At 69.4% G+C, this 112,588-nt stretch carries 105 protein-coding genes, 1 tRNA gene and 2 pseudogenes (2 of these 108 cut by a window edge); 42 read left to right on the top strand and 66 right to left on the bottom strand.

From position 1 onward, the window contains the following. Both nrtL and ABEA82_RS05375 read right to left on the bottom strand, forming a co-directional pair. Positions 1-984: the 5' portion of an ArgS-related anticodon-binding protein NrtL gene (gene nrtL / locus ABEA82_RS05370; RefSeq protein WP_345660214.1), read on the bottom strand. 72 nt of this gene lie to the left of the window's left edge; only the first 984 of its 1,056 coding nucleotides appear in the window; the start codon lies at positions 982-984; the stop codon falls past the left edge of the window. 325 nt (positions 985-1,309) lie between these two features. Beyond that, positions 1,310-1,819, bottom strand: coding sequence for a response regulator (locus tag ABEA82_RS05375; RefSeq protein ID WP_345660215.1), 510 nt, complete (start codon positions 1,817-1,819; stop codon positions 1,310-1,312). Between the two features lie 115 nt (positions 1,820-1,934). Here ABEA82_RS05375 and ABEA82_RS05380 point away from each other — a divergent pair. Next, positions 1,935-2,006 (top strand) — tRNA-Arg (locus ABEA82_RS05380). Positions 2,007-3,232: 1,226 nt separating this feature from the next. Here the strand turns inward: ABEA82_RS05380 and ABEA82_RS05385 are convergent. The 15 genes from ABEA82_RS05385 to ABEA82_RS05455 all read right to left on the bottom strand — a co-directional run bounded on the left by ABEA82_RS05385 (position 3,233) and on the right by ABEA82_RS05455 (position 15,262). After that, positions 3,233-4,693: a tyrosine-type recombinase/integrase gene (locus ABEA82_RS05385; protein ID WP_345660216.1), complete on the bottom strand. Its 1,461-nt coding sequence runs from the start codon at positions 4,691-4,693 to the stop codon at positions 3,233-3,235. Beyond that, positions 4,690-4,878, bottom strand: a complete 189-nt coding sequence (locus ABEA82_RS05390; RefSeq protein ID WP_251094946.1) for a helix-turn-helix transcriptional regulator — start codon at positions 4,876-4,878, stop codon at positions 4,690-4,692. The genes ABEA82_RS05385 and ABEA82_RS05390 overlap by 4 nt, the downstream gene beginning before the upstream one ends. A gap of 305 nt (positions 4,879-5,183) precedes the next feature. Beyond that, a complete protein-coding gene (locus ABEA82_RS05395; protein WP_345660217.1) occupies positions 5,184-6,614 on the bottom strand; it encodes a DNA primase family protein in 1,431 nt (476 codons plus the stop codon). Then, positions 6,611-7,486, bottom strand: coding sequence for a bifunctional DNA primase/polymerase (locus ABEA82_RS05400; protein WP_345660218.1), 876 nt, complete (start codon positions 7,484-7,486; stop codon positions 6,611-6,613). The genes ABEA82_RS05395 and ABEA82_RS05400 overlap by 4 nt, the downstream gene beginning before the upstream one ends. A 90-nt stretch (positions 7,487-7,576) precedes the next feature. Continuing rightward, the gene (locus tag ABEA82_RS05405) at positions 7,577-7,774 is read right to left on the bottom strand and encodes a hypothetical protein (protein ID WP_345660219.1); all 198 of its coding nucleotides are present in this window, start codon (positions 7,772-7,774) and stop codon (positions 7,577-7,579) included. Between the two features lie 18 nt (positions 7,775-7,792). Then, positions 7,793-8,254 carry a hypothetical protein gene (locus tag ABEA82_RS05410; RefSeq protein WP_425588484.1) on the bottom strand — a complete coding sequence of 154 codons (462 nt, stop codon included), beginning with the start codon at positions 8,252-8,254 and terminating at the stop codon, positions 7,793-7,795. A 14-nt stretch (positions 8,255-8,268) separates the two neighbouring features. Beyond that, complete coding sequence (locus ABEA82_RS05415) at positions 8,269-8,463, bottom strand: hypothetical protein (RefSeq protein ID WP_345660220.1); 195 nt, start codon at positions 8,461-8,463, stop codon at positions 8,269-8,271. 16 nt (positions 8,464-8,479) lie between these two features. Beyond that, positions 8,480-8,734: a hypothetical protein gene (locus ABEA82_RS05420; protein WP_345660221.1), complete on the bottom strand. Its 255-nt coding sequence runs from the start codon at positions 8,732-8,734 to the stop codon at positions 8,480-8,482. A gap of 141 nt (positions 8,735-8,875) precedes the next feature. Continuing rightward, entirely contained in the window at positions 8,876-11,113 is a 2,238-nt protein-coding gene (locus tag ABEA82_RS05425; protein ID WP_345660222.1) for a cell division protein FtsK, read from the bottom strand. Positions 11,114-11,258: 145 nt separating this feature from the next. Beyond that, the gene (locus ABEA82_RS05430; RefSeq protein ID WP_345660223.1) at positions 11,259-12,746 is read right to left on the bottom strand and encodes a DNA cytosine methyltransferase; all 1,488 of its coding nucleotides are present in this window, start codon (positions 12,744-12,746) and stop codon (positions 11,259-11,261) included. A 33-nt stretch (positions 12,747-12,779) separates the two neighbouring features. Further along, positions 12,780-13,115: a hypothetical protein gene (locus ABEA82_RS05435; RefSeq protein WP_345660224.1), complete on the bottom strand. Its 336-nt coding sequence runs from the start codon at positions 13,113-13,115 to the stop codon at positions 12,780-12,782. Further along, the gene (locus tag ABEA82_RS05440; RefSeq protein ID WP_345660225.1) at positions 13,112-14,131 is read right to left on the bottom strand and encodes a DUF2637 domain-containing protein; all 1,020 of its coding nucleotides are present in this window, start codon (positions 14,129-14,131) and stop codon (positions 13,112-13,114) included. The genes ABEA82_RS05435 and ABEA82_RS05440 overlap by 4 nt, the downstream gene beginning before the upstream one ends. Further along, entirely contained in the window at positions 14,128-14,328 is a 201-nt protein-coding gene (locus ABEA82_RS05445; protein ID WP_345660226.1) for a hypothetical protein, read from the bottom strand. Before ABEA82_RS05445 ends, ABEA82_RS05440 begins: the two co-directional genes overlap by 4 nt. Beyond that, positions 14,325-14,993 (bottom strand): GGDEF domain-containing protein, encoded by a 669-nt coding sequence (locus tag ABEA82_RS05450; RefSeq protein WP_345660978.1) that lies wholly within the window; start codon positions 14,991-14,993, stop codon positions 14,325-14,327. Before ABEA82_RS05450 ends, ABEA82_RS05445 begins: the two co-directional genes overlap by 4 nt. Positions 14,994-14,998: 5 nt before the next feature. Continuing rightward, on the bottom strand, positions 14,999-15,262 hold the full coding sequence (locus ABEA82_RS05455) for a DUF6284 family protein (protein ID WP_345660227.1): 264 nt from the start codon (positions 15,260-15,262) through the stop codon (positions 14,999-15,001). A 1,005-nt stretch (positions 15,263-16,267) separates the two neighbouring features. Between ABEA82_RS05455 and ABEA82_RS05460 the strand changes: the two genes are divergently transcribed. Further along, positions 16,268-17,617, top strand: coding sequence for an NsdA family TPR-like regulatory protein (locus ABEA82_RS05460; protein WP_345660228.1), 1,350 nt, complete (start codon positions 16,268-16,270; stop codon positions 17,615-17,617). Here ABEA82_RS05460 and ABEA82_RS05465 read toward each other — a convergent pair. Both ABEA82_RS05465 and ABEA82_RS05470 read right to left on the bottom strand, forming a co-directional pair. Further along, positions 17,614-18,516: a phosphotransferase enzyme family protein gene (locus ABEA82_RS05465; protein WP_345660229.1), complete on the bottom strand. Its 903-nt coding sequence runs from the start codon at positions 18,514-18,516 to the stop codon at positions 17,614-17,616. The two genes, ABEA82_RS05460 and ABEA82_RS05465, sit on opposite strands and share 4 nt — an antisense overlap. After that, positions 18,513-18,965, bottom strand: a complete 453-nt coding sequence (locus ABEA82_RS05470) for a GntR family transcriptional regulator (protein WP_345660230.1) — start codon at positions 18,963-18,965, stop codon at positions 18,513-18,515. Before ABEA82_RS05470 ends, ABEA82_RS05465 begins: the two co-directional genes overlap by 4 nt. A gap of 341 nt (positions 18,966-19,306) precedes the next feature. On the opposite strand from ABEA82_RS05470, the gene ABEA82_RS05475 reads away from it, so the two are divergent. Continuing rightward, complete coding sequence (locus ABEA82_RS05475; protein ID WP_345660231.1) at positions 19,307-19,681, top strand: hypothetical protein; 375 nt, start codon at positions 19,307-19,309, stop codon at positions 19,679-19,681. A 544-nt stretch (positions 19,682-20,225) separates the two neighbouring features. Here ABEA82_RS05475 and ABEA82_RS05480 read toward each other — a convergent pair. The 14 genes from ABEA82_RS05480 to ABEA82_RS05545 form a co-directional block, all read right to left on the bottom strand. After that, a complete protein-coding gene (locus tag ABEA82_RS05480) occupies positions 20,226-20,522 on the bottom strand; it encodes a GYD domain-containing protein (protein WP_345660232.1) in 297 nt (98 codons plus the stop codon). A 230-nt stretch (positions 20,523-20,752) separates the two neighbouring features. Further along, entirely contained in the window at positions 20,753-22,126 is a 1,374-nt protein-coding gene (locus tag ABEA82_RS05485) for a tyrosine-type recombinase/integrase (protein ID WP_345660233.1), read from the bottom strand. Next, entirely contained in the window at positions 22,123-22,317 is a 195-nt protein-coding gene (locus ABEA82_RS05490) for a helix-turn-helix transcriptional regulator (protein WP_345660234.1), read from the bottom strand. The genes ABEA82_RS05485 and ABEA82_RS05490 overlap by 4 nt, the downstream gene beginning before the upstream one ends. Further along, the gene (locus ABEA82_RS05495) at positions 22,293-23,612 is read right to left on the bottom strand and encodes a replication initiator (RefSeq protein WP_345660235.1); all 1,320 of its coding nucleotides are present in this window, start codon (positions 23,610-23,612) and stop codon (positions 22,293-22,295) included. Before ABEA82_RS05495 ends, ABEA82_RS05490 begins: the two co-directional genes overlap by 25 nt. 130 nt (positions 23,613-23,742) lie before the next feature. Further along, entirely contained in the window at positions 23,743-24,000 is a 258-nt protein-coding gene (locus ABEA82_RS05500; RefSeq protein WP_345660236.1) for a SpdD protein, read from the bottom strand. A 26-nt stretch (positions 24,001-24,026) separates the two neighbouring features. Next, positions 24,027-24,221, bottom strand: a complete 195-nt coding sequence (locus ABEA82_RS05505; RefSeq protein WP_030246370.1) for a hypothetical protein — start codon at positions 24,219-24,221, stop codon at positions 24,027-24,029. A gap of 9 nt (positions 24,222-24,230) precedes the next feature. After that, on the bottom strand, positions 24,231-24,422 hold the full coding sequence (locus ABEA82_RS05510; RefSeq protein ID WP_345660237.1) for a mobile element transfer protein: 192 nt from the start codon (positions 24,420-24,422) through the stop codon (positions 24,231-24,233). After that, a complete protein-coding gene (locus ABEA82_RS05515) occupies positions 24,422-24,613 on the bottom strand; it encodes an RING finger protein (protein WP_104783024.1) in 192 nt (63 codons plus the stop codon). Before ABEA82_RS05515 ends, ABEA82_RS05510 begins: the two co-directional genes overlap by 1 nt. 18 nt (positions 24,614-24,631) lie before the next feature. Then, complete coding sequence (locus ABEA82_RS05520; protein ID WP_345660238.1) at positions 24,632-25,288, bottom strand: DUF2637 domain-containing protein; 657 nt, start codon at positions 25,286-25,288, stop codon at positions 24,632-24,634. Between the two features lie 80 nt (positions 25,289-25,368). After that, complete coding sequence (locus tag ABEA82_RS05525) at positions 25,369-26,742, bottom strand: FtsK/SpoIIIE domain-containing protein (protein ID WP_345660239.1); 1,374 nt, start codon at positions 26,740-26,742, stop codon at positions 25,369-25,371. Between the two features lie 5 nt (positions 26,743-26,747). After that, positions 26,748-27,098 (bottom strand): SCO3933 family regulatory protein, encoded by a 351-nt coding sequence (locus ABEA82_RS05530; RefSeq protein WP_176153782.1) that lies wholly within the window; start codon positions 27,096-27,098, stop codon positions 26,748-26,750. A 133-nt stretch (positions 27,099-27,231) separates the two neighbouring features. After that, positions 27,232-27,960, bottom strand: a complete 729-nt coding sequence (locus tag ABEA82_RS05535) for a GntR family transcriptional regulator (protein WP_345660240.1) — start codon at positions 27,958-27,960, stop codon at positions 27,232-27,234. Between the two features lie 86 nt (positions 27,961-28,046). Further along, positions 28,047-28,487 (bottom strand): ATP-binding protein, encoded by a 441-nt coding sequence (locus ABEA82_RS05540; RefSeq protein WP_345660241.1) that lies wholly within the window; start codon positions 28,485-28,487, stop codon positions 28,047-28,049. Between the two features lie 276 nt (positions 28,488-28,763). Beyond that, a complete protein-coding gene (locus ABEA82_RS05545) occupies positions 28,764-29,504 on the bottom strand; it encodes a GntR family transcriptional regulator (RefSeq protein ID WP_345660242.1) in 741 nt (246 codons plus the stop codon). Between the two features lie 144 nt (positions 29,505-29,648). On the opposite strand from ABEA82_RS05545, the gene ABEA82_RS05550 reads away from it, so the two are divergent. The 4 genes from ABEA82_RS05550 to ABEA82_RS38640 all read left to right on the top strand — a co-directional run bounded on the left by ABEA82_RS05550 (position 29,649) and on the right by ABEA82_RS38640 (position 36,384). Continuing rightward, positions 29,649-30,746, top strand: coding sequence for a DUF1152 domain-containing protein (locus ABEA82_RS05550; RefSeq protein WP_345660243.1), 1,098 nt, complete (start codon positions 29,649-29,651; stop codon positions 30,744-30,746). Between the two features lie 523 nt (positions 30,747-31,269). Next, positions 31,270-32,700 (top strand): ATP-binding protein, encoded by a 1,431-nt coding sequence (locus ABEA82_RS05555; protein WP_345660244.1) that lies wholly within the window; start codon positions 31,270-31,272, stop codon positions 32,698-32,700. Continuing rightward, a complete protein-coding gene (locus tag ABEA82_RS05560; RefSeq protein ID WP_345660245.1) occupies positions 32,684-35,404 on the top strand; it encodes a Z1 domain-containing protein in 2,721 nt (906 codons plus the stop codon). The genes ABEA82_RS05555 and ABEA82_RS05560 overlap by 17 nt, the downstream gene beginning before the upstream one ends. After that, a complete protein-coding gene (locus ABEA82_RS38640; RefSeq protein WP_176153792.1) occupies positions 35,401-36,384 on the top strand; it encodes a PD-(D/E)XK motif protein in 984 nt (327 codons plus the stop codon). Before ABEA82_RS05560 ends, ABEA82_RS38640 begins: the two co-directional genes overlap by 4 nt. Positions 36,385-36,436: 52 nt before the next feature. Here ABEA82_RS38640 and ABEA82_RS05565 read toward each other — a convergent pair whose 3' ends face one another. Next, complete coding sequence (locus ABEA82_RS05565) at positions 36,437-38,407, bottom strand: DNA cytosine methyltransferase (protein WP_345660246.1); 1,971 nt, start codon at positions 38,405-38,407, stop codon at positions 36,437-36,439. Positions 38,408-38,706: 299 nt separating this feature from the next. Between ABEA82_RS05565 and ABEA82_RS05570 the strand changes: the two genes are divergently transcribed. From ABEA82_RS05570 to ABEA82_RS05580, 3 genes are all read left to right on the top strand, one after another. Beyond that, positions 38,707-39,690, top strand: coding sequence for an HNH endonuclease (locus tag ABEA82_RS05570; RefSeq protein ID WP_345660247.1), 984 nt, complete (start codon positions 38,707-38,709; stop codon positions 39,688-39,690). Positions 39,691-39,782: 92 nt separating this feature from the next. Beyond that, on the top strand, positions 39,783-40,898 hold the full coding sequence (locus ABEA82_RS05575) for a hypothetical protein (RefSeq protein ID WP_345660248.1): 1,116 nt from the start codon (positions 39,783-39,785) through the stop codon (positions 40,896-40,898). A gap of 147 nt (positions 40,899-41,045) precedes the next feature. Next, positions 41,046-41,519 (top strand): hypothetical protein, encoded by a 474-nt coding sequence (locus tag ABEA82_RS05580; RefSeq protein WP_345660249.1) that lies wholly within the window; start codon positions 41,046-41,048, stop codon positions 41,517-41,519. A 364-nt stretch (positions 41,520-41,883) separates the two neighbouring features. Here the strand turns inward: ABEA82_RS05580 and ABEA82_RS05585 are convergent, their stop codons facing one another. The 3 genes from ABEA82_RS05585 to ABEA82_RS05595 all read right to left on the bottom strand — a co-directional run bounded on the left by ABEA82_RS05585 (position 41,884) and on the right by ABEA82_RS05595 (position 44,657). Then, positions 41,884-42,267 (bottom strand): DUF6083 domain-containing protein, encoded by a 384-nt coding sequence (locus tag ABEA82_RS05585; protein ID WP_345660250.1) that lies wholly within the window; start codon positions 42,265-42,267, stop codon positions 41,884-41,886. 257 nt (positions 42,268-42,524) lie between these two features. After that, positions 42,525-43,772, bottom strand: coding sequence for a serine hydrolase domain-containing protein (locus ABEA82_RS05590; RefSeq protein WP_345660251.1), 1,248 nt, complete (start codon positions 43,770-43,772; stop codon positions 42,525-42,527). A gap of 144 nt (positions 43,773-43,916) precedes the next feature. Continuing rightward, positions 43,917-44,657 (bottom strand): NIPSNAP family protein, encoded by a 741-nt coding sequence (locus ABEA82_RS05595; RefSeq protein ID WP_345660252.1) that lies wholly within the window; start codon positions 44,655-44,657, stop codon positions 43,917-43,919. Between the two features lie 105 nt (positions 44,658-44,762). Between ABEA82_RS05595 and ABEA82_RS05600 the strand changes: the two genes are divergently transcribed. Together ABEA82_RS05600 and ABEA82_RS05605 are read left to right on the top strand one after the other, a co-directional pair. Then, positions 44,763-45,740, top strand: coding sequence for a helix-turn-helix transcriptional regulator (locus ABEA82_RS05600; RefSeq protein ID WP_345660253.1), 978 nt, complete (start codon positions 44,763-44,765; stop codon positions 45,738-45,740). 248 nt (positions 45,741-45,988) lie between these two features. Next, a complete protein-coding gene (locus tag ABEA82_RS05605; protein WP_003992947.1) occupies positions 45,989-46,234 on the top strand; it encodes a hypothetical protein in 246 nt (81 codons plus the stop codon). A gap of 32 nt (positions 46,235-46,266) precedes the next feature. Here ABEA82_RS05605 and gap read toward each other — a convergent pair whose 3' ends face one another. After that, positions 46,267-47,265, bottom strand: a complete 999-nt coding sequence (gene gap / locus ABEA82_RS05610; RefSeq protein ID WP_345660254.1) for a type I glyceraldehyde-3-phosphate dehydrogenase — start codon at positions 47,263-47,265, stop codon at positions 46,267-46,269. Positions 47,266-47,504: 239 nt separating this feature from the next. Then, positions 47,505-48,461 carry a GlxA family transcriptional regulator gene (locus ABEA82_RS05615; protein ID WP_345660255.1) on the bottom strand — a complete coding sequence of 319 codons (957 nt, stop codon included), beginning with the start codon at positions 48,459-48,461 and terminating at the stop codon, positions 47,505-47,507. A gap of 249 nt (positions 48,462-48,710) precedes the next feature. Between ABEA82_RS05615 and ABEA82_RS05620 the strand changes: the two genes are divergently transcribed. From ABEA82_RS05620 to ABEA82_RS05630, 3 genes are all read left to right on the top strand, one after another. Then, a complete protein-coding gene (locus tag ABEA82_RS05620; protein WP_345660256.1) occupies positions 48,711-49,133 on the top strand; it encodes a YciI family protein in 423 nt (140 codons plus the stop codon). Next, on the top strand, positions 49,126-50,271 hold the full coding sequence (locus ABEA82_RS05625; RefSeq protein ID WP_345660257.1) for an RNA polymerase sigma factor: 1,146 nt from the start codon (positions 49,126-49,128) through the stop codon (positions 50,269-50,271). Before ABEA82_RS05620 ends, ABEA82_RS05625 begins: the two co-directional genes overlap by 8 nt. 342 nt (positions 50,272-50,613) lie before the next feature. Continuing rightward, positions 50,614-51,102, top strand: coding sequence for an Asp23/Gls24 family envelope stress response protein (locus ABEA82_RS05630; protein WP_345660258.1), 489 nt, complete (start codon positions 50,614-50,616; stop codon positions 51,100-51,102). Positions 51,103-51,296: 194 nt separating this feature from the next. Here the strand turns inward: ABEA82_RS05630 and ku are convergent, their stop codons facing one another. Continuing rightward, positions 51,297-52,346, bottom strand: coding sequence for a non-homologous end joining protein Ku (gene ku, locus ABEA82_RS05635; protein WP_486389416.1), 1,050 nt, complete (start codon positions 52,344-52,346; stop codon positions 51,297-51,299). A 63-nt stretch (positions 52,347-52,409) separates the two neighbouring features. Here ku and ligD point away from each other — a divergent pair, with 63 nt between their 5' ends. Continuing rightward, positions 52,410-53,291, top strand: coding sequence for a non-homologous end-joining DNA ligase (gene ligD / locus ABEA82_RS05640; RefSeq protein ID WP_345660260.1), 882 nt, complete (start codon positions 52,410-52,412; stop codon positions 53,289-53,291). A 53-nt stretch (positions 53,292-53,344) separates the two neighbouring features. Here the strand turns inward: ligD and ABEA82_RS05645 are convergent, their stop codons facing one another. After that, positions 53,345-54,148, bottom strand: coding sequence for a nuclease-related domain-containing protein (locus ABEA82_RS05645; RefSeq protein ID WP_345660261.1), 804 nt, complete (start codon positions 54,146-54,148; stop codon positions 53,345-53,347). 99 nt (positions 54,149-54,247) lie between these two features. Between ABEA82_RS05645 and ABEA82_RS05650 the strand changes: the two genes are divergently transcribed. From ABEA82_RS05650 to ABEA82_RS05670, 5 genes are all read left to right on the top strand, one after another. Continuing rightward, positions 54,248-54,751 (top strand): protein-tyrosine phosphatase family protein, encoded by a 504-nt coding sequence (locus tag ABEA82_RS05650; RefSeq protein WP_345660262.1) that lies wholly within the window; start codon positions 54,248-54,250, stop codon positions 54,749-54,751. Positions 54,752-54,882: 131 nt separating this feature from the next. Then, positions 54,883-55,647 carry a hypothetical protein gene (locus tag ABEA82_RS05655; protein ID WP_345660263.1) on the top strand — a complete coding sequence of 255 codons (765 nt, stop codon included), beginning with the start codon at positions 54,883-54,885 and terminating at the stop codon, positions 55,645-55,647. Next, the gene (locus tag ABEA82_RS05660) at positions 55,644-56,897 is read left to right on the top strand and encodes an ATP-binding protein (RefSeq protein WP_345660264.1); all 1,254 of its coding nucleotides are present in this window, start codon (positions 55,644-55,646) and stop codon (positions 56,895-56,897) included. Before ABEA82_RS05655 ends, ABEA82_RS05660 begins: the two co-directional genes overlap by 4 nt. Before the next feature lie 153 nt (positions 56,898-57,050). After that, positions 57,051-58,415: an FtsW/RodA/SpoVE family cell cycle protein gene (locus ABEA82_RS05665; protein WP_345660265.1), complete on the top strand. Its 1,365-nt coding sequence runs from the start codon at positions 57,051-57,053 to the stop codon at positions 58,413-58,415. Continuing rightward, entirely contained in the window at positions 58,412-59,887 is a 1,476-nt protein-coding gene (locus ABEA82_RS05670) for a penicillin-binding transpeptidase domain-containing protein (protein WP_345660266.1), read from the top strand. The genes ABEA82_RS05665 and ABEA82_RS05670 overlap by 4 nt, the downstream gene beginning before the upstream one ends. A 94-nt stretch (positions 59,888-59,981) precedes the next feature. Here ABEA82_RS05670 and ABEA82_RS05675 read toward each other — a convergent pair whose 3' ends face one another. After that, the gene (locus ABEA82_RS05675) at positions 59,982-61,088 is read right to left on the bottom strand and encodes a ferritin-like domain-containing protein (protein ID WP_345660267.1); all 1,107 of its coding nucleotides are present in this window, start codon (positions 61,086-61,088) and stop codon (positions 59,982-59,984) included. 123 nt (positions 61,089-61,211) lie between these two features. On the opposite strand from ABEA82_RS05675, the gene ABEA82_RS05680 reads away from it, so the two are divergent. The 4 genes from ABEA82_RS05680 (at position 61,212) to ABEA82_RS05695 (ending at position 64,911) form a co-directional block, all read left to right on the top strand. Then, a complete protein-coding gene (locus ABEA82_RS05680) occupies positions 61,212-62,150 on the top strand; it encodes an AurF N-oxygenase family protein (RefSeq protein ID WP_345660268.1) in 939 nt (312 codons plus the stop codon). Between the two features lie 458 nt (positions 62,151-62,608). Then, positions 62,609-63,262, top strand: coding sequence for a TetR/AcrR family transcriptional regulator (locus tag ABEA82_RS05685; RefSeq protein WP_345660269.1), 654 nt, complete (start codon positions 62,609-62,611; stop codon positions 63,260-63,262). 10 nt (positions 63,263-63,272) lie between these two features. Continuing rightward, positions 63,273-63,572, top strand: a complete 300-nt coding sequence (locus tag ABEA82_RS05690) for a hypothetical protein (protein ID WP_345660270.1) — start codon at positions 63,273-63,275, stop codon at positions 63,570-63,572. 106 nt (positions 63,573-63,678) lie between these two features. Further along, positions 63,679-64,911, top strand: a complete 1,233-nt coding sequence (locus ABEA82_RS05695) for a C40 family peptidase (RefSeq protein ID WP_345660271.1) — start codon at positions 63,679-63,681, stop codon at positions 64,909-64,911. Here the strand turns inward: ABEA82_RS05695 and ABEA82_RS05700 are convergent. Genes ABEA82_RS05700 through ABEA82_RS05720 form a run of 5 tightly spaced genes read right to left on the bottom strand, consistent with a single transcriptional unit; the run spans position 64,875 to position 70,901 of the window. Further along, positions 64,875-66,137: a styrene monooxygenase/indole monooxygenase family protein gene (locus tag ABEA82_RS05700; RefSeq protein ID WP_345660272.1), complete on the bottom strand. Its 1,263-nt coding sequence runs from the start codon at positions 66,135-66,137 to the stop codon at positions 64,875-64,877. The genes ABEA82_RS05695 and ABEA82_RS05700 overlap by 37 nt on opposite strands. A gap of 13 nt (positions 66,138-66,150) precedes the next feature. Continuing rightward, positions 66,151-66,798: a GTP-binding protein gene (locus ABEA82_RS05705; RefSeq protein WP_345660273.1), complete on the bottom strand. Its 648-nt coding sequence runs from the start codon at positions 66,796-66,798 to the stop codon at positions 66,151-66,153. Then, positions 66,779-67,201 carry a DUF742 domain-containing protein gene (locus ABEA82_RS05710; RefSeq protein WP_215118556.1) on the bottom strand — a complete coding sequence of 141 codons (423 nt, stop codon included), beginning with the start codon at positions 67,199-67,201 and terminating at the stop codon, positions 66,779-66,781. The genes ABEA82_RS05705 and ABEA82_RS05710 overlap by 20 nt, the downstream gene beginning before the upstream one ends. Beyond that, positions 67,198-67,725, bottom strand: coding sequence for a roadblock/LC7 domain-containing protein (locus tag ABEA82_RS05715; RefSeq protein WP_345660274.1), 528 nt, complete (start codon positions 67,723-67,725; stop codon positions 67,198-67,200). Before ABEA82_RS05715 ends, ABEA82_RS05710 begins: the two co-directional genes overlap by 4 nt. Then, positions 67,722-70,901 (bottom strand): nitrate- and nitrite sensing domain-containing protein, encoded by a 3,180-nt coding sequence (locus ABEA82_RS05720; protein ID WP_345660275.1) that lies wholly within the window; start codon positions 70,899-70,901, stop codon positions 67,722-67,724. Before ABEA82_RS05720 ends, ABEA82_RS05715 begins: the two co-directional genes overlap by 4 nt. 368 nt (positions 70,902-71,269) lie before the next feature. Between ABEA82_RS05720 and ABEA82_RS05725 the strand changes: the two genes are divergently transcribed. Beyond that, positions 71,270-72,055 carry a protein phosphatase 2C domain-containing protein gene (locus ABEA82_RS05725; protein ID WP_345660276.1) on the top strand — a complete coding sequence of 262 codons (786 nt, stop codon included), beginning with the start codon at positions 71,270-71,272 and terminating at the stop codon, positions 72,053-72,055. A gap of 78 nt (positions 72,056-72,133) precedes the next feature. Here ABEA82_RS05725 and ABEA82_RS05730 read toward each other — a convergent pair whose 3' ends face one another. The 3 genes from ABEA82_RS05730 to ABEA82_RS38645 all read right to left on the bottom strand — a co-directional run bounded on the left by ABEA82_RS05730 (position 72,134) and on the right by ABEA82_RS38645 (position 76,449). Continuing rightward, the gene (locus ABEA82_RS05730; RefSeq protein WP_345660277.1) at positions 72,134-72,625 is read right to left on the bottom strand and encodes a MarR family winged helix-turn-helix transcriptional regulator; all 492 of its coding nucleotides are present in this window, start codon (positions 72,623-72,625) and stop codon (positions 72,134-72,136) included. 176 nt (positions 72,626-72,801) lie between these two features. Continuing rightward, positions 72,802-75,216, bottom strand: coding sequence for an endopeptidase La (gene lon, locus ABEA82_RS05735; protein WP_345660278.1), 2,415 nt, complete (start codon positions 75,214-75,216; stop codon positions 72,802-72,804). A 90-nt stretch (positions 75,217-75,306) separates the two neighbouring features. Continuing rightward, on the bottom strand, positions 75,307-76,449 hold the full coding sequence (locus ABEA82_RS38645; RefSeq protein ID WP_425588485.1) for a rhomboid-like protein: 1,143 nt from the start codon (positions 76,447-76,449) through the stop codon (positions 75,307-75,309). 150 nt (positions 76,450-76,599) lie between these two features. Here ABEA82_RS38645 and ABEA82_RS05745 point away from each other — a divergent pair, with 150 nt between their 5' ends. From ABEA82_RS05745 to ABEA82_RS05760, 4 genes are all read left to right on the top strand, one after another. Beyond that, positions 76,600-77,277 (top strand): spermine/spermidine synthase domain-containing protein, encoded by a 678-nt coding sequence (locus ABEA82_RS05745; protein WP_345660279.1) that lies wholly within the window; start codon positions 76,600-76,602, stop codon positions 77,275-77,277. Between the two features lie 133 nt (positions 77,278-77,410). Next, complete coding sequence (locus ABEA82_RS05750; protein ID WP_003992913.1) at positions 77,411-78,151, top strand: response regulator transcription factor; 741 nt, start codon at positions 77,411-77,413, stop codon at positions 78,149-78,151. Continuing rightward, a complete protein-coding gene (locus tag ABEA82_RS05755) occupies positions 78,148-79,260 on the top strand; it encodes a sensor histidine kinase (protein ID WP_345660280.1) in 1,113 nt (370 codons plus the stop codon). The genes ABEA82_RS05750 and ABEA82_RS05755 overlap by 4 nt, the downstream gene beginning before the upstream one ends. 281 nt (positions 79,261-79,541) lie before the next feature. Continuing rightward, positions 79,542-83,375: a multifunctional oxoglutarate decarboxylase/oxoglutarate dehydrogenase thiamine pyrophosphate-binding subunit/dihydrolipoyllysine-residue succinyltransferase subunit gene (locus ABEA82_RS05760; RefSeq protein WP_345660281.1), complete on the top strand. Its 3,834-nt coding sequence runs from the start codon at positions 79,542-79,544 to the stop codon at positions 83,373-83,375. Between the two features lie 63 nt (positions 83,376-83,438). Here ABEA82_RS05760 and ABEA82_RS05765 read toward each other — a convergent pair whose 3' ends face one another. From ABEA82_RS05765 to ABEA82_RS05780, 4 genes are read right to left on the bottom strand one after another with little or no spacing between them, the layout of a single operon-like run. Beyond that, positions 83,439-87,644, bottom strand: coding sequence for an SAV_2336 N-terminal domain-related protein (locus ABEA82_RS05765; protein ID WP_345660282.1), 4,206 nt, complete (start codon positions 87,642-87,644; stop codon positions 83,439-83,441). Further along, a complete protein-coding gene (locus ABEA82_RS05770; protein ID WP_345660283.1) occupies positions 87,644-88,684 on the bottom strand; it encodes an AAA family ATPase in 1,041 nt (346 codons plus the stop codon). The genes ABEA82_RS05765 and ABEA82_RS05770 overlap by 1 nt, the downstream gene beginning before the upstream one ends. Next, positions 88,681-90,672: a VMAP-C domain-containing protein gene (locus tag ABEA82_RS05775; RefSeq protein ID WP_345660284.1), complete on the bottom strand. Its 1,992-nt coding sequence runs from the start codon at positions 90,670-90,672 to the stop codon at positions 88,681-88,683. The genes ABEA82_RS05770 and ABEA82_RS05775 overlap by 4 nt, the downstream gene beginning before the upstream one ends. Beyond that, the gene (locus ABEA82_RS05780; protein ID WP_345660285.1) at positions 90,669-91,064 is read right to left on the bottom strand and encodes a CU044_2847 family protein; all 396 of its coding nucleotides are present in this window, start codon (positions 91,062-91,064) and stop codon (positions 90,669-90,671) included. Before ABEA82_RS05780 ends, ABEA82_RS05775 begins: the two co-directional genes overlap by 4 nt. A gap of 196 nt (positions 91,065-91,260) precedes the next feature. Here ABEA82_RS05780 and ABEA82_RS05785 point away from each other — a divergent pair, with 196 nt between their 5' ends. From ABEA82_RS05785 to ABEA82_RS05795, 3 genes are all read left to right on the top strand, one after another. Beyond that, entirely contained in the window at positions 91,261-91,440 is a 180-nt protein-coding gene (locus tag ABEA82_RS05785; RefSeq protein WP_003992906.1) for a DUF6104 family protein, read from the top strand. 156 nt (positions 91,441-91,596) lie between these two features. After that, the gene (locus ABEA82_RS05790) at positions 91,597-92,571 is read left to right on the top strand and encodes a DUF4097 family beta strand repeat-containing protein (protein ID WP_345660286.1); all 975 of its coding nucleotides are present in this window, start codon (positions 91,597-91,599) and stop codon (positions 92,569-92,571) included. A gap of 1 nt (position 92,572) precedes the next feature. Continuing rightward, the gene (locus ABEA82_RS05795; protein WP_345660287.1) at positions 92,573-93,619 is read left to right on the top strand and encodes a PadR family transcriptional regulator; all 1,047 of its coding nucleotides are present in this window, start codon (positions 92,573-92,575) and stop codon (positions 93,617-93,619) included. A 32-nt stretch (positions 93,620-93,651) separates the two neighbouring features. On the opposite strand, the gene ABEA82_RS05800 is transcribed toward ABEA82_RS05795, so the two are convergent. The 4 genes from ABEA82_RS05800 to ABEA82_RS05815 all read right to left on the bottom strand — a co-directional run bounded on the left by ABEA82_RS05800 (position 93,652) and on the right by ABEA82_RS05815 (position 97,286). Then, a complete protein-coding gene (locus ABEA82_RS05800; RefSeq protein WP_345660288.1) occupies positions 93,652-94,218 on the bottom strand; it encodes a Clp protease N-terminal domain-containing protein in 567 nt (188 codons plus the stop codon). After that, the gene (locus tag ABEA82_RS05805; protein ID WP_003992902.1) at positions 94,218-94,427 is read right to left on the bottom strand and encodes an HTH domain-containing protein; all 210 of its coding nucleotides are present in this window, start codon (positions 94,425-94,427) and stop codon (positions 94,218-94,220) included. Before ABEA82_RS05805 ends, ABEA82_RS05800 begins: the two co-directional genes overlap by 1 nt. Before the next feature lie 102 nt (positions 94,428-94,529). Further along, positions 94,530-95,495: a zinc-binding dehydrogenase gene (locus ABEA82_RS05810; RefSeq protein ID WP_345660289.1), complete on the bottom strand. Its 966-nt coding sequence runs from the start codon at positions 95,493-95,495 to the stop codon at positions 94,530-94,532. A 558-nt stretch (positions 95,496-96,053) separates the two neighbouring features. Further along, entirely contained in the window at positions 96,054-97,286 is a 1,233-nt protein-coding gene (locus tag ABEA82_RS05815; protein ID WP_345660290.1) for an NAD(P)-dependent malic enzyme, read from the bottom strand. A 595-nt stretch (positions 97,287-97,881) separates the two neighbouring features. Here ABEA82_RS05815 and ABEA82_RS05820 point away from each other — a divergent pair. From ABEA82_RS05820 to ABEA82_RS05830, 3 genes are read left to right on the top strand one after another with little or no spacing between them, the layout of a single operon-like run. Next, positions 97,882-98,835 (top strand): ABC transporter substrate-binding protein, encoded by a 954-nt coding sequence (locus ABEA82_RS05820; protein ID WP_345660291.1) that lies wholly within the window; start codon positions 97,882-97,884, stop codon positions 98,833-98,835. A gap of 32 nt (positions 98,836-98,867) precedes the next feature. After that, positions 98,868-99,815, top strand: coding sequence for an amino acid ABC transporter permease (locus ABEA82_RS05825; RefSeq protein WP_345660292.1), 948 nt, complete (start codon positions 98,868-98,870; stop codon positions 99,813-99,815). Then, complete coding sequence (locus ABEA82_RS05830) at positions 99,812-100,573, top strand: amino acid ABC transporter ATP-binding protein (RefSeq protein WP_345660294.1); 762 nt, start codon at positions 99,812-99,814, stop codon at positions 100,571-100,573. Before ABEA82_RS05825 ends, ABEA82_RS05830 begins: the two co-directional genes overlap by 4 nt. A gap of 65 nt (positions 100,574-100,638) precedes the next feature. Here the strand turns inward: ABEA82_RS05830 and ABEA82_RS05835 are convergent. Next, positions 100,639-101,441: pseudogene (locus ABEA82_RS05835) on the bottom strand (class I SAM-dependent methyltransferase). An 87-nt stretch (positions 101,442-101,528) separates the two neighbouring features. On the opposite strand from ABEA82_RS05835, the gene ABEA82_RS05840 reads away from it, so the two are divergent. Next, entirely contained in the window at positions 101,529-102,179 is a 651-nt protein-coding gene (locus ABEA82_RS05840; RefSeq protein WP_345660295.1) for a CGNR zinc finger domain-containing protein, read from the top strand. Here the strand turns inward: ABEA82_RS05840 and sodX are convergent. Then, positions 102,062-102,496 (bottom strand): nickel-type superoxide dismutase maturation protease, encoded by a 435-nt coding sequence (gene sodX / locus ABEA82_RS05845; protein WP_345660296.1) that lies wholly within the window; start codon positions 102,494-102,496, stop codon positions 102,062-102,064. The two genes, ABEA82_RS05840 and sodX, sit on opposite strands and share 118 nt — an antisense overlap. A 145-nt stretch (positions 102,497-102,641) precedes the next feature. Here sodX and sodN point away from each other — a divergent pair, with 145 nt between their 5' ends. Then, a complete protein-coding gene (gene sodN, locus ABEA82_RS05850; RefSeq protein WP_003992892.1) occupies positions 102,642-103,037 on the top strand; it encodes a superoxide dismutase, Ni in 396 nt (131 codons plus the stop codon). A gap of 225 nt (positions 103,038-103,262) precedes the next feature. Here sodN and ABEA82_RS05855 read toward each other — a convergent pair whose 3' ends face one another. Both ABEA82_RS05855 and ABEA82_RS05865 read right to left on the bottom strand, forming a co-directional pair. Continuing rightward, complete coding sequence (locus tag ABEA82_RS05855) at positions 103,263-103,676, bottom strand: YciI family protein (protein WP_345660297.1); 414 nt, start codon at positions 103,674-103,676, stop codon at positions 103,263-103,265. 405 nt (positions 103,677-104,081) lie between these two features. Next, positions 104,082-104,666, bottom strand: a complete 585-nt coding sequence (locus ABEA82_RS05865; protein WP_345660299.1) for a dihydrofolate reductase family protein — start codon at positions 104,664-104,666, stop codon at positions 104,082-104,084. Positions 104,667-104,778: 112 nt separating this feature from the next. Between ABEA82_RS05865 and ABEA82_RS05870 the strand changes: the two genes are divergently transcribed. Further along, complete coding sequence (locus ABEA82_RS05870; protein ID WP_345660980.1) at positions 104,779-105,378, top strand: TetR/AcrR family transcriptional regulator; 600 nt, start codon at positions 104,779-104,781, stop codon at positions 105,376-105,378. Between the two features lie 11 nt (positions 105,379-105,389). Here ABEA82_RS05870 and ABEA82_RS05875 read toward each other — a convergent pair whose 3' ends face one another. From ABEA82_RS05875 to ABEA82_RS05885, 3 genes are all read right to left on the bottom strand, one after another. Beyond that, positions 105,390-106,016, bottom strand: coding sequence for a GNAT family N-acetyltransferase (locus ABEA82_RS05875; protein ID WP_345660300.1), 627 nt, complete (start codon positions 106,014-106,016; stop codon positions 105,390-105,392). A gap of 464 nt (positions 106,017-106,480) precedes the next feature. Beyond that, positions 106,481-107,650 carry a family 2 encapsulin nanocompartment cargo protein polyprenyl transferase gene (locus ABEA82_RS05880; RefSeq protein WP_425588486.1) on the bottom strand — a complete coding sequence of 390 codons (1,170 nt, stop codon included), beginning with the start codon at positions 107,648-107,650 and terminating at the stop codon, positions 106,481-106,483. Between the two features lie 111 nt (positions 107,651-107,761). Next, the gene (locus ABEA82_RS05885) at positions 107,762-109,168 is read right to left on the bottom strand and encodes a family 2B encapsulin nanocompartment shell protein (protein WP_345660302.1); all 1,407 of its coding nucleotides are present in this window, start codon (positions 109,166-109,168) and stop codon (positions 107,762-107,764) included. Between the two features lie 301 nt (positions 109,169-109,469). Here ABEA82_RS05885 and ABEA82_RS05890 point away from each other — a divergent pair, with 301 nt between their 5' ends. Continuing rightward, complete coding sequence (locus tag ABEA82_RS05890) at positions 109,470-109,895, top strand: DUF6010 family protein (protein ID WP_345660303.1); 426 nt, start codon at positions 109,470-109,472, stop codon at positions 109,893-109,895. Positions 109,896-109,948: 53 nt separating this feature from the next. Next, positions 109,949-110,861, top strand: a pseudogene (locus ABEA82_RS05895) (1-aminocyclopropane-1-carboxylate deaminase/D-cysteine desulfhydrase). A 50-nt stretch (positions 110,862-110,911) separates the two neighbouring features. Here ABEA82_RS05895 and ABEA82_RS05900 read toward each other — a convergent pair. Further along, positions 110,912-112,510, bottom strand: coding sequence for a Na+/H+ antiporter (locus tag ABEA82_RS05900; RefSeq protein WP_345660304.1), 1,599 nt, complete (start codon positions 112,508-112,510; stop codon positions 110,912-110,914). Between the two features lie 62 nt (positions 112,511-112,572). Between ABEA82_RS05900 and ABEA82_RS05905 the strand changes: the two genes are divergently transcribed. Next, on the top strand, positions 112,573-112,588 hold the beginning of the coding sequence (locus ABEA82_RS05905) for a UBP-type zinc finger domain-containing protein (RefSeq protein ID WP_345660305.1). 245 nt of this gene lie beyond the right edge of the window; 16 of the gene's 261 nt are visible here — the first part of the coding sequence; the start codon lies at positions 112,573-112,575; its stop codon lies off the right edge, out of view.

The raw sequence follows: 112,588 nt of genomic DNA on the forward strand, positions 1-112,588 counted from the left end.
GAGAGCGAGCCGGGCACGGTGGGCGGCCGAGGGTTTCTCCTCGCCGAGGGGCAGCACGGCGGGGAGCACGGGCAGCGTGGCGTCGGCGACGGTGACGAGGTGCCGTGCGAGGCGGTCGGGGGTGTGGTGCGTCGCGCTGGCGGCGAGGAGGCGGGGGTGGTCGCCGAGCGCGGCGAGCAGCGGTGCCGTGTCGCTCGCGTGCACGGGGCCGGGCTCGGGTGCGAAGCCCAGGTCGGCCGCGTTGCGCAGGAGGGCCCGGGTGCGGGCGTGGGCGTAGCGGACGCGGAAGAGGGGGTTGGTCTCCCGCTGGACCAGATGATCGCCGGTGATGCGGGGCCGGTCGTGGGCGGCGGGGTGGAGCAGGGCCCAGCGGGCGGCGTCACGGCCCAGGGGGAGGGGGTCGGCGGGGGCCGGGACAGGGTGGACGGTGACGTCGATGTCGGGGAGGGGGTAGAGGCCCCGTGAGTCGACGGTGCTGGTCCCGAGGTGGGTCTCCCATTCCGGGGCGGGACGGCCGTCGCAGGTGACGCGGACGGAGTCACCCTGGCTGCGCAGCACACGGGCCACGGCGTCCGCGACCACGACGGCACGCACCTCCGCCGGACACCGGAGCCGGACGGCGGTCCCGCTGAACCCGGTCGTCGCATGGCCGTACCGCCGCCCACGCCGCAGGATCTCCTCGACGAGGCAGGCGGAGACGGTGCTCTGCAGACTGACGTTGAGAAATCCGGGCCCGGTGACGACGACATCGGTGAAGCGGCGCTCGTCAAGGAGCCGCGCCCGCAGGATCTCGGCCACGCGCCGCGACTGCTGCCCTGCCGCGCCGGCCAGCTGGAGCGCGATGTTGGTGGCGTAGTCGCCACACCCCCCGGGCCCCGGCGGAGTGACCACGACCCGCTCCGGCACGGTCACGCTGAGCTCACCCGCGTCGACAGCGCGACGCACGGCGTGCAGCACGGTGCGGGAGAGCTCGGCGGGGGTCACGGGGACAAGCGTATGGGAGGAGGGGGGTGGGTATGCGAGCCGGTTTGGGTGGGGGTCCGGGATGTGGACGGGGTGGTGCCCGGGGAGGCCGGTGGGGGGAGGGCGTGCCGATGGCCGGGGGGAGGGCGTGCCGATGGCCGGGGGGAGGGCGTGCCGGTGGGCGCGCGGCTACCGGTCGACTTCGGCACGGCCGACTGATCGACCGCCGAGCTCGGGCTGCACGGCTAGGGCAGGACTGCGGCGCGTCCATGGCGCAGGCCTACGGCTCATTCATGGCAGGCCTAGGGCACGTCTGCATCACGTCTGGGGCATTCCCAGGGCATGTCTACGGCACGGCCGGCTGATCGACTGTCGGCGTCTGGGCACCGTCGCCGTCGGCGCCGGAACCACCGCACTGCCGTGCCCCACGCCGCTCCCGCTCGATCAACTCCCTGACCATCCCGACGAGTTCGGCCGGCTCGAACGGCTTGGGGAGGAAGGCGTCGATGCCCACTTCGAGCCCGGACTCGACCTCGTGCTGGCTGCACGCGCTGACGATGGCGAGGGGCACGTCACGGGTGCGCGGGTCGGCCCGCAGCCGCGCGGCGGTCCGGAGCCCGTCCAGCCGGGGCATCACCACATCGAGGGTCACCACATCGGGCCGCACCTGATGGACGACATCAAGACACTCGGCACCATCGGCCGCGGTCACGACCTCCAGCCCCTCCAGCTCGAGGTTGACCCTGATCAACTGCCGGATGACCTTGTTGTCGTCCACAACAAGCACCCGACCCGACGCGCCTGGCACAACTCGAGAGTAGGTCGGCCCCGGCCACCGCGTCCGGGTTTTCCCCACTTCCACCCCGCACGGGCGACCCACACACCCGCCCTCGACAGCGGAAACCCGTTCATGACCACCCCGAGGGAGCTGGTAGTGTTCTACCCGTCGCCGCGAGCAACGCGACCGACACGCCCCCGTAGCTCAGGGGATAGAGCAACGGCCTCCGGAGCCGTGTGCGCAGGTTCGAATCCTGCCGGGGGCACTCGCCGAGGATCAGCAGAAATCAGGCGCTGACCAGGGCGGATGCCGACACGAGAGAGCGGGACCCAGTCTCACTGGGTCCCGCTCTTTGTCATTGTTGCGCACTGATCGCGATAGACCTGCGATAGAGTCGATCAAGGCTCCCGATCACCCCTGCTGACGGCACGGAGCTGTCGCGGCCGTGCGGGCCACTTTCAGAACCCCTCAGTGATGCCGAGAACGGCAAACGCATCGCTTGGCTGGCCGCTCCACAAATTAACCCTTGTGGAATATCCACAGTGATTTGATACTGGATCGGTGCATGCACTGCGGAGAACGAACAGCGCGCGACGCCGAAGGTTCGGCGCAGTCGCCGCCTTGTCCGCCCCTGCACTCATAGCATGCGGGTCCTCCCGCCCTGACCGTGGGAGCGGACCGCGGAGAGCGTTTGATGCTATCGACGATGAGTTGGCCCGACTGACACGCAAAAGACCAAAGCGCTTCAGTGACATAAAGTCAGCCATCGACACACTCTCGTACAATGGGTTCCCCACCTCGCAAGTTGTCCTCAGCGTTGGCTCATGGGACTGGGTGGGCGAGCCCTCTGCACAAGCTCAGACTTCGACACACGAAGTATGGGATCTCCTCAGCGTTGACTGGTGGAACTGGATGGGTGAGCCCTCTACCCAGGCTCAGCCATCAGCACCGGAGACGCGCACTTTTCCCCGCGAACGTCTAGCGAGTGCGGCACCTCTGCAAGTCACCTGCTGCTTCAACTGCATCGCAAAGCAGCTGCGGGCTGTGCTACCTGCTCGAAAGATCGGCTCTCCCATACGTCGCTGTGCAGGCGGAATTCCCGCGACGGACGGGGGCGTCCGTCGCCAGCAGGGATGAGGGATCCTTAGCGCCTACTGCTCTATCAACGGCTTCCTATCCCGCCCTGGCATCAGGGAAAGGTAAGCCGTTATGCGTCGTAGTGGCAGGCACAGGCTTCTTGACACAACCAGTGAGAATCAAAGGACGAACTGGCTGAAAGCCTCAGTAGTGCAGGGTCTTGTCAGGGCAGCTGTGGGCTGGCTCCTAGAGCACTGGCACGAACTCTTCTAAGGGAAGGTGCGCAGCACACCGCACGTCAGGGAGGATCCCCGGTAATGAGCCGGGGATCCTCCCACGTGTCGAGATGGGCGCTTAGTAAGCCAGCCACAGACTCACCGGGCGTGGCAGATCGAGAGTTCGCTTCCTGGTCGATCAAATGACGAATAAGTCGCCCTGGGGCCAGGCAAGTTCCCTCTCGATCTTCTGGTTCATGAGTGATTCTTGGCCGTAAATGCATCCTTCGTAGACACGGTGGATCACCTCAGGCGAGTTACCCACCCGACGGGCCACCTCGGCCACGGGCACGCCGGCGTTCAGCCACGTCGTGATGCAGGTGTGCCGCAGGTCGTACGGCCGTCCCCCGAGGATGGAGGCCTGAAGGTCCGGCGGGAGCGCGTACTCCCGAGCGTCCCGCCAGACACGCCAATAGGTGCTGCTGCCCACGAGACCGCCCCGCTCGTTCGTGAAGAGCCGCCCGTCCTTGGCCGTGCCGAACTCCGTCAGGTGGGCGCGGAGCATGGCCACGAGCGGCGGGGGAATCGGGACCGGCCGGTCTTCCGTGGCTTCCCTCGACTTCAGGCCGCGCTTGTCGTGGCGCTCGCCGCTGTCTGTCCACTGCTTACCCGATACGGGGTGCGTATCGCGCAGTGTCAGAACGCCCCACCCCGTCTCCGGAAGGTAGCAATCACCCTTCCTGAGCCCCACCGCCTCACTCGGGCGGAGCCCCGCGAAATACATCACCGCGTAGAAGCACACCAGCCGTCGGCCCTTCTTGCGGTCCCATGTCCCTACGTAGGAGACCCCGGCGAGGAGTTGAGCAGCCTGCGTCTTGTTCACGAGAACACGGGGGTCCACACGATCCGATGAGGAACTCTTCACCTTCTTGATGACGGTGAGCGGATTCTCCGTAAGAAGCTTGCGTTCGATGGCGTATTCAACCGCCGTGTTGAGCGCGCGCCGACGTCGACGGGAGGTCTCCCCTGCCGCAGGGGTGCCGTCCAGCTTGAAGGAGATCCGATACTGAACATCGCGAAGAATCTTCGGGTCTTCCAGCGAGGAGACGAAAAGCGATTTCTTGGAGATCCACCCGTAAGCGTCTTCCAGCGCCTCCGGGGGGTTAAGTTCGGAGTTTTTCGGTATGACCGCCCAACGGAAGGCGAGACGTAGCTCTTTCGGTGACGGCATTTTCTGTTCCTGCTCCACCAGAGCCAGCGTCACAGCGGCGAGCCCGTCCGCTATTCCCTCACGGGTCTTGGCAGCAGCGGTTGGCCACCGCATCGCCATGTACTCGCGGCAGAACGCGAACCAGGACAGTTCCTCACGGACTTGCTCCGCAGCAGCCTCAGCCCGTACCTCGGATTCAGGCAGCCCGTCGGCGATGCGGAATGCCTCGCCGCGGCGCATTGCCTGCCACAGCTCAGATCTACGGCTCTCTGCAAGAGCCACTGTGGCGAAGGTGGCGCTACTGACCTTACCTCCAACCTTCCAACGGAGTTGATGCGGGCGGGTCTTGCTCTGCGCCTTGGTCACTTTCCACAGGCGGACGTCGAGCGAAAACCCGGCCGGGGCCGAGCGGTTGTTCTGCTCGGCCCCGTTGATGGTGCTCTTCGTCACGCGCTCTCCTCCAGCGTCTGGAGCCACCGGCTCAGTTCGGACCGGCGGATTCGCACTGCGCCGTTCGGGAGTTTGATGGACTTCGGGCCCTTCTTGTACTGCCGCCAGCGGTAGAACGTCGCTCGCGGTACGCCTATCTCTTCGATCACCTCGGGGATGGTCAACATTTCGTCGCGGGGTGCCATGACTCCTCCTTGGGCGAGAGGTCAAGAGGAATGGGCAAGAGCCAGGTGCGCCCTCCCGTGCGTGGGAGCGGAAGGTGCGGCAGGGAAAGCGGCTTTAGCCGTGTTGGAGCCGCAATGCTGTGGGTCGCGGACCATCGCGGACCACCCTGTTTGACCTGCGGGTTTGTGTGGGGTGGTGTGCGGACCATCGCGGACCACCCTCGAAGGGCTGGTCCGCGATGGTCCGCGATGACGGGTCGGCAAATACGCAGGTCAGCGGGGGTGGTCCGCGATGGTCCGCGACCCGGCGGATTGTCGGCGCTACCTCAGTCGGCGTTGCCTGGTGAGGGGCGCAGGGTGATGCCGGTGTAGGTCCGCACCCGGCTGCCGCCGTCTCGGGGTCGGGTGAGGGTGAGTTGGGGGATCGCGGAGAGCAGGTTGCGGCCGAAGATCTGTTTCGTGCCGGGGCGCACGCCGTTGTCTTCGGCCCACTCGCGCCAGACGGCCCACAGGTTGTCCACGGGGATGGTGCAGGCGGGCCCGGTAGTGCAGCGTTCGCGGATGAACGCGGACGTGGGCGACGCGGTGTCCTGCATGGTGGTGACGGCCTCGCGGCTGGCGGCTGGCTCGGTGATCCGGCCCGTGCGCTGGAGACGGGCAAGTCCGTCCAGGGCCCAGTTGAGGATGCCGGGCATCTCAGCGGTGAGCCGGTCGAGGAGGGTGGTGTCTTCCTTGCCGAGCCAGGACACGGTGAGGTTGAGGACGATGAATCGGCGGGCGATGACGCCGGAGGAGTCGCCGAAGTGCGGCAGCTCGTTAGACAGCATCATCAGCCGGGTGGGCAGCTTGCCGGTCCACTGCTCGCGGTACTTGCGGTCGATGTCGATGGTGTCCTCGCCGGAGATGGTCAGCAGCCGTTCGACGACCTGGCTGCTGTCGTTGCCGGACAGGCGGGCGTCGGAGATGACCGCGAGCGGCTTGCCGATCAGGGTGGCCAGTCCGAAGTTGGTGCCGAGTCCGGCGAGGGTAGGGCCGGCGAGGTTGTTCTTGCCGACCAGTTCTTTCATCACGCGGGCGATGGTGCCTTTGCCGGAGCGGGAGGGGCCGACCATGAGCAGGATCTTCTGTTGGTCGGTGCGTCCGGACAGGATGTAGCCGAACCACTCCTGGAGTGTGGCGATGGCGTCTGGGGCGTCCGCCCAGATCTTCGCCAGGAACCGTTCCCACTCCGGCGCGGTGGCGTCCGGGTCGTAAGCGAACGGCACGGAGACGTGGTTGAAGAATCCGGGAGTATGGGGCAGCAGGGTGCGGTCGTGGATGCGCAGCAGCCCGTTGGCGCATGCCACGATCGGGCCCCATGTGGTGGTGTCCGCGCCGCCGCTGTCCAGCCATGCAGGGGCGTCCACGTCGGAGGGCAGCAGGGTGATGGAGCCGAGCGCGTCGAGCAGGTTGCTGATCTTCTGCTTGGTCGGCGCCCAGTCGCGTTCCTCGGTTTGTCCGTCCTTGACGGGCACCAGGTAGACGGCGTGTTCCAGGCGCTCGTACATGGCCTTGCGCACCTGGGCTTCATCGATCTCGCGCCAGTGGGTTCCGGTCCAGCGCATCCACGATGCGCGCCAGCGGCGGCATACCAGGTGTCCGTCTTCGGTCTGCCAGTCCGGCAGGAGCCGGCGGGCGACGGCGAGGGGGTTGGAGGGCGGCGGCAGTTCTTCGGTCTCGGCGGTGGTTGCGTCGGAGTCCTGCGGTGCCTTGTTCATGCGGCGTGCTCCCGGGCGGTGCGGTAGCCGTTGGCGACCGCGCGGCGGGCGTACGGTTCGGGGACGCCGACCAGGACGGCGGCGGCGGTGATCTCCTCGCCGATGGCATCGAGGCCGCACGGCCCGGGGCAGGCGGTGTGCTGGGCGGCGAGGAAGCGGGCGACGCCGAACGCCTGCGATCCGGCGCCGGACTCGGTGTGCGAGCGGATCAGTGCGAGACCGCGTTCCAGCCCGGTTCGGACGTAGCGCTCGGTGTGGCGGCACCCGGTGGCCACCGTGCGGTCCCACGTGGTGTGGGTGAGGGAAGAGGCCACCCCCGCCCGGCGCGGGGTGGCCTCTTCCCTCACCACCAAGGCGCGGACGGCGGACGGCAGCGCGGTCATCCGCCCGGTGCCGTGACCGAGCCAACGGGCGTACTGGCTGAGGGACTTGATGTCAATGCCGGGACGGACAGCGTTGGCGGAGGACATGGCTCCCTGGTAGATCCAGTGCTGTCCGCGCGTGGTCGGCACGGTCCGGGTGGCAGGCAGGTTCTGCCGCGCCCACGCGATGGCGTCCGCGTTGTCGAGGTCCACCACGGTGAGTCCGGCACCACCGGGGTGGTACGCGACGGCCGCAGCCTCCCGCCATGCCGGCGCCCATGCAGGGGAGGCGATGACGCGGGGGTCGGTGGTGGCGGCGGCCCACGCGTGGCACGGCGCCGGGCAGGTGCAGGGGCCCGCGGTCTTCATGGTCGGCCGTCCGCCGCACGCGTTGTCCGCGCAGGCGGGGCAGTTGCCGACAGGTACCTTCCCTTCCCGCAGCGGCAGTACGGGCAGTCGAGCGATGGCGAGGGCGAGGGCTACTCGCCGGACGGGGGCGGGTTGGGTCATGCTGGGACCTCCAACAGGTCTGTTCTGGGCTGGTTGGCAAGGGCGGCCCCGGGTTCTTTGGCGAGATGCTGGGGGCCGCCCTTGGCGTAGCTAGCGGTGCTTGACCCAGCGGGCGTCCCGGTGGGTCGGTTCGGGGGTGGGGTGGGTGTCGGCGGTGACGTACAGGCGCATGCGCTGTCCGTCGCGGGCGGGGTAGCGGCGGAAGCCGCCGACGTGGAAGGCGGCTGCGAGGGTGGCCGCGATCTGGTCGGCGTCGCCAGGCGGGCAGATCACGCGGATCTCGAACACGGGTGGGTCTCCTCCTGGTCAGCTGTGGAAGTGGCTGCGCTTGATGACGGCCTTGCGGATCTTGACCGTGGTCCCGCCCCGGTGGCCGCTCGCGCTGAAGACCTGCACGGCAACCCATCCGCCGAAGATGACGGCGGCGAGGATGACGAGCTGCGTGACCAGGGCGGTCAGGGCGGTGATGAACGCGGTGAGCAGGAACAACCCGCCGCACACGGCGAGGAAGCCGACACCCCCCACGGCGACGTTCACGGCCGCGCGGGAGACGGCCAGCGCGGCGGTGACCGGCTCGGGCTGCGCGGGGGCGACGGCGTAGCCGGTGACGACACGGCCGTCCGGGAGGACGATGCTCGCCACGGACGGGATGCCGCCCGGCTGCGTGGGCGCGAGCGGCGCCGTGGGTGAGGGCACGAGCGGGACAGGGCAGTGGATTTCCGGGGCCGACATGTCGGGTGCGGCCGGGTAGCGGGTGGGCTCGTTCACGTCGTTGTCTCCCGTCACTTGCCGAGCGCGGACAGGGCGTCGGCGGATGCCTGCACGAGGTTGTGGATGGGCTCGTAGGCACCGGTCCCGGCGGTGAAGAAGCCGAACAGGAACAGCACCAGGGCGGCGCCGCCCCCGGCGGACCTGGTCTTGACGGCGAAGGCGGACGCGGCGCCGAACAACAGCACAGCGGAGATGTTCAGGATCATCTGGGGCCTTCCGGGGTCAGTCGGTGGTGCCGGCGCGGTGGATGCGCGCGGCGCGGTTGTAAAGCCAGCGGCCGACGCGGATGCGCTTGCCGGTCGCGCGGCAGCGGCGGCAGTCCTTGCCGCGCTTGAGGCGTCCCTTGCGGTCGGCCTTGAGCGCGTGACCCATTCCGCGGCACTTGCGGCAGTCGCCGAACGGCGAGGCCGCACACAGCCCGCCGTAACCAAGCGTGACGGCCATCAGGCAGGCGATAGCAAGGAGGATGGGGGTCATCAGGGGCCCTCCGGGCGGGTTTCCAGGGGTTTCCGCAGGTGGGGTGCTATCCGCTAGATCGCAGATGGATGCGGGTTTGGGCTGCTAGCGGGGGTGCTACCGGTAGCAGGTGTGGCTGCTACCGGTAGCACCGTTCCGGGCCTATGCTGCGCCCGGCTTCTCGTTACGCTCCGCAATCGCCTTGAGGAGGTCGGCGCGGACGATGCCGCGTCGTGTGGTGCGGGTGCCGTCCTCCGTGGTGCCCGCCACGTCACGGGTCTTGATGCCGTGCGGCTTCAGGGCGGAGGTGACGTTCTCGCCTTTCCACCCGCCGTAGACCTCGGGCCGCAATTCGGCGAGACGGGCGGCGATCCGCTCGTTCCACACCCGCTCTTCCTTCTCCGGCACGACCGCCGCCACGTCGGCGAGCAGGTCGTATGCCGGTCCGGTCACCTGCTCGGGCGCTTCCCCGAGCGCGTAGCCGGACAGCAGTCCCGCCTTCTCGCGGACGGTGCGGGCGCGGGCGGCGACGGCCACCGCGCCGGGGGCGTCGATGAACGTGCCGTAGACGATCCGGGCATCCGCGCCCTCACCCACGAAGTAGTGCAGGCCCTTGTCCCCCCACGAGAACATCGTGGCGCGTACGCCGCGCTTGTAGGAGGAGGTGCCCAGCACCATGTCGTTCTCGGTCTGGCCCATGACCTTCAGGCACCAGCGGGCGCCGGCGTTCGCGCTGATGCCGGTGGGCAGGGACTTGGCGTCGGGCCGCTGGGTGGCCAGCAGCAGCACGATCCCGGTCGCGGGACCACGCTTGACCAGGTCCGTTGCGATCTCCTCGAACTCCTTGCCATGCTCGGGGTGCTCGAACAGCACCTGGCACTCATCCACCCCGATCACGATCGGGTGCAGACCGAGCGAGCGCTTGTCGGCGAGCTGGCTGGTCACCTTCGACTCGGGGCAGATGTCCCGGGGCAGCGAGCGGATCACCTTGGTACGGCGCCGCAGTTCCTCGCGCAGGGCGCGGAAGTCGTTCAGCGCGTACTGGATGGTCTCGTCTTCCTCGCCGACACCGTGGCGGTGGGAGACGGCCTCGCCCACGGGGTCGAGGTCGCCCGTGCCCTTCATGTCGTAGGTGTGCAGCTCAGCGCGGGGGTCGAGGGCGGCGATGAGCAGCAGCAGCCGTAGGAGGAAGGTCTTGCCCATGCGGGGGATCGCGCCGATCACTCCGGCGATGAACATGAGCGTGACCGACACCCAACGTCCGCGCTGGTCGGTGCCATACGGGATGGCCTTGAACAGGTCGACCGTGCCGGACTTCAGCAGCGGCCATGCAGGCTTGGGCGCCGACTTGAGGTCCTGGTCGCCGACCCACAGCACCAGGCGCCCGGTGTGTTCGTCGGAGACGGCCTCCGGCCACACACATCCCAGTGGCCGGCGCAGACCCGAAGCGAGGCGTTCGCGGCGCTCGATCACGTCGGTGACGGTCACGCCGTAGGGCAGGTTGCCCTCCGCACGCCAGCCAGGGCCGTCGCGGGTGATCGGAGCGGTGAACTCGAACCCGTCCCGCCCCTTGGCCTGCGCCTGGTTGATCGCGGGAATCCCGAGCGCCCCGAGCGCCCTCAGGACGATGTCACTGGTGAGCTTGCTGGCCTTGGGGACCTCCACCGCGCGGTGGATGACCGGGGCATCGGCCTTGCGGCCGGTGAAGCCGAGCGCCAGCACCAGGGCACTGACGGACAGGGCTTGCAGCCAGTCGGGGGCGAGGACGTAGATGGCGAGGGCAGCGCCGATGCCGACGAACATGGCCAGCACGGCGACCAGGGTCCGCAGCCGGACGCGGCCGTCACGCTGCCGGGAAAGCTTCAGGTACTCGGCGGCGTCCTCCCGCCGCACGGCGGCGAGCCTGACAGGTTCGCCCTCGCGGTCGGCGACCCACCGCATGGCGCCTCCGACGAACCGGGCCAGTCCGGTAGGGGCCTGCATGGCCAGCCGCGCGGCGTACACGGGGGAACGAAGGGCGTGGTAGGCGGTGGCGTGGGTGTAGTGCCGGGCCACCCACGCGGACGCGGTCTTGAGTTCGGCCACTGAGCGCAGCCACAGCGGGATCACGTCCCGGCGCTTGGCGGCGGCGAGCCGACCGAGGTAGCCGGGACCAGTCACGGTCGGTGCCGACTGGTCGACCATAACGCGGCGGGTCGGGTCGGCCGACTCACCCGACTCGTGTTCGGGTGAGTCGGCCGACTTCCCGTCCCGGGTCGGGGCGTTCGGGTCGGCCGACTGCTCGCGTGCGGACCGGGCCTTGTCGAGGTCGACCACGTCGGCTCCCGAGTCGGGGTCGGTGTCAGCGGCCATCTCGGCTTCCAGCCGGTTGAACAGTTCGTCGTCGTCGGGGTGGTTCACTGAGAGTCCTTCCGCTTTCGGGTGTGAGGGAGAGCGGGCCCGGCCGACGCTGTAGGAGGTGGGCGGCCGGGCCCCGTGCTGTGATGGTCGGTTCGGTAGCGAGCTGGAAGGGGCACAATTCCTGCCCCTAGCTCAGGCGTTCGTTTCAGGCGGCTTGGGCCGCGGTACGGGCGAGGGCGTCGGCGACGCGTTCGCCAATCCACTGGGCGACGTTGCAGGAGACGGCGTTCCCGGCCTGCATGGTCTGCTCGCCCTTGTTGCCGTGGACGATGTAGTCGGCTGGGAAGCGCTGGGCGAGGAGCTGCTCGCGGGGCTGGATCATCCGGTAGTGGCAGTCGTCCAACTCGGGTGCCGGACCGAGCAGGGCGGCGGAGTCCTTCGTGCCGAGGGTGTGCAGCGGTTCGCTGGCCGACTTGCTGGCGGCGTTGCGGTAGGGGATGACCAGCCAGTGATGCCGTCCCTGCCCGGTGACGGTGTCGACCGGAGTGGAGACCGGGCGGGCAGTGGCGTTGCGGCGCAGGGTGACGATGAAGGAGTCATCGGCCTGCGGCGGGGTCAGCAGCGCTTCGAACCCCTTGGGGTTGGCGAGCCGGGTCCGCATCGGCTCTGCCGTGTGCGTCGGCTGCGTGTTCCATGTCCCGCCCGCCGGAACGAGCACCGCATCCCCGATCTTCACGGTGCGGGCGGCGAGCGGGGCGTTGTCGGCGGGGACGGCGCGGCCGTCGTGTCCGCCGTGGTTGACCGTGAGCACCATCCGCTCAGTGCCGAGCAGGCTGAGTCCGGCGCGGATGCGCTTGACCGTGTTCGCCGCGAGCGGCCGCAGTCCGTGCGCGGGGCGGTCGCCGATCCGCACGCCCAGGTTCGTCCAGTCGATGATGGACGCGGCCGGGCGCACGTAGGGCTCCACCACCTGGTGGCGGCAGGCGGTGTTGGGGCAGCGGTAGTCGTACTGCTGCTTGTACTTGCCCACCCTGCGGCCGTTGCGCCAGGTCTGCACCGCGAACACGTCCTCGCCGCACTCGGAGCACCAGGCGGGCGGCCGGGGTGCTAAATCGGGGGCGGGGATGTCGGTGCGGGTGAAGACGATGTAGATCCGGTCCCGCCACTGCGGCGCGGGCAGGTTGTCGGCGCCGCCGACGTGCGCGGAGGACACGGAAACGATCTGGGAGCGGTAGCCAAGCATCTCCATGCCCTTGCGCCACCAGTCGAACAGCTCCCAGTCGACGGCAAACTCCAGCACGTTCTCACACAGCACCGCCTTGTAGCGGTGCACCTCGGTCGCCCGGATCACGTCGTAGGCGGTCGCCCTGGTGCGCTCCCACCCGGCGTCCTCCACCCGGCCGTACTCCTCCAGCTCCAGGGCGAGCTGTCCGTGGGTGCGGCGGCGCCCGCCAGCCGGGGAGATCTCCGTGCAGATCGGCGAGGCCCACAGGATGTCCGTCCTGGGCAGCCGCCGCATGTCGTAGTTGTTGATGTCCGCGCACAGGTGGTCGGCGTCGCGGTGGTTCGCCGCATGGGTCTCCACCGCGCGCTTCCAGTGGTTCGCCGCCAGGCGCAGTTCCAGACCGGCCGCGACCAGGCCCGTGGAGGACCCGCCCGCGCCGCAGAACAGGTCAGTGAACGTCAGGCTCACGCCCGAACTCCCTTCGAGTGCAGTGCAGGTGGGTTACAGCTCGAACAGGCCCGGCGTGTCATCGGCGGGCGGGACCGCCTGCGCGCGGGCCCGGCGGACGGCGGCGACGTAGCACTCCGGGCACCAGGCCCGCAGACCGTCGGCGGGCAGCGTGACCGCCTTGGTGGCCGGGGTGGACGGGTCTGCCGGGGCAGCCATCAGGCGGACGCGGTGGCCGTGCTTGCTGGTGTAGCCGTCGTGCTCGCGCGGGCACCGCCCGTCCGCCTTGGCGTGCGGGTTGCCGCACTCGCCCGCGCACTGGCACCGGTAGCCGGCCGCTTCCATCACCGGCAGCCACGTGTCGACCGCCGCGAGAGGCTGTGACTTCATGCCGCCTCCTCCTCACCGCTGTCGTCGACCGTGTCCGCGGCGTGCAGGGCGGGCGCGGTGCGCTCTGTCTTGAGGGCATCGCGGACCTTGCGGGCGTTGTCCTGCGAGATCCGCAGTGTGCTCCGCAGCCGGTCAGCGGTCAGTTCGCCCTCCGACCAGTCGGCCGTGACGGTGCGGGCCTCGCTCAGGGCGTCCTCGAACGACCGGGCGCGCGGCTTCCCTGCCTTCGGCTTGGCCTTCGGTGCAGGACGGCGCGGCGGCCGGGGCGCACTGTCGACCGCCGCGTCCGGGGTCACGTCGGCCGGTGCCGGGGGCGGGGTGGCCTCTTCCTTCGCGGCCGGGGCCTGGTCGCCCATGCGTAGCATCACCCGCTCGCGCCGGGGCGTCCGCGTCCGCCAGCGCCAGCCGTAGCGCTCGCGCAGCTCCGCACGGGCCAACTGCCGTTGGCGTTCGAGGCCGAGTGCCACTTGGTAGGAGGTGACCTCCCACAGCGTCATCCGCCGCCACAGCGCGAACGTCGACAGCGGCGCCAGCAGCCAGCGCGAGACGCGGATCTTCTCCATGCGACGGCCGGTGGCGGCACCGATCCGCACGGCGTAGACGTGCGCGCCGATCTCGGAAAACACCACCCACAGCAGCGGCATCGTGCCGTGGGCCACCTTCGCCCAGGGGCCGTCTCCGGCAGCGATGTTCAGACCGCAGGTGATCAGGGTCAGCAGCCAGGGAACGAACCGCACCCAGGCAAGCGCCATGTCCATCCGGATCAGCAGCAGGTTGGCCACGGTGAAAACCGGGATGGCCGTGTCGATCCCGACCGGCAGCATCCATGGCTCACCGAACCCCCACCGCGCCGCCGCCTGCGAGACGGCGTCAAACGAGGAGATCAGACCGAGCGCGCCGACCCCGGCGGCGGCGAGCGCCCCGAGACCGGCAAGGCCCATCTCCGGGCGGGTCAGCGGCGGCACCCCCGCCGGCTCGGCAGGGACGCCCGGGACGAGGAGCTTCGTGGTGCTCATGCCGCACCCCTGTCCAGCTCCCAGATACCCAATAGCTTGTTGATCTCACGGTGCATGGCTGCCTCGTTCGTCGCGTCGCCTACCAGGGCGTATCCGCGTGCCAGCGTGGCGTTCGCGTCCAGCGCCCGGCGCAGCAGCGTGGGGAAGTCGGTGTTCTTGCCGGGGCGGGGGCCGTAGACGATCTCGTACAGGGTCATGCCGCTCCCTTCCGGTGCGTGGTGTGGGTGCCGGGGCGTCCGGTGCGGCGCCCGGCGGTCGTGCCCCTGGCCGGGGTCGTGGCGGCGGGGTAGTGCCAGCCGCCGCCCGTGCGCTTGACCCCGTACATGGCCTCATCCGCCAGCCTCAGCAGCGTCGCCAGCGCCTCACCCGGCCGGGACACGGCCGGGCTGAGGTCGCTGGAGAGGGCCGCGCCGATGGACGCACCCACCACCAGGTCACGGCCGGCATGGCGGAACGGCGCGGTCATCTCGTCGTGCAGGCCGCCCAGCAACCACGGCAACGCGAGGGGGTCGGTGAGCGGAACAGCGGCGGCGAACTCGTCCCCGCCCAACCGGGCCGCGACCGCACCCGGATGACCGGTGAGGGCGTCGGTCAAGCTCGCGGCGGCGGACCGGATCGCGGCATCCCCGGCCGCGTGCCCGTGGGTGTCGTTGACGGCCTTGAAGCCGTCCAGGTCGCACAAGATGACGGCGACGTGCGGGCGGCGGGCCAGGGTGTGGGCGGCGCGGGTCTCGAACGCGTCCCGCGTCCACAGACCCGACAGGGGATCGCGCCGGGCGGCGGTCAGGCGACGGCGCATCCACAGACTGTGGGCGCCCCACGCGGCGGCCATCGGGCCCACCGCGGCGAGGGTGTGCAGCATGGTGGTCACGCCGCACCTCCCGGCGCCATTGCCGTGTGATTGGCCAGGATGCGCCGGGCGGACAGCACCCGGTTGCGGGCCCGCCGCAGACGGCGCGCGTCCATCTCGTTCGGGACCCGGTCAAGGATCGTGATCTGCACGTCCAGCAGGTCAACCTCCGCCAGGATCAGCGGCGACTCCTGCTCGATCGCGTCCAGCTCCTCGTCCGTCGGCTCCATCCACGGAGCGAAGGCCGTAACGGCGTCCTGAACAGTGACGATGTGGTCCATTGGGTCGTGCTCTCCCTTGCAGGTGGAACGGCCCTACAGCGCCCCCGGAGTTGCCTCTCCGGGGGCGCGCGCCGTTTGGTGTCTTGGGTGAAGCCCTCGCGGCTCCCCGCACTCCCGCCCGTACGGACTGCCACGCCGAGCGCGGCCTCGGACAGGCGGGAGAGGCAGCCGGCCGCAGCGTCAGAACTGCGGACCAGGAACGGACCGGGAAGTCTGAGTAGGCGCCGCCGGCCGGTCCGTCGCGGCGGTGCCCCTGGTATGTCGTCGGCCCATGCCGACCTCCCGCGAATCGCAGGGACACGGCTTCACCGGTCTCGCCGTTGCCACGGCGGTACCGGTCCCGAGCCGGAGAGTCGGGTGCGTCATCGTCACTGCTCTGACGCCAGCAGGGCGGTCTGCACGAATCGGTGCAGGTTGGCGTACCGCCAACGGCTTCACCCGGCCGTCACGGGGGCGGTCTCACTCTTGCCGCCACGTGCGTTGGAGCCCCGCTGTCCTTCCCCACACCCGATCACCGGGTGGCGCCTGCCAAGCGCGTAGAGGGAGAGCGTCGTCCATCACGGCGGTTTGCCCCCGGACCCTCGTCCTAGGCACCTACCGCGACCGCCGCTCTCGCGTCGACTCCGCACGATCACTGTTCAGTTCTCAAGCAACGGACGCTGCCTTCGTACTCACCCCGTCGGGGCCTTTCCTCCGGGCGCCACACGGCCACGGTCATTGCGTGGTGTGTATTACCTACCACTCACGTTGGCAGAAGGATTCCGCGCCGTCAACCCGTGGCTTTCGACTCGGAACCGCCGGCCTGTCCCGTGCGGTGGTGACTCAACTGTCGCCATCCGGAGCCCGGTTCGGGAGCGAGTACTTGGGGGTGCACTCGTGTACTCCTGGGTGCGAACCTTCTACATCTTGGGTCTGACCTGCGTAGAGTGACGGTGAGTCAAGCTGGTACTACGGCCGCACTCTGGGGGGCCCATGGGAGACCGGAACGCCAGACTGGCCGCGCTCATGCAGGAAGGCGACTTCTCGCACAAGTCCCTTGCTCGCGCGGTGATCGCTGCTGCCGCTCGGGCAGGTGAAGACATCACCTGCGATCACACGTACGTCTCGCGGTGGCTCAAAGGAGCGATCCCGCGCGGCAACATGCCGCAGCTCATCGCGGATGCCATCGGACACAAGGTGGGGCGCCGGCTCACCCTGGATGACATCGGGATGGGTGCCGCGGCGGTGTCCTCCGTAGAGCCTGACCTTGGGCTTGAGTTCGCGGATAGGCCCGCAGTGACGGCCAAGACCGTCGCGGACCTCTGGCGTGCCGACCTTGCCGAGGCTGAGGTACTGGTCAGAGCACAGCCGGACTCAGCCGCCTGGCACACGGCTTCCCTGCGCTGGATCGTCGCCCCGCCGGATGGGGAACTGACGCGCGCGGGCAACCGAGGGATCGGCACGGTGGACGTGGAAATGATCCGTTCCACCGCCGACGCGTTCAGCATGCTCGATGGCAAGTTCGGCGGTGGTCACGCCCGACGTGCACTGATCCAATACCTGCACTCGGATGTCCGGCCGATGCTGGACGGGAAGTACTCGGACGCCGTCGGCAAGCAGCTCTACTCGGCCGTGGCGGAAGCGCTCTTGCTCGCCGGTTGGATGTCGTACGACAGCGGCCTTCACGGCATCGCTCAGCGGTACTTCATTCAGGCTTTGCGCATGACGCAAGCGGCCGGTGACCGGCTCCTTGGTGGCAGCATCCTGTCTGCGATGAGCCACCAAGCCACGTTCCTTGGGCGTTATCAGGACGCTGCGACCCTCGCTCGGGCGGCCTACACCGGACCGGCCGGCGTCTTGGGTCCCACGATGGCCGCGCAGTTCCGTGCCATGGAGGCTCGGGCATTGGCCCGTCTCGGCGACGAACGCGGATGTGACCTCGCTTTGGTGGAGGCAGAGCGCAAACTCAGTCAGCGGACCCCGGACAGCGATCCGCCGTATATCGCGTACTTTGATGAAGTGGAACTTGCAGCCGAGATCGGCCATTGCTTCCGCGATTTGGGCCGATCCGCAGAAGCGGCAGAACGGGGCGCGGGTTCCATCTTCGGCGACGGCTTGAACAACCGGAGTGACTTCTTCGCCACGATGGTGCAGGCCGAAGCTTATATCAATCAAGGCGAGATCGGACGCGGCTGCCAAATAGCCAAGACCGCGCTACAACTCGGCGATGGGTTGAAGTCGGCGCGCTGCGTCCAGTACGTCCGAGAATTTCACGAACGCGTTTCACCTGCGATGCGGGGCGCTGTGGAATTCCGCACCTTCGTGGAAGAAGCGCGCACCTTCCGCCTGTGGCAGCAATGCGGCTTGACGCCTTAGAACGGTGCCCAGTCTCGGCGTGATCCTCCTGTGCGGAGCGTTGCCACCCGCTTCTCGACCTCGTCAGCGGCCCGAGGGTTCGCCCCTGCGTTCTGTGAGAGCCACGTGACCATCAGAAGTTCTCGCACACTCCGCAGTACGGCGTATCCGGCCCACTCGCGCACGTCGAAACCGTAGCCCGCCACGAAATCCGCATACTCCGCTTCCGAATGCCAGCCAAAGCTGTCGTAATACATGGCTGTCTGCATAAGGTCCCACTCGCGGGGGCCCGTGGCGAATCCGTCCAGGTCGATTACACGAGGATGGCCTGCCGCGTCGCGCAAGACGTTGCCCACATTGAAGTCACCATGCAGATGCCCCGGCGGAAGCAAGAATTCGAGACGCCCATACTCTTCCTCCAAATCCCTGGCCAACGAACGGAGGAATTCGCGGGTCCTCTCCGGAATCGCGGCCCGTTCCAAGCGGCTGGCGACCTTATCGAAGGGTCGGAGCTGCGGCAGCGAAAAAGGCGGCGACTCCAGTTCGTGAAGCCGCCGCAGTAGCACGCCCATTTCCGCCGTACTCGCGTATGTGTCCCCGTCTGCGAGCCCTTCCCAGAAGGTGACCGGGTGGTCTTCGATCACGATCGGCTGTTCGGCGTCCGTGACGAGACGAGCGGCCGGGTACCCCTGGTCAGCTAGCCACCGGGCCACGGCAACTTCTCGCTGCACCGAGGCAAGGCGGTCGGCGCCCCGCCCCACCCGCGAGATGATCCGGCCGCCGTCGACACGGAACACGGCATGATCGCCTAGCCGGAGGATCCCGATGCCGTCCGGCTCCAAGTCGGCGACCGCGCATGCCCGGCGCAGGATGGCCTCTGCCGCGTCCGCGTCGAACTCCGTGCGTTCCGTCGTCGTCATGCCGTCTGCGTCTCCCGTCCGGTCGGCAGGGTGAGGACTTCTCGCCCTCTCCCCGCCCCCTTGCCGATCAACCCTCGCCCCTCCATCTGCGCGATGGCGGAGCGCACGGCGGTCCGAGACGCGCCGAACCGCTCGCACAACTCCTTCTCGGTGGGGAAGCGGTCGCCGACCTTCACCCCCTCGCCGCGCAACAGGTCGGTCACCCTCTCGACCAACGGCCGGCGGTCACCGGTCCCCGTCACGAACCATCCGGCGCCCTGTACCGACTCGATCACCCCATCGGCCTTGAGAGTGGCGAGCGCCCGCTCGATGGTGCTGCGACTCACGCCGTACTCGCTCACGAGTGCCGACTGAGACGGCAGCGCTTCCGTGATCTTGCCGTCCCTGATTTTCGCGCGGAGAGATTCCGAGACCTCCAGGTACGTACCTCGCGGACTGCCCTGCGGCACGTGGGCTCCTCTTCGTCGACCTCCACTCGATGGCAACAAGTGTTGCACTCCCCATGCCCCCGGCCGACGGTCTCGCCGCCTCCGCCTCTGGTATGAGCCCCCGCAGGTGCCCCTCAAGCGGCAAGTGGGCAGCTATGGACTGTGATACCCGCAGGTCTCCTGGAGGGCCTCCACCGAGCATCTGTGACGGAGCCAGGCACAGGTTCCGACGATGTTCACGGCTCGATTTTGCAGACGCGGCCCTTCGCCAGGCCGTGAGCCCTGAGACTGGGTGCAGGCGTTCCGGCCGCTTACCTGGAGGTCTCGTGCTCGTCCCGTCAGTGCCCACAGAAGTCGTCTATGTGAACGAGAACAACGTCACCCTGACCATGCCTGTCCACGCCTGGGACGACCAGGGTCGGGCTTTGGTATTGGTGCGAAACCGGCTTATGCGCGCCGACGAGATGACAGGCTTCAAGGCGGTCCGTGAGGCAAACCCGATCGTTGGCGTGGCGCCCGGCGGCGGATGGAAGATCACGTGGTTCGACAAGGACGAGGGCTGGGAATTCTCTCAGCCACTCGTGGCGTGGGTCATCCGTGCGGATGGGTCGGCGGAGCCCGTGGACACAGATTCGGCGGGGGACGCGAGCGTTGTCTCGCGTGTGGGTGGGGACCGGCGCTTGTCCCACCCCGACGAGGTGAGCGATGCCGCCGAAGGTGGCGTTCCTGGGGCATAACGTAAAGCCCCCTTGGCCGGTGAGCCAAGGGGGCTTCGTACTGCCTGAGTGCTCCGGATCAGCCGCGACGACGACCGAAGAGTCCGCTCGCAGTGACCGCGTTCGAACCCATCGGCAGGGGTGGTGCCTGCTCCCGCCAGGAGGGGGAAAGGCCGCCCTGCGCACGGTATGCGATAGAGATCGGTCAAACGTTGCGCCGCGGCGGGAAAACGCGCAGGTCAGGCGCCTTCTTTAGATCGCCCTAGGCATGCCCTCCGGAGCCGTGTGCGCAGGTTCGAATCCTGCCGGGGGCACCTTGGATTAGGTGCCCAAAGACCCCGTCATCAGCGGAAACGCTGAGTGCGGGGTCTTCGCGTATGTGCAGGCGTGTGCCGGTCGGAGCGGGCGTATGTCGAGGTCTGTGGACGAGGCGTGGACGGGATCTTGGGACGTAAGCGCAGGTCGTCCCAGGTATCCACCAAGGCCCCGGACAGGTACAGGGGCCTTGGGGGATACCTCCTTGAGCGTGTCGCTCGTACCAACAGAATTTTGACGGGGAAGTCCCTCAGCCGGTGGCTTTGGCGATGATGCGGTCCATCTCCTCCCGGCCGAAGGCTCGCAGGGTCGTGCTACGGACGTTGCCCAACGCACCGACCTGTAGGAGCACTGCGGTGGCAGTCTCGTCATCGGGCGCCTCCACGACAGCCACGACGTCGTACGGGCCGACGGTCCAGAGGAGGTTCAGGACCTTCACCCCGAGCTTCTGAGCCGCTGCCGTGAAGGCTTCGGCGCGTTGCGGGGTGTCTTTGTAGCCGCGGACTCCCTGGTCGGTCCAGTTCAGCAGCGCAACAAACGTCGGCATGATCCTTTACCCCTGTAAGTAGACGCAACTAGTCGTGGTCAACTCTGGGCATCATGCGCGTAATGCGCATGAGAGGCGCCTCTGAACGAGTGATTGGAAGCCGGCCTGACTTCATGGCCCGGCCCGACATACACCCCGGAATTCCTGAGGACAGGAACGCCCCTCTCGGTCATGGCATGCCGATGCCCCCGGAACAAGTCCGGGGGCATCGGAGCTAGCGTCGTCTGCGATCACTCGTACTCGCGCAACAGATCCTCAATACGCCGGTTGGCGACGTCTTGCCGTCCGTCGAGGCACTTGGCGTAGCGGGTCAACAAAACCTCCACGCTGTTGCCGGCGCGCTCGGCCACCTCGGTTGGGTCGACACCGGCGTTGAGCCACGTCGACAGCGCCGAGTGCCGAAGGTCGTACGGTCGACTCGCGAGCGGCGAGGCGGCGACGGCCGGCGGAAGCGCGAGGAGCCGAGCTTCCTGCCACACGCGGTAGTAGGTCGAGGACGGGACGACCGAGCCCTTCTCACTGAAGAACAGCCGCCCGTCGTCCGCCGTGCCGAAGGTGGCCAGGTGCTCGCGGAGCACGGCCACGAGGTGAGGCGGGATCGGCACCCGCCTCACATCCTCGGTCGGCCGGTTCTTCAGCCCGCGGTCGTCATGGGTCTCCCCCGAGTCGGTCCACTGCTTGCCGACGGACGGACGGGTCCGGTGGAGCAGCGCCGAGCCCCAGCCCTGCTCGGGAAGCTTCAGGTCCGTCTCGACGAGTCCGACCGCTTCCGCCGGCCGCAGGCCACCGAAGTACATCGCGGCGAACAGACCCACGAGGCGACGACCACGAGCACGCCGGTACCCGCCCACGTACGAAACCGCCGCCAGTAGGCTCCGTGCCTGCTCCGGATTGGCGACAACCCGCGGGTCGACCTGGTTGGACACCTTCGGCTTCTGCCAGCGGACAGCCGTGATGGGGTTCTCACGCAGCTCCCCCAGGTCGACGGCGTAATTCGCGGCATTGACGAGCGTCCGACGCTTGCGCCGCACGGTCTCCGCCGCTGCCGCCGTGCCGTCGAGCTTGAGCTTCAGCGAGTCGAGGACCGTGCGAGCCGTGGCCGCTTCAGCAAGATCGGCGAGCGGCCGGGACGCCTTGGACACCCAGTGGAGAACGTTCCGCACGTCGTCCGGGACTTCCCGATCATCGGGCCCCGGCAGCACGAAGGCCCAATTGCGCAGTGCTCTGCGGATGTTCTCGTCGGACGGTCGTCCGGCGCGCTCGTCGAGGAGTTCCAGCGTCACGCTGGTGAGGGCTTCGTTGATGCCGTCCCGTGTATTGGGGGCGGCATGAGGCCATTTCATGGCGAGGTACCTAAGAGCGAAGGCGTACCACGACACGGCCGACTTCTTCTCTTCCATCGAGGCCGGAAGTCCCGACTCCGTGTCGAACTCCTCGCCGTCGCGCATGGCACGCATGAGCTTCGTGCGGTAGTGGTCGGCGAGCGCCTTGGTCCGGAAGGACTCCGAGAACACATTGCCTGCGACGGACCAGCGGACACCGTACGAGGGCGTTTTGGTATCCCGCTTGCGGACTCCCCAGACCTTTACATCGAGAGACTTCACGCTGCCTCCTCCAGTTGTCGCAGCCAGGTGTTGAAGTCACTCCGCCAAATCCGCAGCTCTCCGTTGGGCAGCTTGAAGGCGACCGGCCCGTACCCCAGTTCTCGCCAGCGGTAGAACGTCCGACGGGAGACACCGCCCAGCTCATCCAGGACTTGGCGAACGGTCATCAGCTCGTCGCGACGGGCGTCCATGTCGGTTCTCCTTCCGTTCCGGGGGCGGGTTCGAGGGACGCAGCGAGCCAGGCCTCGCCGTTACTCAGGCCGGTTCCGGCGAAGACCCAGTGGGCGAGGACGAGCGTGGTTTCGCCCTCCTGGGGAGCGGCCGTGGGCGCTTGTGCGCGGCGCCATTCGGCGCGGGCGTCGCGGAGGGCGCCGAGGGTGGTGGAGTAGCGGCGGGACTTGGTGGAGAAGTGGCCGCGGAAGCCGAGCATGTGGGCCCAGGCGCGTAAGCGGAGGTGTTCGAGGGCCTTGCGTGCGCCGAGGGTCCAGGCCGTTCGGATCATGCGGCGGGCGTGGTCGGTGATCCGGGCCTGTGCCAGTTCGGCGAGGAAGCGGATCGGCCGGTCCAGGGTGCCGGTCGCTGTCTCGGCGCCCTTGGTCGCGTACTTGGCGATGTACGCCGCTACGGCCCGCTCAGTCAGCTCCTGGCCGCCGTCGAAGTCCGCGGAGCGGATGGTGCGCACGTCGAGCTGGCGCCCGAAGGTGAAGGTGTGGGCGCGGCCGTCGACGTCGGGTCCGTTGACGCGTGTGGCGGTGACGGCGGCATGGATGGCGTCGGTCAGCAGCTCGGCGGACGCCCAGGCTGGAGGGGCCATGTCGCCGCCCTCCGGGCCGTCCAGGCGGATGACCGCGTGGAAGTGGACAGCACCCCGCTTCTGATACTCGGCGACCTTGGCGAAGGAGACGCGTGCGTGATGCCGAAACGCGCGTTGGGTGAGTCCGGCGCGCTTGGCGATCTCACGGCGCAGGTAGATCGAGAAGCGCCGCCAGAGGGCTCCGGCATGGGCGTTCCAGAGCACGGCCGCTTCATAGTCGTACGCGTCCGGATCGAGGGGCGTACCGAGGGCCGGGTCTGTGTCGTCGTGCCGGGCACCGCAGCGGCAGGGCAGCCCGCTGGAGGGGCGGTTATGGACCGGGCCGAAGCTCGGTGCGGTGAGGGTGGCGAAGACGCGGGGGTGTGTGCCGACCTGTTCGGCGGTGCCCTTGCCGCCGCGGAGTCCGGCGGTGATCAGGTGGAAGGTGTCTCGGCGGTAGACCTCCGCGCAGGCCGCGCAGCGGGTGGCGCGACGGTTGTTGCAGCGGACGAGGAGACTTCCGGCGGGCAGGGAGGACGAGTCGAGGTCGTGGAGGACGCGCCCGATCTCTCCGGTTGTCCGGTCAACCGCGTACTCGGTGCGGTGGCCGTCGAGGCGCACGGGGTTGGTGCAGCCGCCCAGGCCGGAGAGTTGGCGGGCCAGCTCGGGCATGGTGCCGAGGGAGGCCAGCATGGAGAGTTCCGCCAGCGGGGGCGGAGTCTGCCGGGTGATGATGGGTCTTCCTTTCGGCTGTTTCGGCGGTTGGGAGGTACGGCCCCGGGGCGGCGGGATGCTTGGCGGCGTTTGCCGCCCCGGCGGCCGGTCAGCGCCTGTTGGCGCCGGTGATGAGGGAGCGCAGGACCACGGCGGCGATGGCCACGGACACGGCCGAGACGGCGACCGCCGCCAGGAGCGCGGTGAGGACGACGCCGACGACGACCACGGCGGCGACCGCACCGGCGCCGACCCCCACGAACGGGGCGACCGAGCGGCCGGCGGAGGGAGCCGGGGCATGGTCTTGCGGGATGTGGGTGGTGATGCTCGGGACGTGCGGGGTGTCGGGCAGCTTGGGGCGGAACATCGCGGGACTCCTTGTCGGTCGGGGTGTCATTCGTGAGTGCCGTTGACGACGTCGACCCCGGAGCGGGTGCCGGACTCGATGGCCGGGGCGAGGATGGTGTGCGAGAGCCAGAAGCCGAACAGCGCGATCACGACGGCGACCCAGAGGCGGATGCCGAGGAACTTGATCGCGGCCCAGGCGATGACGCCGAGGACGAAAACGAGCGGCAGCGAGACGGTCACGGGCACTCCTCAGCGGACGCGGCAGCGGTGGGTGCGCGCGGCCAACTCGGCGGCGGCACGGCTGTCGTAGTCGGTGGAGAAGCCGCAGCGCGGAGCCGTGCAGGCGGCGGTGTGCTTCTCGCGGCCGCGGCCGTCGTAGTAGGTGCCGATCTGAACGGGGCCGATGCGGACGACGCGGCGGAAACGGCGGTTGGCGGACATCAGGGCATCTCCTTGTCGGTCTCGCCGGTGAAGTCGGTGACGTGGTCGGCCAGCCAGCGCAAGATCTCGTCGCCCTCGTAGCTGTCGGCGGCGAGGATCACCGGCTCGGCGATCAGCACGGCTTCGGTCAGGCGGTTCTGTCGGGTCAGCTCTGCGGCGCGCTTGAGCGCGCGGAGCGTGGACGGGCGCAAGGGGGAAAGTCCTCCGGGTCAGGTGAGTTGGGTGGTGATGGCTTCGGCGAGCGGCATGGGCACACCGAGGCGGGCGCGAAGGGTCGAGGTGTCGATGTCGGTTCCGGTCCGGGCGCGGTGTTCCTCAGCGACCTTGCGGGCGAGAGTGACGAGCGCGGGCGGTACCGAGGGTGGAGGCGGCGGCGCCGACTCCGGTACGGAGGCTGGCAGTTCGGGCGCAGACGTGGGTGGCTCGATGTCTGTGGTGATCGGTTCCGGTGTCTGTGCCTTCGAAGTTGGTTCCGGTGCCGTCACCGGGTCCGTGCCGGGATTCGTTGCTCCGTGGGCGAGCAGCGTGCCGCCGAGGAAGGCCACCGCGGGCCAGCCGGCGACGAGGATGCGGAGCCAGGCCGGTACGGTCTCCAGGTCGAGCAAACCGGCGGTGGCGACGTTGGCGCCGAGGGACGCCGTCAGTGCGACGAGGAACCAGCACCACCCGGCCGCTTTCGCTTCACCGGAGCGCAGGCAACGCCAGGCCGCCACCAACAGCAGGTCGACGGAGACCGGATAGGCCCACGCCTTCCAGCCGTCCTGTCCGGCAGCGAGCGCAAGGTCATGCAGGTGAGCGAAGGACAGCGCGGCGGCGATCACCGCTTGAACGAGCACGGCGTCCACACGGACGGGCAGGGCACGCACGGCCACTCCTTCCAGTTCCGGGCATGGGTGGGGTAGGGACATGGCGCGGGACGGCCGCGCCGACCGTGGGAGCGGGTTGGCTACTCGGTGATCGGCTGAGGAGTGGCCAGGGGGCCGGACCCCTTCACCGGCACGGGCGGGACGTGGGGCCGGAACGGCGCGAGCGCCGGAACGTCCGGGGCGAGGTGTGCCGTCTCGCGGCAAGTGGCCGCAGCGTCGGCGAGGGACAGGTAAGGGGTGCGGATGCGGGACCAGCCGCCGGACGTGTCGCCAACGACGGCGAGGCCGGGCAACTCGGCCGCGATGGCACAGGAAGCCAGGACAGCCTCAGGGGCGATGTCACCGAGCGCCATCTTCGCGGACGCCTCGTCGTTCACCCGGTGGCAGACCCGCCCGGTGAGCTGAGCCCGGAGCATGGTCGCTCCCTTGCCCAGCTCGGCCCCGAAGCGCTGCCCGCAGACCTCCAGGTAGATGCCGGCCGCGCGACCGAGCTGGGCGAGCCGGATGAGCTGGGTGACCATCTCGTCCCGTCGCTCCTCCTCCTTCCTAGTGGCGACGAGGAAGAGCTCTGCTACCTCGTCGACGAACAGCACGATGGGAGCCGGGCGTTCGTCCTCCGGCAGACCCCAGACGTCCGAGGTGATCAGCTCATCCGGGGTGCCAGGTGCGATGCCCTGCCGCGCTTTGATCAGGTCGTATCGGTCCTCCATTTCCTTGACGAGCACGGGCAGCAGCTCGGCCGCCTGCTCCGGGTCGGTCGCCAGCGCCGAGAGCCGGGGAGCGAACGGCGCCAGCTCCACCCCGCGCTTGCAGTCGATCCCGACCAGGACCACCGGCTGAGCGGCCAGCCCGGCCAGCAGGTTCCGCAGGAACATGGACTTGCCGGACAGCGTGGCGCCGAGCACGAGTTCGTGGGGGACGGCCCGGTAGTCCCGTACGAAGGCGGTTGCGTCCTCCCGCAGAGCCACCGGCACGCGGAGCGGACCGACGTCGGCCCGGCGGGGCATCCGCACCTTCCGCAGGACGTCGAAGCCGACGAGCCGCAGTTCCACGACACCGGGCTTGACGTCCCGCACGTACACGGCATGAACACCCCAGGCGTGCCGGAGCCGTTCGGCCGAGGCCGCCACGTCCGCCGGTTCCTGGCCCGGAGCCAGCCGCAGCCGTAGCCGCAGACCGGTCGAGGTGGGCCGGATCATGCCCCGGCGAGGAGGCACGGGCCGGACCTCACGGCGAGTCGTGGCCTTGACGGCCAAGGCCCGCCATCGGGGCGGCTCGACCGTCAGGCCGCACGCGTCCATGGTGGAGGTGTAGGAGGCCAGCAGACGGGCCACCGAGACGGGCAGCCCGACCGTGGACCAGTACGCCGCCGGATGGGCATGCCGGGCGTAGGCCGCGCCGCCTATCGCAGCGAGCGACCCGCCCAGCTCGGCCCACGTCACCAGGTCGGTCACGACGATCAGCCCGCCTGCTCCATCGGGAAGGCGCCAGGAGCAACGGCGGTCGCCCGGTAGGCGATGCCGTGCCGCTGCTGCCCGTTGAACACGCTCTCCCACGGCCGGGCGATGAGCCCCGGCAGCGAGACCGGGGCCCCGACGGTCAGGCCATCCGTCACACCGCTCTCGGGGACGGTGACCTTGATCAGCGACGACTCGCCCTCGTCGACGTAGACGACGCCGACGGTCATCAGCGCCTCACCGCTCACGGCATCCTTGGCGATCTCACCGGTCTGCCGGTCACGCACCTTCGGCGCCGGCGCTTCGGTGAGCAGGATCGTGGCGGCCGAGGCGTCAATACGGATTACACGCACAGATTTCTCCTCCTGAGTCGATCAACCTGCCGACCTGACAAGTTGACTTAGCAAGTTCGAGCTAGGGATGCCAAGTTGACTTGTCAAGTGCGAATCGGGTGGGAGTCGGCAGCGAACTGGTCGTGATTCAGGGTCAGTTCAGGCGGTAGGTGTCTTCCAGTTCCTGCCGGTCGGCGGGAAGCAACACGTCTGAGACTTGCAGCGCCTGCCCGGAAGCGTCACACGCGACGACCAGGACACTGAGGACCGGAACCCGATCAGGAAGATCCAGAAGCTCCGCTTCGTCACGCTCGGGCAGACGGGCCGAGACCCGTTCCGTCACATGGTCGAAGCGGACCTTCTTGCGCGCCTCCAGGTGTGCGCGGGTGCCACCCGTCAGCGCTTCGGCACTCTCAAGCTCCGTGCCCTCGACCAGGCCGGCGGGGAAGTAGGAGGACACCAGCTCAGCCGGTTCGCCGTCCTCCTCGACAAGGAATCGGCGCATGAGGATCTTGGCCCGCTTGGGCAGTCCGAGGACGGATGCGACTCGCGCCGGAACGGGGACGTAACCGACTTCGACCAACCGGCCCGCCGCTTGCGACTCATCGCGCGTGAGCGTCTCACTCCCCCGGCGGTCCTTCTGCTCGACGACAGCCGGGCGGCCTCGCACGATCGTGCCGAACCCCTGTCGGGACTCCAGCCAGCCATCACGCTTCAGCAGTTCCAGCGCCCGTACGACGGTGGGGCGAGACATCCCGAAGGACTGCACCAACTGGTTCTCGCTGGGCACCCGAGTGCCAGGCGGGTACGTGCCGTCCTCGATGCGACGCTGGATCGTCTGTGCGAGGCGCACGTACTTCGGTGGCTCCACTTCATACGCCATGAACGCCGCCTGTCGGGATTGGCCAAGTCAACTGGTCAACCAGACTAGCGAATCTTCGATTGTCAAAGTAGAAGCGGAGCGAACTCTTACCTTCCGGGCCAGGCATCGGCCATCACGAAGGAGACGACGGTTCCGCCGAAGCGGCTCGGTGCGGCGTGCCACGACTCGGCCAGCGAATCGACCAGGAGCAGCCCACGCCCGTGGGAGTCGTTGGCGTCGGGGCGCCTCAGCCGCACGTTTGCCGGAAAGCCAGGGTTGTGCACATCGACCCGAAGCGAATCTCCCTCACGGAACCATTCGACCCGGACGAGCCAGGGGTCGTCCGACCGGCCGTAAGCGATGGCGTTGGTCACCAGCTCCGAGATCATCAGCGCACAGTCGTCCACGGAGCAGGCCGGGTTGTACGGGGCGATGAACTTGCGGAACCAGCGCCGAGCCCGCGGCACGGACTCAGCGACAGGGTGCAAGGCCATCGCGCCGAGACGCGGCGACTCCTCAGACGGGTAGCGGTCGATCATGTAGGCCATCAGGTGCTCACTTCCTGCCGCTACCGTCGCAGTCGAGGCAGCGCCGCTTCGATGTGGCGCGGGTACGGTCGGCGGCGGTGGCAAGCGCCAGGGTCGTACGCGAGCCGACACGCTTCCAACCGCGCCCCCGGCAGCCCCGGCAAGGTAAGTGCGTGCCCTGATCCGGCCGCTGACTCGTCACACCGCGCCTCCTCCCAGAGAAGTGGCCTTAGCCACTTTCTGGATAGTGGCATTAGCCACTTCGTCGACGCAAGCGGTTCGCTGCAACTGGCCCCCTCAGGTGAGGGGGTAGCCCTGCTCGAACGCCCAGCGATGCGGCGGGTAGGTGGCCTCAGCGAACTCCAACGGCCGGTCCTGGAGGTCGAAGACGACGTGGTGGACGATCAGGACGGCGGAGCCGGCCGCAAGTTGAAGGTCCTCGGACTCTTCCTCCGTCGCCGCACGCGCGCACATGCGATCCTCCGCGTAACTCCCCTGCCGCCCGGTCATGTTCTCGACGTACAGCAGCGTCCCCTCTTGGATCCGCTCCGGCTCCAGAAGCTTCGGCGCCCGTTGACCGACATCCGGAGCGAACCACGAGGTGGACAGCGTGATCGGCCCGTCCTGGTTATTGGTCACCCGCCGCCGGTGCACCGCCCGACGATCCTTGACCAGGCCCAGCGCCTCAGCCACGTGATCCGGCGCCTCCAGCCAACCGGCAGAGGTGATCACGGCGTACTCCCCAGGCGTGTAGATCTTCCCGGTCTGCCGAGCGCGCCCGTACAACTCACGAGCCCGCCGGTTGACTTCGAGGCTCCGCACGTACGTGCCCGACCCCTGACGCTTCTCGACAAGCCCTTGATGACTCAGCGCCTCCAACGACCGTGCAGCCGTAGGCCGGGACACCTTCCAGTCCGCCGCCAACTGCCGTTCGGACGGAACTTCGTCCCCCGGTCGCAGGTCACCCCGAAGAATCTGATCACGGATGTAGTGCGCGATCTGGAGATACTTCGGCTGAGCCTCCTCGATCTGCGGCATCAGTCCTCCTCACCCAAGGCGAGCCCCAGGCGAGTAGTCGGGCACCCCGCTACCGAGCTGAGGCCTGCTTCTCGATACAAGTGGCTATGACCTCTAGCCACTATAGGGTGAGTGGTCAACCCCCTACCCCGTAGGCTGAGACGCATGACGCGGTTGATCGTCGCAGCAGGAGGAGGGGGCGACGCAGTCGCCGCCGCAATGATTCACGCCGCCCTCTACGGCGACGAGGACCGGGCGGTGATCCTCACGTACGCGTGGGACCGCCTCCTGATCGACCCGGTTCCGGGTCCCCGAGGACCGGACAACTTCACCGGCCTCCAGCCCCTCACTTCAGCAGTCTGGACAGTGCCGGCCGAAGCCCGCCCGATCGCTCCGGCAGGCTCGACGCTCCCCCGACTCGCAACAGAGCTCCCGCACACGTTCGCGCTGATCGATCCGCACAACGGGGTCGAGGGCGTCACTCGCCAACTGGAAGAGCTGGTGGACCACTTGTCACCGGCCTCGATCGATCTCCTGGACGTAGGCGGAGACATCCTTGCCCGCGGCGATGAGCCGACGCTGAAGAGCCCGCTCGCCGATGCCGTCACGCTCGCCGCGTGCTGCCAGGTGAACGCTCCTGTTCGCCTCCTGGTGACGGGCCCCGGCCTCGATGGCGAACTCCCTCTCGACGAACTGCGCGGCATGCTCGGCCCGCTCATCCACACCCTCACAGCGAAGGACGTCGAACCGATCAGCTCGGTCCTGGAATGGCACCCCTCCGAGGCAACCGGGATGCTCGCTGCGACAGCCCGAGGCGTACGCGGCACCTGCGAGATGCGAGACGCCGGCCTCCCGGTCCCCCTCACCGACGAAGGACCGACGGTCCATGAGGCCGACTTGGACGAGGTGCTGACCCGCAACCAGTTGGCCCGCGCCATCTTGACGACTGCCACCCTGGACGAGGTCGAGGCATATAGCCGCGAAATCTGCGGCTACTCGGAGATCGACTACGAGCGCAACAAGGCCGCGTGGCTCAAGGACCAGCTACCGGCGCAACTCGATCCAGCGGCCGCACTGTCTCAGCTCGACCAGTTCGAAGCCGAGGCCCGCAGCCGCGGAGTTACCCACACGACGTTCCGGCGCATCACTGAGGTCCTGAACCTCAACGGCTCCTTGCGCGAGGACTTGCGACAACTACTCATTCACAGCCGACCGGAGCAGTACGACTCGCCCTTGTGGCGCATCACGTCCACTCCTGAGTAACAACTTTCTTCACGGGTTCAAGGCGGCTCGCTCCGCTCACCGCGCGCGGCCCGGCCCCCGGCCGGGCCTGCGCTCCTGTCTCCGCCCCGCTCCAGCCCGGCCGGCGCCCGTGCCGCGCGCACAGCAGTCAGCCGCCTGAGGCCAGAGAAGAGGTACGTCGCGGCTGGGGCGGTCGGCTCCACGGCTTTAGGCAGCCACTTTGGCGCGAGCCTCGAAGATCATGGCCCCAACGTCGTGCTTTACCGGGCAGGTCCACAGACTGCCCGACGCGCCGGAAGCTTACGGGGCCATGATCACTCGCGCCAAAGCAGCTCCAGCCCAAAGCCGCTCCACCGACCACTGCGGGCCCACGACGGCAGCAGCCAGTAGCTGCACCTGCCTCGGAGTTGTCCGAAGCGAGTCAACGAGGGGACTGAGCAGGATGGTTGCCCGAACCAAGCCCTCTCTCTGAGAGTCGGTGTAGCACTCGTCCTGCCCAGCCATTGGTGGCAAGATTGGACAAGTTTCGAGTGGGGGGCTGTTCGTGGCAGTACGCAAGACCATCCAAGTGGTGCCGAGGGCTCGGCGTACGCTGACTTCGCTGCGCAACCTGGGATACGACCTGCGCCATGCAGTGGCAGACATCGTGGACAACAGTGTCTCCGCCGACGCGACGACCGTCGACGTTACTGTGCACTTCGCTGGTACGCACTCCTGGATTCGGATCGCGGACAACGGGCACGGCATGAGCGCTGACCAGTTGACCGAAGCTTTCCGGTACGGAAGTGAGCGGGAATATGCGAGAACAGAGTTGGGTCGCTTCGGTTTTGGACTCAAGTCAGCCTCCACGTCGCAGTGTCGCAAGCTGACCGTGGTGTCTCGTGCTGACACTCCCGGTGCACCTCTGGAGGCTCGTCAGCTCGACCTCGCCCACATCGACCAGGTAGATAACTGGGAGATTTTTGAACTCACTCCTGACGAGCTGCCCGAACCAACCCGCTCTGCCTTGGGGGAAGCTTCCGGCACGGTTGTTCTGTGGGAAGACTTGGACCACGTTCTTCAGTATCAGGATCCCTTCGGAGGGTGGGCGAAAAAACAACTGATCGCCTGCGCTGAGGACATCGACGAGCACCTAGGCATGGTCTTCCACCGCTTCCTTGCCGGCGAAGTTGCGGACCGCCAGCCGCTTCGGATCACGGTGAACGGTACTCCCGTAGAAGCATGGGACCCGTTCTGCCGCAGCGAGCCGAGCACCACGGCACTCGAAGAAGAGAACTTGGAGGTGCATTCTCGATACGGCAACGGCATCGTGCACCTAAGTCCCTTCGTGCTTCCTCACCAAAACCAGTTCTCCTCGCCTACCGCATGGAAGCGGGCTTCTGGACCCAAAAACTGGAACCGGCAACAGGGTTTTTACATCTACCGAGCCAATCGTCTGATCCAGTCTGGTGGCTGGTGCCGAGTACGAGCCCTGGACGAGCACGTGAAGCTGGCTCGTGTCTCGCTCGAATTCTTTCCCGAGCTGGATAACGCCTTCGGTGTCAACGTGGCCAAAGCCTCTGTAACGCTGCCGGAAGACTTGCGTCACGCCCTCAATCCTAGAGTCTCGACCTGGAGCAGGGCAGCTGACGCCGCCTACCGCCAAAAGCAACCTTCCCAAAGCCCACCACCGAGGCGTCCCCGAGCCTCCCGTGCCGTACCGACGCCGCAAGTGCCGGCCCCCTCTACGGTGGCGGATGTACCTGGCTCTGGCCGCAAGGAGCCCTCTCCCACTAGGTCCACAACTCCGTCACCACCACTGATCAGCCCCCACGCATCTGCGGTAACCGCACGAGTGCCGGGGACCGCGCCACTTAGTGCGCGACAGGCGCTAGAAGCCGCAGCGGCTCAAGCCGGAGAAACTGAGGCGCTTATCCGAATCGTGTCGAATCTTCGCTTCATCTCTCCGGAGGTAGCACGTGACCTCGGTTGGTAACCGCATCGAGCAACACCTTTTCGTCCTCAAGGCCATCATGGACAGGGATGGGCTGACCCTGGAAGAAAGCCTCACGCGCTACCCCGGTCTCGTACCGCTGGAAGACCACGACGCCGTCCGCCAACACTGGGAAAAGCAGCAGCGGACCACCACCATAATTCGGACAGTGCGTCCAACAGAGGTAAGCGCTACAGGGGGGCCACGCCCTTGGTTCCAGAACTGGGACACGGCTGACGGCTATTACTGGACACGTCAGCACCGCTTCCTCAGCCACGTACTGCACCGCCAAACCTACGAGATCGATAGCCTAGACCGAGCGAGTGACCGAGTACTGTCGCACCTGGAGGACCCGCGGCATCCCGAGCCGTTTAGCGTGCGAGGCTTGGTCGTTGGTCATGTACAGAGCGGGAAAACAAGCAACTTCTCCGCGCTGATAGCCAAGGCTTCGGACGCAGGCTACAAAATCATCATTGTCCTCTCAGGACTGCACAACACTCTGCGCTTGCAGACACAGCGACGTCTCCAGCGCGACTTGGGACACGAAAATGTCCCATTCCCCAATGGTGTGGGGCAAGGAGATCCAGATAAGTACTGGACCTGGTTGACGCATGACCACCTCGACGGCGACTTCGACCCGGGGGTCAACGTTGGCCCCCTACAGGGACAGAACCAAGTCATTCTGGTGGTCAAGAAGAACAAGACTCGCCTCGACCGCCTCCTAGAGTGGCTGGAGAACAAGGTTCCTGAGCACGTACCGGTCCTAGTCATCGACGACGAAGCCGATCAGGCATCGGTGAACACAGGCGGCAACCGTGCTGACGACGAGCCTGTGTCTGAGGTATTGGACCTGAGGTCGTCAGACTACGACGGTGATGTGCCGTCAGACGACGAGCTGAACCCCAGCGCTATCAACCTTCGCATACGCAGGCTTCTCCGCTGCTTCGCGCGCGTGTCCTATGTCGCTTACACGGCGACACCCTTCGCCAATATTCTCATCAACCCCAACGCTGAGGACCGAGTAGGTGGCGACGACCTTTTTCCGCGGGACTTCATCATCACTCTGCCTCATCCCCCCGGGCAGAAGTACGTTGGGCCTGACCGTCTATTTGGACGCGAACAACTCCCCGGCGAAGTGGGGCAGGTGGAGGGGCTCGATGTCATCCGAATCGTCCCAAACCTGGATGTAAAACAGATCGTCCCCCCGAAAGGCAAAGGAAAGCCCTACACACCAAAACTGCCCAACTCCCTGAAAATCGCCCTTACCGACTTTCTGCTGGCAGCTGCGGGCCGGATGGAACGAAATAGCGGTGATCAACCTTGCACCATGCTCGTGCACGTTGACATGCGCAAGGAATCACAGGATAAGTTGGCTTCCGAAATCTCGGCGGAACTTGGCCACATGCGTCAGCAGTGGCGTTATGACCGAGGAGAGTATCTGCCGATTCTGCGGGATCGCTGGGACACCGAATTCCGACCTCTCACATCTTCCGTAGACCTCGATAAGGACACTCCCTTCGAGAAGCTAGAGCAACACCTGGATACGCTGTTCGGTCCGGGAATAGAGGTGCGGATCCTAAACTCAAATCACGAGGATGAACTGGATTTCGAGGCAGAGCCGGACTTGAAAGCAGTCCTGGTGGGCGGCAACAAGCTTTCCAGAGGTGTCACCGTTGAAGGACTTCTCGTCTCCTATTTCGTGAGAAGCACTCCCTACTATGACACGCTATTGCAGATGGGCCGCTGGTTCGGCTACCGAGGCGACTACGTCGATCTGACGCGCCTGTACAGCACCCAAACTCTAATCACCTGGTTCCATGATCTAGCGACTATCGAAGAGGAGCTTCGCCGACAGATTGAGCACTACGCGCGTCGGAGACTTACACCATGGCAAAGCGCGCCACGCATCCGCAGCCATGAAAAAATGCTGCCGACGGCGAAGAATAAAATGAAGGAGACGTCGCTACAACAAGACTCATTCGACGGCAGGAAGCTGCAAACCCTTCGCTTCCCCTTTGATGATCCAGCAATCCTTGATGTGTGCGGTGAAAACTTGCGCATCGCTCGAACCCTGCTGAGGTCGCTGGGAAGACCGCACGAGGCGGATTCCGGCCGCCTGAGCTGGAAGGGCGTCAATGCTGAAGCGATTGTCCAGTTCATCGAAGGGTTTCAATTCAGCGAGCAGAGCGCCTTCGACGTACCAGCCGTTGTGAGTTATATCCAGGCACAGACGCAGCATAACGAACTCACGTATTGGCGAGTGCTGGTCTCCTCTGCCAGCAACCGGAAAAAGGATCACGCCACGGTCGACCTGGGAATATCAGATCATCCCGAGGTTGCAATGATCCGACGTAGCAGGCTCATCAAGGACCCCACCTCGCTGGGTGTGGTTACCGAACCGGAAGACGAACTGCTCGGACTCTCCCCGGATGAAATCGAAGAGGCACATAGGCTGCACAAGACGGGAGAGTTCACGATGCTTGGTGATGCCTTCAGATCCCAACGGTCGCCACGAGAAGGACTCCTCGTCCTTTACCCCATTGATCCGGGGAGTGGACCAGGAGCATACGCCAAGAACCGGCGCAGACTATTCGAGGAGGGAGCCGAGCGGCCCGACTGTGTCTTGACGTATGCCGTTTCTTTTCCCTATTCGAACAGTCCCCGCAGTGTTTCCTACGTGGTAGGGCGTAAGGCAGGGCACCAGTGAACGCTGCGGAACTCGAAGACCTGTGGAGCCAAATACCAGCCGCCCCCGCCCCAGGCCTACTCTCTGCAGAGAAGCTGCCAGCTGATGGCGTGTGGGCCGCGGTCGATGCGGAGGGCCACTGCCATCTGCTCCTGAACGTGCCACCGGGTACGCAGACTCCCAGCACCATTACTAAGGGGCTGCAAGTTCGTGTAGGCGAACACCAAGTGGCCGGCCAACCGGTCAGCGACTACTTGGACGTTGCTTGCTTGGACGCAGGCACGGTTACAACCTTCGCCGCCGTGGCTGCTGACATCATTCACGCTGCAGGGCCTCTGCAGGCCGCGGACAGAGCCGCAACCGTGGGTGACGTATTGGAACGGTGGAAGTGGTTTTGGGAGGTTGACGCTAGCCGTCTCACCGGCAATGACGCCTTGGCTCTTTTCGCCGAGCTTTGGTTCCTCGTTCGCTGGACTGGCGTGACGCCAACGCACATAGACGCCTGGACAGCCTCCGAAGGATCCCGCCACGACTTTCAATGGTCGCATGCATCAGTCGAGGTCAAGTCCACCGCACGTAGTGGCGACGCCGGCAGTGTCCACACGATCCGAAGCTTGGACCAACTCGCACCCCCGGAGACTGGGGAGCTGTACCTCTTCAGCCTCCGAGTCGTGCGAGACCAGCTCGCTAATAACACCCTTCCTAAGCTGGTCGATCGGGTGTCAGCAGACCTGGAAGGCCACCCAGCTGCCCGCGAACGCTTTCTCCAGAAGGTTGGGCTACGAGGATATAGCCCGGTCCATCGCAAGGCTCACGAAATTCCCTATCGGATTGTCGAGGAGAGCCTCTATCGAGTCAGTGACGCCTTTCCACGGCTAACCCGGCAAAGCTTCCCAGCTGGCCTGCCAGACGGGGTAGTGCGTGTCTCGTACGACCTCGATCTCGCAGCTTGCAGCCACTGGCTTATCACCTCTAACCCCATCGACTGGCAAGCGCTGTAGGGCCATACAGTCACTGCCTAGTGCCGGGTGTGCTGACGCCTCCTTGAAAGCGTCAGCACTCTGCGCTAGCTACGCTGTAGAGGTCGTCGCCCGGGGGCTTTCCCTGACAGTATTTTTCCAGAGGGCACCACCCGCACGCAGGTTGATTGGGCTTGCAATAGTCGTTGCCGATCACACGGAGCGCGGCCATGCGGAGAGAAGCGTTGGTGCCGGCGCCTACGAGACGGATCAAGTTGACACGACCATCGGTCAGTTTGTTGGTGCGGTCAGCCTCGCTGTCGTTGACTCGTGCTCCAACACGCAATGCCCCCTGGGTGACTAGGAGAAGGTCTTGGTCTCCAAGGAGCAAGGTGTACAACGCCTCCTCAGCCGGCTTGAATCCCAGCTTTGAGGGAACCTCGTGTTCCTTCACTTCGCGCCATGCTGAGCGATCGTCAACAAGTGGCTTCAATCGTGAGATTCTGTCTCTTACGCTCTTCGTTGGCGCCTGCATCAACATGCGCTCAAACACCTTGGCAGTCACCGACTTCATGCCTCGAATTGTCTGCATGATGTCGCGCAGCTCAGACTGCTTCACACGGCTGCCGGACAGGAGAGCCATCACGGCAGCTTGAGGGGGAAGCATTTCAGGTCCGGGATACTGATACCAGCCGTCCTGCTCGCGCGCCTGCTCTGCCCACAGATTGAGTTCTTCTCGGACGCGCCGCCAATGGGGAGTCAACCCACTGTTTGCCGATGCTTCCCCGATTGGAGTTACCGCCGCCGCAGCCGCTTCCCCCAAGAGGGGTGGTACTGCATTACCGATCTGCTTAAATGCGTCGCTGCGCGTTCCAGCAAATCGGAACCGGTCCGGGAAAGTTTGGATGCGAGCAGACTCTCTCACCGTAAGGGTGCGAGGCTCTGCGGGATGAATATACCAGTAGCCGTCTTTCGCGATATGCGCAGTAATCGACCGACTAAGCTCATCCCAGTCCAGCTTCTTATATTTATCCGTGAAGCTGTCTGCGCGATAACGACGTAGCTCCTCTGGAAGATCCGAGTACAAGGTTTTCGAATCCATGTGCCGCGAGAAGATCTCCCAGTCATCTTCCCGAACTCGGCGCGTCATGTGGTCGTGGATTACAGTGGTCTCAGCGCTCTGCCGCATAATCCGGGCGAAAGATGAAAGTCGCTCCGGCTCCTCGTAGGGCATCTCACGATCACCTACACGCTGTCGTGGCTTGAAGTCCAGCTTCGGGAGGTCGGAGATCGCATCACGAAGTGACACAAACTGCTCTCGCATCGGCGGCCAATCGAACCGCTCGATATCGTTTCGGGCAAGCAGTATTAGCCTCTTGCGGTGCTGCGGAACCCCGTACTGCCACGCATCTACGAGACGCAGTTGAGTTGCATATCCCAGATCTTCGAGCTTTTCCTCAATAATGCGAACTACGGCAAAGTCGTCACCCAAACCCATATCGGGTACATTTTCCATGAGTACGGCGCGAGGTCGAACTCGGGTGACAACATCCAGGTATGCTCGCCACAGCTGCTTGCGATGGTCTTGCGGATCCCGTCCGTGATTTCGGACCAAGTCGCGAATCTTACTACGCCCGGCGCGGCTGAACGGCTGGCAGGGAGGACCACCCGCCACCAAGTCCACTTTGGCGTTCAGAAGGAGGTATACGAGCCTGTCTCGATTTTCGGGATTCCCGAGATCCATGTGTAGGCTGAGCCCCGAGAAATTTGCGGCGTGAGTTTCCAAGGCACGCTCGTTGTAGTCGACGCCAGCCGCTACAGTCCATCCAGCGCGCTCGATACCGAGACTTAGTCCACCCGCGCCGGAGAAGAGATCTACCGCGAGACGCTCACCTTTGTGACGCTCAAGCCACTCAGTGAAGTCTTCCTCAGTGCAACTGTCGGGATGCCGAGGTAGCGGGAGACAGTCAGACCGCTCGAGGGGAACGCCGTACTTCCCCTTTGTCACCGCACAGCCCTCCGTACATGAGAGATCGACGAGCACCAGGAGAGCACACACAACCACTCGCGGCAATGGCTCTCACAGGACGAGACACTACTGTGCACACCGGGGCCTCGCCGATCCATCAACAAGATCTACGCCACCCCACACGGATGCCCGTTCGCACGCTCGCAGGTCCGCACCATGGAACCTGAGGGACGATCTTACGTCCTCCCGGTTGAGCGCTCCACGTCGTACCACAGGTGCTTCCCCTGCGCTGTGTGGTAGCGACGCTTGGCGTCTGGCACCACAAGCGGTCCCTCCGAGACGCGAGTCGCTGCAAACGCCAGCTTACGGGCAGCATCCCCTCGTAACCTCCAGTTGTGGGCAGCTCGAAGATCACGACACATGACATCAAGGGCAGAGCTTGGTCGTTCCTGATCACAGACGAGACGGAGCGTCAGTTCCAGGGCAACAGAGGCTATGAGGACGTCGCGGAGGAGTCCTACAGCTACGACTCAACCGTAGGTAACCACCGCAGAGTGAAGGCCGGCGACTTGGTCGTGGTGCGGAACCGCCACGAGGCCTTGGGTATCGGCTATATAGAAAGATTGGACGTGCTAACGGGCCAGCAGAAGGTCCGCAATCGGTGCCCGCATTGCGGGAGCACCAACTTCAAGGAACGCACTACTCAAAAAGTGCGGTATTGGTGCAGCCCTTGCCAGCGGGCCTTCCCAGAACCGAGGGAAGAGGTGATCCCGATCACCACCTACCGGGCGCACTACGGAGGCACCTGGCAGCCGCTCGAAGGGTGCTTAAACAAAGCAGACCTTACCGAAGTGACTCTGAGCCAGTCCGACCAGCAATCGATCAAGGCGATGGACCGAGCCCGCACACTCGTCAAAGTTGCAGCTCTCGGCGTTCGCCTGCCGCACCAAGATGTCGCGATGATCTCAACGCACCATCGCCCTTCAGTACTAGCGGGAGGGCGGCGCCGCACGACCACGGCAGCGCGGCGAGGACAGGATGCGTTCCGTCAGGCCCTTGTGCGTGAGTACGGAATGGTTTGTGCCATGACCGGTCCAGCACCGGCCGAAGTGCTCGAAGCAGCACACCTTCGCCCGTTCGCTGTTACTGAGCAACACAACGTCGAAGAGGGGTTGTTACTGCGCGCCGATGTTCACCGCCTCTTTGACGCTGGGCTGTTAGCTATAAGGTCAACCCTTCGCATCTCTGTCGCGCCGAGCCTTTTGGGGCACACTGAGTACAGTGCGTTGGACGGCGTACCGTTGCATGTATCGGTAGATGCACCGCTGAATCGTCACGTCATAGAAGAGCACTACCTGGCCACCACAGCGACGTGGTAGCTAGCCGCGTGGCAGGTAGCTGTCGGCGACAGCCGACACAAAGAGCTGTCAAGCCGGGGCTCGCATGCTCTGGTGCGGAAAGGATTCAGCACATGAACGCTAGCGAATCTAACGAAGCGGACTTCACCGTCCCTTCCTCCATCGAGGCGGGCGCGTCCAAGGCCGCCACGGAGCCCGCGGGCGCCCTGGTGCCCGCACCTCCGCCCACACAGGGAACTACCCCAGCGACCCCGCCTCGCCGCGCGGAGCCGGCACACGTCGACTTCCCCCCGGTGGAGAACGGCGTCGACTATCTGCGTAGCGTGGTCGACCACCTCACCGACGAAGATCCGCCCACTCCGCGGGCCCTGAAGTACGCCGTGCTGCATCTCCAGGCCGCCGCCGAGGTGCTGCTCAAGTCCCGTCTGCTGCAAGAGCACTGGAGCTTGGTCTTCGCGGAGCCCAGCGCCGCCACCCGCAAAAAGTTCGAGGCCGGCAACTTCAATAGCTGTACCACTGAGGCGGCCATCGACCGGCTGCGCAACATCGCCGGCGTCGACGTGGACGACAAGAGCGCAGCAGCCCTAAAGAAGTTGGCCGAGACCCGCAACGCTCTTCAACACTACGGTCTGACATGGCCAGCCCGCGCTGTGGAAGCGCGCGCCGCCGACGTCCTCGACTTCCTAATGGGCTTCGTCCATGCCGAGCTGGCGCCCGCTCTGACCGCCGAGCCAGAAGAGGCGGAACGCGACGAGGTTCAGGACGGACTGGCCTACGTTCGCGCACGGCTCAGCACCATCCAGTCCTTTCTGAAGCGGCGCCACGACCAGCTTCGCCCCGAGCTAAAGAAGCTGCTCGACCTCACGGTGCAGTGCCCGCTGTGCATGCAGTGGGCCGTCGTGATCGGCTCCGGCGGCGGCCCACTGTCCTGCCGGTTCTGTCACCACAGTTGGCCCTCTGCCGAGGTCGCGGCCGTGGACATCGGCCTGACGGGGAACGATTACTGCAACCTTGCTGACTGCCCGGACTGCGGTGAGAGTGCGGTCCTGGTCGACTTCGCCACCATCGCCTCGGCCCCTACCCATTACCGATCCGTGTGCTTCGCCTGCGGCGACGTCTTCGACGTGCTGCACGTGTGCGAGAGCTGCGAGCAGCACTTTGACCCAGACGAGGAGAGCGACTTGGGGCTGTGTCCGGAGTGTCTGGCTGTACGCGTCGATCGTTTCTGAGTACCCGCCGACACCGCGCCCCGGAGCGAGCTTCTTCTCAGACCAAACCCAGGGCGCTGCATGCGGTGCCGGATGACCAGCTAGCCCATCCGAGCCTCAAGGATCTGTGCCACGCTCTAATCTGTACCGGCCGATGGAGGGGTACGCATGGCCGAAGTTGAGCACCCCTGCCCACACTGCGGCCACGCCGTAGGCCGACTGATGCGTGTCGGGAACGAGGGCGTCTCGAACTGTGCAAGCTGTCACAGAAGTGACTGGTCCCGCCGATTCCCGTTCTCAGAGTCGGACGTCGACCGGGCGCGACGGGAGGCTCGACAAGCACGCCGCACCGAACTGGACGCCATCGGTTTGGACTCCTTGTCGCGAGATGAGGAGCCCGCCGACGATGAGATCGCGGACCACAACGGCTTCACGCCTTCGGAACGACGCGAGCGGGAGCGGGAAGAACTCATCCAGCGTGTCCGCGATGAGGAGTCCATGAAGTGGGCCAAGGGCGTCGTGATCGGCTTCGCCGCCTTGCTTGTTCTGATCGCCTGGTCACGCGCCAACGGCGACGATGGGCGGAGCCGCTACGAGGAGCCGACGTGCCAGTACGCCGGAAGATCAATGGATTGCTGGTGATCCGCCGCTCTGCTTATGGTGGCAGAGCCGTAGAGCGCAGCGCCCACGCCGCTAGGCACTAAGAAGCCGTGGACCATCCGTGGACGGGCTTCGCCCGAGCAGTCGTTCGCGAGCCTCCGACCTGCTGCATTTCCTGTGAATCAAAAGCCCTCCGGAGCCGTGTGCGCAGGTTCGAATCCTGCCGGGGGCACCCTGTATGAGGTGCCCAAAGACCCCGCCATCAGCGCTTTCGCTGGGGTGGGGTCTTCGCGTATGTGCAGGCGTGTGCCGGTCGGAGCGGGCGCGGGTCAGGGTCCGTGGACTATTCGTCGTCAGGAGTCTTGGAGCATCTTCCCTGTTCAGCCCATGATTCCGCAGCGTCCAATCAGCCGGCGTCCGGCCACTCCTCGGGAGGCGGAGGAGGCTCCGGGTCGTCCTGTCGCTTCACCCGCCGCGCGTTCTCCCCTCGCAGGCTCGTCAACCATGGCCACAGATCCGGGAGAGGCTTTGCTGGGCAGGCCAGGCGATGCTCGATACGGCACCGTTGGAACTGATCCGGCGGACACACCCCGTAGACCGTCACCCGCCCGTCGGTCAGCTCGATCCACCGATGCTCTGCCGGCACCGTATGGGCCAGCGGATTCATGTCCGGCTCCAGCAGCACCCAGTCCTGGTCAAGTGTTGCCACCCGATCCTGCAGCAGCCCGCAGTGCGGGCAGCGGGAATGCCCACCGCCCAGCCGCCGCGGCTTCTCCTCCAAAACCCCCATACCGTGAGGGTCGCCAGCCCGTCGGCCCGGGCGTAGAGCGCGAACCGGACGGAACTCCTGGGGCAACCGTCCGGCAGCGAGACGAAACACGACGCGGCAGGTGCAGCCGGCAACCAGCGGCCGACCACACACGGCCGAGATGCGGCGAAGCCCTCGGCCTATGCAGGCTCGGGGGCTGATGCTCGGCGCTCTCTCTTCCGTGGAACCCAGGTCAGGTTCCTTGGGACTTGGGCCGAAGACAGCCGCATCGTCGAGGGTCAGCTCTTGGCCGGGACCACGGGGCCGAAGGAGGCGGCGGCGATCTGCTGGACGTAGCGGCTCTCGTTGCCGTTGCAGTTGGTGGGGTTGAGAGAGTAGACGATCTTGCGGGAGAGGTCGCGGGTGGAGAACACACCGCTGGTGTAGCCAGGACGGGAGCCGGTCTTGCCCCAGACCACGACACCGTTGGATGCCTTGACCCGCATCAGCCCCATGGCCATACAGGCCCGGCCGGCGTCGGCCTCGGTACGGCACTGGCTGCTGTGGAAGCTGGGGACGTCGGGGACCGTGAAGAGCTCGGCCTGCTGCGCCGACGGAAGGAAGCGGCCAAGGAAGAGCGCGGTCACGAAACGGTCGAGGTCAGCGGGGGTGGAGATCATGCCGCCCTCGGCCCAGGGCCAGGGACTCTGCTCAGTAACGTCCACCGGATGCGTGGTGTCGTCCGGGGACTTGACCATCAGGTAGCCGTCGGAGTGCGGGCTCGGCAACCGCGAGTCGTGGGCGCCTGGGACATAGGTGTCGTGCAGGGCCAGAGGCCGGGTGATCCGGGACCGTACCTCGTCGGCAAAGCTGTGCCCGGTGATCTTCTCTACCAGCAGGCCGGCAACGTAGTAGTTCATCCCGTTGTACTGCTGCGCGGTGCCCGGCGCGAACTGCATGGGCTGGCCCGCCATCAAGTCGATCACCTGCTGCGGTGTGAAGCTCTTCATGCGGTTGGCGGCGAACCATTCGGGACTGCCGTCGCCGAAGTCGGGGCTGTCGGCGCCGCGCGGAAGGCCGCTGGTGTGGTTGAGCAGCTGACCGATCGTGACGGGCGGCAGGTCGGCAGGCAGGACGCCCGGCAAGTACCGCTGGACGGGCTCGTCCAGATCGATCCGGTGCTCGGCGGCGAGCTGGAGAACGATCGTGGCGGTGAAGACCTTGGAGATGCTGCCGATCCGGATGTGCGCATTGGGCGGCACGCCCTGACCAGTCTCCAGGTTGCCCACACCTGACGTGCCCGACCAGTGGCCCGCACGACCAGTGACCCGTAACAGCGCGCCGGTGACGTCCGCATTCGGCAGGCCGCCGATGGCCGCCTTGAGCGCGACCGGATCCAGCCCAGGCAGCGGCGCGGGGGCGGCAGCGCGTGTGGAGCCTGAGGTGGCGGCGGAAGCGGGAGCGGCCACCCCCGTGGCCAGGGTCATCAGCAAGGTTCCACAGGCAGCCAGGGTGGTCCAACAGGATCGACGGGCAGAGCTGTTCATGATGGGGCTCTCCGAAATCGTGGTGGCCGGACCGGTGATCGACCGGCCCGGCCACGAGTCTCTTCCGCACCGGCAGCCCAGCTCATCAGGGAACGCCCCTGATCGAACCCTGATCGAACCCTGGTACTTGATTTCACGTCAGACTCAGGAGATGAGCGAGCGGCCTGTGGGTGTCAGGCGCAGTGTTCGGGGGGCTGTTGTCTGTTCTTGGTTGATGGTCGGTAGGATCTCGTCCCGTGTGAGGGGGCGGGAGTGGACCTCGGCGACGTGTCGGCGGTGGGCGGCCTCGTCGGGGTGCGAGGTGAGGATGACGGCGACGTTCTCTCCGGTGCGGACCGGCAGCTTGGGGAAGGTGTTGGGGGCTGTCTCGGTGGTCAGCGCGGCGAGTGGGGCGGGGCCCGTCTTGTGGAGCACGGGGAGGAGGCCGTCCCGGATCAGATGTATGCCGTCGTGTCGTCGGGGCGGGAACGACCAGATCGTGGCTGTTACGAGTCGGGCCGGTGCCGGAGCACCGGGCCGGGGTCGCTCGGACGGATGGACCGTGAGGCTGGTCTCGGTCGACAGGGGGCGCAGGAGGAGGACGTCGTCCGAGTCGAGCATGGTGGCATTCGCCTGGGGGCCGTGGCGGGACCAGACCGGGCCGCCGTAGAAGGCCGTGAGCGCGTGGCGCCGTGTCTCCATGTCCCGGAAGCCGCGCAGCCAGACGAAGCGGTTCGGGTCGTCGAGGTCCCGGAACTGGCCGAGCACGACCATTCCGGTCTCTTCCTGCGTCTCGACGAGTTCCCGGTCGAACAGCTCGATGAGCTCGTCGCGTCGGCCGGGGCGCAGGGTGTACTGGCGAAGTTCGATCACGGCGGGGCGGCCGACCAGGTCGGTGAGGGGCACAGTGAAGCTCCCGTTCGGTGCTCTTGTCTGGGTGTGGGGCTGCCGGACCGAAGCTAAAGGCGCCGTGTGCCAGGTGCTGTCAGGGTTTCCGGGGAGAATGCGGCCATGTCTGCCGGTCGACTGCTGTCGGTGCTGCTGTTGCTGCAATCCCGGGGCCGCATGTCCGCGCGAGGGATCGCCGGCGAGCTGGGGGTGTCCGTGCGGACCGCCTACCGTGACCTGGTGCGTCTGCAGGCTGCCGGGGTCCCGGTCTACGCGGAGCCGGGTCGCGGGGGCGGCTATCAGCTGCTCGACGGCTATCGCACCCGCCTCACCGGGATGAGCGAGGGGGAGGCACGGGCGTTGTTCTTCGCCGGACTGCCCGGCCCCGCCGCCGATCTGGGGCTCGCGGCGGAGGTGACGGCGGCGCGGCTGAAGCTGCTGGCCGCGCTGCCGGTGGGACTGCGCGAGGAGGCGGCGCGGACCGCGGCGGTGTTCCACCTGGACGCTCCCGGCTGGTATCGGGAACCCGAACAGACGCCGCATCTGCCCCTGTTCGTCGACGCGGTGCTCACCCGGCGTGCGGTGGACGTGCGTTACCGCCGCTGGCGGGCGCCGCAAGAGGTGCGGCGTCGCCTTCGCCCCTACGGCCTGGTGCTCAAGTCCGGCGTCTGGTACCTCGTGGCCGCCACGGAGAGCCGGACCGCGACCTACCGGGTCGCCCAAGTCCTCGAAGCGGCGCTGAGCGACGAGCAGTTCGATCGGCCGCAGGGCTTCGACCTGGGCGCGTACTGGACCTCTTACCTCGACGATTTCCAGGAGCGCCGCTACACCGGCCGCGCCACCATCCGCCTGTCCCCGCAGGGACGTCGGCGCCTGCCCGACAACGTCCTCCCGGAGGTGGTGCGGGCGGTCGACTCCACCGCGTCCCCCGTCGGCGACGACGGATGGATCGAGGCGGTCATCCCGACCGAGAGCACCGAGCATGCCTGTGGCGAGTTGCTGCGGCTCGGTGTCGACGTCGAGGTCCTCGCACCGGCCGAACTGCGCCAGGCCATGGCCGTCACTGTGGGCGTCCTCGCCCGGGCCTATGGAGTCCATTGACACGACTGCCGACTGCCGACTCGACTCGTCGTGTCCCACAGATGGTGTCCCACCGTCGGCCTCAGCTGCGACGAGTACCTCTTGCGGGTGGCTTTGGCTCGGATGTCGAGTAATCACAGAGGGTTATTGGGCATGCGTAATCTGTGAGCATCAGCATGCCTGGAACCGGCAAAGGAAACTGGCCCGACGGAGTCGTACTCCTGGGAGACCCGTCCGCGGGGCCCACTCAAGGGGCCGACAGATTCGCCATGGCAGGTCAGGGAGTCTTCGACCAGATCCTGCCCATGCGCTTCGTCACCTCCGCCTCCCGGGTCTACGTCTCCTTGGCGGAGATCGACCCGAACGGTGACCGCAAACCGTTCATGGGTGCGGCACCGCTCAAGGTCTACAACGTGGTCCCCAAGGACGACAACACCGTGCACATCCGGATCGACATCGACTGGCCCGAGGAGTTGGTCGTCGTGGCGTCCGTCTTCTATTTCAACGGGTCCTGAAGCGGTTCACCGCTCCAGGACGTCCCGTCCGGTCAGCGGGTGGCGAGGAGTTCGAGCGTGTCGATCACGCGGTTCGAGAAGCCCCACTCGTTGTCGTACCACGCGACCACCTTGACGTGGCTGCCGTCAACGCGGGTGAGGGCCGAGTCGAAGATCGACGAGGCGGGATTGCCCACGATGTCGGAGGAGACGAGCGGGTCGTCCGAGTATTCGAGGACCCCGGCAAGCGGCCCCTGGGCAGCGGCGCGGTAGGCCGCCAGTACGTCGTCGCGCGTCACGTCGCGGGCGACGGTGGTGTTGAGTTCGACGATCGAGCCCACCGGCACCGGGACGCGGATCGAGTCGCCCGACAGCTTGCCGTCGAGGTTCGGCAGCACCAGGCCGATCGCCTTGGCGGCGCCGGTCGTGGTCGGCACGATGTTGACGCCGGCGGCACGGGCGCGACGAGCGTCGCGGTGGGGGCCGTCCTGCAGGTTCTGCTCCTGCGTGTAGGCGTGCACCGTCGTCATGAAGCCGTGTTCGATGCCGGCGAGGTCGTCGAGCACCTTGGCCAGCGGTGCGAGCGCGTTGGTCGTGCAGGAGGCGTTGGAGACGATCGTGTGCAGGTCCGGGTCGTAGGAGTCGGTGTTGACCCCGAACGCGAGCGTGACGTCGGCGCCGTCCGAGGGCGCGCTGACGAGCACCTTGCGTGCGCCCGCGTCGAGGTGGGCCCGGGCGGCCTTGGCCGAGGTGAAGCGGCCGGTGGCTTCCAGGACGATGTCGACGCCGAGTTCGGCCCAGGGAAGCTGCGCCGGCTCGCGCTCGGCCAGCACCGTGATCCGGCGGCCGTCGACGACGAGGGCGTCCCCGTCGACGGTCACCGGGCGCCCGAGCCGGCCGGCCGTGCTGTCGTAGGCGAGCAGCCGGGCGAGAGTGGCGGGCTCGGTGAGGTCGTTGACGGCGACGATCTCGAGGGCGCTGTCGCGCTCCAGCAGGGCGCGCAGCACATTGCGCCCGATGCGGCCGAATCCGTTGATGGCGATGCGAGTCATGAGTGGTGTCCCTTCCCTTCCTCACCAGGCTCGCCCGCGGCTCGCGCGGCTGACAGTGGCGGGACCGCCACGGTTCAAAAGGATCTCGCCACCGCCGCCGCCACCGCCACCGCCACCGCCATGGCTCCAGAGGATCCCGCCGCCGTGACGGTTCAGAAGGATTCCGCCATGCCGATTTGCCGCCTGCCGCCTGCCGCCTGCCGGCATGCCTCAACGCCGCCCATGCCCTGCCGCGCGGGTCACTCGCCCCGGGTGAAGGTGCGCCGGTACTCGCTCGGGGTGGTGCCGAGGATGCGCTGGAAGTGCAGGCGCAGGTTCGCGCCGGTGCCGAGCCCGACGTCGGTGGCGATCTGTTCGACGCTGCGCTGCGAGCGTTCCAGCAGTTCGCGGGCCAGGTCGATGCGGGCGCGCATCACCCACTGCATCGGCGTGTAGCCGGTCTCCTCGACGAAGCGGCGGGAGAACGTGCGCGGCGAGACCCCCGCCCGCCGCGCCAGTGTGTCGAGGGTGAGGGGCTCGCCGAGCCGGTGCAGCGCCCACTCGCGGGTGGCGGCGAACCGCTCGCCGAGCGGCTCGGGGACGCTGCGCGGCACGTACTGGGCCTGGCCGCCGCTGCGGTAAGGGGCGGCGACCAGACGCCGGGCCGCGTGGTTGGACGCGGCGACTCCGAGGTCGCCGCGCAGGATGTGCAGGCACAGGTCGATGCCGGAGGCGGCGCCGGCCGAGGTGAGCACGCTGCCCTCGTCGACGAACAGCACGTTCTCGTCGACCTGGACGAGCGGATGCCTGGCCACGAGGGCACGCGTGTAGTGCCAGTGCGTCGTGGCGCGCCTGCCGTCGAGCAGGCCCGTGGCGGCGAGCGCGAAGGCGCCCGTGGAGATGGCGGCGAGCCGTGCGCCCCGGTCGTGGGCGGCGATCAGTGCCTCGACGACGGCCTGCGGCGGGTCGTCGCGGTCCGGGAACCGGTACCCGGGGACGAAGACGATGTCGGCCCACGCGAGAGCGTCGAGGCCGTGGGCGACGTAGTAGGCGAGGCCGTCGCCGCCGGTCACGAGACCGGGTGTCGCCCCGCACACCCGCACCTCGTACGGCATGCTCGCGCGGGTCGTGAAGACCTGCGCGGGAATGCCGACATCGAGCGGCTTCGCACCTTCGAGCACGAGGACGGCGACGCGATGCAGGCGGGAGGCTGGCACAGGGAGAGGCTACGTGGGGCGTGACTCAGAGACGCCCCCGGAGACGGCCCCTTCAGACACGCCCCGTGCAGAGACGAACCGAGTAGAGACGCCCCGAGTAGAGACGGCCCGTGCAGACACGCCCCGTGCGCGGGCCGAGCACAACCCGCCCAACTTTTTTTCGGTGGTGATGTCGAGAACCCGCGGCCCGCTCCGTCCCCGGGGTGAGAGCGGCCAGAATGAGTCGCACCAGCACTGAGGAGAGGCATCATGGCCAAGTACCTGCTGCTGAAGCACTACCGTGGCGCACCGGCCGCGGTGAACGACGTGCCGATGGACCAGTGGACGCCGGAGGAGATCTCCACGCACATGCAGTACATGCGGGACTTCGCGGACCGGCTGGAGAAGACCGGGGAGTACGTCGACGGGCAGGCGCTCGCCCCCGAGGGGACGTGGGTGCGCTACGACGGTGACGGGCGCCCGCCGGTCACCGACGGGCCGTTCGCCGAGACCAAGGACCTCGTCGCCGGCTGGATGGTGATCGACGTCGACAGCTACGAGCGTGCCGTCGAGCTGGCCGGGGAGCTGTCGGCCGCGCCCGGGGCGGGCGGGAAGCCGATCCACGAGTGGCTGGAGCTGCGTCCGTTCCTCGCCCCGTCGCCCACCGTCACGGACTGCCACGCCGGTGGATGAGGCGCTGCTCAGAAGCCTCACGCCGAGCGTGCTGACCGTCCTCGTCCGCCGCGGAGCAGACTTCGCGGCGGCCGAGGACGCCGTCCAGGACGCGCTCGTGGAGGCGGTCCGGGTCTGGCCGGCCGACCCGCCCCGCGACGCGAAGGGCTGGCTGATCACCGTGGCCTGGCGGAAGTTCCTCGACCAGACCCGCGCGGACAGCGCACGGCGCCGCCGTGAGGACCGGGTCGAGGAGGAACCGGCGCCCGGCCCCACACCCGCCGTGGACGACACCCTCCAGCTCTACTTCCTGTGCGCCCATCCCTCGCTCACCCCGTCCTCCGCCGTCGCCCTCACCCTGCGCGCGGTCGGCGGACTCACCACCCGCCAGATCGCCGAGGCCTACCTGGTGCCCGAGGCGACCATGGCGCAGCGCATCAGCCGGGCCAAGCGCACCGTCTCCGGTGTGCGGTTCGAGCAGCCCGGCGACGTCGCCACCGTGCTGCGCGTCCTCTACCTGGTCTTCAACGAGGGCTACTCCGGCGACGTCGACCTCGCCGCCGAGGCCATCCGGCTGACCCGGCAGCTCGCGGACCGGATCGACCACCCCGAGGTGGCCGGGCTGCTCGCCCTCATGCTGCTCCACCACGCCCGGCGCGCCGCCCGGACCGCGCCCGACGGCGGTCTGGTGCCGCTGGCCGAGCAGGACCGCGGCCGGTGGGACACCGCGTCGATCGCCGAGGGCGTCGGGATTCTGCAGGCGGCTCTCGCCCGGGACCGGCTGGGCGAGTTCCAGGCCCAGGCAGCCATCGCGGCACTGCATGCCGACGCGCCCACGGCCGGGGAGACGGACTGGGTGCAGATCGTCGAGTGGTACGACGAGCTCGCGCGGCTGACGGACAGCCCGGTCGTCCGGCTCAACCGCGCGGTCGCCGTCGGTGAGGCCGACGGGTCGCGCGCGGGGCTGGCGGCGCTCGCGGCCGTAGACACCGCACTGCCCCGCCACACCGCGGCGGCGGCGTACCTCCACGAGCGCGACGGTGACCTGACCACGGCGGCGCGGCTCTACGCCGAGGCCGCCCGGAAGGCCACCAACCTCGCCGAGCGTGACCATCTGACGCGCCAGGCCGCCCGGCTCAATTCCCGCCGCTGTCGCTGACCGGGCACGCTCGACCGCTGACCGGGCACGCTCGACATGGACCGCGGTGAGGCCTTCCGTGCCTCGGTCAGGCCGGTCAGAGGCCTACCCTGCCCCTCACAAGCCGGTCAGAGGCCTCCCCTGCTCCTCGCAGGCCGGTCAGCGGACCAGCTCCGCGGGCTTCTTCGCCGTGCCCAGCAGCCACTCCAGAGGGCGGCGGTGAAAACGGTAGGACCTGAGCGTCGCGAAGAGAGTGACCTCAGGGAGGCGGCCTCACCGCGGCCTCGCCGACTCGTCGCTTTTACACCACTTTCACCCCCTGCGTACCATTGTTCTACGGTGGTTAGGAACGAGGTGACGGTCATGACGGAGACCACTCAGCGCAGAAGCACCACAACCTCCACGACGGGAAAGCAGGACGGGGCCCCGCAGGGACGCCGGGGTGGCGCGGGCGGGCCCGCGGACACCCGCGGAAGCACCGCGATCGCGGACACCGTCGTGGCGAAGATCGCGGGCATGGCGGCCCGGGAGGTACCCGAGGTGCACAACCTCGGCGGCGGGATGGCCAGGACCTTCGGGGCCGTGCGTCAGCGCGTGCCCGGCGGCGGCACTGGCGTCACGCAGGGGGTGAAGGTGGAGGTCGGTGAGCGTCAGGCCGCCGTCGACCTGGACGTGGTCGTCGAGTACGGCGCCGCCATCACCGACACCGCGGCGGACGTCCGCACCAATGTCGTCAACGCGATCGAGCGGATGACCGGCCTGGAGGTCGTGGAGGTCAACATCGCCGTCGACGACGTCCATCTGCCGGACGAGGAGGACGAGTCCGAGCCGGAGCAGCGGCGCGTGGCCTGAGCCCTGCGGGGCGTGCAGCGGGGACGCCGGTTCGCGGGCGGCGGCCGCGGCGGTAATGGGCGCGCCCGCGAGCCAATGCAAGCCCATGCCCGCCGGTGCGAGTAGGACGACGAGGACGACGAGGAGCGGGCGCAGTGAGCTGAGCCGAGCCGCGACGCTCCTCGGGTCCGTGCCCGCCGGGCCCGGGCCCGAGGTCAGGCCGAGTGCTTGCGGGGCGTCGTCTTCTTCGCGGTCGACTTCTTCGCCGTGCTCTTCGCTCCGCTCTTCGCGGCGGTGCTCTTCGACGCGGTTTTCTTCGCACCCTGTCCCGACTTGGCGGTCGACTTCTTCGCCGCCGCCGTGGTCTTCTTGGCCGCCGTCTTCTTCGCGGTGGACGTCGACTTCTTGCCGCCGGTCTGCTTGGGGGCCGCACGGGCCGTCTTGCGCTCCGGGAGCGACTTGACCTCGGCGTGTTCGCCGGCCTCCTCGCCCCGGGACTCGCGTGCCGCGCGGACGCTGTTCTCCAGGGCCGCCATCAGGTCCAGGACCTTGCCGCCCGTCGCGGGCGCCGGGGCCTGGGGCGGGGCCTCGCCGGCTGCCTTCGCGGCGATGACCTCCTCCACCGCCTCGCGGTACTCGTCGTGCAGGTCCTCCAGGTCGACCTCGCCCAGGGTGTCCATCAGGGCGTCCGCCAGGTCCAGTTCCTTGTCGCGGACGGTCACGTCGGTGTCGGGGGCCAGGCCCTCGGGGGCGCGGACCTCGTCCGGCCACAGCAGGCCGTGCATGGCGATGGCGTCACCCACCACCCGGAGCATGCCCAGACGTTCGCGCCCCCGCAGGGCGAACTTCGCGATCGCCACCTTGTTGCTGCGCTTCAGCGCCTCCCGGAGCAGGGTGTACGGCTTCGCGGCGGGGGCGCCGCTCGCCTGGAGGTAGTACGCGGCGTCCATCTGCAACGGATCGATCCGGTCGGCCGGGACGAAGGCGACGATCTCGATCGTCTTGGCCGTCGGGATCGGCAGGCTGGACAGGTCGTCCTCGGTGATCGGGATGATCGTGCCGTCCGCGTCCTCGTAGCCCTTGCCGATCTCCCCCTGGGTGACCTCGCGGTCCTCCAGCTCGCAGAACTTGCGGTAGCGGATGCGGCCGCCGTCCTCGGTGTGGATCTGGCGGAACGAGATCGAGTGGCTCTCGGTGGCGTTCACCAGCTTGATCGGAATGCTGACCAAACCGAAGGAGATGGCGCCGTTCCAGATGGATCTCACGTGCAGCACCCTTCCGGTCACTGTCGGGAGCGTTCGTCATGGTTTGCGTGGGATTCTTATCGTATGGCGCCTATCACAGAGGTGGAGGGGCGACGGCTCGCGCTCAGCAATCTGGAGAAGGTGCTGTATCCCGCCACCGGCTTCACCAAGGGCGAGGTGCTGCACTACTACGCGACCGTCGCCGAGGTCCTGCTGCCCCATCTGCGGGACCGGGCGGTGTCCTTCCTGCGGTATCCGGACGGGCCGGACGGCCAGGTGTTCTTCACGAAGAACGTCCCGCCGGGTACGCCCGAGTGGGTCACCACCGCCGAGGTGCCCCGGGTCGAGGGACCCTCGCGGATGGTGCTGTTGCAGGACCTGCCGAGCCTGATGTGGGCGGCGAACCTGGTGACCGAGTTCCACACCCACCAGTGGCTCGTCGGCACGCCGGACGAGGCCGACCGGATCGTCTTCGACCTCGATCCGGGGGCGCCCGCCGGCATCGTGCAGTGCTGTGAGGTGGCGCTGTGGCTGCGGGAACGGCTGGCGGAGGACGGCATCGAGGCCTACGCCAAGACCTCCGGCTCGAAGGGGCTGCATCTGCTCGCCGCCGTGCGCGGGGCGTCCTCCGAGCGGGTGTCCGAGTACGCCAAGGCGCTGGCCGTCGAGGCGGAGAAGGCCATGCCCCGGCTCGCGCTGCACCGGATGACCCGGAGCCTGCGGCCGGGGAAGGTGTTCGTCGACTGGAGCCAGAACGCCGCGCGGAAGACCACGGCGACCCCCTACACCCTCCGGGCCCGCCCCGAACCAGCCGTCTCGGCCCCCGTGACCTGGGAGGAGGTCGAGGAGTGCCGCTCGCCCGGCCGTCTGGACCTGCGGGCCACGGACATCGCGCCCCGGGTGCAGGACTACGGGGACCTGCTCGCCCCGCTGCTGAATCCGGAACGGGCCGGGCGCCTCCCGTAGCCCCCGCGCCCCTGGGGGCGTGGATCCCGGTCAGCGCCCGTGGCCGCCCGTCCTCACACCCGCGTCCAGGTGTTCCGGTCCCGTGCCATCGCGTGCAGCGCCTCCACATCCGCCGGTTTCAGGACACCGCCGTGACCGGCCAGGCCCGGGACGTCCCCGTCGGTCAGGACGCGGACCTCGCGCGGTGCGGCCGGGATCGTGACGGAGGCCGGTTCCACCAGGGTGAGCACCGGGCGGACCTCCGCCGTCAGGGCGTAGGAGGCACGGTCGGCGTCGGCGCGGAGGCGGCTGAGCAGGGGGTCGGGTTCCCGGCGGCCCAGGGTGACCGTGGGGTCGGTGACCGTCACGCGCTGCTTGCGCGCGTACAGCGTGTGCAGGGCGAACAAGCCGCCGGGGCCGATCAGCAGGTGGTGGATGCGGCTGCCGCCGGGAAGCGGCACGGAGTGCAGGGCGTGCCAGCCGCCACCGTCCAGGCGGTCCAGGGCGTCCCCGACCGTCTGCTCGGCCGCCAGGGCCCGGCGGCGCGGGTCGGGGCGCAGCCTGCGGGTGGGGCCGGGATCGCGGTCGAGGGCGACGAGGAGGGCCTCGCCGGGGCGGTTGGGGGCCAGGTCGTCGTCGGGGTGCAGGGCCAGCCGGGCGAGTTCGGCCGGGGTCGGCACCGGGGGCGGCCCCACCGTCACCGGGCCGGTGATGAAGGGCCCGAGGGCCCGGAGCACCTCGTCCTCATGGTCCTGGCCGAGCAGGTTGACCCGGGCCGCCTCACGGTCGTACCAGGCGATGTTCCGGCCGTCCGGGAGGCAGACGTACAGCCGCTCCTGGCCCTGCCGCCAGGTCGGTATGACGCGCAGTCCGTCCATGCACCATCACCCCAGTCCATGGGAACAGGCGGGGTGCTGCGGGGGCAAGAACCCGGCTACCTTTGGAAGGAGTTGGGCGGTGATGGTGGGGAGGCGCCGTTGCGTACCCGCAGGAAACCCGATGTGCCGGCTCCTCAGAGCCCGTGGAGCGAGGTCGTCCCCGGGCTGTGGATGGGCGGCCACGAGTACGCGGCCACCGTGGGCCGGCTGCAGTTCGCGGTCGTACGGGACGAGTTCGATCTCGTGCAGACGCTGCTGCGGCTGCCGGGGCACGGGCCCGATCCGGGCGTCGCGCACCACGTCTGGCCCATTCCCGACGGACCGCTCGACGGGACGCAGCTCGCCGGGGTGATCCGGCTGGCCGAGGCCGCCTGCGAGGCTCTGGACCAGGGCCGCAGGGTCCTCGTGCGCTGTTACCACGGGTACAACCGCTCCGGCCTGGTCGTCGCGCACGCGCTGATGCGCCAGGGACGCTCCGCCGACGCGGCGATCCGGCTGATCCGGGACCGCCGCTCGCCCTGGGCGCTGCACAACGACCTGTTCGTCGACTATCTGCGGGCGGGGCTCGCCACGGCCCGGCTGCTGGAGGAGCTGACCGAGTAGCGCGGCGAACGGGCTCTCTCGCGTGCGAGAACGGGCTCCCTCGCGCGCAAACGGGAATTCCGCCCGAATAAGGTGAACGGGGCCGACGGTCGGTCCGAGTCGCGTGATCCCCCTCGAACCGCAGGAGTCCAGTGCCCGCCCGCCGTCCCGGAAGAGCCGCCCGCCGCGCCGCCGTCCTCGCCCTCCTGCTGGCCACCGCCGCCGGCTGCGGGGACGCCGGCGAGCTCGAGGGTGCCGGCGCGACCCCGACGGCGGTCGGCCCGGCGCGGCTCTGGCCGGAGCTGACCCCGGCGTCCAGTCCCGCCTTCGAGATCGGCGAGGTGAACACCGAGCCGGTCAAGGGCGTCACCGTCCCCCACGACGACGACATCCGGAAGGTCGACCCGGTCAGGATCGTCCGGGCCGAGATCGCGGCGCACGCGGGCGACTACGACGGTGACAAGGCGCCCTACCGCGACACGGCCCGCCGGATGGCCGACTGCCGTAAGGGGCCCGGACACGGCCGGTGCCCGGTCCTCAGGCCGTACTACCGGGACCTGACCGGCGACGGGCGCGACGACCTGACGCTGGGCTTCCCGCTGCTGCCCGGCAAGACCACCGCGGTGCGCGTCTACACGGTCGAGAAGCACCGGCTCATGCAGGTCATGGCGTGGGAGGACGCGCTGAGCGGCGTCGAGCTGGCCGGTCGTTCCCTCGTCATCCGCTCGCCGTCCGAGGTCGCCGGCTACGAGTACCGCTTGCAGTGGACCTGGGACCGGGAGGAGCGGGCCATGCTCCTCACCCACGACGAGATGCTGCGCACCGGCTCGCGGAAACACTCCCGCCACCCCTCCGCCTCGTCCTCCGCCTCGTCCTCCGCCTCTCCGTCCGCCTCTCCCTCGGCGAGTGCCGGATGAGACCCGCCCTCCCCCGGTGGTCCGGGACGCTCGCCGCGAAGGCCGCCGCCTTCATCACCGTGATGTGCTGCGCGCTGGCCGCCCTGCTCGGCGTCCTGGTGCACGTGCAGGTGACGGACCAGACCGTCGGCCAGGCGCGTGACCAGGCGTTGCAGCGGCTGGCGATGACGACGGAGCGGTACGAGGCCGGGGATCCGCTCAGGTGGGGTGCGGGCCTGGATCCCCCGGGCCTGCCGCGGCGGCTGCGGGATCTGGCGGTCTCCGGGGACCGCGGCACGATGGTCGCCGACTTCGCGGGGCGCCCCACCATGTGGGCGGCAGGCCCCGCCGACGGCGACCGGGCCCTGGCGGTGGCGGTCGACTACTCCCAGCAGGCGCGCACCATCGAGGGCCTGGACCGGGCGATCCTGTGGTCCTCGGGCCTGGCGATCGGGGCGACGCTGCTGGTCGGCGCGTTCGCGGTGACCCGGGTGACGCGACGGCTGCACACCACGGCGCTGGTGGCCCGGCGGATCAGCGCGGGTGACCTGGACGCACGCGTGAACGACCCCCGTACGCAGCCGCGCGCGGAGGTTCCGGCGCGCCCGCAGGACGAGGTGGCCGCGGTGGCCGCGGCGCTGGACTCGATGGCGTCGTCGTTGCAGAGCAAGCTGCTCTCCGAGCAGCGGTTCACGGCGGACGTGGCGCACGAGCTGCGGACCCCGCTGACCGGCTTGCACGCGGCGGCCGAGCTGCTGCCGCCGGGCCGCCCGACGGAACTCGTGCGGGACCGGGTCGCGGCACTGCGCACGCTCACCGAGGACCTGCTGGAGATCTCCCGGCTGGACACCGGCCGGGAGAGGCTGGAGCTGGACACCGAGCGGTTGGGGCCCCTGGCCGCGCGGGTGGTGCGGGGCACGGGCAAGGGCACGGAGGTCAGGGTCGTACGGGATGTGTCCGTGGAGACGGACCGGCGCCGGCTGGAGCGGGTGCTGGGGAATCTCGTGGCGAACGCGCACAAGCACGGGCGGGGGCCGGTCGTGCTGACGGTGGACGGGCCGGTGGTGACCGTGCGCGATCACGGGGACGGTTTCCCAGAGTACCTGGTGGCACACGGGCCGCAGCGGTTCCGGACGGAGGGGGGCGCCAAGGGACACGGACTGGGGCTGACCATCGCGTTGGGGCAGGCGGAGGTGCTGGGGGCACGGCTGGAGTTCGCGAACGCGGCGGACGGCGGGGCGGTGGCGACGTTGAGAGTGCCGATGGAGTGAGAGCCCGGGGCCGCTGGTCGCCGTCCGCCCTCGGGTTACCCGTGGTGGTTCGCGCGATGCCCCACGCCCCTTCAGGGGCGCTCCCTGTGCACCGGTGCTGACACTCGGTCAGATCGAGGCACACAACACGCACCATTTAGGTAGATTCCGGACATGAGTAAGGCCGGAATCACCGTGGCGACGGCGGACGCGCCCGCACCCGCCCTCCGCCGCCTCCCCCGGCGCCGTGGCGTCGAACTCGCCCTCATCGTCCTCGGCGTACTGCTGTCCGTGTACGGCTACTGCGCCGTCGGCCTCGCACAGCACGGCACCCTCCCGCCCGGTGCCGCCGGCTACGGCGCCGGGCTCGGCGTGCTCGCGCTGCTGGCGCATCTGGCCGTACGCCTGCGGGCGCCGTACGCCGACCCGCTGCTCCTGCCCATCGGCGTGCTGCTCAACGGGCTCGGTCTGGTGCTCATCTACCGGCTCGACCTGGAGACCCCGGGCGACCGGGCGGCACCGGCCCAACTGGTCTGGTCGACGCTGGGCGTGGCGCTGTTCATCCTGGTCGTCCTGCTGCTGCGCGACCACCGGGTGCTCCAGCGCTACACCTACGTCTGTGTGGTCGCCGCGCTCGTGCTGCTCACCCTGCCGATCCTGTTCCCGGCGGTGAACGGCGCCCGCATCTGGATCCGGATCGCCGGGTTCTCCATCCAGCCGGGCGAGTTCGCGAAGGTGCTGCTCGCCGTGTTCTTCGCCGCGTACCTGGCCGCGAACCGCAGCGCCCTCGCCTACACCGGCCGCCGCTTCTGGAAGCTCCAGTTGCCCACCGGGCGGGTCCTCGGCCCGATCGTCGCCGTCTGGCTGGTGAGCGTCGGCGTCCTGGCCCTGGAACACGACCTCGGCACGTCGCTGCTCTTCTTCGGCCTGTTCGTCGTCCTGCTCTACGTGGCGACCGGCCGCACCGGCTGGATCGCCGTCGGTCTGCTGCTGGCCGCGCTGGGGGCGGTCGCCGTGGGCCGGCTGGAGCCGCACGTGCACAGCAGGATCGAGACGTGGCTGCACCCCTTCGCGTCCATCGAGGCGGGCGAGGGCGCGAACCAGCTCACCCAGTCGCTGTTCGCCTTCGCGGAGGGCGGTGTCCTCGGTACGGGCCTGGGCCTCGGCCACTCGGTCCTCATCGGCTTCGCCGTGAAGTCGGACTTCATCCTGGCCACCGCGGGTGAGGAACTGGGCCTCGCGGGGCTGTCCGCGATCTTCCTCCTCTACGGTCTGCTGGTGGAGTGCGGCTACCGGGCCGGCCTCGCCCTGCGCGAACCCTTCGGACGGCTGCTGGCGGTCGGCCTCGCCTCGCTCGTGGCGCTCCAGGTGTTCGTGATCGCGGGCGGGGTGACCGGCCTGATCCCGCTGACCGGCATGGCGATGCCGTTCCTGGCGCAGGGCGGCTCGTCGGTGGTCACCAACTGGGCGATCGTGGCGCTGCTGGTCCGGGTGAGCGACTCGGCCCGGCGTCAGCACGACGGGCCGGGCGCCCCGTGACGCGGCACATCCGGCGCGCCCGGATCTTCTGCGCCCTGCTGCTGGTGGCCCTGCTGCTCAACGCCGCCCGCATCCAGGTCGTCCAGGCCCCGGCGTACGACGGCAACCCCGCCAACCGGCGCCCGGACATCGCCCGTTACGAGCAGCCGCGCGGCGACATCCTGGTCGGCGGCCGGCCCGTCACCGGCTCGAAGGACACCCGCGAGCACCTCCGCTACGAACGGACCTACGCCGACGGCCCGCTGTACGCCCCGGTCACCGGCTTCGCCTCCCAGCTCTACGGGACGACGCTGCTGGAGGACGCCGAGGACGACGTGCTGTCCGGCACGCACCCGTTGCTGGCGTCGTTCCCGCTGTGGAACGACTTCACGCGGGCGCGGTACCGGGGCGGTGACGTCGTGACGACCCTGGACCCGGCCGCGCAACGGGCGGCGTACCAGGGGCTCGCCGGGCGCAAGGGCGCGGTGGCGGCACTGGATCCGTCGACCGGCCGGATCCTGGCCCTGGTCTCCGCCCCGTCCTACGACCCCCAGCCGCTGTCCGGCAACGGAGCCGCGGCGTCCAGGGCGTGGCAGCAGCTGAACGCCGACCGGGACCGCCCGATGCTCAACCGGGCGGTACGCCGGACGTACCCACCGGGCTCGACCTTCAAGGTCGTCACCGCGGCGGCCGCGCTCGACGCCGGCGTGGTCAGAAACCTGGACGTGCCGACCGACTCCCCGGACCCCTACGTCCTGCCCGGGACGCGGACCCGCCTGTCGAACGAATCCAGGCACTGCAGGGACGCGACGGTCCGGGAGGCCTTCACGTTCTCCTGCAACACGGTGTTCGCGAAGCTCGGCGTGGAGGTGGGCGCGGCGGACATGGCGGCCACGGCACACGCCTTCGGCTTCAACCACGACGACCTGACGATCCCTTTCCCGGTGGCCCGGTCCACCTTCGAATCGTCGCTCGACCAGGCACAGCTCGCGCTGTCGTCGATCGGCCAGTACAACACGCGCGCCACACCGTTGCAGATGGCGATGGTCGCGGCCGCCGTCGCGAACCGCGGTGAGGTGCACGAGCCGTATCTGGTGGAGCGGACGACCCGGCCCGGCGGCAGCACCCTCGCGACGGCCGGTTCGCGCCCGGCCCGCCGCGCGATGTCCCCCTCGACCGCCCTCCGGCTGCGCGCACTGATGCGCGACGTGGTCAGGCACGGCACGGGACGCGTCGCGGCGATCCGCGGCGCCAAGGTCGGCGGCAAGACCGGCACGGCCCAGCACGGCCTCGGCAACTCCGGCACGCCGTACGCCTGGTTCGTCTCCTGGGCGCAGGGTGACCACGAAGCGGCTTCGCGGGTCGCGGTCGCGGTGGTGCTGGAGGACGCGAAGGCGGATCGTGGGCGCATCAGCGGAGGCGACGCGGCGCCGGTCGCGCGGGCGGTGATGGAGGCGGTACTGAAGTCCGGGAGCCGGCTGCCCGGTCCCTGAGACGGGCCTGGGAGATGCTCGCCCGCACGTCGTTCCCGCCCCAGGGGGCGACACCGCTGCCCGGCGAGGTGCCGGAAGGGCTGGGCTGCTCCGTCTAGCCCCGTTGACCGGCCTCGATGGCCCCCTGCACCTCCGCGACCCGCTCCCGCTCCTCGACCGCGAAGCGCTCGGCATCGAGCCGCTCGGCGATCTCCTCGTCCTCGGACATCAGCAGGTCCAGGTCGGAGTCGCCCATCTCCAGGACGCCCATGTCGACGTAGGCCTGCTGGAGCCGTTTCCCCCACAGGCCGATGTCCTTGACGCAGGGCACGATGCGGCTGAAGAGGAGCTTGCGGAAGAGGGCGAGGAACTCGGACTGCTCGCTGTACGCCTCGGCCTCGGCCCTGGGGATACCGAAGTTCTCCAGCACCTCGACCCCGCGCAGCCGGTCGCGCATCAGATAGCAGCCCTCGATCACGAACTCCTCGCGCTCACGCAGCTCGGCGTCGGTGAGCTGCCGGTAGTAGTCCCTGAGCGCCATCCGCCCGAAGGCCACGTGCCGGGCCTCGTCCTGCATGACGTAGGCGAGGATCTGCTTCGGCAGCGGCTTGTCGGTCGTGTCCCGGATCATCCCGAAGGCGGCAAGGGCCAGCCCCTCGATCAGCACCTGCATCCCGAGGTACGGCATGTCCCAGCGCGAGTCGCGCAGCGTGTCACCGAGCAGGGCCTGGAGGTTGTCGTTGATCGGGTACAGCAGCCCGATCTTCTCGTGCAGGAAACGGCCGTAGATCTCGGCGTGCCGGGCCTCGTCCATCGTCTGGGTCGCCGAGTAGAACTTGGCGTCCAGGTCGGGGACCGACTCCACGATCCGGGCGGCGCAGATCATCGCGCCCTGCTCACCGTGCAGGAACTGGCTGAACTGCCAGGAGGCGTAGTGCCGGCGCAGTTCGCCCTTGTCCCGCTCCGTCATCTTCGCCCAGTGCCGGGTGCCGTAGAGCGACATGGCCTCGTCCGGGGTCCCCAGCGGATCGTACGGATCGACCTCCAGCTCCCAGTCGATCCGCTTCTGGCCGTCCCATTGCTTGTCCTTGCCCTTCTGGTAGAGGGCCAGGAGGCGGTCACGGCCGTCGTCGTACTCCCAGTTGAAACGGGCCGCGCCGGTCGCCGGCACCTGCCATACGGGCTCTTCCGGATCCTTGGAGTACAGCTCGAAGGTCGGCATGTCCCGCAGATTCACACGTGGTAGACGCCGAGTCAACAAGTAGCGCGCGAGGGATTGACGAGCTTGCTGACAGGCAGTCTCATAAGGAGGGACGGTGACGTGTGCACAACGAGGTGGGCAGCCATGACGACCCTGACGGAAGCCGACGCGCTCGACGGCCTGCGCGATGCCCTGGGCCTGCTCAAGGACCGGGAGCAGGTGGCCCAGCGGCTGCTCGACTCCTCCGCCAAGCATTCCTTCGACCCGGACGAGGAGCTGGACTGGGACGCGCCCTTCGAGGAGGGCAAGTGGTTCTGGCCGCCGGAGCTGGTGTCCCTCTACGACACTCCGCTCTGGAAACGCATGAGCGAGGAACAGCGGATCCTGCTCTCCCAGCACGAGGCGGCGGCGCTGGCCTCGCTCGGCATCTGGTTCGAGATCATCCTCATGCAGCTGCTGGTCCGTCACATCTACGACAAGGCGGCGACGAGCGCGCACGTGCGCTACGCGCTGACCGAGATCGAGGACGAGTGCCGGCACTCCAAGATGTTCGCCCGGCTGATCTCCCACGGCGGTACGCCGTGGTACCCGGTGAGCCGGGTGCACCAGCACCTCGGCCGCCTCTTCAAGACGATCTCGACCACCCCGGGGTCCTTCACGGCCACGCTGCTCGGGGAGGAGGTGCTGGACTGGATGCAGCGCCTGACGTTCCCCGACGAGCGGGTCCAGACGCTCATCCGCGGCGTCACCCGCATCCACGTCGTGGAGGAGGCCCGCCACGTGCGCTACGCCCGTGAGGAACTGCGCCGCCAGATGGTGACGGCACCCAAGTGGTCCCAGGAGTTCACGCGGATCACCTCCGGGGAGTTCGCCCGGGTCTTCTCGGTGGCGTTCGTGAACCCCGAGGTGTACACGAACGTGGGGCTGGACAGGCGGGAGGCTCTCGCGCAGGTGCGGGCGAGTGGGCATCGGCGTGAGGTGATGCAGACGGGGTCGAAGCGGTTGACGGACTTCCTGGACGACATCGGGGTGCTGAGGGGGGTGGGGCGGCGGTTGTGGAAGTCGTCCGGGTTGCTGGGGTAGGACTGCGTCGGGCTCGGCCGGGGTCCTGTGCTGTCCCGTTCAGGGTGCTCGGCGTCGGTGCTGGGGCCGGGGGGTTGCGCAACCCGGCGCTGCGAGGTGCCGCCGCGCCCACCCTCCCCCATCGCCCCAGCGGCACGACTGCCCGCAGCACCGGTGCGAGGTGCTCGGCGTCGGTGCCCGGGGCGGGGCGTTGCGCAACTCGGCGGAGCGAGGTGCCGCTGCGCCCGCCCGTGCCGCCCCTAGCGGCACGCATGCCCGCAGCTGGGGCGGATGCGCCCGCAGCCGCCGACGCGCGCGAGGGGCCGTGTCGGGGGGTGTTCGCCCGCAGTGGGCGGCGCGTGTGACGCCAGTCAGCCGGTAGGTGACCTGGTCGCGCCGTTCCGAGGACGGACACCCCCCGGCGCGGCCCCGACCCACCCCCGGCCCCAGGCGGTCGGCGGCCGGTTACGCTGCCGGACATGACCCCCACCGCCCCCACCCCCGCCTACCGGCGCCTCAGCGTCGAGGAGCGTCGTAGTCAGCTGCTCAACGCCGCGCTGTCGCTCTTCGCGCACCGGGCGCCGGAAGACGTGTCCCTGGACGACGTGGCGGAGGCGGCCGGGGTGTCGCGGCCGTTGGTGTACCGGTACTTCCCGGGCGGCAAACAGCAGCTGTACGAGGCCGCCCTCAGGTCCGCCGCCGACGAACTGCGGCACTGCTTCGACGAACCCCGCGAGGGCCCGCGCCTCCCCCGCCTCTCCCGCGCCCTCGACCGCTACCTCACCTTCGTCGACGAGCACGACGCCGGCTTCAGCGCCCTCCTCCAGGGTGGCAGCGTCGTCGAGACATCACGCACCACCGCCACCGTCGACGGCGTACGCCGCGCCGCCGCCGAGCACATCTTCCAGCACCTCGACGTCACCGAGCCCGGCCCCCGCCTGCGCATGACCGTCCGGATGTGGATCACCGCCGTAGAGGCCTCGTCGCTCATCTGGCTCGACGAGGACAAGGAGCCGCCTGCCGCCGACCTGCGCGACTGGCTGGTCGAGCAGTTCGTGGCCATGCTGAGCGTGACCGCCCGCCGCGACCCGCAGACCGACGCCCTGGTCCGGGCCCTCGCCGAGGATGTCTGACACTGGTCCCGTGAAGAGCGAAGACACCCCCTTCGAGGGCGGCCCCATGGACGGCAGGGTCCTGCCCGTCCTGCTCGGCGTCACCGGCCACCCGCCGAAGACGTACCGCATCCCCGTCCCGGACCCCGACGGCGGCCCGCCGACCGTGCTGGTCTACCGCCGCGTGCCCCGGGAGGAGGGCAGGGTCCGCATGACCCAGCGCTGGAAGTACGAGTACGCCCCCGAGGGCGTCCCGCCCCGGCGACTGAACTGGCCCTGGTCGAAGCCAGACGCCACGCCGCCCGGCAAGCCGGACGACGCCGACGGGTGACCTCGTTGCGCCGAACCGCGCACACTCGGCGCGCGCACCGCTCGCACACCCCTGATCCTCACGATGTCCGGTGGCAAAGGGCCACCCCCACATCGGAGGTGATGGGATGTCAGGAAAACGCACACGTCTGGCTCTGGCCTGCATCGCGGCGACGGCAGCCGGAGCCGCCCTCGCACCCGTACCCGCCACAGCTCTTCCCGAGCCCAGCCCCGGCCCCGGCCCAGACACGGCCGCCGTCGCCCTAGCACCGGACCCGGCGCCCGTCGCCGTGGCACCGGACCCGGCCTCCGTCGCCCGCCTCCTGACAGACCTTCAGAAGGTCTACCGCGAGGCGGAGAAGGCCACCGAGGCCTACAACACCACCGAGGACAGGCTGAAGAAGCAGCGCGCCGAGACCGACCGCCTGGACCGCGCCCTCGCCCGCGCCCGGCTCTCCCTGCACGACAGCCGCCGAGCGGCCGGCCGGCTGGCCCGGCAGCAGTACCAGGGCAGCACCGACCTCTCCCCGTACCTACGGCTGCTCCTGGCCCGCGACCCCCAGCGCGCGATCGACCAGGGGCATGTGATCGGCCGGCTCGCGCAGGAGCGGGCGGACACCGTCGGCCGGCTGACCGTCGACGAGTACAAGGCCCACGACCTGGCCCGCAAGGCCCGCACGGCCCTCGACCAGCAGCTCGCCCTCACCGAACGGCGGAAGAAGGAACGGGACGCGGTCCACGCCCGCCTGCGGGACGTCGAGGAACTGCTGGCCTCCCTCAACCGGGACCAGCTCCTCGCGCTCGCCGCGTTCGAGAGGAACGGGATCAGGAAGGCGCAGGAGGAGTTCATGGCGTCCGGCGCGCTCAGCGGCGCGCGCCCCCCGACGGTCGGGGGCGGCCGGGCCCTGCGCTACGCCGTGCGGCAGATCGGCAAGCCGTACGAGTGGGGCGCGGAGGGTCCGAAGTCGTACGACTGCTCGGGGCTGACCTCGCAGGCCTGGGCGGACGCCGGGACGCCCGTCCCCCGGACCAGCCAGGAGCAGTGGAAACAACTGCAACGGATCCCGCTGACCGACCTGCGTCCGGGAGACCTGGTCGTGTACTTCCCGGAGGCCACGCACGTGGCGCTGTACCTCGGCAACGGCATGGTCGTACAGGCGCCCCGGCCGGGTGCGACGGTGAAGGTGTCACCAATCGCGGCCAACCCGGTCCTGGGCGCGGTGCGCCCCGACCCGGACGGGAAGCCCCTGCGGCGGTTCGAGCCGCCGGAGCTCCCCGAGGGCGCCACGGACGGGTCGGACGAGGGATACGCGGGGGGCTGGGGCTACGCGGCGCCCGCGCCGGACACCTCGGCCAGGTAGGCCTGCGTCTTCGCCGGGTCGTAGAAGAAGTTCTCGAAGTCGGCCGGGTTGTCGAAGCCGTTGGCGAACCGGTCGGCGACCGGCTGGAGCTCACCCGCGGCGCCGATGAGGTTCAGGATGTGCTCCGGCGGCGGCGCGAGCATCGCGTTGGTCCACTTGGTGACGTGCTGGGCGGTGTTCCAGTAGCGGTCGAAGGTGGCCCGCATCCACTCCTCGTCGAACGGCTTGTCGCCGTGCTCGACGATCGAGGAGAGGTACGCGGCGGCGCACTTGGAGGCCGAGTTGGAGCCCTGCCCGGTGATCGGGTCGTTCGCCACGACGACGTCCGCCACGCCCAGCACGAGACCGCCGCTGGGGAGGCGGCCGATCGGGTTGCGGACGGTGGGGGCGTAGCGGCCGGCCAGGGTGCCGCCCGCGTCGGTCAGTTCGACCTTGGTGGCCCGCGCGTACTCCCAGGGGACGTACCGCTCCATGAGTTCCAGGGTCAGGGAGAGGTGCTCCGCCGGGTCCTTGACGCCGTTGAAGGCGTCGAGCGGGCCGCCGGGTATGCCCTCCCAGAACAGGATGTCGGCACGGCCGGAGGTGGTCAGGCACGGCATGACGAACAGCTCGCCGACGCCCGGCACCAGGTTGCAGCGGACCGCCTCGGTGTCCGGGTGCTCGGGGCGCGGGCCGAGACCGTGGACGTACGACACGGCCAGCGCGCGCTGCGGCTCGCTGTAAGGGGAGCGCTCGGCGTCGCGGCCGAACATCTGGACCAGCTCGCCCTTGCCGGCCGAGACGAGGACCAGGTCGTAGGTGCGGGAGAAGTAGTCGAGGTCGCCGACGGCCGCGCCGTGGATGACGAGCTGCCCGCCGCGCTGCGCGAACGTCTCCATCCAGCCGGCCATCTTCACCCGCTGGTCGATGGACTGCGCGTACCCGTCCAGCCGGCCCAGCCAGTCGATCGCACGTGCCGCGGGGCCTTCGGCCCAGGAGCCGGGTGCGGCGACCGAGACGCCGAGTCCTTCGATCTTCGGGGCCTGGGACTCCCAGAAGTTGAGCTGGAGATCGCGCTCGTGCTGCAGGGCCGTGTGGAACATGCACTGCGTCGACATGACCCGGCCGGTGCGGATCTCGTCCGCCGTCCGGTTGGACATGAGGGTGACCTCGTATCCCTGGGACTGGAGGCCGAGAGCTATCTGGAGCCCGGACTGACCGGCTCCGACGACGAGTATCTTCCGCATGCGGGGCTTTCCTCTACTCGGGGGTTTCGTCGAGCGCGTGGCCCACGAGGGCCAGGAGGGCCTCGATCACGGAGATCCGGCGACGCGCGTCCATGATCATGACAGGTATGTGTCGCGGGATGGTCAGCGCCTCCCGTACGTCCTCCGCCTCGAACATCTCGCTGCCGTCGAAATGGTTGACCGCGACGACGTACGGCAGCCCGGAACTCTCGAAGTAGTCCAGTACCGGGAAGCTGTCCTTCAGACGGCGCGTGTCGGCCATGACGACGGCGCCGATCGCGCCGCGCACGATGTCGTCCCACATGAACCAGAACCGCTGCTGGCCCGGCGTGCCGAACAGGTAGAGCACCAGGTCGTCGTCGAGCGTGATGCGCCCGAAGTCCATGGCCACGGTGGTGGTGGACTTGCCCGGCGTGGCGGTGAGGTCGTCGGTGGCCTCGCTCGCCTCGGTCATCAGCGCCTCGGTCTGCAGAGGCGTGATCTCCGAGACGGCGCTGACCAACGTGGTCTTGCCCACGCCGAAACCGCCCGCCACCACGATCTTCGTGGCGATGGGAGCGCGGGTGCGGTCCGTCTGCCAGGCGTGCATGCTCTCGTCGGGCTGGACGGACGGGGATGTACCAGTGACGCCGTGAGCGGCGTCAGAGACGACGGAGTCCACTCAGCACCCTTTCCAGCAGAGCTCGGTCCGGGCGGCCGGTGCCATGGCCGGTGCCCGTTCCGTACACACGGATCTTTCCCTGGTCGGCGAGGTCGCTGAGGAGCACGCGGACCACGCCGAGCGGCATCTTCAGCAGCGCGGCGATCTCGGCCACCGTACGCATCCGGCGGCACAGTTCGACGATGGCCTGGAGTTCCGGCATCACGCGGGTGGAGAGGGAACCGTTGGTCAGTTCCTTGCGCTCCTCCGGGGCCTCCAGCGCGGCCGTGCTCGCCACGAACGTCTCCACCAGGAGGACGTGGCCGAAGCGGGTCCGGCCGCCGGTGAGCGAGTAGGGGCGGACCCGGGCGGGTTTGCGGTCACCCCCGCGGACCGGGAGATGATGCTTGGGCGTACTGCTCATCGGGCCCTCCCCGTCGTCGTCTGGGAATCCTCCAGGGATTTGCGGAGTTCGCTGCGGAGCTCCGGCGTCAGAACGTGGCCGGCGCGGCCCACGAACAGGGCCATGTGGTAGGCCACCACGCTCATGTCGCAGTCCGCGGAACCGTGGACGCCGAGCAGCGAGCCGTCGCTGATGGACATCACGAACAGGCTGCCCTCGTCCATCGCGATCATCGTGTGCCTGACCCCGCCGAAGGCCATCAGCTTGGCGGCGCCGACGGTGAGGCTGCCGATGCCGGAGACGATGGTGGCCAGGTCGGCGGCGGAGCCGCGTGGGCCGGCCCGCCTGGTCCCGCCGGCTTGCAGGGCCTCCCGCGCCTCCTTGTTCCGGTGGTCGTCGGACGACAGCAGGAGCAGTCCGTCGGACGAGACGACCGCGACCGAGAGGATGCCCGGGACCTCCTCGACGAGGTTGGTCAGCAGCCAGTGCAGGTTGCGGGCCTCACTGCTCAGTCCGATCAGTCCGAAGGTACTGGGAGCGGTCAACTGCTTGCCTCCTCGACTGTGCCCCCCGTGGCTTCTTCGGAATCAGCTGGTCCTGATGTGCCGGTGGCCGGCCGCTTGTGCGAGGCCGTCTTCTCGGCGATCTCCGCCTCCACCTCGCGGTAGCCGGCCTGGGCGCCCTGCCGGAAGCCGCCGAGGCGGCGGCGGAGGGCGTCGGCGTCCACGGAGCCGCCGCGCTTGCGCGGTTCGGTGGTGGGGGCGGTGATCTTCGGAGTGCGCTTGGGGAGGCCCTTGTCGGTGACGCGTTCGTGTTCGACGTCGGCCTCCGCCTCGGCTTCGCCTTCGGCGTGGTCGTTCCCACCCGCACCCCCCGTGCGGGTTTCGTGGTCATGTGCGGCCCGGCCGTCGGCGGCCGCGGGGGCGTGGTGGGCCGGGTGCGGCTGCGCCTGCCACGCCGACTCCGTCCCGCCCTGCCGGGCCGGTGCTTCGGACTCGGTCGCCGCCTGCGGCGCCGCGGGCGAGTCGGCCTGCTGCGCCGGGATCAACAGCTCCATCGTGGTCTCGGCGGGCGTCTCCGGCGGGGCGCCCGGGGCTCCGGCTGCCGCGGGGGCCGCCGGGGTGGCCGGTCCGTGTCCCGCCGGGGCGGTCGGGCCGGTTTCTGCCTCGGTGTGCGGCGTTCGCTCTGCCGCCGGTGCCGCCGGTCGTGCCTCGTGCGCGGGTTCCGGATGCCCGACGGCCTCCGTGGCCTCCGCCACGTCCGCGGCCTGCCGGGGCTCGCCGTGCTCGCCGGCCACCCCGGGCGTCGAGAGCCCGGGGAACTCGGTGGTCGCCGCGGAGCCCTCGTGTCCCGCAGGGCCCGGCAGACCCACGGTCCCGGCGAGCCCCTCGCCCTCCACGAACCCCGCAGACGCCGCCGGCCCGGCGGACTCGGCGCTCCCCGCGGAGTCGACGGGTCCCGCCGCCCCTGCGGCCTCCTCCCGCTGTACCGCCTTCTCCGCCAGCGCCACCAGCGGGTCACCGCCGCTCGTGCGGCCGTACAGGACGTTGGAGTTGGCCTCGGCGTCGGCGCCGGGGAGGGAGAAGCTCTGCGTCGTGCTCGAGAGGGGGCCGGACGCCGGGACCGCCGCGGGCGTGGCCGCCGCGAGCAGGGTGCGGGGCAGGACGACGACCGCCGCGACACCACCCTGCTTCTGCTCGCGCAGCTGCACCCGCACACCGTGGCGGTGGGCGAGGCGGGCCACGACGTACAGGCCGAGGCCGAGACCGTCCTCGCCCTCCTGGTCGTAGGGCGCCTCCGGGTCGAAGTCGCCGAAGCGGGCGTTCAGCCGCTCCAGCCGGTCCTCGGTCATGCCGATGCCCTCGTCCTGGACCGAGAGCATGACCTCGCCGTTCTCCAGCAGCCAGCCGGAGATCTCGACGGGCAGGTCGGGCGGGGAGAACGAGGTGGCGTTCTCCAGGAGTTCGGCCAGCAGGTGGGAGAGGTCGTCCGCGGCGAACCCGGCGATGTGCGCGTGCGGCGGCAGCGCGGCGATACGGACCCGCTCGTACCGCTCGATCTCGCTGACCGCGGCGCGGACCACGTCCACCAGCGGCACGGGCCCGGCGGCGTGCTGGACGTGCTCGGTGCCGGCGAGGACCAGGAGGTTCTCGCTGTGCCGGCGCATGACCGTGGCGAAGTGGTCGAGCTTGAACAGGGTGGAGAGGCGGTCCGGGTCCTGCTCGCGCTCCTCCAGGCTCTCGATGACGGCCAGTTGCCGCTCGACGAGTCCGAGGGTGCGCAGCGCGAGGTTGACGAAGGTGCCGCCGATGGCCGTGCGCAGCCGCTCCAGCTGGGCGGCGGACTCGGCGAGTTCGCCGCGCAGTTCCTCGCGCGCGTCGGCCATCTTCTGCCGCTGGCCGACGAGGTGCTTGCGGTCGGACTCCAGCGTGGTGATCCGCTCGGTGAGCCCGGCCGCGTGCGCGTGCAGTGCGTTGACCGAGCGGACGACCTGGGCGAACTCGTCGTTGCGGCCGGTGAACTTCACCGGCTCCTCCGCCACCGGGTCCTCCGCCTCGGCGAGGCGCTTGGAGCCCAGGCGCAGGACCGCGAGGGGACGTGTGAGGCTGCGCGCCATGCCCGTGGCGACGCCGACGGCGAGCAGCATCAGGGCGCCGAGGACGGCGATGCGGATCTCCAGCGCGGTGACGTCGTCGTCGCGCAGCACCTCGAGGTCCTTGGTGCGGCGGTCGTATAGGGCGGACTCCACGCCGCGCATCAGGTCGATCCGGGCGGAGAGGGCCGCGTCCAGCTTCTTGGTGTCGGTGGAGAGGTCGCCACTGGACAGGGTCGGCTGGTCGGTGAGGGTGGCGAGGTACTTGTCGGCGGAGTTGACCTCGGTGCCGGTGACCGTGGAGTCGAACGAGGCGCGGGCCGGCTTGGGCGCGGTGCCGCGGAAGTCGGCCAGGGCCGCGTCGGAGCGCAGCCGGGCCTGCTGGGCGGCGGCGCTCAGGGCGTCGCGCTGGCGGGCGTCGGCGCCGGAGGAGGCGGAGGTCTCGGTCGGCAGGCCGGTGACGGGGTCGATGGCCGTCCCGGTGCTGCGCGGCACGCTCAGGGCGGCGAGCAGCAGCCCCCGGGCCGCGGCGGCCTGCTGCACGGCGGAGTCCAGCTCGGCGAGGGCGTAGCTGCCGGAGCCGGCCCGGGGCGGCGTCTGCTGCGCCAGCTGCTCGGCGAGCCGGTGGAGTTCGGTGATGGCGGTGGAGTACGCCTGGTGCGCTTCGAGGGCGCTGCTCTTTCCGGTGAGCGCCGCTCGGCGCACCGCCGATATCTCTTCCAGGTCGGAGCGGAGCGAGGCGGACGTGTCGGTGTCCGACCGCAGTTCCCCGATCTGCCGGTCCACGCGGGCGCTGCGCTGCTCCGAGGGAGCCTTGGACTTGGGACGGCCGGCCGCGATGTACGAGGTGACGTCGTCGCGTTCGTCGGCGAGGGAGTGCGCGAGGGCGAGGGCGTCCTGCGTCTGCTCCGCGAGCGTCACGAGCTCCTGTGAGTCGTGGAGTTCTCCGGAGGCGGCGACGACCGACGGGGTCCCCGCACCGGCGATGGCCGCGGCCACCACGGCCACGGCGACGATGAGCCGGTTGCGTACATGGGTGGGGCGGCCCTTGCCGGTGGGGGGCGTCGCCTCAGCGCCCTGAACGGGGGCCGTCTGCTTGTCTGTGCGACGAGGCCGCGTCTTCTGCACCGGTGCTCGCATTCCTGACTCGTGAACTCATGGGCCCGGATGACGCTCCGTCAACTGGCGCGTACTCCAGGTACACTTCCCGACCCTCCCAGCGTCGGTGGGCAGCGCACGCGCATCACCTGACCCGCCACCCGAAGGAGTGAACCTCGGAGGAGAGTTGAGGGGCAAGTTCCGCTGGCCCTTGCAGGAGCCTTGTGCGGCAGGCCGGTTGGACGCCGGAGGCAGGCGGTGGCAATATTCGCCGCCACGGCTTCCCGGAACAAAGCATTCCATCCCAAACAGGGCGCCTGACCTGCATTGCCGCACCGATCCTGCGACTATTGCCAGCCTTTTGCGGACCTTGTGAAGGGCTCGTGCAGACTGGCTGGATGCGCACTGAACTCGCCTCGCGGCCCGGAGACGCGGACCGCCCCAACGAGGACTTCGCAAGCGTCGGACTACCGGCCTCCGGACAGGGCGGTTCGGTCGTCGTCCTGGACGGTGTCACGCCACCGAAGGACGGGACGGGCTGTCTGCATTCCGTCCCCTGGTTCACGGCGCGCCTCGGCGGAGCCTTGACCGAACTGACCGTTTCACTCCCGGATGTTCCTCTGGTCGACGCCTTGTCCCGTGCCATCGCGCGTACCGCCGAGGCACATGCCTCAACCTGTGACCTTTCTCACCCCCGCACGCCTCAGGCCACGGTGGTGGTGGCCCGCTGGTCCCCCGAGACGGTGGAGTACCTGGTGCTGTCGGACTCCGTTCTGCTCGTGGAGTCCCCGGACGGCGTGGTGACGCCCCTGCTGGACGACCGGCTGTCCCTGCTGCCCCGCTCCGCTCTGGCCACGGACGCGCTGGTGGACTCCACGGTCCGCAACAAGGAGGGCGGCTTCTTCACGGCGGCGGCCGACCCGTCGGTGTCCCGGCGCGCGGTGACCGGAACCCTCCCGCGCCACGAGGTCCGCGCCCTGGCCGCCCTGACGGACGGCGCCGCGCGCTGGGTGGAGCGCTTCCGGGAGGGCGACTGGACGGCCTGCTTCCACCTCGTCCGCAAGGAGGGACCGCGGGCACTGGTGGACCGCGTCCGGGCGCTGGAACGGGCGGACACCGCGCGGACCTTCCTGGGCCGCAGCAAGACCCACGACGACGCGACGGCGGTGTTCGTCGAGTTCTAGCCACCCGACTTCCCGCCACCCGGCTTCCCGCCGGTCGGCTTCCCGCCGCTCGACTTCCCGCCGGTCGCCGCGGGGGTATTACCTCTCCATGCCCCGGTTGAGCTGGTTCAGCAGCCGGGCCAGTTCCGTGACCTCGCCGGTGTCCCAGTCGGCCAGGCGGCCGGCGTAGCGGGCGCGGCGGGCCTCGCGGACCCGGCGGACCCGGTCGTGACCCTCCTGGGTCAGGGCGACGAGCCAGGCGCGGCCGTCGGCGGGGTCGGGCTCGCGGGCGACCAGGCCGAGGTCCTCCAGGGCGCGCAACTGGCGGGACATCGTGGCCTTGCCGACGCCGATGTAGGCGGCGAGCTCGGTGGCCCGCTGCTTGCCGCACTCGTCCAGCCTGACGAGGAGGCCGTACGCGGACGACTCCAGGTCGGGGTGGACCTCCCGGGCCATCTCGCCCTGGTTGGCCCGGGCCCGCCGCAGCAGCACGGTCAGCTCCCGCTCCAGCGCCAGGAACGCGGCCTGGTCCACACCGCTCCCGGCCAGGCCGGCGACCCGGTCTCCGTCGTCCTTGCCTTCCTCGTGCACGTCAGCCCCTGCCTCGGTTCTCGCCCGCTACCTGGAATTCTCCGCCATCCGCCGCCACCGGCGCAGCTCGGCAAGTATTCCGCAGGGTGCAACGCCCGTGTACACAGGGCCACCACACGGTGAAGGCCCGGGCCTCCCTCACGGGACCCGGGCCTTCCCTCATCCGATGACCTCCGTCACGCGGCCACCGGAACCTCCGGCGTCGCGCCCTCGGTCGCGGGGGCGAGCGCCAGCTCCAGGACCTGGCGGACATCGGTGACGGCGTGGACGTCGAGCTTGTCCAGCACCTCCGCCGGGACGTCGTCCAGGTCGGGTTCGTTGCGCTTGGGGATGATCACGGTGGTGACGCCCGCCCGGTGCGCGGCGAGCAGCTTCTGCTTCACGCCGCCGATCGGCAGGACCCGGCCGGTCAGCGAGACCTCACCGGTCATCGCCACGTCCGTGCGCACCAGGCGGCCGGACAGCAGCGAGGCGAGGGCCGTGGTCATCGTGATGCCGGCGCTGGGGCCGTCCTTGGGGACCGCGCCCGCCGGGAAGTGGATGTGCACACCCCGGTCCTTCAGATCGCCCACCGGCAGTTCGAGCTCGGCGCCGTGGGAGCGCAGGAAGCTCAGCGCGATCTGCGCGGACTCCTTCATCACGTCCCCCAGCTGACCGGTCAGGGTCAGTCCCGCCGCGCCCGTCTCCGGGTCGGCCAGCGACGCCTCCACGTACAGCACGTCACCACCGGCGCCCGTCACCGCGAGGCCCGTCGCCACGCCGGGCACGGACGTCCGCCGCTCGGCCGGGTCCTGGGCGGACTCGGGCACGTGGTGCGGCCGGCCGATCAGGTCGCGCAGATCGCCCTCGGAGACGGTGAACGGCAGCTCCCGCTCACCCAGCTCGTGCTGGGCCGCGACCTTGCGCAGCAGCCTGGCGACGGACCGCTCCAGGTTGCGCACGCCGGCCTCGCGGGTGTACTCGCCGGCGAGCTTGCGCAGGGCGCTCTCGTCGATGGCCACCTCGTCCTCGCCGAGCCCGGCCCGCTCCAGCTGGCGGGGCAGCAGGTGGTCGCGGGCGATGACGACCTTCTCGTCCTCGGTGTAGCCGTCCAGACGGACGATCTCCATGCGGTCCGCCAGGGCCTCCGGGATCGCCTCCAGGACGTTGGCGGTCGCGAGGAAGACCACGTCCGACAGGTCCAGCTCGACCTCCAGGTAGTGGTCCCGGAAGGTGTGGTTCTGCGCCGGGTCGAGCACTTCGAGCAGGGCGGCGGCCGGGTCGCCCCGGAAGTCCGAGCCCACCTTGTCGATCTCGTCGAGCAGCACGACCGGGTTCATCGACCCGGCTTCCTTGATGGCGCGGACGATCCGGCCGGGCAGGGCACCGACGTAGGTGCGCCGGTGGCCGCGGATCTCGGCCTCGTCGCGGACGCCGCCGAGGGCGACGCGGACGAACTTCCGGCCCATCGCGTGGGCGACGGACTCGCCCAGGCTGGTCTTGCCGACGCCGGGCGGCCCGACGAGCGCGAGCACGGCACCGCCGCGCCGCCCGCCGACGATGCCCAGGCCCCGGTCGGTGCGCCGCTTGCGGACCGCCAGGTACTCGGTGATCCGCTCCTTCACGTCCTCCAGGCCGGAGTGCTCGGCGTCGAGGACGGCCTGGGCGCCCTGGATGTCGTACGCGTCCTCGGTGCGCTCGCTCCACGGCATCTCCAGCACCGTGTCGAGCCAGGTGCGGATCCAGGAGCCCTCGGGCGACTGGTCGGAGGACCGCTCCAGCTTGTCGACCTCCTTGAGCGCGGCCTCGCGGACCTTCTCGGGCAGGTCGGCGGCCTCCACACGGGCGCGGTAGTCGTCGGACTCCTCGCCCTCCTGCTCGCCGTTCAGCTCGCGCAACTCCTTGCGGACCGCTTCGAGCTGACGCCGCAGCAGGAATTCGCGCTGCTGCTTGTCGACGCCCTCCTGGACGTCCTTGGCAATGGACTCGGCCACGTCCTGCTCGGCGAGGTGCTCCCGCAGCTGCCGGGTGGCGAGCTTCAGCCGGGCCACCGGGTCGGCGGTCTCGAGCAGTTCGACCTTCTGTTCGGTGGTCAGGAACGGCGAGTAGCCGGAGTTGTCGGCGAGCGCCGAGACGTCGTCGATGGCCTGGACCCGGTCGACGACCTGCCAGGCACCGCGCTTGCGCAGCCAGGCGGTGGCGAGCGCCTTGTATTCCTTGACCAGTTCGGTGACCTGGCCGGGCAGCGGGTCGGGCGCGGTGTCGTCGACGCTGGTGCCCTCGACCCAGAGGGCGGCGCCCGGACCCGTGGTCCCCGCGCCGATGCGCACCCGCCCCCGGCCGCGGATCAGGGCGCCCGGGTCGCCGTCGGCCAAGCGGCCGACCTGCTCGACGGTGCCGAGGACACCGGTGTTCGCGTAGGTCCCGTCGATCCGTGGCACCAGGAGTACCCGGGGCTTCCCGGGCGTTGACCGTGCAGCGGCCTGAGCGGCCTCCACCGCGGCACGGACCTCGTTGTCGCTCAGGTCCAGCGGGACCACCATCCCGGGCAGCACGACCTCGTCGTCGAGCGGCAGCACGGGCAGGGTGAGCGGTGTGGACGTCGAAGCCATGATCTCCCCTTCGGCAGTCAAGTTGAGCTATGCCGACTCAATGCTTGGGAGGGGCCGGATGTTCCCCGACGCGTGTTCGCTGTGAGCGATCTAGGACGAGGCGGGGAGTTCGCCCAGGTGAGAGGCGTGTTCGCGGCGTTGGCGCCGCAGCACCGGCCAGGTCGCGACACCGATCGCCAGGGCGATCGGGTGACCCCAGTTGGTCAACGGGTCGGTGAAGGCGAGCAGGTCCTGGAGCAGCATCCAGCCGAAGCCGGCCAGCAGCGGCACGCGCAGCCACAGCGAGAGCAGACCCGCCAGCGCGCCGACGCCGGCGGCGACGCCGAAGCTGACGCCGTAGTCGAGCCGGTGCAGGGAGCTGTCGGGCAGGTGCCCGGCCAGCACCGCGACCCCCACCGGGACCTCGGTCGCCAGCGTGGCCAGGACGTGCCCGAGCAGGAAGACACCGGCCGTGCGCAGGCCCCCGACCCGGCGCTCCAGCGCGGTCAGCACGAGCACGAGCCCGATCGCGTACGGCGAGGCCACCCCGCCCGCGACCCACAGCGCACTGCCCACCAGCACGAACTCCGGCGCCCGCACCAGGTGCGCCACATCGGTACTGGAGCCCTGGAGCAGGGCGTGCACCAGGGCGGGATCCGCGTGGGCGGAGATCAGCGAGGTGACGCCGAGCAGGACGGCGTACGCGAACGTGAACGGCGTGCCCGTGGGTGTGGGCAGCAACCGCCAGGGCCGTATCGCACCGAGCCGACGCCCGAGCCACGCCACCCACGCCGACACCGAGCCACCGGAAACCTCCGACCCACCCACCCCGACGCCCACGACCTCAACCAGGCCGATGCCTGCGGATTCACGCGTGCCAGTGCCCGTGGACTCACGCCTCCGGTTGCCTTCGAACCCCCGCGGGCCGGTGCCCGCAGGCCCCCAGGGCCCGCCGCCCGTCGCCAGCGGCGCACCGCTCTCGAGCACCTCGGTCCCCGGGGCAGGGCCGGTCAGGGGCTCGGTGTCCGCTGATGCCGAACCGCTGTCCGCCACGGAGCCCAGACCACCGTCCTCCGCGGAACCCGAACCACCGTCCGCCACGGAGCCCGAACCACCGTCCTCCGCGGAACCCGGGCCGCGCGCTCCGACGGTGCGCTGTCGCGGTACTCCGTCCAGCAGCCCGGCCCCGTCGGAAGCGGGCGGGGCCGCCGGTGTCGGGGTGGCCGCTGCGTCGGCCGGTACGGTGCGGTCCACGGGGGCGCTCCTTCCGTCACGTCAAAGCCTTCGCCACCCTCGCCCCACTGTCTGTGACACACGCCACGCGTGGGCCCCTTCACCGCAAGCGGCTCCCGGCCATGCGGAAATTCCCCGCGTCCCACATCCCGCGCCTGCCAGGATGCTCCCATGCGCACCTCGAACGACCCCCCTCACGTGCTGGACCGTCGCGAGGGCCCGCACGGCGAGGTCGTGCTGCGGCGGCACAGTGACCGGCTGGAGATCATCGCCAACGGCTGCTTCCTGATGGACACCTCCGACGGCCGCTCCGAGCGGCGACTGGTGGACGCGGCTCTGGAGGCCCTGACCGGCCGGACCCGCCCTGACGTGCTGATCGGCGGACTCGGCGTCGGCTTCTCCCTCGCGCACGCGGCGGCGGACCCGCGCTGGGGAGGGATCACGGTCGTGGAACGCGAGTCCGCGATAGTCGAATGGCATCGCGACGGCCCGCTCTCCGAGATCTCCGCCCGAGCCCTCGCCGACCCCCGCACGAGAATCGTCGAAACCGATCTCGTGGCCTACGTCAATGAGACATCCGACACGTACGACGCCCTCTGCCTCGACATCGACAACGGCCCCGACTGGACGGTCACCGAGGGCAACGAAAATCTCTACGGAGAAGCCGGACTGGCAGGCTGCGCAAGGGTGTTGAGACCTGGCGGGGTCCTGGCCGTCTGGTCCGCCCAACCCTCTCCGGAATTCGAAGAAACCTTGCGGAATGCCGGGTTCCAACAGGTGCGTACCGAAGAGATCCCGGTTGCCCGGGGCGTTCCGGACGTCGTGCACCTCGGCATCCGCCCTGGATAGCAAAGGTGTGCTGACTCCCCGTACGCTGCTCCTCTGACGCCGATCATTCAAGCGTCAATCGCACACCATGCGCAGGCACAGCCAGTCAGGAATCACCCCACTGATTCCGGAAAGCACACCCCAGGGGCGGGCGATGGAGCAGACACACACCTCCCACAACGGTTCGGCGACGGCTACCCCGGGCGCACAGCGCCGGGTCCTCGTCGTCGAGGACGACGCCACGATCGTGGATGCCATCGCGACCCGTCTGCGCGCCGAGGGATTCCTCGTGCAAACGGCGGGTGACGGTCCGGCCGCGGTCGACACGGCCGAGGCCTGGCAGCCCGACCTGCTGATCCTCGACATCATGCTGCCCGGCTTCGACGGTCTGGAGGTCTGCCGCCGCGTGCAGGCCGCCCGGCCGGTGCCGGTGATGATGCTCACCGCGCGCGACGACGAGACCGACATGCTGGTCGGGCTCGGGGTCGGCGCCGACGACTACATGACGAAGCCTTTCTCGATGCGGGAGCTGGCGGCACGTGTGCACGTGCTGCTGCGCCGCGTGGAGCGGGCCGCGCTCGCCGCCGCGACGCCGCGCAGCGGCATCCTGCGGCTCGGCGAGCTCGAGATCGACCACGCGCAGCGCCGGGTGCGGGTGCGGAGTGAGGATGTTCACCTCACGCCGACCGAGTTCGACCTGCTGGTGTGCCTGGCGAACACCCCGCGCGCCGTGCTCTCGCGCGAGCAGCTGCTCGCCGAGGTCTGGGACTGGGCGGACGCCTCCGGCACCCGCACGGTCGACAGCCACATCAAGGCGCTGCGCCGGAAGATCGGCGCCGAGCGGATCCGCACGGTGCACGGCGTGGGCTACGCCCTGGAGACCCCGACGCCATGAGCGGCGGGCCTGCCGCACGGCGAGGCCCCGGGGAGCCGGAACCCTGGGGCGGAGTGAGCCCGTTCTCGATCAAGACCAAGCTGGGTGCGCTGGTCGTCATCGCGGTGCTGATCACCACGGGCCTGTCGGTGATCGCGGTGCACACGAAGACGGAGCTGCGCTTCATCACGGTCTTCTCGATGATCGCCACACTCCTCATCACGCAGTTCGTGGCCCATTCGCTCACCGCGCCGCTGGATGAGATGACGGCCGTGGCCCGCTCCATCTCGCAGGGCGACTACACCCGCCGCACGCGGGAGAACCGCCGTGACGAGCTGGGCGACCTGGCCGTGACGATCAACGCCATGGCCGACGAGCTGGAGGCGCAGGACCGCCAGCGCAAGGAACTGGTGGCGAACGTCTCGCACGAGCTGCGCACCCCCATCGCGGGGCTCCGCGCGGTGCTGGAGAACATCGTCGACGGTGTCACGCAGGCCGACCCGGAGACGATGCGCACGGCCCTGAAGCAGACCGAGCGGCTCGGCCGGCTGGTGGAGACGCTGCTGGACCTGTCACGCCTGGACAACGGGGTCGTACCGCTGAAACAGCGGCGCTTCGAGGTGTGGCCGTACCTGTCCGGGGTGCTGAAGGAGGCCAACATGGTCGCCTCGGTGCGCGCGGGCATCGCCACCGGCTCGGGCAGTCACACCCGTACGGACGTCCATCTGCACCTCGACGTCCACCCGCCGGAGTTGACCGCGCACGCCGATCCGGAGCGCATCCACCAGGTCGTCGCCAACCTCATCGACAACGCGGTCAAGCACAGCCCGCCGCACGGCCGTGTGACGGTGAAGGCGCGGCGGGGCGTGCTCCCGGAGTCGCTGGAGCTGGAGGTCCTGGACGAGGGGCCCGGCATTCCGAAGTCCGAGTGGCACCGCGTCTTCGAGCGGTTCAACCGCGGCAGCGCCAAGCGGGCGCACGGGGCAGGCAGCGACGGTGGCACGGGACTCGGTCTCGCCATCGCCCGCTGGGCGGTGGATCTGCACGGCGGGCGGATCGGAGTGGCCGAATCCGAGCGAGGTTGCCGGATTCTTGTCACTCTTCCGGGACTTCCATCTGTGCCAAGTTGACGTAAAGTTCGAAGCGGAGCCACAAGATCCACGGGCGTCCGCGCTGACGGACACGTGTGATCAGGCACAGGCCCACGCCATCGGCGGGTGAGGCCGTGCCCCGCCTATCCCTTCTTAAGCGGAACCACGCTTGTTTCCCGCCATTTCAAGCCCCGAAACACGCTTCAAGATGTGACTTGCACGACGTTGCGCGGGCCCGACCTGACCTTCCCGGTCCGGGAGGCGTAGCCTTGATTCCCGCTGTCCATCATCTTGTGAAGCGGAAGAGGGCGGTTGCCGCCGTGTCGCCACAGTCCCCCAGTAACTCGAGCATCTCGACCGACACCGACCAAGCAGGGAAGAACCCCGCTGCGTCGTTCGGTGCCAACGAGTGGCTCGTCGACGAGATCTATCAGCAGTACCTCCAGGACCCGAATTCGGTAGACCGAGCCTGGTGGGACTTCTTCGCCGACTACAAGCCTGGGGCGGCCGCCGCCTCGGCTCCGGCGGGTACCGCGGCCGCGGGGGCCGCGGGGACCACCACCGCTCAGCCGGCCGCTCAGGCCGCTCCCGCCCAGCCTGCGGCCCCCGCCCAGGCCGCCGCGAAGCCCGCGGCCGCCGCGCCGGCTCCCGCCGAGGCGAAGCCCGCCGCGCAGGCCCCGGCCCAGGCCGCCGCCCCGGCGAAGGCCGCTCCGGCCGCCAAGCCGGCCGCTGCCAAGCCGGCCGCCGCCGCGAAGCCGAAGGCCGAGTCCGACGGCGCGGCCCCCTCGGGCCCCGAGCAGGTCGTGCTGCGCGGCCCCGCCGCCGCGGTCGCGAAGAACATGAACGCCTCCCTGGAGCTGCCCACGGCCACGTCCGTGCGCGCGGTCCCGGTGAAGCTGCTGTTCGACAACCGCATCGTCATCAACAACCACCTCAAGCGCGCCCGGGGCGGGAAGATCTCCTTCACGCACCTGATCGGGTACGCGATGGTGCAGGCCATCAAGGCCATGCCGTCGATGAACCACTCCTTCGCGGAGAAGGACGGCAAGCCGACCCTGGTCAAGCCGGAGCACGTCAACCTCGGCCTCGCCATCGACCTGGTCAAGCCGAACGGCGAGCGCCAGCTGGTCGTCGCGGCGATCAAGAAGGCCGAGACGCTGAACTTCTTCGAGTTCTGGCAGGCCTACGAGGACATCGTCCGTCGTGCTCGCGACAACAAGCTGACGATGGACGACTTCACCGGCGTCACGGTCTCCCTGACCAACCCCGGCGGCCTCGGCACGGTCCACTCGGTGCCGCGTCTGATGCCCGGCCAGTCCGTGATCATGGGTGTCGGCTCCATGGACTACCCGGCGGAGTTCCAGGGCACCTCCCAGGACACCCTGAACAAGCTCGGTATCTCCAAGGTCATGACGCTCACGTCGACCTACGACCACCGGGTGATCCAGGGCGCCGCCTCCGGCGAGTTCCTGCGCCAGGTCGCGAACCTCCTGCTCGGCGAGAACAACTTCTACGACGAGATCTTCGAGGCGCTGCGCATCCCCTACGAGCCGGTCCGCTGGCTCAAGGACATCGACGCCAGCCACGACGACGACGTCACGAAGGCCGCCCGCGTCTTCGAGCTGATCCACTCCTACCGGGTCCGCGGCCACGTCATGGCCGACACCGACCCGCTGGAGTACCAGCAGCGCAAGCACCCCGACCTGGACATCACCGAGCACGGCCTCACCCTGTGGGACCTGGAGCGCGAGTTCGCGGTCGGAGGCTTCTCCGGCAAGTCCCTGATGAAGCTGCGCGACATCCTCGGCGTGCTGCGCGACTCGTACTGCCGCACCACCGGCATCGAGTTCATGCACATCCAGGACCCCAAGCAGCGCAAGTGGATCCAGGACCGCATCGAGCGCCCGCACACCAAGCCGGAGCGCGAGGAGCAGCTGCGCATCCTGCGCCGGCTGAACGCGGCGGAGGCCTTCGAGACCTTCCTGCAGACCAAGTACGTCGGCCAGAAGCGCTTCAGCCTGGAGGGCGGCGAGTCCGTCATCCCGCTGCTCGACGCGGTGCTGGACTCGGCCGCCGAGTCCCGCCTGGACGAGGTCGTCATCGGCATGGCCCACCGCGGCCGGCTGAACGTCCTGGCGAACATCGTCGGCAAGTCGTACGCGCAGATCTTCCGCGAGTTCGAGGGCAACCTCGACCCGAAGTCGATGCACGGCTCCGGCGACGTGAAGTACCACCTGGGCGCCGAGGGCACCTTCACGGGCCTGGACGGCGAGCAGATCAAGGTCTCGCTCACCGCCAACCCCTCGCATCTGGAGGCGGTGGACCCGGTCCTGGAGGGCGTCGCGCGCGCCAAGCAGGACATCATCAACAAGGGCGGCACGGACTTCACGGTCCTGCCGGTGGCGATCCACGGCGACGCGGCCTTCGCGGGCCAGGGCGTGGTGGCCGAGACCCTGAACATGTCGCAGCTGCGCGGTTACCGCACCGGCGGCACGGTCCACATCGTCATCAACAACCAGGTCGGCTTCACGGCGGCTCCCGAGTCGTCGCGCTCCTCGATGTACGCCACGGACGTGGCCCGCATGATCGAGGCCCCGATCTTCCACGTGAACGGCGACGACCCCGAGGCGGTCGTGCGCGTCGCGCGCCTGGCCTTCGAGTTCCGCCAGGCGTTCAACAAGGACGTGGTGATCGACCTCATCTGCTACCGCCGCCGCGGTCACAACGAGTCGGACAACCCGGCCTTCACCCAGCCGCTGATGTACGACCTGATCGACAAGAAGCGCTCGGTGCGCAAGCTCTACACCGAGTCCCTCATCGGTCGCGGCGACATCACCCTGGAAGAGGCCGAGCAGGCGCTTCAGGACTACCAGGGCCAGCTGGAGAAGGTCTTCACGGAGGTCCGCGAGGCCACCTCGCAGCCGGCCGCCGCGGAGCCCACCGACCCGCAGGCCGAGTTCCCGGTCGCCGTGAACACCGCGGTGACCTCGGAGGTCATCAAGCGGATCGCCGAGTCGCAGGTCAACATCCCCGACCACATCACCGTCCACCCGCGTCTGCTGCCGCAGCTGCAGCGCCGGGCGGCGATGGTCGAGGACGGCACCATCGACTGGGGCATGGGCGAGACCCTCGCCATCGGCTCCCTCCTGCTGGAGGGCGTCCCGGTCCGCCTCGCGGGCCAGGACTCGCAGCGCGGTACGTTCGGCCAGCGCCACGCGGTCATCATCGACCGCACCACGGGCGACGAGTACACGCCGCTGCAGTACCTCTCCGAGGACCAGGCGCGGCTCAACGTCTACAACTCCCTCCTCTCCGAGTACGCGGCGATGGGCTTCGAGTACGGCTACTCGCTGGCCCGCCCCGAGGCGCTCGTGATGTGGGAGGCGCAGTTCGGCGACTTCGTCAACGGCGCCCAGACGGTGGTGGACGAGTTCATCTCGTCGGCCGAGCAGAAGTGGGCCCAGACGTCCGGCGTCGTCCTGCTCCTGCCGCACGGCTACGAGGGCCAGGGCCCGGACCACTCGTCCGCCCGCCCGGAGCGCTTCCTCCAGATGTGCGCGCAGAACAACATGACGGTCGCCATGCCGACGTCGCCGTCGAACTACTTCCACCTCCTGCGGTGGCAGGTGCACAACCCGCACCACAAGCCGCTGGTGGTCTTCACGCCGAAGTCGATGCTGCGCCTGAAGGCCGCGGCGGCGAAGGCGGAGGAGTTCACGACGGGCCAGTTCCAGCCGGTCATCGGCGACGCGTCGGTGGACCCGGCCGCGGTCAAGAAGGTCGTCTTCTGCGCCGGCAAGGTCTACTACGACCTGGAGGCCGAGCGTCAGAAGCGCGGCGTCACGGACACGGCGATCATCCGCATCGAGCGCCTGTACCCGCTGCCGGGTGCCGAGCTCCAGGCAGAGATCAAGAAGTACCCGAACGCCGAGAAGTACCTGTGGGTCCAGGAGGAGCCGGCGAACCAGGGTGCCTGGCCGTTCATCGCGCTCAACCTGATCGACCACCTGGACCTGGCGGTCGGCGCGGACGTCCCGCACGGCGAGCGGCTGCGGCGCATCTCGCGTCCGCACTCCTCGTCCCCGGCGGTGGGTTCCGCGAAGCGGCACCAGGCCGAGCAGGAGCAGTTGGTGCGTGAGGTGTTCGAGGCGTGAGCCTCTGAGCACGGGTAGCTACGAAGGGCCCGGCCCCGGTTTGTCCCGGGGGCGGGCCCTTCGTCATGAGGTGTGGGTCTCCTCGGGGCCCTCGGGGGCGTAGTAGACGGTGAGGTCACGGCCCCATACGTCCGCCTCGCCACCGAGGTCGTTGCGGAACCGCAAACCCCGGATGCGGGCCAGGAGTTCGAGCACACTGCTCGACTTCACAAGCTCGCCTTCCAGCGCCCGATGGATCGCCAGACAGGTCGCGTGGCTGGTGGCGCGGCACCACAGGATGAGCGGGTAACCGAGCGAATGTGCCTCCTCCGCCGCCGCTGCGGGCGGCTGAGGGACGATGTGAGGGCACAGAAGGGGGACAGCGCCGGCGGGGGCCTCGCTCAGGCGGTCACGGGCGTCGGGGCGCCGGAGAGCACCTCTGGCCTCGGACAGCCGCACGCCGCTCAGAGGGCCGCGCGACACAGCGGCCCAGCGTTCCACCCTCTGTGGCCCTCGCAGCTCGGGCCCGGTGCCGCGGACGAAGACGTTGCACTGCGTCCGCAGGGGAAGGTCCGGCGTCCAGTCCTCGACCCCGACACGCCAGATCAGATCCATGGGGAGCCGGTATTCCACCATGGCCCTGCGCCGGCTGGTGTCGGCACGGCTCAGCGCGTGCTCCAGGTGTGATGCCAGCTCTGGCACGGGCTGGCCGAGGGCCCTGAACCTCCCTGACGCGTCGTGCAGCCTGTCTTCCCCCTGCACTGCCTGGAGACGCCAGGCGAAGGCACCGGCCTCCCATGAGAGGCCGATACGGATATGGCACTCGTGGACAGCGGCCGGGCGCGTGAGTTCCTGTTCGACGAACCGCCGCCGTTCCGCCGACAGGACGGTGCGTGCCTGTTGCTCGATCCAGGCGCGCAGGGCGTCCAGGCCCGAGGACCGGCCTTGGCCGACGAGGAGGGACCAGATCCGCAGGACGTACATCACGACGGCGCCGAAGGACTCCGCCGCCCACAGGTGTCCGGCACCGTCTCTCCAGCTGCCGAGCGGATGGGGAAACGTCGACGCACTTGCCGGGAACGGGATCAGCGCCGTCACCGTCCGGGGATCCGAGGGCGGGTCCAGCTCGGCCAGGAGGGCGTACAGGGCGATCCTGTCCGGCATCGGGGGCGTGGCGTCGTTCGTCCCCCGTCCCGCGTGAGCCCGGTCATGTGCGCGGACGATGTTGTGCCACAGCTGGGCGTCGCGGCCCTCCCGCAGGCACAGGTCCCGCAGGGTCTCGATCCGAACGGCGTTCGGCCTGCCCGTGGGCGCCTGGGGCGCCGTGACGACTCCGACGAGCGAACGGCGCTCTCGGCTGAGCAGCGGTGCGCCGACGATCTCACCGGTGGGCGGGGAGTGGCGGAGGGAGATGCCGGGCATGCCCGGTTGTCCTTCGGCACCGGTGTGGTAGCCGATCAGCTCCCGGCGGTCCGACAGCATCGGGGGGAAGTACAGCGTGAGGTCCTCGCTCCGGGTCGGCGGGCTGTCCGAGAGCCACAGGCAGGCGGTGTGGGGCACCGTGTTCTGCACGTCCAGCAGCGCCAGCTCCCCGGTGACAGACAGGAGGTCGACGGGATGCCGGGTTCCGCGGAACGTGGTGATGGTCCCCCGGCTTCGCTCGGATTCGGCATAGGACAGCGGCTCCACCAGCCGCGCGGCGGTGACGACGACCCCCGGCGCGAGGAAGAAGCCGGTACCGTGGCGGTCTCCGACCTCCACCTGGACCACGGCCTCGGCCACAGCCTCCTCGAACTCGCGATTCGGGGTGGGAGCGGGAAATTCGGGAGCGTCGAAGCTCGGCCACGGCATGGTGTTGAATCCGGCGGGCCACGTCTCCCTGCGCGAGGTGATCAGGACGTGCCCACCGGTCGGCAGTTCGGGCACGGTCCCCGAGTCTTCCCAGCCGTCCCACACGATGAGCCACTTCAGGGCTGTTTCCCGCAGCACCCGGCCCAGCTCGTCGAGGAGCGTGTCCGAGTCACCGGTGACCGGCAGCCCCAGTTCACCTGCGAGTTGGACGAGCCGCCGGACGCTGCGTCGAGGCGTCGCGTCGTGGATCCACCAGACGATGTCGTAGTCGGAGATGTGGCGATGCACGTACTCGATGGCCAGAGTGGTCTTCCCCGCGCCCGGCGGTCCCACCACCACGCAGGCGGCGCCGCCGGAGCCGAGCCTGCGGGCCACCTGCTGCACCAGGGCGTCGGGCACGGTCGACTCCGGGTCGTGGGGGGGCACCCCGTCGAAGATCCGGCGCGGCCCCGGGAACCGTGCAGTCGCGACCGGGACGCCGGGGGCCTTACCGAGTGCGAACAGCAGCAGCGCCTCGGCATCGGCGGCAGAGGTGTACCACAAGGGCCTGGCCTTCATCTCCCGCACCCACGAGTCGGGGTCGGTTCGCGTCACCGTGAAAGCGAGGAGTCGCCCGGCCTGTTGCCCGTGGACCAGCGGTGAAGCGCTGGCGAGGTCGAGCCCCGCGTACGACCTGCCGATGAGTACCACCAGACGCCGCTCCGCGCGCCCTGTCAGCCGCTCCCGGACGTGGCTCGGCAGGGCTGTGAAGGAGACCGCCCGCAGCGACACCTCCCACTGGCGGGCGGCCAGCACCTGGGCCGCCCACACAGCCCACGCCTCGTCCTCCGACGCGTACACGAGGTCGATGACCTCCGTCTTCTGCCGTTCACGCGCTCCGAACCGCCCCGCGACCAGCGCCGACACCTCGGCGAACGCATCCGGTACGGCCCCGGCGTCCCCGTCCTCGGCCGCGGCCTCCCGTCCGCTGATCCGCGCCAGCGCGAGGGCCGGGAAGTTGCGCGCCCGGCGGCCGAAGTGGCGGTCGACGTACTCGCCGCAGTGCTTGAGGACCAGCAGGGCGTCCCCGCGGGGCAGCAGCCGCAGCAGTGCCTCGCGGACGCCGGGCCGGAAGTCGTACCAGCCCTCCTCCGGGGCACGCCGCAGCAGTCCGCTCAGCAGCACCTCGGCCAGGACCGTCGGCCCCGACCGGGGCTGCATCGTGCGCTGGACGAGTTGCATCACGGGGAGCGTGAGCGGCACCGCGGAGAAGGAGACCGCCAGGTGCACCGCCTGCCGGGAGGCCGTGCGGCGGAACGTGCGTACGAGGGTCTCGGCGTCGGCGTCGGGTGCTGTGGCGCGCGTGGGCGACTCCGGGTGGTCGGCCCGTACCCAGGCCGCGGCCGCGGGCAGAGCCAGTCCTCTGCTGCCCGCGAGCAGCCGGGCCCAGGTGCCGAGTGCGGTCCGGGCCAGGGACACCACGGGGACGGGCAGCGCGCCCGTCGGCACCTCGCCGTCGGCGGGCGTGAAGTCCAGCCGTGCGCCGAGACCTTCCCGGCGGCGCAGGGTGCCGGGCAGCGCCGGCAGATGCGTGCGCCGCCACATGCGCTGGGGCAGGGGCTGTACGACGGCCACCGGCGCCGCCTGGCCCCAGTGGTGCAGCAGCCGCTGCATGCCGCCGGAACGCCACAACGGCCCGGCGCAGTCGCTGAGCACCAGCGTCAGCTGCCGTCCGGTCGGGTCACGCAGCTGCTCGGCGGCACGCACCGCGCGGTTGCCGTCCCGGCTGGTCGCGGCCACGAGCCGGCCGTCCTCGCCCTCGCGGACGTGGTGCACGGTCACCTCGCGGAAGGCGCCCAGACCCGCGCAGATCTGGCGCAGTTCCTCAAGTGCCGTGTCCCATACGCCGGTCGAGCTGGACACGTCCATCAGCAGCCGGAGGCGGGCCTCCCGGCGTGTGGTCGCGCGCAGCACGGGCAGGAGCAGCCGTGTCTCGGCGGCCCGCTCCGCCGTGGCCTGCTCGTCGAGGTGCAGGGCGGGCGTGCGGACGGGCGGGCGGTAGTGCTGGAGCGGGCGCAGGGCGCGCTGGAGGACGAGGGACTGCGGAAGCGCCGTGGCCATGGGTACGCGGATCCGGACGAAGTCGGCGTCCGCGTCGGCCGGCCCGGTGGAGGGCCCGCCGTCCGGGGCGGGGCGCTCGGCGTGCAGACGGGTGCGGGTGGCAGGCTCGACGGGCGCGGGTGACGCGGTGCTCTGCGTGTACCAGGCCGGAGGCGTGTAATCGAGCTGGAATTCGCCCGGGTCGGGCTCCAGCTCGTCCCTGTCGTGGGAACGCACCTGCGCGCGTCCCACGTACCGCGCGAGCCACAGTGTCTCGGCGAGTTCCCGCGCGGAGGGTTCGGTGCCGAGCGCGCGGAGCCGTTCGGCGAGTTCACCCAGCCGCCCGTCCGGCGCGGCCATCAGCGGGTACCGGTCCCGTGGTCGCCGTGGTCGAGGGGGCGCATCAGCAGTTCGGCGAGGCGCTGGCGGTCCGGCTCCCTGTCGCGTACGGCTTCCTGGGTGAGGTAGATGGCGTTGAGGAGCTGGTCTGCCGCGCGGAGCGCGCCGGGGGCGGAGCTCAGGAACGTGCGGATCAGTGCGTCGTTGCGGGCCGCGTCCTCGTCACCGAAGTGGGCGCTGACCATGGCGCCGAGGCGGGCCTCGCCCCAGGAGTCGTTGCGCGGCGAGGGAAGGTCGAGGTGCAGGCAGCGGCGCAGCAGCGGGGCGGGGAAGTCGCGCTCGCCGTTGCTGGTCATGACCACGACGGGAAAGGCCCGGCAGCGCACGCGTCCGCCCCGTACCGGGGCGCTCTCGTCGTCGTCGGTGAGGACCTTCACCTCGCTCTGGCGGCCGGCGACGCGCTGCAGTTCGGGGATGCGGAACTCGCCCTCCTCCAGGGCGTTCAGCAGGTCGTTGGGCAGGTCGATGTCGCTCTTGTCCAGCTCGTCCACGAGCAGCACCCGGGGGCGCTCGTAGGGAAGCAGGGCGGTGCCGAGCGGGCCGAGCCTGATGTACTCGCCGATGTCCTTGTGGGACTCGCCGCGCAGCTTGGCCATCTGGGTGTCCTGGAGACGGGCGATGGCGTCGTAGGTGTAGAGGCCGTCACGCAGGGTCGAGCGGCTGACGATGGGCCACTGCAGGACCCTGCCGAGTCCCAGTTCGTACGCGATGGCGTGGGCAAGGGTGGACTTGCCGGAGCCGGGGTCGCCGGTCACCAGCAGGGGGCGGCGCAGATAGATGGCGGCGTTGATCAGTTCCAGTTCCTCGGGTCGCCAGGCGAGGCCGCGGTCGCGGCTGCCGAGGCGGCGGAGGGACTCGGTGCCCAGCGGCGGCAGCGAGGGGAGGGCGGGGCCGCCGTCGAAGTCGCGCCAGGGCGGCGGGGCGGGCAGTGCGGAGATCCCGTCGTGCGGTTCACCGGTGCCCCGGTAGATGTGCCACTGCGTCTCGGGGTTCTCGGTCACGGGGACTCCAGCAGGTCGTCGCAGAGAGGGATCGGGCGCCGGGGATCGTCGTAGAAGAGGGCGAGGTGTTCGGCCCAGTCGGCGTCCGCGTCGGCCTGGCTGACGCGTTCGCGCAAGGTGCGCAGGCGCTCGGGCAGGGTGGTGGCGCGGCCCGCGGAGCCGAGCAGCTCGGCCGCCCTGTCGTGCAGTTCGAGGCAGTCGGGTCCGCAGCCGTGCGCGTGCTCCGCCCGCTGGCTCCACAGGATGACGCCGTACCCCTCGGCGATCGCGTGGGACAGGGTCGCGGCGCTCTCCGCGGGCGGGCGGCACAGCACCGGCACCGCGCCCGGCGGCGCGTCGGTCAGCGCCCGTGGGGCGTAGGCGTCCGAGGGCACCGGCAGCGCCTTGGGTTCGCCCTCGGCGACCCCGTGCCACCGCTCGCGCCATACGTCGAGCGGTTCGCCCCGGCGCTTCAGGCAGCGCAGCACGACCTGGCGGTGCACTCCGAAGGGCCGCTCGGCGGGGTGGGGTCGCAGGCTGCGCACGACCGGGCTCGGCCGCCACAGGTGGACGTCAACCCCGAAGTGCTCGACGGGCAGGGCGAGTTCCAGCCTGGCCCGCCGGTCGGTGTCGAGCCGGCCGAAGGCGCGCGACAGCGGCTCGTTCAGAAGGTGGGGCAGGTCGGCGAGGGGGACGCCTTCCCCATCGGTGTCCTGGTCCAGGGCGCGTGCCGTGTCGGGGCCGCCGGTCCAGGTCCAGATCCGCCAGTGGAAGCGGTCGTGCGGACGGAACAGGTCGGGTTCCAGTTCGACCGCCACGACGGGCCCCTCTTCGTCGGCACCGCGGGGGTCAAGGACGACTGCCACCGACGGCACCGCGCAGGCGTCGGCTTCGCCCCGTGCGCCGATCCCGGGCGCCCATGCCGTCACCCCCATCAGCAGGGCCCTCAGGTGGTACGGCAACTGCTCGGCGCGGCGCTCCACCCACCGCTCCAGAGCCGCCGCGGCGCCCGGAGCTCGCTGCGCGCACGCCCTGGCGACGACCCGCAGGTAGTGCAGCGACACGATGTCGGGGCCCTCCGAGTGGTCGTAGAGCCAGCCCTGCCCGTCCCGCCAGTCCTGCGGGGCCGTGTCGTCCTCCCACAGCGGTTCGTCGCCCAGGACCCGCTCGATCAGCCCCTGCAGCTCGGCCGACGAGTCCGGCGGGGGCAGTGCGGCGAGCAGCGCACAGGCGTCGGCGCTGTCCCGAGGCCCCCAGCGGCGCTCTCGCGCCGAGCACTGGTCGTCCTGCGCCCTGACCCAGGACAGGGCGCCGCGGGCCCGCTGGTGCCAGGTGTCGTGGGCACGGATCAGCTCCGCGTACGGGTCGTTGCCCAGGCTGCGCTCGTCGCCCACCGGCACGGCCCTCCGGAAGCCCCGCAGCGCGGTGACCGCCACGGCCAGACCACCGTCCTTCCCGGTACGCCGCGCCTTGACGACGCCCGCCACCAGGCCCCGCTCACGGTCGAGCAGGGGCCCGCCGGAGGCGCCGTGCGGGATCTCCACCAGGGGCGCGAGCGTCAGTCCGTGCGCTCCGTCCTTGCCGTTGCATTCGGTCTGGCCCTTCCAGCGCTGGGGCGCGCCCCCGTTCGGCACGCGCCAGCCGTGGGCGGTGACGGCGAGGGGTGCGTCGTAGCGGTCGGTGAGCCGCACGCACGCGTGGTCCGCCGGATCGATCAGGCGTATGAGGGCCAGGTCCTGGTCCGGGTCGGTGCCACCGCCGAGCCAGTACGCCAGCCGGCCACGCGCGTCTAGCCGGTCGTGGCCGCGGATCCGTAACGGGCCGCCCTCCTCCGGCACCCGCGACGGGCCGCCCTGGTCCGGCTCCCGGGCCGGGCGCAGGACATGGGCACAGGTCAGTACCCATCCCGGTGCGACGAAGAAACCGCTGCCCCACAGCGTGTCCGGGGCGCCCTCCGGCCCGATCCGTACCGTGGCGCGCAGGAGCAGCGCCTCCAGCCTGGCGGTCATGCCGTCGTGGTGCTCTGCCCGTCGGCGTCGGGGGTGGTCTCGTCGTCGCCCCCGGCTCGCCAGGTGAGGGTGATGGACAGGGCCGCCTTTGCCTCGCCGTCGGCTAGCAGGGCGACGGCCTTGCCCGGCTTGACGGCGAGTTCGACACCGAAGGTGGCGCTGACCTCGTCGGGGCTGACGGCGCGTGCCGCCCGCAGCACGGCGTTGCCCACGCCGCTGACCAGTTCGTTCAGCTGGTCGATACGGGCCGCCATGTGGTCGAGCGCCCCCACGTCCTCGTACGAGAACTCGTCCGTGCCGCCGGGGACCTCCGCCGGGTCGAGCACGCTGACGCGCGCCAGTACCGTGCCGCCGCCGGGCAGCTCGATCTCCTGAATCCTGCGGTGGTCCATGGTGCCCCCCGTGCCGTCTAACAGGACAACTTCCGTCGCCCGGCGCGGCATTCGGGCCTCGCGCCTGCGCGTGGAGTCATTGTGCCGTGCGATCACGCCCGTGTACGGCGGTTGCGTCAGGTGAGGGCACGGAATCGGTGCGCCTAACCTGGAGACGTACGACCCCGGCCCCAGGCCCAGCCCCAGGAGAGCACCCGTGTACTTCACCGACCGAGGCATCGAGGAACTCGAGAAGCGTCGCGGCGAGGAGGAGGTCACCTTCGAGTGGCTCGCCGAGCAGCTGCGGACGTTCGTCGATCTCAACCCCGACTTCGAGGTGCCGGTGGAGCGGCTGGCGACGTGGCTGGCCCGGCTGGACGACGAGGACGACGAGTAGGGCCGGCTTGACTCGAAGGGGCGCCTGCGGGCGCCCCCTCTCCGTTTTTGCCCCTCGGCAGGAGTGTCTTGACTTTCCGCGAGCGCGATATATCGTGAAGTTACGAGACGCGATATGGCGCGTCTGGCGTCCGCTCTGTCGCAGGAGGTCTGCACCATGTCCGAGTGGTCCGTGGCACAGCCGCAGAAGCTCACCTTCGACGAGCCGGTGAGCGAACTCCACGTGCGCCTGGTCAACGGAACGGTGAACGTGGTGGGCACCGACGAAGGTTCCGCCCGCCTGGAGGTCGCCGAGATCGAGGGGCCGCCCCTGATGGTGGCCCACCAGGACGGCACCCTGACGGTGGCCTACGAGGACCTGCCCTGGAAGGGCTTCCTCAAGTGGCTGGACCGCAAGGGCTGGCGCCGCAGCGCCGTGGTCTCCCTGGCCGTCCCGGCCGGTACGCGGGTCGAGGTGGGAGTGGTCGGCGCCGCGGCGGTGATCTCCGGGATCGAGGGATCCTCGGTGGTGAAGGGGGTCACCGGGGACACGACCCTCGTGGGGCTCTCCGGCCCGGTCCGCGCCGACACGGTCTCGGGCAACGTGGAAGCCCAGGCCGTCACCGGCGACCTGCGGTTCAACTCCGTCTCCGGCGACCTCACGGTCGTCGAGGGCTCCGGTTCCTCCGTACGGGCCGAGTCGGTCAGCGGCTCCATGATCGTCGACCTCGACCCGGAGGGCCCCACGGACGTGCGGCTGACCAGTGTCTCGGGCGAGATCGCCATCCGGCTGCCGTACCCGGCGGACGCGGAGGTCGAGGCCAACACGGCGAGCGGCGCCGTGACCAACGCCTTCGAGGATCTGCGGGTGCACGGCCAGTGGGGCGCCCACAAGATCACGGGCCGCCTCGGCGCGGGCAACGGCACACTGCGGGCCACCACCGTCTCCGGCTCCATCGCCCTGCTGCGCCGCCCCGCCGCGGAGGACGAGGGCGACGCACCGCGGGAGGCCCCGCGGCCCGGCACCGGCGGCTCGCCGACCGACCCGACCGACGACCCGCAGGCCGGCTCGGGAGACAATTCCGTCTCCGACCGGGGCGCCGGCGCCACCAGCGTCCCGGCCGACGGCATGACCGACAAGAAGGTGCTCTGACATGCCCCCCGTCTTCGCCCACGGCCGCCTCCGCCTCTACCTGCTGAAGCTGCTGGACGAGGCCCCCCGCCACGGCTACGAGGTGATCCGCCTGCTGGAGGAGCGCTTCCAGGGGCTGTACGCACCGTCGGCGGGCACGGTCTACCCGCGCCTGGCCAAGCTGGAGGCCGAGGGCCTGGTCACCCACACCACCGAGGGCGGCCGCAAGGTCTACTCGATCACGGACGCGGGCCGCGCCGAACTGGCCGACCGCAGCGGCGAGCTGGCCGACCTGGAGCTGGAGATCCGGGAGTCGGTCGCGGAACTGGCGGCGGAGATCCGCGCCGACGTCCGCGGGGCCGCGGGCGACCTGCGCCGCGAGATGCGCGCCGCGGCCACCGAGGCCCGCCGGGGCACCGGCACCGGATCTCGCGGCACGGAGGACACCGTTCTCGGGGACTCCGCGAACCACGGCGACAAGGAGGCCTGGCGCATCGCGAAGGAGGAGATGCGGCGCGCCAGGCAGGAGTGGAAGGAACAGGCCAGGCGCGCCAAGGACGAGAGCCGCCGCGCCCGCGAGGACGCCCAGCGCGCCCGCCGCCAGGCCAAGGAGGCCCAGGAGCAGGCCCGCGCCCAGGCGCAGGAGCAGGTGCAGCGCATCGCCCGCCGGGTCCAGGACCAGGTACAGGACCACTTCGCGCGCGGCGACTGGCCGACGGGACTGCGCGAAGGCCTGAGCGAACTGGCCAAGGAGGTCGGTGAGTTCGGCAAGGACTTCGGTTTCGACTGGACGGGCAGCGGCAAGCCGGCCTCGCAGCCGGAGCACTCACAGCCCGTCGCCGAGGAGTTCCCGGCCGCCTACGAACCGGCCTGGGCCCACGAGGACGCCGCGGACTCCACCGGCGACCCGGCCCGCGACCTGGACCGCCTGCTCGACCGTTTCCGGGACGACATCCGCGACGCGGCCCGCGACCACGGCGTCACGTCCGACCAGCTGCGCGACGCCCGCCGCCACCTCTCGACGGCCGCGGCCCACATAGGAGCGCTGCTGCGCGGCCCCGGGAAGTAGCCGGGCGGGGGCACCGGCCGGGGCGACACCCTTCACCCGGCCTTGGCCTCGCCGCCCCCGTACAGCACCCGCGTCAGGGACTCGTAGGTCACCCCGTGGTCGGCGAGAACCTCGGCCGGCACACCGGGGCGCGCGGTCAGGGCCAGCAGTAGGTGCTCGTCACCGATGTGCCGGTCGCGCCGGGCGAGAGCAACCCGCAAGGAGTGCTCCAGGACCCCCTTGGCAGCCCGCCCGAAGGAGGGCCGCCCCGACCACCACCGCTTGTCCTGCGTGTCACCGGCCATGGCGCCGACCCCGTGCACCTCCTCCACCCGGGCCACGATCTCCGCCACATCGATCCCGAGCCCGGAGAGCGCGTCAGCCTCGGCCCGCGACAGTCCGGCACGCCGCCGCGCCTGACGCAGCGCCTCCCGTACGGACTCCCTCCGCTCACCGAGCCCCAGGGCACTGAGCGCGAAGGAGCCGCGGCTCGCCTCCCGGTCCAGGAGAGCGAGCAACAGATGCTCCGGCTCCACACACCGCCCGCCCCCTCCCCCATCGACATACGCGAACGCACCCTTCACGACGTCCCGGGCGTCTTTCGTGAACCGCTCGAACATCAATGCCTCCCGTACTTCTTGTGCACGGCCTGCCTGCTCACACCGAGTTCGGTGGCGATCTCCTGCCACGACCAGCCCTGATTGCGCGCGTTGCGCACCTGCACGGCTTCCAGCTGCTCCAGCAGCCGGCGCAGCGCGGCGACGGCCCGCAGGCCGACCCGTGGATCACGGTCGCCCGCGCGCTCGGCCAGATCGGTTGCTTCGGTCATGGCGTCAACCTACGTTGACACTCCGCTCGCGTCAACCCAAGTTGACATGCAAAACGGCCGGTCCAAGAACGGACCGACCGTCGAACAACCGCGAGAAACCACTCAGGGATTCGTCAACACGACCTTCCCGAACTGCTCACCCGAAGCCAGCCGTTCGAAGCCCTCACGCGCCCGGTCCATCGGCAGCACCTCGTCGATGACCGGCCGCACACCGGTGGCGGCACAGAACGAGAGCAGGTCCTCCAGCTCGTCCTTGGTGCCCATCGTGGAGCCCACGATCTTGAGCTCGAGGAAGAAGACCCGGGTCAGCTCGGCGTGCGAGGGCCGGTCGCCACTGGTGGCACCGGAAATCACCAGCGTGCCGCCGGGCTTCAGCGACTTCACCGAATGCGACCACGTGGCAGCACCGACGGTCTCGATCACCGCGTCGACCCGCTGCGGCAGGCGCGCCCCGACCTCCAGCGCCTCCACGGCCCCCAGCTCCACGGCCCGCTTCCGCTTGGCCTCGTCCCTGCTGGTGGCGAAGACCCGGAGACCGGCGGCCTTGCCCAGCACGATGGCGGCCGTGGCGACGCCCCCGCCGGCGCCCTGCACAAGCACGGAGTCGCCGGGACGGACACCCGCGTTGGTGAACAGCATCCGGTAGGCGGTCAGCCACGCCGTCGGCAGACATGCGGCCTCCTCGAAGGAGAGCTCCTTGGGCTTGGGCAGGATGTTCCACGTCGGCACGGCGACCTGCTCAGCGAACGTGCCCTGGTACCGCTCGGTGAGGATGGAACGAGGCTCCTTGGGGCCCACCCCGTGCCCGCTCTGTCCGATCACGGAGTGCAGGACGACCTCGTTGCCGTCCTCGTCGACACCGGCGGCGTCACAACCGAGGATCATCGGCAGCTTGTCCTCTGCGAGGCCGACACCGCGCAGGGACCAGAGGTCGTGATGGTTGAGGGAGGCGGCCTTGACCGTGACGGTGCTCCAGCCGGGGCGGGATTCGGGAGCCGGGCGCTCTCCCAACTCCAGGCCGGTCAGCGGCTGGTCGCGGTCGATTCGGGCGGCGTAGACAGCGAACATGACCTTGACGATAGGTTCCCGAACGGCCCGAGCGTAACCACCGCCCCGTGTGAGACACACCCTCTTGCCAGGCGCTCGGCGTTGTTGCTGGGGGCCGGGGCGTTGCGCAACTCGGCGCCGCGAGGTGCCGCTGCGCCCACCCTCCCCCAAGCTCTCGGCTTCGCTCGAGCAGGGGGGACCCCCATCGCCCCTAGCGGCACGCATGCCCGCTGCACCGGTGCGAGGTGCTCGGCGTCCGTGCCCGGGGCGGGGCGTTGCGCAACTCGGCGCCGCGAGGTGCCGCCGCGCCCACCCGTGCCGCCCCTAGCGGCACGCATGCCCGCAGCGGGGTCGGCCACGACTGCCCGCAGCGGCCGACGTGCGCGAGGGGCCGTGTCGGGGGGTGTCCGCCCGCAGCGGGCGGCGCGTATAACGCCAGTTAGTTGGTCACTCACTTGGTCGCGCCGTTCCGAGGACGGACACCCCCCGGCGCGGCCCCGACCCACCCACCCACGCGCGCAGGCAAAGAAAATGACCCTGCCCACCCGGACAGGGCCACCTCCCCACACACCAACGGCATCAGCGCCGAGCAACACCCTCAGCCCGAGCCGCCGCCGCCACAGCCGCCGTGACGGCCGGAGCCACCCGCTCGTCGAACGGCGACGGGATGACGTAGTCGGCCGCGAGGTCGTCCCCGACCACGGCCGCCAGCGCCTCCGCGGCCGCCAGCTTCATCCCCTCCGTGATCCGCGAGGCCCGCACCTGCAAGGCGCCCGCGAAGATCCCAGGGAAGGCCAGCACATTGTTGATCTGGTTCGGGAAGTCCGACCGCCCGGTGGCGACGACAGCCGCGTACTTGTGCGCGACCTCGGGGTGCACCTCAGGATTCGGGTTCGCCATGGCGAACACGAACGCCCCCTTCGCCATGGACGCGACCGCGTCCTCCGGCACCGTCCCGCCGGACACGCCGATGAACACATCGGCCCCGGCCAGCGCCGCCTCCAGGGATCCTGTGATCCCCGTCTTGTTCGTGAACCCGGCCAGTTCCCGCTTCACGGGCGTGAGGTCGTCCCGGTCCGCCGTCACGACACCCTTGCGGTCGGCCACCGCGACATCCCCGATCCCGGCCTCGACGAGCATCTTCGCGATGGCGACCCCGGCCGCACCGGCGCCGGAGATGACGGCCCGCAGCTCCCCCAGCGCCCGCCCGCTCAGCCGCGCGGCATTCCGCAGGGCGGCCAGCGTCACGACCGCCGTACCGTGCTGGTCGTCATGGAAGACCGGGATGTCCAGCCGCTCCTGCAGCTTCCGCTCGATCTCGAAGCACCGCGGCGCCGAGATGTCCTCCAGATTGACCCCGCCGAACGACGGCGCGAGCCGCACCACCGTCTCGATGATCTCGTCGACGTCCGTGCAGTTCAGCGCGATCGGAACCGCGTCCACACCGCCGAACTGCTTGAACAGAATCGCCTTGCCCTCCATCACCGGGAGGGAGGCCTCGGGCCCGATGTCACCGAGCCCCAGCACGGCCGTACCGTCCGTCACGACGGCCACGACCGATGACTTCCACGTGTAGTCGTGCACGAGCTCCGGCTGCTCCGCGATCGCGCTGCACACCTTCGCGACGCCGGGCGTGTACGCCAGGGACAGGTCGTCCTTGTCACGGACCGGCACGGTGGCCTGCACAGCCATCTTGCCGCCGCGGTGCAGCGCGAACGCCGGATCGAAGGAGTCGAGGGGCTCCGCACCGCCCTCGCCGCCCGTATGGTCCGTCGTGCTCTCGCTGCGAGGATTGACGATCTCCGCTGCCACTTCGTTTTACCCCTTAAATCTTCATTGGTTCGAGGGTTGCCACTCCTGGTGAGGGGTGGGCGGGACCGCGCAAGGCCCTGATGCTGCTGTGTACGGGATACGTACGGGCGCATGCGCGACGGGCGCGCCGCACACGCGCCCTGAGCCCCGGATGAGGGGTGTAAACATCCTTCTTACCGGACGGACCGAGCGAACGACGAGTCCATAACGCGAAGGTCACATGCCGGTGCCTGACTCTTCGTTCAATTTCAGGACAAGACCTGGACAAACCGTCGACGACCACTCAAGCGGCCGCAAAGCTTTCGGCCTGCGTCTCGAAATCCCGGGATTCACCGAAGATCTTCCGGCCGGAAGGAAGCATTCCTATAGAAGGTCCGGCCGTGATGTACCGGAGTGGTGCGGTTCGGGGATCGCCCGTTATCCGATTTTGACATGGCTGGCCCCCAGAATGGCGCAGTCCGAATGGCAAGATGCCGTAATCACACGAGGTCGCGACAGTCGAAGACACGCGCCCCCGTCAACCACGGCACTGCCGAACCCATCGGCAGCGTCTCGCCCCATCGGCAACTCCACCCATCCGCCGGAGGAACCCACCATGACCGCAAGCTCCACCCGTCGTACGACCGCCGCGCACTCCCGGCTAGCAGCGGTCGGTGCGATCGCGGTCGCAGGCGCGCTGATACTCACCGGATGCGGTGACCAGACCGAGGGCAGCACCTCGGGGAGCGGCAGCGCGTCCTCGGCGCCGCTCGCCGACAAGCTGCCGAAGTCGATCCGCGACAAGGGTGTCATCAAGGTCGGATCCGACATCGCGTACGCCCCGGTCGAGTTCAAGGACAACTCGGGCAAGACGGTCGGCATCGACCCGGACCTCGCCGCCGCCATGGGCAAGCAGCTCGGGGTCGACTTCCAGTTCGAGAACGGCACCTTCGACACGCTGATCACGGGTCTGCGCTCCAAGCGGTACGACATCGCCATGTCCGCGATGACCGACACCAAGGACCGCCAGGAGGGCATCGACTCCGACACCGGAAAGAAGGTCGGTGAGGGCGTCGACTTCGTGGACTACTTCACCGCCGGTGTGTCGATCTACACCAAGAAGGGCGACGACCAGGGCATCAAGACCTGGTCGGACCTGTGCGGCAAGAAGATCGTGCTGCAGCGCGGCACGGTCTCCGAGGACCTCGCCAAGGCCGAAGCCAAGAAGTGCCCGAAGGGCAAGAAGATCGCCATCGAGGCCTTCGACAACGACCAGCAGGCCCAGACCCGTCTGCGCGCGGGTGGCGCGGCCGCCGGCTCGTCCGACTTCCCGGTCGCCGCGTACGCCGTGAAGACCTCCGGTGGCGGCAAGGACTTCCAGCTGGTCGGCGAGCAGGTCGAGGCCGCTCCGTACGGCATCGCGGTCGCCAAGAACCAGACGCAGCTCCGTGACGCCCTGAAGGCCGCGCTGGACGCCGTCATCAAGAGCGGCGAGTACGAGAAGATCATGAAGAAGTGGGGCGTCACGGACGGCTCCGTGCAGGAAGCCACCATCAACGGCGGCAAGTGACCGCGCCCTAGCGGCACTGAAAGGCAACACCCGTGACTGTTGACATCGACAAGACGTCGGGCCCGGCCGACACACCCCCGAGCGGACCGGAGGCCATCAAGGCCATCCCGGTCCGGCACTACGGGCGGTACGTCTCCGCCGTCGTCGCGCTCGCCCTGCTGGGCGGCATCGTCTACGCGTTCTCCCAGGGCAAGATCAACTGGGGCGCGATCCCGGACTACTTCTTCGACGACCGCATCCTGGACGGCGTGGGCAAGACGCTCCTGCTGACCGTCCTGTCCATGGCGATCGGCATCGTCGGCGGCGTCCTGCTCGCCGTGATGCGCCTGTCGAAGAACCCGGTGACCTCGTCGATCGCGTGGTTCTACATCTGGTTCTTCCGCGGCACCCCGGTCCTGGTGCAGCTGATCGTCTGGTTCAACCTGGGCCTGGTCTTCGAGTACATCAACCTCGGGCCGTTCTACAAGGACGAGTGGTCGGACTTCATGACCCCGTTCCTGACGGCACTGCTGGGCCTCGGCCTCAACGAGGCGGCGTACATGGCGGAGATCTGCCGGGCCGGTCTGCTCTCGGTCGACGAGGGCCAGACCGAGGCGTCGCACGCGCTGGGCATGAGCCACGCGAAGACGCTGCGCCGGATCGTGATCCCGCAGGCGATGCGCGTGATCGTGCCGCCGACGGGCAACGAGGTCATCAACATGCTGAAGACGACCTCGCTGGTGTCGGTCGTCCAGTACCCCGAGCTGCTCCGCGCGGCCCAGGACATCGGCCAGACCTCCGGCGCCCCCGCCGAGATGCTGTTCCTGGCGGCGGCCTGGTACCTGCTGCTGACCTCGGTCTTCAGCGTGGGCCAGTACTACCTGGAGCGGTACTACGCGCGTGGTTCGAGCCGGTCCTTGCCGGCCACGCCGTTCCAGAAGATCAGGGCGAACGTGCTCTCCCTGTCCAGCCGCTCCAAGCCGAAGGGAGGCACCGCATGACCGTCATGGTCAAGGCCGAGGGCGTTCACAAGTCCTTCGGCCCCGTAGAAGTCCTCACGGGCATCGACCTGGAGGTGAAGTCCGGCGAGGTGTTCTGCCTCATCGGCCCCTCCGGCTCCGGCAAGTCCACCTTCCTCCGGTGCATCAACCACCTGGAGAAGATCAACGCCGGCCGCCTGTACGTCGACGGCGAGCTGGTCGGCTACCGCCAGAAGGGCGACAAGCTCTACGAGCTGAAGGACAGCGAGGTCGCCGTCAAGCGCCGGGACATCGGCATGGTCTTCCAGCGCTTCAACCTGTTCCCGCACATGACGGCCGTCGAGAACGTCATGGAGGCACCGGTCCAGGTCAAGGGCGTCAGCAAGGGCCAGGCCCGCTCGCGCGCCCAGGAGCTCCTGGACCGGGTGGGTCTGGCCGACAAGGCGGGCAACTACCCCTCGCAGCTCTCCGGTGGCCAGCAGCAGCGGGTCGCCATCGCGCGGGCCCTCGCCATGGACCCGAAGCTGATGCTGTTCGACGAGCCGACCTCGGCGCTCGACCCGGAGCTGGTCGGTGACGTCCTGGACGTCATGCGCGACCTGGCCGAGTCCGGTATGACGATGGTCGTCGTCACCCACGAGATGGGCTTCGCCCGCGAGGTGGGCGACAGCCTGGTCTTCATGGACGGCGGTGTGGTGGTCGAATCCGGTCACCCGCGCGAGGTGCTGACGAACCCGCAACACGAGCGGACGAAGTCGTTCCTGTCCAAGGTGCTCTGAGCGCACACACACCGAAGGGGGCGGTACGGAACTCCGTACCGCCCCCTTCGCTCGTCCGCGCCCGGTTACCTCACGGCGAGCAGCAGGGTGTCGGAGGGCGAGCACCACACCGGCCTCGCCTCCCCGAATCCCTTCTCGCGCAGCACGCGCGCGTGCCACGCCACCGAGGGCATGTCGCCGTCGGCGTGCTCGCCGTAGATCTCGTAGCGCCGGGCCGTGGGCTCCGCGAGGACCGGGTCCTTGGCGGCGAGCTGCCACGATTCGGACCAGTCGAGGGCGCCGTCCCGCTTGGCCTGATCCATACGGGCATGGCGCAGGGCGCGCTCGGCCGCGTTGATCCGCGGCGTCGTCTCGTCGATCATGTGGTCCGCGTTCATGAAGACACCACCGTCGCGGACGAGTCCCGAGACCCGGCCGTAGAGGTCCGCGAGGGGTTCCCGGTGCAGCCAGTGCAGGGCCGTCGCGGTCAGGACGGCGTCGTACGAGTCGTACGGCAGCTTCGCCGGCCAGCCGGGGTCCTTGAGGCCGGCCGCGACGAAGCCGACCCGATCGTCGTCCGCGAAGGTGCCCTGCGCGATGGCGAGAAGCGCCGGGTCGAGGTCGACTCCGGTGCTGGTGGATTCCGGGAACCGGGCCAGCAGCCGGGCGGTGATGCTGCCGGTGCCACAGGCGAGGTCGAGCACGCGCGGGGCGGTGCCCACGAGGGCCTCGACCTCCCCCATAGCCCGAAAGGCATGGGGGGACCCCCACCGAGCATGATCTGGAACCGTTCCTCGCGGTCGGGCATGTACCACTCCTGCTGCCGGTCCCAGCTCTCCTGCCAGGCGTGCCAGTCGGTGGTGGCGGTGGTGGTGTCGGCGTCCGTCATCGAGCCCCTCCCTCGTAATACCCTGTAAGCACCACCAGCTGTTACAACCGCGCTCACGACCATGAAGCTCCTCCGTAAGGACTACAAGTGGAACTGGCCTATTACTCGGACTACGCCGTGCGTCTCGTCAACACCGAGGAACCGGCCCGGGGCAAGGACACGCTGACGTCGGTCGAGGCCGTCCGCGAGTTGTTCGGCGCCAACCAGTCGGCGGGCCGGCGCGCCACCGACGCGGACGTCACGCGCTTCCGCTCGGTCCGGGCCCGGCTGCGCGCGGTCTTCGAGGCGGCCGACGCGGACGACGAGACGCTCGCCGTCGACCTGCTGAACTCCCTGCTGCTGGAGTTCCCGGTGAGCCCGCAGATCTCCGGGCACGACCACCGTGACGACGACGGCCGCCCCCTGTGGCACATGCACCTGGCGGACCACCCGTCCAACGCGACGGCGGGCTACGCGGCGATCGCGGCGATGGGCCTGGCGTTCCACCTGACCGAGTACGGCGTGGACCGGCTCGGCCTGTGCGAGGCCGCGCCCTGCCGCAACGCCTATCTCGACACCTCCACCAACCGCTCCCGGCGCTACTGCTCCGACCGCTGCGCGACCCGCGCCAACGTGGCGGCCTACCGCGCCCGCAAGCGCCTGGAGGCGGCCCGGCCCGACAGCACGGGCCTGGCGGCGGACAGCACCCAGCCCAGGAGCACCCAGGGCGAACGGCGACCGGATCTGAGCGGCCGGTAGCGGAACCGGACCCTCCCCAGCACCAGGTCGTCGGGCACGACGCCGTAGTCGGTGCTGTCGCCGCCCGCGTACGCGTTGTCCCCGAGCACCCACCAGCCGGTCTCGCGCCGCTCGGCGATCCGCTTGACGACCAGGAGGTCCTGCTGGAAGGGGTGCCGCAGCACGATGACGTCGCCCGGCTTGATCCGGGCTCCGTAGTGCACCAGGAGCCGGTCCCCGTGGTACAGCGTGGGCACCATGGACGGCCCGGTCACCTCGGCCACCCCGAAGGGCGGGGCCGGCCTCCCCCGCTCGGACTCCTGCGACAGCTCCGGCATCACCCGGCACCTCCCCGGTTCTTCCTCCACCAGTCTCAGTCTCACCCCGGACTTTTGTCCTAAGCCCATGGGGGCACTCGCTAAAACCCCTCCGCGACGGAGTAATGTCCCCTGTGAGAAGACGATCACGAGGAAGGAATGCTCCATGCTTTCCCGCCTGTTTGCCCCCAAGGTCAAGGTCAGTGCGCACTGCGACCTGCCCTGCGGTGTGTACGACCCTGCCCAGGCCCGCATCGAGGCGGAGTCGGTCAAGGCTGTCCAGGAGAAGATGGCCGGCAACGACGACCCGCACTTCCAGGCGCGCGCCACCGTCATCAAGGAGCAGCGTGCCGAGCTCGCGAAGCACCACGTCTCGGTGCTCTGGAGCGACTACTTCAAGCCCCCGCACTTCGAGAAGTACCCGGAGCTGCACCAGCTGGTGAACGACACCCTGAAGGCCCTCTCGGCCGCCAAGGGTTCGACCGACCCGGCGACCGGCCAGAAGGCGCTGGACTACATCGCCCAGATCGACAAGATCTTCTGGGAGACCAAGAAGGCCTGAAGTCGACGGGCACCCGAAGGGGCCTGGCCGGGCACTCCCGGTCGGGCCCCTTCGTCGTGGGCCGTGATCGGTCGTGGTTCGTGATCGGTCGTGGTTCGTGATCAGCCGTGGATCTCGTGATCAACCGTGGATCGTGATCAGCCGTGGGCCATGATCAGTCGCCCGCCAGGACGTCCCACACCGGGTGCGTTCCTCACCGGCGCGTCCGTGGGCGTCGGCCGGTCCTCAGATGTCCCCGGAGCCGTCCATGATCGGGCGGATCACGACCGGGTGGTTGGGGGCGCCGGCCGGCTGGGGGCAGCGGGAGACCCGCTCGGCGATCTCCGTGACCCGCTCCAGGCTCTCGCACTCCAGAACCCAGTAGCCGGCCGGCAGCTCCCTGGTCTCGCTGTACGGCCCGTCCGTGATCACGGCCTTGCCGTCGTCACCCAGGGTGACGTGCCGGGTCTGCGCCGGCTCGGCCAGGCCCTGTCCGTCGACGAACTCACCGGTCTCGGAGAGGTCGTCGTTGATGGCGCCCATGTAGGCGAACATGGCCTGGAGCTCCTCCTCGCTCCAGGCGGGAGAGTCCGCCGACGCCTTGCCGCGCATGGCCTCGTAGTCCGCCTGCGTGCCCTGCACCATGACCAGGTACTTCATCAGTCCGCTCCTTCGGCTCGCACCACCCGGGCGGGCGGTTCTTCACAGGGGACGCCGGGGCCAGGCCGGGATCCTCGACACGGGCTCAGGAGTTTTCCGCGACGCTTTCTCCGGGGGCTTCTTCGGGCGGGGTGGTCGCACGTGGCGCGGGGGCCTCAGCGGGCCGTGGCTGCTCCCCGGGGCGGATGTGCTCCCCGGGCCGGGTCCCCTCATCGGCGTGGCCGGCCTCGGCAGCCTCCGCGTCGTAGGCCGTGCAGTCGGGGTTGCGGCAGGGGCCCGCCACCCACAGCGGGACCCACGTGCCCAACGTCTTGTGGCGCCGGACGACCGTTTCCACGGGCTGTCCGCAGGCCGGACAGACATGTCCTTCGCTGCCCATGTCCTCAGACTAGGGCGCTCGGGGGCTCAGCGCTTCCTGCCGTAGGCGCGCACCAGCGTCCCGTTGCCGAACGCGCGCACCGACTCCAGGGTGAAGTCCGAGATCGCCGAACCGGAGCCGAACATCGGCATGCCCGCGCCGTACACGAGCGGGTACGTCTTGATGACGAGCTCGTCGATCTCGGCGAACAGTTCGCCCGCGAGCTGCGAGCCGCCGCACAGGTAGATGCCGAACTCGCTGTCCTCGGCCTTGAGTTCCCGGACCTTTCCGACCAGGTCGTCGGCGATGATCTCGACGTTCGGGTCGGGCGACTCTCCGAGGCTCCGGGAGGCGACGTACTCGCGCAGATGGGCGTAGGGGCTGGTGATGCCTTCCTTCAGGGCGAGGTCGTAGCTGCCCCGGCCCTGGATGATGGTGTCGAACCGCTTGTTCGGCAGGTCGTCGAGGCCGAGGGCCCGGCGGCCGTGGGTCGCCATGGTCTCCGGGTATTCCGCCTTGAGGAAGTCGATGAACTCCTCGTCGACGAAACGGAACATCGATGTGGCGTCGCCGCTCGGGTCCCCGATGAAGCCGTCGATCGAACAGGCGATGAAGTACGTGAGCTTTCGCAAGCCGGTCTCTTTTCGTAGGCTGCCACTTCAACTACTCCAGTTGTAGTACTCCTACTGTAGTGGTTGCAAGGGGATATCCATGAGCCGCCGAAAGTGGGAGAAGGGACTCCACATGGTCAGCAACCCCGGGCGCCGGGCCGCGCTCGTCGACGCCGGTGTCGAGGTGCTCGCGCGCGAGGGGGCGCGCGGGCTGACGTTCCGCGCGGTGGACGCGGAGGCCGGAGTGCCCGCGGGCACCGCCTCCAACTACTTCACCGGACGCGCCGACCTGCTGCGCCAGATCGACGCCCGGCTGCACGTACGCCTCGCGCCCGACCCCGACGTGGTCGCCGAGCTGATGACCCGGCCCAGGGACCGCTCACTGGTCACGGCCTTCATGGACGACCTCATGGACCGGGCGACCCGCGACCGCACGGGTTATCTGGCCCTCATGGAGCTGCGTCTGGAGGCCACACGGCGCCCCGAGCTGCTCGCCTCCTACACCGAGTCGGTGCGCGGTGACCTGGAGGAGGCCATGGAGTTCCACCGGACGGCGGGGCTGCCCGGCGGCGACGAGTCCGTCGCCGTGCTGTACCTGGCCATGCTCGGGCTGCTCCTGGAGCACCTGACACTGCCGGGCGTCCTGGAGGGCGTGCTGCCCGGGGTGAGCGTGCCGGACGGTCTGGTGGAGCGGATCGTGGCGACAGTGCTGCCGGAGGGGCAGGAGGAGTAGGCCGGGGCGGATCAGGCCTTGGGGGCGCGGGGCTCGCGCCACATCGGCCACATGCTCGGGCCGCCCTCCGGAAGGTCGAGGACCGGGCCGCTCGGCTCGAAGCCGAGACGCTCGTACAGCGCGCGACTGCGGGCGTTGCTCGCCTCCAGGTAGGCGGGCAGCCCCTCGCGGTCGCACCGGTCGAGGACGGACTCGATGAGCGCGGTGCCGAGGCCCTCCCCCTGACGGGCCGGCGCCACACCGATCATCCACAGGTACTCGTGGGCCCGTCCGGAGGGATGGACGGCGGCCGTCAGCCGGCCGATCTGCTCGATGCGCTCGTTGTCCGGGTCGACGGCCTCCCGCACCTGAGCCGGACCGTCGTCCTCGCCGTCGCCACCGTCACCCTCGCCGTCATGGTCGTCGGCCGGAACGGACATCCACAGCGCACAGGCCGAGCCGTCCTCGGTGACGTCTATGCGGCCGGCCGCGAACACGATGTCGGTGAACGCGGCCATGAGCCCCGGGTGGTTGGCACGGCGGTCCTCGGCGCCGGGGAAGACCCAGCCACTGACGGGGTCGTTCCGGAACGCCTCGTCCAGCAGCCGGACGACCAGATCCCGGTCCCCCTCGCCCGCCGTCCGGATCGTCACACCCATGTCCCGCCCCTTCGTTCGTCCCGACGGGCGTTGATCGTAGGGCGCTCGGGAACCGTGCCGGAGCTCCGGGACGGAGCTTGGCGGGATTTCGTCGAACGGCTGTCCAAGTGCCGGGTGTTGCCGGATCGGCAGGGGCCCAGGGAACGGCGGTGCGTCAACTCCTGCGGCGGGTGGACCCGTAGGGGGGCGGGCCCCGCACACCGTGGGGCAGTGCGGGACCCGCCTGGCCGGAAGCCCCGGGGCCGTGCGGGGTCAGGAGCCGCACGGCCCCGGCGCTCCGGGGTCTCCTGCTCTTCGGTCACCCGAAGGGCCGTCAGGTGTTGTTGGCAACCGAGCTCTGCCGACCGTCGGTCGTCGCCGCGGACCGTCGGTCGTCACCGGCCGCGGGCGGCAGGCCTTGGGTCCAGGGACTTGGCCTGGCTCCAGGGACTTGGCCTTGGTTCCAGGGACTTGGCATTGGGACGTCAACTGCTGCGCCGTGTCACGAACTCGGCGAGGGCCAGCAGGCCGCCCGCCGCCTCCGGGTCCGGTACCGCTCGCGCCAGTTGCTGCATCGCACGGGCCATCCGGTCGGCCGCCTGGCCCTGGGCCCAGTCACGGCCGCCCGCGCGCTCCACGGTCTGGGCGATGCGGTCGAGGTCCTCCTTCTCACTGGATCGTGCGTACAGTTCGGCGAGTTCGGCCGACGCCGGGGTGCCGGACGCGAAGGCCGCCACGACCGGCAGGGACTTCTTGCGCGCGGCCAGGTCCGCGCCGACGGACTTGCCGGTACGGTGCGGGTCGCCCCATATGCCGATGACGTCGTCGATGAACCGGAAGGCGAGCCCGGCCTCCCGGCCGAACGCGTCGAGCGCCGCCACGTCCGCCTCCCCGGCGCCCGCGTAGAGCCCGCCGATCGCGCAGGCGCTGCCCAGCAGCGCGCCCGTCTTGGCCTCCGCCACGGCGAGCACCTCGTCGAGCGTGACATCGGCAGGGCCGCGCCGCTCCAGGGCCGTGGCCGCGTGCTGCCCGGCGCACAGTTCGACCACGCAGTCCGTGAGCAGGGCGGCCGCCGCCGGGGCCGCCGGGTGCGGGTCCTGCGCGAGCAGTCGCAGGGCCAGCGCCTGGAGGGTGTCCCCGGTGAGGACCGCGCCGGCATCGCCGAACACCGTCCATGCGGTGGGCCGGTGCCGGCGGGTGGCGTCCCGGTCCATCACATCGTCGTGCAGCAGCGTGAAGTTGTGGACCAGCTCCACCGCCGCGGCCGCCCGGACCGCCCCCGCTCGTGCCTCGGATCCGCCGAGGGCGGCCGCCGCGGCGAGGACGAGGGCGGGCCGGATCGCCTTGCCCGCGCCGCCCTCTGCCGGGCTGCCGTCGGCGTGCTCCCAGCCGAAGTGGTAGTGAGCGATGCGCCGCATCGGCCCGGGCAGCGAGCCGAGCGCGGCCCGCAGTACCGGATCGACCTCCGTCCGGGCCCGGTCAAGGAGCATGACCGCCTCGTGCCCCTCGGCCGGTGCCGGCCGGCTGTCCCTCTGTGTTCCGACGGGTCCCCGCCCTTCCGTCGCCCCGCCCCCGAGCCGGGGCTCGGGGACGCGCTGTCCACGGGGTGCGGGCAGCGTCGGCTCCGTCCTGAACTCCGTGAGGGACTCACCCATGGGACCGCCTCGGGGGATGAGCGGACGGTGGCGCTTCCGCTGCCGCTGGGCGCGTACCCCGAGGATGTACCCGCCCGGACGGGCGGGGACACGGCCGGCACACGGGAAGCGTCACCGCCAGCGGCCGATCTCGACGTTCTCCAGGACACCGAGCGCGTCCGGTACCAGGACCGCGGCCGAGTGGTAGGCCGTGACCAGGTATTTGATGATGGCCTGTTCGTTGATGCCCATGAAGCGCACCGACAGGCTCGGCTCGATCTCGTCCGGGATTCCGCTGGCCCGCAGACCGATGACGCCCTGGTCGCTCTCGCCGGTACGCATGGCGATGATCGACGTCGTACGCTCCGGGGTCACCGGGATCTTGTTGCACGGGAAGATGGGCACACCGCGCCAGGTGGGGATGCGGTTGCCGGACATGTCGATGGTCTCGGGGACGAGCCCGCGCTTGTTGAGCTCACGGCCGAACGCGGCGATCGCCCGCGGGTGGGCGAGGAGCAGCTTGGTGCCGCGGCGCCTGCTCAGCAGCTCGTCCAGGTCGTCCGGGCTGGGCACGCCGTCGTGCGGCTGGATCCGCTGCTCGTACTCGCAGTTGTGCAGGAGCCCGAAGTCGCGGTTGTTGATGAGCTCGTGCTCCTGGCGCTCCTTCAGCGCCTCGACCGTCAGCCGGATCTGCTGCTCGGTCTGGTTCATGGGCTGGTTGTAGAGGTCGGCCACGCGCGTGTGGATGCGCAGGACGGTCTGGGCGACGCTCAGTTCGTACTCGCGGGGCCTGGCCTCGTAGTCGACGAAGGTGTGCGGGATGTCCGGTTCGCCCGAGTGACCGGAGGAGACGTCGATCTCCTTCTCGCCGTACCTGTTGGAGCGCTGCTCGGGGATCGAGCGGTGCCGCTGGAGGTGCTCGCGCAGCGAGTCGGAGCGCTCCGCCACCTGCTCGACGTCCTGGCGGGGCAGGACGAGCACGGTGCACGAGGTGAGCGCGCGGGCCGTGTACTCCCAGATGGCGTCCTCGTCGAGCAGCGCCTGTTCGCCGAAGTAGGCACCGTCGGCGAGGACTCCGAGGGATTCGTCGTCCCCGTACGGACCCGTGCCGACCTTCTCCACCCTGCCGTGCGCCAGCAGGTACACCTCGTCGGACGGGCTGCCGAACGAGGCGATCACCTCGCCCGCCGCAACCTCACGCTGCTCGCAGCGCCGCGCCAGTTCGGACAGCACCTCGTCGTCCTCGTATGCCCGCAGCGCCGGCAGTTCGCCCAGCTCCGCGGGGATGATCTCGACGCGGTCGCCGGTCTTCACGAACGTGATCCGGCCGTCGCCCACGGCGTAGGTGAGCCGCCGGTTCACCCGGTACGTGCCTCCCTGAATGTCCACCCAGGGCAGCATGCGCAGCAGCCAGCGGGAGCTGATCTCCTGCATCTGCGGCACGGACTTGGTCGTCGTGGCCAGGTTCCGCGCGGCTGCCGTGCCGAGACTCTGCTGCGGCCTGGTCTCTTCCGTGCGGACCTCTTCGCCTACCGACATAGAGAACTGCCCTCCCCGGTTGTGCCCGACGCCCATATGCCTGGGGCATCGATGTGCACGCCCAAGCCTTCCTGACGCAGCGTGGCTGTGCTATTACACGAAAGAGCGGGAATGGATCTTCGCCTGACTGGGCAGAGGGGCCCCATTCCGGCGTTCGGCGATGACCGCGGCAGGGCTGCGGGCAGGTGGCGACAACCCGTGCGAACGTGTCGGTATTGCCTCTGGGAGCCCGGCCGGGCCGGTCCTAGCGTGGTGATCAAGTTCCCCACCACGCCAGACCACTCCGGAAAAGGGCCTGCTCATGCAGTACGTCGCGCCGATCGGCATCGGCATCCTCTACGCGCTGTCGATGTCCCTGGTCCGTGAACCGCACCGGCGGCGGCTGAACGCGGTCATGATCGCCGGAGCCGGAGCCGCGTATCTCAGCGGCGGCGGCATGGGCGGCTGGGAGTTCGCCTTCACCGCGCTGCTCACCTACGTCGCCTTCCGCGGCCTGGAGTCGTGGACGTGGATCGGCGTCGGCTGGCTCCTGCACACGGCCTGGGACATCGTCCACCACGTCAAGGGCACTCCGATCATCCCGTTCGCCCACACCTCCTCCCTGGGCTGCGCGATCTGCGACCCGGTGATCGCGCTCTGGTGCCTGCGGGGAGGGCCGTCGATCGTCGAACACTTTCGCGACCGACGGCGCCGCGAAGGCCCCGCGGCGAGGCCGACGGCGGGCTGAGGCGGGGCAGGGCCGAGGGCCAGTCCGTCCCGCTCCCAGGTGACAATGACGAGGTGACCAGCACCGACGACGACGAGGCGCCCCGCCTCAGGGCCCTGCGTCCCCGGCTCCCTTCGCCCGTGCAGGAGCTCGTGGACGGACGGTTCGAGCGTCGGGGCGTCCGGCTCCTGCTGAAGCGGGACGATCTGATTCACCCGGAGCTGATCGGCAACAAGTGGCGCAAGCTGGCCCCGAATCTCGCGGCGGCGGACGGCCGTGCCGTCGTCACCTTCGGCGGGGCCTACTCCAACCACCTGCGCGCCACGGCCGCGGCCGGCCGGCTGCTCGGTATCCCCACGGTCGGGGTCGTACGCGGCGAGGAATTGGCCGGCCGGCCCCTCAATCCGTCGCTGGCCCGCTGCACGGGCGACGGCATGCGGCTGCATTTCGTGGACAGGGCGGCCTACCGCCGCAAGTCCGAGCCGCCCACCCTGGACGCGATCCTGCGGGCGGCGGACGCCGAGGAGGCGTACGTCGTCCCCGAGGGCGGCAGCAACGCCGCGGCCGTACGCGGCTGCCAGGCGCTCGGCGCCGAGCTGCGCGACCGGGCCGACGTCGTCGCAGTGGCCTGCGGGACCGGGGGCACGCTGGCGGGACTGGCCGCCGGTCTCGCCCCCGGGCAGCGCGCCCTGGGCATACCGGTGCTCAAGGGCGGGTTTCTGACCGCCGATGTCAGGACCTTGCAGCAGCAGGCCTTCGGCGGCCCGCGTGGCACCTGGGACCTGGACGACCGCTTCCACTTCGGCGGCTACGCGCGCGTGCCCGAGGAGCTCGACGCCTTCGCCACGGACTTCGAACACCGGCACGGCCTGCCCGTCGAACGTATGTGCCAAGCTGCTGTACGGACTCGTGACCCTGGCCGCCGAAGACGCCTTCCCCCGCGGGACGACAGTGGCGGCCGTGATCACCGGACTTCCTTTCCCGTGATGCCAGGGAAGCTCCCGTGACCGCCCCTCCCGGTACGCCCGGCGAACCCCCTACACCGCCTCCCGGAACGCCGCCGCCTCCTCCAGGTCCAGCCTCCGCAGCAGCGTCCGCAGCATCTCGTCGTCGATGTACCGGGCATCCCTGAGCTTGACGAACACCTCGCGCTCGGTGCTGATCATCTCCCGCGACAGCCGTCGGTACGTGTCGTCGACGGTCTCCCCCGTGACCGGGTTGGCCTGCCCGAGCCGTTCCCAGACGGCGTTGCGGCGGCGCTCCAGGACAATGCGCAGCCGGTCGGCGAGCGGAGCGGGCAGGGCGTTGCGCTCGTCGGAGAGGAGTTCGTCGAGGCGCTGCTCGGCGGCCCGGGACGCCTGCGCCTGGGCGTTGGCCTCGGCGAGCGTCTCGGCCTGCGTGTCCCGCCCAGGGATCTTCAGCAGCCGGATCAGCGGGGGCAGCGTCAGGCCCTGGACGACGAGCGTCCCGATCACCGTCGTGAAGGTCAGGAAGAGGATGAGGTTGCGGTGCGGGAAGGGCTCGTCGCTGTCGTGCAGGGTGAGCGGGATGGAGAAGGCGATGGCGAGCGAGACCACGCCCCTCATGCCGGCCCAGGCGATGACGAACGGCCCCCTCCAGGTCGGGTTCTGCTCCCGCTCCCGGATCCGGGCCGACAACAGACGCGGCAGGAACGTCGCCGGGTACACCCACACGAACCGGGAAACGACGACCACCAGGAAGACGGCGAAGGCGTACCAGGCGGCCAGGGCCCCCTCGTACTGTCCGAGCCCCCTCAGCACCACCGGCAGCTGCAACCCGATCAGGGCGAACACCGCCGACTCCAGGACGAAGGCGACCATCCTCCACACCGCCTCCTCCTGCAGACGCGTGGCGAAGTCGACCTCCCACGCGCGGTGTCCCAGGTAGAGCGCGACGACCACGACCGCGAGGACACCGGAGGCGTGCACCTGTTCGGCGACGGCGTACGCGACGAAGGGGATCAGCAGGGAGAGCGTGTTCTGGAGCAGCGCCTCCTTCACGTGCGTGCGCAGCCAGTGGATCGGCGCCATGAGCACCAGCCCCACCACGACGCCGCCGACCGCCGCGAGCAGGAACTCGCCGATGCCCCGGGTCCAGGTCGTGCCCTCCCCGACGGCGGCCGCGAGGGCGACCCGGTAGGCGGTGATCGCGGTGGCGTCGTTCAGCAGGGACTCGCCCTGGAGGATCGTGGTGATCCGCGACGGCAGCCCGACCCGGCGCGCCACGGCCGTCGCCGCGACCGCGTCCGGCGGCGCCACCACCGCGCCGAAGACCAGGGCCGCGGTCAGCGGCAGTGCCGGCACGATCAGGTACAGGGCCCAGCCGACGGCGAAGGTCGCGAACAGCACGTACCCGACGGACAGCAGCGCGACCGGCCGCAGCTGCGCCCGCAGGTCGAGGTAGGAGCTGTCGGTCGCGGCCGTGTGCAGCAGCGGGGGCAGGATGAGCGGCAGGACGACATGCGGGTCGAGGGTGTAGTCCGGCACGCCCGGGACGTAACTGACCGCCAGCCCGGCCGCCACCAGCAGCAGCGGTGCCGGCACCGGGGTGCGCCGCGCGGCCGCGGCGATCGCGGCGCTGCCCGCCACGAGCAGCAGCAGTGGCATCACGTCCATCGTTCTCGCCCGCCCTCTTTTTTCCACGCGTTCTTCCGCGCGACCGTCGTAACCTGGCAATCATGAAACAGTGCACGC

Source organism: Streptomyces venetus, assembly GCF_039540295.1.
Classification (GTDB): Bacteria; Actinomycetota; Actinomycetes; order Streptomycetales; family Streptomycetaceae; genus Streptomyces; species Streptomyces venetus.

Bases quoted from the DNA above. Each gene is read 5' to 3' on its own strand.
- ABEA82_RS05880 (WP_425588486.1), bottom strand. From the start codon at position 107,650: ATGGGTGAGTCCCTCACGGAGTTCAGGACGGAGCCGACGCTGCCCGCA.
- ABEA82_RS05450 (WP_345660978.1), bottom strand. From the start codon at position 14,993: ATGCTGCACACCCTCGCCGCGGTGGGCCCGATGGCCGCCGCGTGGGGC.
- ABEA82_RS05875 (WP_345660300.1), bottom strand. From the start codon at position 106,016: ATGGGTGTGACGATCCGGACGGCGGGCGAGGGGGACCGGGATCTGGTC.
- ABEA82_RS05510 (WP_345660237.1), bottom strand. From the start codon at position 24,422: ATGTCCGCCAACCGCCGTTTCCGCCGCGTCGTCCGCATCGGCCCCGTT.
- ABEA82_RS05600 (WP_345660253.1), top strand. From the start codon at position 44,763: ATGTCTGCCGGTCGACTGCTGTCGGTGCTGCTGTTGCTGCAATCCCGG.
- ABEA82_RS05750 (WP_003992913.1), top strand. From the start codon at position 77,411: ATGGAGCAGACACACACCTCCCACAACGGTTCGGCGACGGCTACCCCG.
- ABEA82_RS05700 (WP_345660272.1), bottom strand. From the start codon at position 66,137: ATGCGGAAGATACTCGTCGTCGGAGCCGGTCAGTCCGGGCTCCAGATA.
- ABEA82_RS05630 (WP_345660258.1), top strand. From the start codon at position 50,614: ATGACGGAGACCACTCAGCGCAGAAGCACCACAACCTCCACGACGGGA.
- ABEA82_RS05415 (WP_345660220.1), bottom strand. From the start codon at position 8,463: ATGATCCTGAACATCTCCGCTGTGCTGTTGTTCGGCGCCGCGTCCGCC.
- ABEA82_RS05435 (WP_345660224.1), bottom strand. From the start codon at position 13,115: ATGAAGTCACAGCCTCTCGCGGCGGTCGACACGTGGCTGCCGGTGATG.
- ABEA82_RS05550 (WP_345660243.1), top strand. From the start codon at position 29,649: ATGACGCGGTTGATCGTCGCAGCAGGAGGAGGGGGCGACGCAGTCGCC.
- ABEA82_RS05695 (WP_345660271.1), top strand. From the start codon at position 63,679: ATGTCAGGAAAACGCACACGTCTGGCTCTGGCCTGCATCGCGGCGACG.
- ABEA82_RS05460 (WP_345660228.1), top strand. From the start codon at position 16,268: ATGCAGGAAGGCGACTTCTCGCACAAGTCCCTTGCTCGCGCGGTGATC.
- ABEA82_RS05540 (WP_345660241.1), bottom strand. From the start codon at position 28,487: ATGGCCTACATGATCGACCGCTACCCGTCTGAGGAGTCGCCGCGTCTC.
- ABEA82_RS05545 (WP_345660242.1), bottom strand. From the start codon at position 29,504: ATGCCGCAGATCGAGGAGGCTCAGCCGAAGTATCTCCAGATCGCGCAC.
- ABEA82_RS05490 (WP_345660234.1), bottom strand. From the start codon at position 22,317: ATGGACGCCCGTCGCGACGAGCTGATGACCGTTCGCCAAGTCCTGGAT.
- ABEA82_RS05445 (WP_345660226.1), bottom strand. From the start codon at position 14,328: ATGACCCTGTACGAGATCGTCTACGGCCCCCGCCCCGGCAAGAACACC.
- ABEA82_RS05855 (WP_345660297.1), bottom strand. From the start codon at position 103,676: ATGAAGTACCTGGTCATGGTGCAGGGCACGCAGGCGGACTACGAGGCC.
- ABEA82_RS05790 (WP_345660286.1), top strand. From the start codon at position 91,597: ATGTCCGAGTGGTCCGTGGCACAGCCGCAGAAGCTCACCTTCGACGAG.
- ABEA82_RS05400 (WP_345660218.1), bottom strand. From the start codon at position 7,486: ATGACCCAACCCGCCCCCGTCCGGCGAGTAGCCCTCGCCCTCGCCATC.
- ABEA82_RS05685 (WP_345660269.1), top strand. From the start codon at position 62,609: ATGACCCCCACCGCCCCCACCCCCGCCTACCGGCGCCTCAGCGTCGAG.
- ABEA82_RS05805 (WP_003992902.1), bottom strand. From the start codon at position 94,427: ATGACCGAAGCAACCGATCTGGCCGAGCGCGCGGGCGACCGTGATCCA.
- ABEA82_RS05745 (WP_345660279.1), top strand. From the start codon at position 76,600: ATGCGCACCTCGAACGACCCCCCTCACGTGCTGGACCGTCGCGAGGGC.
- ABEA82_RS05810 (WP_345660289.1), bottom strand. From the start codon at position 95,495: ATGTTCGCTGTCTACGCCGCCCGAATCGACCGCGACCAGCCGCTGACC.
- ABEA82_RS05585 (WP_345660250.1), bottom strand. From the start codon at position 42,267: ATGGGGGTTTTGGAGGAGAAGCCGCGGCGGCTGGGCGGTGGGCATTCC.
- ABEA82_RS05885 (WP_345660302.1), bottom strand. From the start codon at position 109,168: ATGTCGGTAGGCGAAGAGGTCCGCACGGAAGAGACCAGGCCGCAGCAG.
- ABEA82_RS05395 (WP_345660217.1), bottom strand. From the start codon at position 6,614: ATGAACAAGGCACCGCAGGACTCCGACGCAACCACCGCCGAGACCGAA.
- ABEA82_RS05500 (WP_345660236.1), bottom strand. From the start codon at position 24,000: ATGTTCCGCCCCAAGCTGCCCGACACCCCGCACGTCCCGAGCATCACC.
- ABEA82_RS05480 (WP_345660232.1), bottom strand. From the start codon at position 20,522: ATGCCGACGTTTGTTGCGCTGCTGAACTGGACCGACCAGGGAGTCCGC.
- ABEA82_RS05645 (WP_345660261.1), bottom strand. From the start codon at position 54,148: ATGGACGGACTGCGCGTCATACCGACCTGGCGGCAGGGCCAGGAGCGG.
- ABEA82_RS05465 (WP_345660229.1), bottom strand. From the start codon at position 18,516: ATGACGACGACGGAACGCACGGAGTTCGACGCGGACGCGGCAGAGGCC.
- ABEA82_RS05620 (WP_345660256.1), top strand. From the start codon at position 48,711: ATGGCCAAGTACCTGCTGCTGAAGCACTACCGTGGCGCACCGGCCGCG.
- lon (WP_345660278.1), bottom strand. From the start codon at position 75,216: ATGGCTTCGACGTCCACACCGCTCACCCTGCCCGTGCTGCCGCTCGAC.
- ABEA82_RS05890 (WP_345660303.1), top strand. From the start codon at position 109,470: ATGCAGTACGTCGCGCCGATCGGCATCGGCATCCTCTACGCGCTGTCG.
- ligD (WP_345660260.1), top strand. From the start codon at position 52,410: ATGGCGCCTATCACAGAGGTGGAGGGGCGACGGCTCGCGCTCAGCAAT.
- ABEA82_RS05710 (WP_215118556.1), bottom strand. From the start codon at position 67,201: ATGAGCAGTACGCCCAAGCATCATCTCCCGGTCCGCGGGGGTGACCGC.
- ABEA82_RS05665 (WP_345660265.1), top strand. From the start codon at position 57,051: ATGAGTAAGGCCGGAATCACCGTGGCGACGGCGGACGCGCCCGCACCC.
- ABEA82_RS05660 (WP_345660264.1), top strand. From the start codon at position 55,644: ATGAGACCCGCCCTCCCCCGGTGGTCCGGGACGCTCGCCGCGAAGGCC.
- ABEA82_RS05580 (WP_345660249.1), top strand. From the start codon at position 41,046: ATGGCCGAAGTTGAGCACCCCTGCCCACACTGCGGCCACGCCGTAGGC.
- ABEA82_RS05420 (WP_345660221.1), bottom strand. From the start codon at position 8,734: ATGACCCCCATCCTCCTTGCTATCGCCTGCCTGATGGCCGTCACGCTT.
- ABEA82_RS05870 (WP_345660980.1), top strand. From the start codon at position 104,779: ATGGTCAGCAACCCCGGGCGCCGGGCCGCGCTCGTCGACGCCGGTGTC.
- ABEA82_RS05495 (WP_345660235.1), bottom strand. From the start codon at position 23,612: ATGCTGGCCTCCCTCGGCACCATGCCCGAGCTGGCCCGCCAACTCTCC.
- ABEA82_RS05440 (WP_345660225.1), bottom strand. From the start codon at position 14,131: ATGAGCACCACGAAGCTCCTCGTCCCGGGCGTCCCTGCCGAGCCGGCG.
- ABEA82_RS05820 (WP_345660291.1), top strand. From the start codon at position 97,882: ATGACCGCAAGCTCCACCCGTCGTACGACCGCCGCGCACTCCCGGCTA.
- ABEA82_RS05830 (WP_345660294.1), top strand. From the start codon at position 99,812: ATGACCGTCATGGTCAAGGCCGAGGGCGTTCACAAGTCCTTCGGCCCC.
- sodX (WP_345660296.1), bottom strand. From the start codon at position 102,496: ATGCCGGAGCTGTCGCAGGAGTCCGAGCGGGGGAGGCCGGCCCCGCCC.
- ABEA82_RS05535 (WP_345660240.1), bottom strand. From the start codon at position 27,960: ATGGCGTATGAAGTGGAGCCACCGAAGTACGTGCGCCTCGCACAGACG.
- ABEA82_RS05795 (WP_345660287.1), top strand. From the start codon at position 92,573: ATGCCCCCCGTCTTCGCCCACGGCCGCCTCCGCCTCTACCTGCTGAAG.
- ABEA82_RS05725 (WP_345660276.1), top strand. From the start codon at position 71,270: ATGCGCACTGAACTCGCCTCGCGGCCCGGAGACGCGGACCGCCCCAAC.
- ABEA82_RS05675 (WP_345660267.1), bottom strand. From the start codon at position 61,088: ATGCCGACCTTCGAGCTGTACTCCAAGGATCCGGAAGAGCCCGTATGG.
- ABEA82_RS05590 (WP_345660251.1), bottom strand. From the start codon at position 43,772: ATGAACAGCTCTGCCCGTCGATCCTGTTGGACCACCCTGGCTGCCTGT.
- ABEA82_RS05900 (WP_345660304.1), bottom strand. From the start codon at position 112,510: ATGGACGTGATGCCACTGCTGCTGCTCGTGGCGGGCAGCGCCGCGATC.
- ABEA82_RS05680 (WP_345660268.1), top strand. From the start codon at position 61,212: ATGACGACCCTGACGGAAGCCGACGCGCTCGACGGCCTGCGCGATGCC.
- ABEA82_RS05755 (WP_345660280.1), top strand. From the start codon at position 78,148: ATGAGCGGCGGGCCTGCCGCACGGCGAGGCCCCGGGGAGCCGGAACCC.
- ABEA82_RS05575 (WP_345660248.1), top strand. From the start codon at position 39,783: ATGAACGCTAGCGAATCTAACGAAGCGGACTTCACCGTCCCTTCCTCC.
- ABEA82_RS05605 (WP_003992947.1), top strand. From the start codon at position 45,989: ATGGCAGGTCAGGGAGTCTTCGACCAGATCCTGCCCATGCGCTTCGTC.
- ABEA82_RS05800 (WP_345660288.1), bottom strand. From the start codon at position 94,218: ATGTTCGAGCGGTTCACGAAAGACGCCCGGGACGTCGTGAAGGGTGCG.
- ABEA82_RS05455 (WP_345660227.1), bottom strand. From the start codon at position 15,262: ATGGACCACATCGTCACTGTTCAGGACGCCGTTACGGCCTTCGCTCCG.
- ABEA82_RS05390 (WP_251094946.1), bottom strand. From the start codon at position 4,878: ATGGCACCCCGCGACGAAATGTTGACCATCCCCGAGGTGATCGAAGAG.
- ABEA82_RS05780 (WP_345660285.1), bottom strand. From the start codon at position 91,064: ATGGACCACCGCAGGATTCAGGAGATCGAGCTGCCCGGCGGCGGCACG.
- ABEA82_RS05765 (WP_345660282.1), bottom strand. From the start codon at position 87,644: ATGGCCGCGCCGGACGGGCGGCTGGGTGAACTCGCCGAACGGCTCCGC.
- sodN (WP_003992892.1), top strand. From the start codon at position 102,642: ATGCTTTCCCGCCTGTTTGCCCCCAAGGTCAAGGTCAGTGCGCACTGC.
- ABEA82_RS05775 (WP_345660284.1), bottom strand. From the start codon at position 90,672: ATGACCGCCAGGCTGGAGGCGCTGCTCCTGCGCGCCACGGTACGGATC.
- gap (WP_345660254.1), bottom strand. From the start codon at position 47,265: ATGACTCGCATCGCCATCAACGGATTCGGCCGCATCGGGCGCAATGTG.